Annotated in this window: 89 protein-coding genes and 2 pseudogenes; 45 read left to right on the plus strand and 46 right to left on the minus strand. The window is 61.4% G+C overall.

Features of this window, described 5'->3' with window-relative positions:
• The coding region (locus tag PMI31_RS31275) for a hypothetical protein (protein WP_043302284.1) at positions 1-190 on the plus strand (190 nt) is incomplete at its 5' end.
• Between the two features lie 53 nt (positions 191-243).
• Here the strand turns inward: PMI31_RS31275 and PMI31_RS08345 are convergent.
• The 5 genes from PMI31_RS08345 to PMI31_RS08365 form a co-directional block, all read right to left on the minus strand.
• Positions 244-1263, minus strand: coding sequence for a branched-chain amino acid aminotransferase (locus PMI31_RS08345; RefSeq protein WP_008017451.1), 1020 nt, complete (start codon positions 1261-1263; stop codon positions 244-246).
• A 214-nt stretch (positions 1264-1477) separates the two neighbouring features.
• Positions 1478-2860 carry a dihydrolipoyl dehydrogenase gene (gene lpdA, locus PMI31_RS08350; RefSeq protein WP_008017453.1) on the minus strand — a complete coding sequence of 461 codons (1383 nt, stop codon included), beginning with the start codon at positions 2858-2860 and terminating at the stop codon, positions 1478-1480.
• 3 nt (positions 2861-2863) lie between these two features.
• Positions 2864-4138 carry a dihydrolipoamide acetyltransferase family protein gene (locus PMI31_RS08355; protein WP_008017454.1) on the minus strand — a complete coding sequence of 425 codons (1275 nt, stop codon included), beginning with the start codon at positions 4136-4138 and terminating at the stop codon, positions 2864-2866.
• The gene (locus tag PMI31_RS08360; protein WP_008017455.1) at positions 4139-5197 is read right to left on the minus strand and encodes an alpha-ketoacid dehydrogenase subunit beta; all 1059 of its coding nucleotides are present in this window, start codon (positions 5195-5197) and stop codon (positions 4139-4141) included.
• A 1-nt stretch (position 5198) separates the two neighbouring features.
• Complete coding sequence (locus PMI31_RS08365; protein ID WP_008017456.1) at positions 5199-6434, minus strand: 3-methyl-2-oxobutanoate dehydrogenase (2-methylpropanoyl-transferring) subunit alpha; 1236 nt, start codon at positions 6432-6434, stop codon at positions 5199-5201.
• A 185-nt stretch (positions 6435-6619) separates the two neighbouring features.
• On the opposite strand from PMI31_RS08365, the gene bkdR reads away from it, so the two are divergent.
• Positions 6620-7108: a Bkd operon transcriptional regulator BkdR gene (gene bkdR / locus PMI31_RS08375; RefSeq protein ID WP_008017457.1), complete on the plus strand. Its 489-nt coding sequence runs from the start codon at positions 6620-6622 to the stop codon at positions 7106-7108.
• A gap of 132 nt (positions 7109-7240) precedes the next feature.
• On the opposite strand, the gene PMI31_RS08380 is transcribed toward bkdR, so the two are convergent.
• The gene (locus PMI31_RS08380) at positions 7241-8104 is read right to left on the minus strand and encodes an MBL fold metallo-hydrolase (RefSeq protein WP_008017458.1); all 864 of its coding nucleotides are present in this window, start codon (positions 8102-8104) and stop codon (positions 7241-7243) included.
• Positions 8105-8207: 103 nt separating this feature from the next.
• Between PMI31_RS08380 and PMI31_RS08385 the strand changes: the two genes are divergently transcribed.
• From PMI31_RS08385 to nahK, 6 genes are all read left to right on the plus strand, one after another.
• Positions 8208-8549 (plus strand): ArsR/SmtB family transcription factor, encoded by a 342-nt coding sequence (locus tag PMI31_RS08385; RefSeq protein ID WP_007976596.1) that lies wholly within the window; start codon positions 8208-8210, stop codon positions 8547-8549.
• 179 nt (positions 8550-8728) lie between these two features.
• A complete protein-coding gene (locus PMI31_RS08390; protein ID WP_008017459.1) occupies positions 8729-9973 on the plus strand; it encodes an NAD(P)/FAD-dependent oxidoreductase in 1245 nt (414 codons plus the stop codon).
• 9 nt (positions 9974-9982) lie between these two features.
• On the plus strand, positions 9983-10789 hold the full coding sequence (locus PMI31_RS08395) for a sulfite exporter TauE/SafE family protein (RefSeq protein ID WP_008017461.1): 807 nt from the start codon (positions 9983-9985) through the stop codon (positions 10787-10789).
• A 209-nt stretch (positions 10790-10998) separates the two neighbouring features.
• Positions 10999-12183: a porin gene (locus tag PMI31_RS08400; protein WP_008017462.1), complete on the plus strand. Its 1185-nt coding sequence runs from the start codon at positions 10999-11001 to the stop codon at positions 12181-12183.
• 154 nt (positions 12184-12337) lie between these two features.
• The gene (gene nosP / locus PMI31_RS08405; protein WP_008017463.1) at positions 12338-13495 is read left to right on the plus strand and encodes a nitric oxide-sensing protein NosP; all 1158 of its coding nucleotides are present in this window, start codon (positions 12338-12340) and stop codon (positions 13493-13495) included.
• Positions 13425-16058, plus strand: coding sequence for a hybrid sensor histidine kinase/response regulator NahK/ErcS' (nahK, locus tag PMI31_RS08410; RefSeq protein WP_081500297.1), 2634 nt, complete (start codon positions 13425-13427; stop codon positions 16056-16058). Before nosP ends, nahK begins: the two co-directional genes overlap by 71 nt.
• Positions 16059-16175: 117 nt before the next feature.
• Here the strand turns inward: nahK and PMI31_RS08415 are convergent, their stop codons facing one another.
• The 6 genes from PMI31_RS08415 to PMI31_RS08440 all read right to left on the minus strand — a co-directional run bounded on the left by PMI31_RS08415 (position 16176) and on the right by PMI31_RS08440 (position 21366).
• Positions 16176-16841 (minus strand): response regulator transcription factor, encoded by a 666-nt coding sequence (locus PMI31_RS08415; protein ID WP_008017467.1) that lies wholly within the window; start codon positions 16839-16841, stop codon positions 16176-16178.
• Positions 16842-16897: 56 nt separating this feature from the next.
• Positions 16898-17455, minus strand: coding sequence for a PQQ-dependent catabolism-associated CXXCW motif protein (locus PMI31_RS08420; RefSeq protein WP_008017468.1), 558 nt, complete (start codon positions 17453-17455; stop codon positions 16898-16900).
• Between the two features lie 222 nt (positions 17456-17677).
• Positions 17678-18469, minus strand: a complete 792-nt coding sequence (locus tag PMI31_RS08425) for an ABC transporter permease (RefSeq protein WP_008017469.1) — start codon at positions 18467-18469, stop codon at positions 17678-17680.
• The gene (locus PMI31_RS08430; protein ID WP_008017470.1) at positions 18466-19197 is read right to left on the minus strand and encodes an ABC transporter ATP-binding protein; all 732 of its coding nucleotides are present in this window, start codon (positions 19195-19197) and stop codon (positions 18466-18468) included. Before PMI31_RS08430 ends, PMI31_RS08425 begins: the two co-directional genes overlap by 4 nt.
• Positions 19194-20153, minus strand: a complete 960-nt coding sequence (locus PMI31_RS08435; protein WP_008017471.1) for a YVTN family beta-propeller repeat protein — start codon at positions 20151-20153, stop codon at positions 19194-19196. Before PMI31_RS08435 ends, PMI31_RS08430 begins: the two co-directional genes overlap by 4 nt.
• Positions 20154-20181: 28 nt before the next feature.
• Positions 20182-21366 carry an ABC transporter substrate-binding protein gene (locus tag PMI31_RS08440; protein WP_043302289.1) on the minus strand — a complete coding sequence of 395 codons (1185 nt, stop codon included), beginning with the start codon at positions 21364-21366 and terminating at the stop codon, positions 20182-20184.
• Between the two features lie 157 nt (positions 21367-21523).
• Between PMI31_RS08440 and PMI31_RS31055 the strand changes: the two genes are divergently transcribed.
• From PMI31_RS31055 to PMI31_RS08500, 15 genes and pseudogenes are all read left to right on the plus strand, one after another.
• Complete coding sequence (locus PMI31_RS31055) at positions 21524-21688, plus strand: hypothetical protein (protein WP_008017473.1); 165 nt, start codon at positions 21524-21526, stop codon at positions 21686-21688.
• A 56-nt stretch (positions 21689-21744) separates the two neighbouring features.
• Positions 21745-22206 (plus strand): cytochrome c-550 PedF, encoded by a 462-nt coding sequence (gene pedF / locus PMI31_RS08445; RefSeq protein WP_008017475.1) that lies wholly within the window; start codon positions 21745-21747, stop codon positions 22204-22206.
• Between the two features lie 3 nt (positions 22207-22209).
• The gene (locus tag PMI31_RS08450) at positions 22210-23085 is read left to right on the plus strand and encodes a substrate-binding periplasmic protein (protein WP_008017476.1); all 876 of its coding nucleotides are present in this window, start codon (positions 22210-22212) and stop codon (positions 23083-23085) included.
• Between the two features lie 9 nt (positions 23086-23094).
• A complete protein-coding gene (locus PMI31_RS08455; RefSeq protein WP_008017477.1) occupies positions 23095-23856 on the plus strand; it encodes a quinoprotein dehydrogenase-associated SoxYZ-like carrier in 762 nt (253 codons plus the stop codon).
• Between the two features lie 16 nt (positions 23857-23872).
• Positions 23873-24811, plus strand: coding sequence for a quinoprotein relay system zinc metallohydrolase 1 (locus PMI31_RS08460; RefSeq protein ID WP_008017479.1), 939 nt, complete (start codon positions 23873-23875; stop codon positions 24809-24811).
• A gap of 276 nt (positions 24812-25087) precedes the next feature.
• Complete coding sequence (locus PMI31_RS08465; RefSeq protein ID WP_008017481.1) at positions 25088-26863, plus strand: PQQ-dependent methanol/ethanol family dehydrogenase; 1776 nt, start codon at positions 25088-25090, stop codon at positions 26861-26863.
• A 249-nt stretch (positions 26864-27112) separates the two neighbouring features.
• A complete protein-coding gene (gene exaC, locus PMI31_RS08470) occupies positions 27113-28633 on the plus strand; it encodes an acetaldehyde dehydrogenase ExaC (RefSeq protein WP_008017482.1) in 1521 nt (506 codons plus the stop codon).
• Between the two features lie 15 nt (positions 28634-28648).
• A pseudogene (locus tag PMI31_RS31280) lies at positions 28649-28762 on the plus strand (outer membrane lipoprotein carrier protein LolA); the annotation flags it as partial.
• 134 nt (positions 28763-28896) lie between these two features.
• Positions 28897-28968: a pyrroloquinoline quinone precursor peptide PqqA gene (pqqA, locus tag PMI31_RS29840; RefSeq protein ID WP_003253598.1), complete on the plus strand. Its 72-nt coding sequence runs from the start codon at positions 28897-28899 to the stop codon at positions 28966-28968.
• A 55-nt stretch (positions 28969-29023) separates the two neighbouring features.
• Positions 29024-29938, plus strand: a complete 915-nt coding sequence (gene pqqB, locus PMI31_RS08475) for a pyrroloquinoline quinone biosynthesis protein PqqB (protein ID WP_008017483.1) — start codon at positions 29024-29026, stop codon at positions 29936-29938.
• A 123-nt stretch (positions 29939-30061) separates the two neighbouring features.
• Complete coding sequence (gene pqqC / locus PMI31_RS08480) at positions 30062-30814, plus strand: pyrroloquinoline-quinone synthase PqqC (protein WP_008017484.1); 753 nt, start codon at positions 30062-30064, stop codon at positions 30812-30814.
• The gene (gene pqqD, locus PMI31_RS08485; RefSeq protein WP_008017485.1) at positions 30811-31083 is read left to right on the plus strand and encodes a pyrroloquinoline quinone biosynthesis peptide chaperone PqqD; all 273 of its coding nucleotides are present in this window, start codon (positions 30811-30813) and stop codon (positions 31081-31083) included. Before pqqC ends, pqqD begins: the two co-directional genes overlap by 4 nt.
• Entirely contained in the window at positions 31061-32203 is a 1143-nt protein-coding gene (pqqE, locus tag PMI31_RS08490; RefSeq protein ID WP_008017486.1) for a pyrroloquinoline quinone biosynthesis protein PqqE, read from the plus strand. Before pqqD ends, pqqE begins: the two co-directional genes overlap by 23 nt.
• Positions 32204-32453: 250 nt before the next feature.
• A complete protein-coding gene (ercA, locus tag PMI31_RS08495; protein WP_008017487.1) occupies positions 32454-33617 on the plus strand; it encodes an alcohol dehydrogenase-like regulatory protein ErcA in 1164 nt (387 codons plus the stop codon).
• On the plus strand, positions 33601-35337 hold the full coding sequence (locus tag PMI31_RS08500; RefSeq protein ID WP_008017488.1) for a PAS domain-containing hybrid sensor histidine kinase/response regulator: 1737 nt from the start codon (positions 33601-33603) through the stop codon (positions 35335-35337). Before ercA ends, PMI31_RS08500 begins: the two co-directional genes overlap by 17 nt.
• Here the strand turns inward: PMI31_RS08500 and PMI31_RS08505 are convergent.
• From PMI31_RS08505 to copC, 3 genes are all read right to left on the minus strand, one after another.
• Positions 35313-36203 carry an aldose 1-epimerase gene (locus PMI31_RS08505; protein ID WP_043302295.1) on the minus strand — a complete coding sequence of 297 codons (891 nt, stop codon included), beginning with the start codon at positions 36201-36203 and terminating at the stop codon, positions 35313-35315. The two genes, PMI31_RS08500 and PMI31_RS08505, sit on opposite strands and share 25 nt — an antisense overlap.
• 190 nt (positions 36204-36393) lie before the next feature.
• Positions 36394-37251: a copper homeostasis membrane protein CopD gene (gene copD, locus PMI31_RS08510; RefSeq protein WP_008017491.1), complete on the minus strand. Its 858-nt coding sequence runs from the start codon at positions 37249-37251 to the stop codon at positions 36394-36396.
• Positions 37252-37254: 3 nt separating this feature from the next.
• The gene (copC, locus tag PMI31_RS08515; RefSeq protein WP_008017493.1) at positions 37255-37620 is read right to left on the minus strand and encodes a copper homeostasis periplasmic binding protein CopC; all 366 of its coding nucleotides are present in this window, start codon (positions 37618-37620) and stop codon (positions 37255-37257) included.
• Between the two features lie 135 nt (positions 37621-37755).
• On the opposite strand from copC, the gene PMI31_RS08520 reads away from it, so the two are divergent.
• On the plus strand, positions 37756-38376 hold the full coding sequence (locus PMI31_RS08520) for a TetR/AcrR family transcriptional regulator (protein ID WP_008017494.1): 621 nt from the start codon (positions 37756-37758) through the stop codon (positions 38374-38376).
• Between the two features lie 44 nt (positions 38377-38420).
• Here PMI31_RS08520 and PMI31_RS29845 read toward each other — a convergent pair whose 3' ends face one another.
• The 4 genes from PMI31_RS29845 to hydA form a co-directional block, all read right to left on the minus strand.
• Positions 38421-39497, minus strand: a complete 1077-nt coding sequence (locus PMI31_RS29845) for an RHS repeat-associated core domain-containing protein (protein ID WP_008017495.1) — start codon at positions 39495-39497, stop codon at positions 38421-38423.
• A 304-nt stretch (positions 39498-39801) separates the two neighbouring features.
• Positions 39802-41076 (minus strand): NAD-dependent dihydropyrimidine dehydrogenase subunit PreA, encoded by a 1275-nt coding sequence (gene preA, locus PMI31_RS08530; RefSeq protein ID WP_008017496.1) that lies wholly within the window; start codon positions 41074-41076, stop codon positions 39802-39804.
• Positions 41077-42444, minus strand: a complete 1368-nt coding sequence (locus tag PMI31_RS08535; protein WP_008017497.1) for an NAD(P)-dependent oxidoreductase — start codon at positions 42442-42444, stop codon at positions 41077-41079. It abuts the gene before it with no gap.
• Between the two features lie 155 nt (positions 42445-42599).
• Positions 42600-44039: a dihydropyrimidinase gene (hydA, locus tag PMI31_RS08540; RefSeq protein WP_008017498.1), complete on the minus strand. Its 1440-nt coding sequence runs from the start codon at positions 44037-44039 to the stop codon at positions 42600-42602.
• Positions 44040-44604: 565 nt separating this feature from the next.
• Between hydA and PMI31_RS08545 the strand changes: the two genes are divergently transcribed.
• The 4 genes and pseudogenes from PMI31_RS08545 to PMI31_RS08560 all read left to right on the plus strand — a co-directional run bounded on the left by PMI31_RS08545 (position 44605) and on the right by PMI31_RS08560 (position 49435).
• On the plus strand, positions 44605-46089 hold the full coding sequence (locus tag PMI31_RS08545) for an NCS1 family nucleobase:cation symporter-1 (protein WP_008017499.1): 1485 nt from the start codon (positions 44605-44607) through the stop codon (positions 46087-46089).
• A gap of 147 nt (positions 46090-46236) precedes the next feature.
• Positions 46237-47511 (plus strand): Zn-dependent hydrolase, encoded by a 1275-nt coding sequence (locus PMI31_RS08550; protein WP_008017500.1) that lies wholly within the window; start codon positions 46237-46239, stop codon positions 47509-47511.
• A 77-nt stretch (positions 47512-47588) separates the two neighbouring features.
• Positions 47589-47840, plus strand: a pseudogene (locus PMI31_RS08555) (RNA polymerase subunit sigma-24); the annotation flags it as partial.
• A 101-nt stretch (positions 47841-47941) separates the two neighbouring features.
• On the plus strand, positions 47942-49435 hold the full coding sequence (locus PMI31_RS08560; RefSeq protein WP_008017502.1) for a helix-turn-helix transcriptional regulator: 1494 nt from the start codon (positions 47942-47944) through the stop codon (positions 49433-49435).
• 488 nt (positions 49436-49923) lie between these two features.
• On the opposite strand, the gene PMI31_RS08565 is transcribed toward PMI31_RS08560, so the two are convergent.
• Positions 49924-50691, minus strand: coding sequence for an SDR family oxidoreductase (locus PMI31_RS08565; RefSeq protein ID WP_008017503.1), 768 nt, complete (start codon positions 50689-50691; stop codon positions 49924-49926).
• A gap of 125 nt (positions 50692-50816) precedes the next feature.
• Entirely contained in the window at positions 50817-51884 is a 1068-nt protein-coding gene (locus PMI31_RS08570; RefSeq protein ID WP_008017504.1) for a phosphotransferase family protein, read from the minus strand.
• Positions 51885-52073: 189 nt separating this feature from the next.
• Between PMI31_RS08570 and PMI31_RS08575 the strand changes: the two genes are divergently transcribed.
• Positions 52074-52469, plus strand: coding sequence for a DUF4280 domain-containing protein (locus tag PMI31_RS08575; protein ID WP_008017505.1), 396 nt, complete (start codon positions 52074-52076; stop codon positions 52467-52469).
• A 102-nt stretch (positions 52470-52571) separates the two neighbouring features.
• Here PMI31_RS08575 and PMI31_RS08580 read toward each other — a convergent pair whose 3' ends face one another.
• The 12 genes from PMI31_RS08580 to tssB all read right to left on the minus strand — a co-directional run bounded on the left by PMI31_RS08580 (position 52572) and on the right by tssB (position 64555).
• Entirely contained in the window at positions 52572-53114 is a 543-nt protein-coding gene (locus PMI31_RS08580; RefSeq protein ID WP_008017507.1) for a toxin-antitoxin system YwqK family antitoxin, read from the minus strand.
• 13 nt (positions 53115-53127) lie between these two features.
• Positions 53128-55137: a type VI secretion system Vgr family protein gene (gene tssI, locus PMI31_RS08585; RefSeq protein ID WP_008017509.1), complete on the minus strand. Its 2010-nt coding sequence runs from the start codon at positions 55135-55137 to the stop codon at positions 53128-53130.
• 44 nt (positions 55138-55181) lie between these two features.
• Positions 55182-55433 carry a DUF2283 domain-containing protein gene (locus PMI31_RS08590; protein WP_008017511.1) on the minus strand — a complete coding sequence of 84 codons (252 nt, stop codon included), beginning with the start codon at positions 55431-55433 and terminating at the stop codon, positions 55182-55184.
• A gap of 51 nt (positions 55434-55484) precedes the next feature.
• Positions 55485-55790 carry a DUF4258 domain-containing protein gene (locus tag PMI31_RS08595; RefSeq protein WP_008017513.1) on the minus strand — a complete coding sequence of 102 codons (306 nt, stop codon included), beginning with the start codon at positions 55788-55790 and terminating at the stop codon, positions 55485-55487.
• A 106-nt stretch (positions 55791-55896) separates the two neighbouring features.
• Positions 55897-56091 carry a hypothetical protein gene (locus PMI31_RS08600; protein WP_008017515.1) on the minus strand — a complete coding sequence of 65 codons (195 nt, stop codon included), beginning with the start codon at positions 56089-56091 and terminating at the stop codon, positions 55897-55899.
• A gap of 69 nt (positions 56092-56160) precedes the next feature.
• Complete coding sequence (tssH, locus tag PMI31_RS08605) at positions 56161-58704, minus strand: type VI secretion system ATPase TssH (protein ID WP_008017516.1); 2544 nt, start codon at positions 58702-58704, stop codon at positions 56161-56163.
• 2 nt (positions 58705-58706) lie between these two features.
• Positions 58707-59732, minus strand: coding sequence for a type VI secretion system baseplate subunit TssG (gene tssG, locus PMI31_RS08610; protein ID WP_008017517.1), 1026 nt, complete (start codon positions 59730-59732; stop codon positions 58707-58709).
• Positions 59696-61489 carry a type VI secretion system baseplate subunit TssF gene (gene tssF / locus PMI31_RS08615; RefSeq protein ID WP_008017518.1) on the minus strand — a complete coding sequence of 598 codons (1794 nt, stop codon included), beginning with the start codon at positions 61487-61489 and terminating at the stop codon, positions 59696-59698. Before tssF ends, tssG begins: the two co-directional genes overlap by 37 nt.
• Positions 61473-61913 (minus strand): type VI secretion system baseplate subunit TssE, encoded by a 441-nt coding sequence (tssE, locus tag PMI31_RS08620; RefSeq protein WP_008017520.1) that lies wholly within the window; start codon positions 61911-61913, stop codon positions 61473-61475. Before tssE ends, tssF begins: the two co-directional genes overlap by 17 nt.
• A gap of 15 nt (positions 61914-61928) precedes the next feature.
• Positions 61929-62426: an Hcp family type VI secretion system effector gene (locus tag PMI31_RS08625; protein WP_007906301.1), complete on the minus strand. Its 498-nt coding sequence runs from the start codon at positions 62424-62426 to the stop codon at positions 61929-61931.
• 76 nt (positions 62427-62502) lie between these two features.
• Complete coding sequence (gene tssC / locus PMI31_RS08630; RefSeq protein ID WP_008017523.1) at positions 62503-63984, minus strand: type VI secretion system contractile sheath large subunit; 1482 nt, start codon at positions 63982-63984, stop codon at positions 62503-62505.
• 28 nt (positions 63985-64012) lie between these two features.
• Positions 64013-64555, minus strand: coding sequence for a type VI secretion system contractile sheath small subunit (gene tssB / locus PMI31_RS08635; protein ID WP_008017525.1), 543 nt, complete (start codon positions 64553-64555; stop codon positions 64013-64015).
• A 227-nt stretch (positions 64556-64782) separates the two neighbouring features.
• Here tssB and PMI31_RS08640 point away from each other — a divergent pair, with 227 nt between their 5' ends.
• Genes PMI31_RS08640 through tssA form a run of 5 tightly spaced genes read left to right on the plus strand, consistent with a single transcriptional unit; the run spans position 64783 to position 72307 of the window.
• Positions 64783-65232 carry a hypothetical protein gene (locus PMI31_RS08640; RefSeq protein ID WP_008017526.1) on the plus strand — a complete coding sequence of 150 codons (450 nt, stop codon included), beginning with the start codon at positions 64783-64785 and terminating at the stop codon, positions 65230-65232.
• 54 nt (positions 65233-65286) lie between these two features.
• Positions 65287-66618, plus strand: coding sequence for a type VI secretion system baseplate subunit TssK (gene tssK / locus PMI31_RS08645; RefSeq protein WP_008017527.1), 1332 nt, complete (start codon positions 65287-65289; stop codon positions 66616-66618).
• A gap of 18 nt (positions 66619-66636) precedes the next feature.
• Positions 66637-67404: a DotU family type IV/VI secretion system protein gene (locus PMI31_RS08650; protein ID WP_008017528.1), complete on the plus strand. Its 768-nt coding sequence runs from the start codon at positions 66637-66639 to the stop codon at positions 67402-67404.
• On the plus strand, positions 67401-71222 hold the full coding sequence (locus PMI31_RS08655) for a type VI secretion system protein (protein ID WP_008017529.1): 3822 nt from the start codon (positions 67401-67403) through the stop codon (positions 71220-71222). Before PMI31_RS08650 ends, PMI31_RS08655 begins: the two co-directional genes overlap by 4 nt.
• Positions 71219-72307 carry a type VI secretion system protein TssA gene (gene tssA, locus PMI31_RS08660; protein ID WP_008017530.1) on the plus strand — a complete coding sequence of 363 codons (1089 nt, stop codon included), beginning with the start codon at positions 71219-71221 and terminating at the stop codon, positions 72305-72307. The genes PMI31_RS08655 and tssA overlap by 4 nt, the downstream gene beginning before the upstream one ends.
• On the opposite strand, the gene PMI31_RS08665 is transcribed toward tssA, so the two are convergent.
• From PMI31_RS08665 to PMI31_RS08675, 3 genes are all read right to left on the minus strand, one after another.
• Positions 72304-73275, minus strand: a complete 972-nt coding sequence (locus PMI31_RS08665; protein WP_008017531.1) for a 2-hydroxyacid dehydrogenase — start codon at positions 73273-73275, stop codon at positions 72304-72306. The two genes, tssA and PMI31_RS08665, sit on opposite strands and share 4 nt — an antisense overlap.
• Positions 73276-73472: 197 nt before the next feature.
• The gene (locus tag PMI31_RS08670) at positions 73473-74060 is read right to left on the minus strand and encodes a TetR/AcrR family transcriptional regulator (RefSeq protein ID WP_008017532.1); all 588 of its coding nucleotides are present in this window, start codon (positions 74058-74060) and stop codon (positions 73473-73475) included.
• Between the two features lie 29 nt (positions 74061-74089).
• Positions 74090-74473 (minus strand): tautomerase family protein, encoded by a 384-nt coding sequence (locus PMI31_RS08675; RefSeq protein ID WP_008017533.1) that lies wholly within the window; start codon positions 74471-74473, stop codon positions 74090-74092.
• 362 nt (positions 74474-74835) lie between these two features.
• On the opposite strand from PMI31_RS08675, the gene PMI31_RS08680 reads away from it, so the two are divergent.
• Entirely contained in the window at positions 74836-76116 is a 1281-nt protein-coding gene (locus PMI31_RS08680) for a serine/threonine transporter (RefSeq protein WP_008017534.1), read from the plus strand.
• Positions 76117-76435: 319 nt separating this feature from the next.
• The gene (locus PMI31_RS08685; RefSeq protein WP_008017536.1) at positions 76436-78088 is read left to right on the plus strand and encodes a SulP family inorganic anion transporter; all 1653 of its coding nucleotides are present in this window, start codon (positions 76436-76438) and stop codon (positions 78086-78088) included.
• Between the two features lie 181 nt (positions 78089-78269).
• Here the strand turns inward: PMI31_RS08685 and acnB are convergent, their stop codons facing one another.
• Complete coding sequence (gene acnB, locus PMI31_RS08690) at positions 78270-80870, minus strand: bifunctional aconitate hydratase 2/2-methylisocitrate dehydratase (RefSeq protein WP_043302292.1); 2601 nt, start codon at positions 80868-80870, stop codon at positions 78270-78272.
• Between the two features lie 456 nt (positions 80871-81326).
• Here acnB and PMI31_RS08695 point away from each other — a divergent pair, with 456 nt between their 5' ends.
• A complete protein-coding gene (locus PMI31_RS08695) occupies positions 81327-81797 on the plus strand; it encodes a DUF1289 domain-containing protein (RefSeq protein WP_008017538.1) in 471 nt (156 codons plus the stop codon).
• A gap of 100 nt (positions 81798-81897) precedes the next feature.
• On the opposite strand, the gene PMI31_RS08700 is transcribed toward PMI31_RS08695, so the two are convergent.
• Entirely contained in the window at positions 81898-82761 is an 864-nt protein-coding gene (locus PMI31_RS08700) for a universal stress protein (protein WP_008017539.1), read from the minus strand.
• Between the two features lie 162 nt (positions 82762-82923).
• Between PMI31_RS08700 and PMI31_RS08705 the strand changes: the two genes are divergently transcribed.
• Positions 82924-83532, plus strand: coding sequence for a tRNA-(ms[2]io[6]A)-hydroxylase (locus PMI31_RS08705; RefSeq protein WP_008017540.1), 609 nt, complete (start codon positions 82924-82926; stop codon positions 83530-83532).
• A 36-nt stretch (positions 83533-83568) separates the two neighbouring features.
• Here the strand turns inward: PMI31_RS08705 and PMI31_RS08710 are convergent, their stop codons facing one another.
• A complete protein-coding gene (locus PMI31_RS08710) occupies positions 83569-84057 on the minus strand; it encodes a GFA family protein (protein WP_008017541.1) in 489 nt (162 codons plus the stop codon).
• Positions 84058-84291: 234 nt separating this feature from the next.
• Here PMI31_RS08710 and PMI31_RS08715 point away from each other — a divergent pair, with 234 nt between their 5' ends.
• From PMI31_RS08715 to PMI31_RS08725, 3 genes are all read left to right on the plus strand, one after another.
• Positions 84292-85176, plus strand: a complete 885-nt coding sequence (locus PMI31_RS08715) for a LysR substrate-binding domain-containing protein (RefSeq protein WP_008017542.1) — start codon at positions 84292-84294, stop codon at positions 85174-85176.
• 100 nt (positions 85177-85276) lie between these two features.
• On the plus strand, positions 85277-86401 hold the full coding sequence (gene aguA, locus PMI31_RS08720; protein WP_008017543.1) for an agmatine deiminase: 1125 nt from the start codon (positions 85277-85279) through the stop codon (positions 86399-86401).
• Positions 86402-86403: 2 nt separating this feature from the next.
• A complete protein-coding gene (locus tag PMI31_RS08725) occupies positions 86404-87501 on the plus strand; it encodes an extracellular solute-binding protein (RefSeq protein ID WP_008017544.1) in 1098 nt (365 codons plus the stop codon).
• 139 nt (positions 87502-87640) lie between these two features.
• On the opposite strand, the gene PMI31_RS08730 is transcribed toward PMI31_RS08725, so the two are convergent.
• From PMI31_RS08730 to PMI31_RS08750, 5 genes are all read right to left on the minus strand, one after another.
• The gene (locus PMI31_RS08730; RefSeq protein WP_008017545.1) at positions 87641-88258 is read right to left on the minus strand and encodes a DNA-3-methyladenine glycosylase family protein; all 618 of its coding nucleotides are present in this window, start codon (positions 88256-88258) and stop codon (positions 87641-87643) included.
• Between the two features lie 4 nt (positions 88259-88262).
• The gene (locus PMI31_RS08735) at positions 88263-89075 is read right to left on the minus strand and encodes an isocitrate lyase/PEP mutase family protein (RefSeq protein ID WP_008017546.1); all 813 of its coding nucleotides are present in this window, start codon (positions 89073-89075) and stop codon (positions 88263-88265) included.
• A gap of 34 nt (positions 89076-89109) precedes the next feature.
• A complete protein-coding gene (locus tag PMI31_RS08740) occupies positions 89110-90192 on the minus strand; it encodes a bifunctional transcriptional activator/DNA repair enzyme AdaA (protein WP_043302293.1) in 1083 nt (360 codons plus the stop codon).
• A gap of 181 nt (positions 90193-90373) precedes the next feature.
• Positions 90374-90994 (minus strand): LysE family translocator, encoded by a 621-nt coding sequence (locus PMI31_RS08745; RefSeq protein ID WP_008017548.1) that lies wholly within the window; start codon positions 90992-90994, stop codon positions 90374-90376.
• A 91-nt stretch (positions 90995-91085) separates the two neighbouring features.
• Complete coding sequence (locus PMI31_RS08750) at positions 91086-91982, minus strand: DMT family transporter (RefSeq protein WP_008017549.1); 897 nt, start codon at positions 91980-91982, stop codon at positions 91086-91088.
• An 89-nt stretch (positions 91983-92071) separates the two neighbouring features.
• Between PMI31_RS08750 and PMI31_RS08755 the strand changes: the two genes are divergently transcribed.
• Together PMI31_RS08755 and PMI31_RS08760 are read left to right on the plus strand one after the other, a co-directional pair.
• Positions 92072-93403: an aminotransferase-like domain-containing protein gene (locus PMI31_RS08755; RefSeq protein WP_008017550.1), complete on the plus strand. Its 1332-nt coding sequence runs from the start codon at positions 92072-92074 to the stop codon at positions 93401-93403.
• 91 nt (positions 93404-93494) lie between these two features.
• A complete protein-coding gene (locus tag PMI31_RS08760; protein ID WP_008017551.1) occupies positions 93495-94082 on the plus strand; it encodes a LysE family translocator in 588 nt (195 codons plus the stop codon).
• A gap of 17 nt (positions 94083-94099) precedes the next feature.
• On the opposite strand, the gene PMI31_RS08765 is transcribed toward PMI31_RS08760, so the two are convergent.
• Together PMI31_RS08765 and PMI31_RS08770 are read right to left on the minus strand one after the other, a co-directional pair.
• Positions 94100-94933 (minus strand): AraC family transcriptional regulator, encoded by an 834-nt coding sequence (locus PMI31_RS08765; protein WP_008017553.1) that lies wholly within the window; start codon positions 94931-94933, stop codon positions 94100-94102.
• Positions 94934-94966: 33 nt separating this feature from the next.
• Positions 94967-95470, minus strand: a complete 504-nt coding sequence (locus tag PMI31_RS08770) for a VOC family protein (protein ID WP_008017554.1) — start codon at positions 95468-95470, stop codon at positions 94967-94969.
• 266 nt (positions 95471-95736) lie between these two features.
• Between PMI31_RS08770 and PMI31_RS08775 the strand changes: the two genes are divergently transcribed.
• Positions 95737-95985 carry a hypothetical protein gene (locus PMI31_RS08775; protein ID WP_008017555.1) on the plus strand — a complete coding sequence of 83 codons (249 nt, stop codon included), beginning with the start codon at positions 95737-95739 and terminating at the stop codon, positions 95983-95985.
• Positions 95985-96299: NnrS family protein (locus PMI31_RS08780; RefSeq protein ID WP_008017557.1), on the plus strand; the 315-nt coding region annotated here is incomplete at its 3' end. The genes PMI31_RS08775 and PMI31_RS08780, both read left to right, overlap by 1 nt.

Below are 96299 nucleotides of genomic sequence, written 5' to 3' on the forward strand. Positions count from 1 at the left end.
AGATCAAAAGCCAAAGCAAAAGCGAGGCGGCCTGACAGCCGACCTGACCACAACTGAACGCCGTTCCCCTGTAGGAGCGAGCTTGCTGGCGAAGGCGGCGTTGAGTTTTGAGCTGATCTTGAGGGCGCCTTCGCTGGCAAGCCAGCTCCTACACAGGATCGCGGCGTTAGTTATTGGATCGTGGCCATGAAAAAGCCCCCCATCGGTCACCCGATGGGGGGCTTTTGTGCGTCTGGCGTCAGGTCAAACCTTGACGATCCAGCCTGCTGGCGCTTCGATGTCGCCGGTTTGCACGCCGGTCAGCTCTTTGTAGAGCTTCTGGGTGATCGGGCCGACTTCGGTTTCGCTGTGGAACACATGCAGGTGATCGTTGTAGCTGATGCCACCGATCGGCGTGATCACTGCGGCGGTACCGCAAGCACCGGCTTCCTTGAAGTCCGCCAGCTTGTCGATGAACACGTCGCCTTCGATCACTTCCAGGCCCAGACGGGTCTTGGCCAGTTCGATCAGCGACAGGCGGGTGATGCCTGGCAGCACCGACGGCGAGTTCGGGGTCACGAACTTGTTGTCGTGGGTGATCCCGAAGAAGTTGGCCGAGCCGACTTCCTCGATCTTCTTGTGAGTCAGCGGGTCCAGGTAGATGGCGTCGGCAAAGTGCGCCTTCTTCGCCTGGGAGCCCGGCATCAGGCTGGCGGCGTAGTTGCCACCGACCTTGGCGGCACCGGTGCCTTGTGGCGCGGCGCGGTCGTAGCTGGAGATCAGGAAGTTGTGCGGGGTCAGGCCGCCCTTGAAGTAGGCGCCGACCGGGATCGCAAACACCGAGAAGATAAACTCCGGCGCGGTACGCACGCCGATGTTGTCACCCACGCCGATCACGAACGGACGCAGGTACAGCGCGCCGCCGGTGCCGTACGGCGGGATGAAACGCTCGTTGGCGCGAACCACTTCCTTGCACGCTTCGATGAACTGCTCGGTGGACACGTGCGGCATCAGCAGGCGGGTACAGCTGCGCTGCATGCGCGCGGCGTTCTGGTCCGGGCGGAACAGGTTGATCGAGCCGTCCTTGCAACGATAGGCCTTCAGGCCTTCGAAGCACTGCTGGCCATAGTGAAGGGCAGTGGAGCCTTCGCTGATGTGCAGCACGTTGTCTTCGGTCAGGGTGCCTTTGTCCCATTCGCCATTGCGAAAGTACGACAGATAGCGTTTGTCGGTCTTGATGTAGTCAAAACCCAGCTTGTCCCAGTTGATGCTTTCGTTACCCATGACACCCTCTATCACTTAACAACCGCCGAAACGGTTCAAGGCTTCTGACGTTTTTCCGGATGGGCACAACAATACTTCATTCCGGGCCCATTTCGCAGCCCGTATTGCATTCCTTGCAGAAGCTGGCTTGCCAGCGATCAATGCGATGCGGTGTGTCAGACAGACCGCCTTCGCCGGCAAGCCGGCTCCTACAGTTTTAGCGTGCGTTGTGATTTCAAAGGTGCAAGGCGTGGCCAAGGGCCCGCAACGCCGCTTCCTGCACCGCCTCACCCAGCGTCGGATGCGCATGGATGGTGCCGCCGATGTCTTCCAGCCGCGCGCCCATCTCCAGGCTTTGCGCAAACGCCGTGGACAACTCCGAGACGCCAACGCCCACCGCTTGCCAGCCGACAATCAGATGATTGTCGCGACGGGCGACCACGCGCACGAAGCCGCTTTTCGACTCCAGCGTCATGGCCCGGCCATTGGCGGCAAACGGAAAGTTCGACACGATGCAGTCCAGGCCCGCGGCCTTGGCGTCGTCCGGGGTCTTGCCGACCACCACCAGTTCCGGGTCGGTGAAGCACACGGCGGCGATGGCGGTCGGGTTGAACTCGCGGGATTTACCGCTGATCAGTTCGGCGACCATCTCGCCCTGGGCCATGGCCCGGTGCGCAAGCATCGGTTCGCCGCTCAGGTCGCCGATGGCATAGACGTTGCGCATGCTGGTCTGGCAGCGGTTGTCGATCTTGATCGACGAACCGTTCATGTCCAGGTTCAGCGCTTCGAGGTTCCAGCCCTGGGTGTTCGGCTTGCGACCGACGGCCACCAGCACCTGGTCGGTTTCCAGGTTCAGGGTTTCGCCGTTCGGGTCGAGCACTTGCAATGTATTTGCTTGAGAATCAAAGCCTTGCACGCTGTGTTTCAAGTAAAGCTTCACGCCGAGTTTTTTCAGTTCGTCGTGCACGGGCTGGGTCAGCTCGGCGTCGTAGGCCGGCAGGATGCGTTCCTGGGCTTCCACCACGCTGACGTCGGCGCCGAGCTTGCGATAGGCAATGCCCAGTTCAAGACCGATGTAACCGCCGCCGACCACAATCAAGCGCTTGGGCACGGAGGTCGGCGCCAGGGCTTCGGTGGACGAGATGATCGGCCCGCCAATCGGCAGCATCGGCAGGTTGACGCTCTGGGAGCCAGTGGCCAGCACCAGGTGTTCGCACTGGATACGCGTGTCGCCGACTTCCACGGTTTTGCCGTCGATGACCTTGGCCCAGCCTTGAATGACCTGGACCTTGTTCTTTTTCAGCAGCGCCGCGACGCCGGTGGTCAGGCGATCGACGATGCCGTCCTTCCATTCCACGCTCTTGCCGATGTCCAGGGTCGGCGCCGAGACGCTGATGCCCAGGGCCGAATGCTGGTTGTGGTGGCGGGTCTGGTGGAACTGCTCGGCGACGTGAATCAGTGCCTTGGACGGAATGCAGCCGATGTTCAGGCAGGTGCCGCCCAGGGATTGGCCTTCCACCAGAATGGTCGGGATACCCAGTTGGCCGGCACGGATCGCCGTCACATAGCCGCCGGGGCCGCCACCGATGATCAGCAGTGTGGTGTGCAAAGTCTGCATGAATTACTCCACAAACAAGGTAGCGGGTTGTTCGAGCAAGCCACGGATGGCCTGGATGAATAGCGCCGCGTCCATGCCGTCGACCACCCGGTGATCGAAGGAGCTGGAGAGGTTCATCATCTTGCGGATCACGATCTGGCCTTTGATTACCATTGGTCGTTCGACGATCTTGTTGACGCCGACAATCGCCACTTCCGGCAGGTTCAGCACCGGCGTGCTGACGATGCCGCCCAAGGCGCCGAGGCTGGTCAGGGTAATGGTCGAACCGGACAACTCGTCGCGGCTGGCCTTGCCGTTGCGTGCTGCGGTGGCCAGGCGGGCGATTTCCGCCGCGCTGTCCCACAGGCTGCGGGCTTCGGCGTGACGCACCACCGGCACCATCAGGCCGACGTCGCTCTGGGTCGCGACGCCGACGTGTACGGCGCCAAGGCGGGTGATGACCTGGGCTTCGTCGTCGTAGCGAGCGTTCATTTGCGGGAAGTCGCGCAGGGCGACGACCATGGCGCGGACCAGGAATGGCAGCAAGGTCAGTTTGCCGCGAGTCGCGCCATGTTTTTCGTTGAGGTGCGCGCGCAACTCTTCCACGGCGGTGACGTCGATTTCTTCGACGTAGCTGAAGTGGGCAGCGCGCTGGGTGGCGTCCTGCATGCGCTGGGCGATCTTGCGGCGCATGCCGATCACCGGGATCTGCTGTTCATCGGTGCGCTGGGCATAAGCGGCGGAGGCGGGTGCCGAAGCGTTCGACTGACCTTGGGCCAGATAGGCTTCGAGGTCGTCGTGCAGAATCCGACCGGCGGGGCCGCTGCCACGTACCAGGCGCAACTGGATGCCGAGATCCAGCGCATGCTTGCGCACGGCCGGCGAGGCCAGCGGACGTTCATCGGCTTCGCGAGCCACCATCGGGCCCTGGCATATGGCAGCTTTCGGCGCTGCGGCAGCGACCGGTTTGCTTTCCATCACGGCGTCGACTTTCGGTGCTGCGACCGGTGCTTCTTTCACAGGGGCCGGTTGCGCCGACTCCTTAACGTTGCCTGCGCCTTCGACTTCAATGCTGATCAGCACGCTGCCAACCGCCATGACTTCGCCCGGCTGGCCACCGAGGGCGATCACCTTGCCATGCACCGGCGACGGAATATCCACCATCGCTTTATCCGTCATGACATCGGCCAGCACCTGATCTTCGACGACCATGTCGCCAACCTTGACGTGCCACACCGACAATTCAACTTCTGCAATGCCTTCACCAATGTCCGGCATTTTAATAACGTGCGTGCCCATTCAGACCTCCATGACCCGTTTCAACGCCGCGCCCACACGGGACGGCCCTGGGAAATACGCCCACTCTTGCGCGTGCGGGTAGGGAGTGTCCCAACCGGTGACGCGTTCGATCGGCGCTTCCAGGTAGTGGAAGCAGTGCTCTTGCACCAGCGCTGTCAGCTCGGCGCCGAAGCCGCAAGTACGGGTGGCTTCGTGAACGATCACGCAACGTCCGGTTTTCTTCACCGACTTGGTGATGGTTTCCAGGTCCAGCGGCCACAGGCTGCGCAGGTCGATGACTTCGGCATCCACGCCGCTTTCTTCAGCGGCCACTTGCGACACATAGACGGTGGTGCCGTAGGTCAGAACGGTGACGTCCTTGCCCGGACGGGCGATGGCGGCAACGTCCAGCGGTACGGTGTAGTAGCCGTCCGGAACCTGTGCGGCGGGGTGTTTCGACCACGGGGTTACCGGGCGCTCGTGGTGGCCGTCGAAAGGACCGTTGTACAGGCGTTTCGGCTCGAGGAAGATCACCGGGTCATCGTTTTCGATGGAGGCGATCAGCAGGCCCTTGGCGTCGTAGGGGTTGGACGGCATGACGGTGCGCAGGCCGCACACCTGGGTGAAGAGTGCCTCGATGCTCTGGCTGTGGGTCTGGCCGCCGTAGATGCCGCCGCCGCAGGGCATGCGCAGGGTCATCGGCGCGGTGAACTCGCCGGCGGAGCGATAACGCAGGCGCGCGGCTTCGGAAATGATCTGGTCGTAGGCCGGGTAGACGTAGTCGGCGAACTGGATCTCCACCACCGGGCGCAGACCGTAGGCGCCCATGCCCACGGCAGTGCCGACGATACCGCTTTCAGAGATCGGCGCGTCGAACACCCGCGAGGTGCCGTACTTGGCCTGCAGGCCTTCGGTGCAGCGGAACACGCCACCGAAGTAACCCACGTCCTGGCCGAAGACCACGACGTTGTCGTCCCGTTCAAGCATCACATCCATGGCCGAGCGCAGGGCCTGGATCATGGTCATGGTGGTCGTGGTCATGGCGGTTTCCAGCTCGATTTGGTTGTTGTGATCGTTCATGTCAGATCCCCAACTCTTGACGCTGGCGCTTCAAGTGCTCCGGCATCTCTTTGTAAACGTCTTCGAACATGGTCGCGGCGCTCGGAATCTGGCCGCCGGCGAGGGTGCCGTACTGTTCGGCTTCTTTTTGCGCAGCGATCACTTCGGCTTCCAGTTCGGCGCTGACCGCGGCGTGTTCCTCTTCGGACCACTGGCCGATCTTGATCAGGTGCTGCTTGAGGCGCGCAATCGGATCACCCAGCGGGAAGTGGCTCCAGTCATCGGCGGGGCGGTATTTGGAAGGATCATCAGACGTCGAATGCGGGCCGGCGCGGTAGGTGACCCATTCGATCATGGTCGGGCCGAGACCGCGGCGCGCACGTTCGGCGGCCCAGGCAGAGGCGGCGTAGACCGCGACGAAGTCGTTGCCATCGACCCGCAGGGAGGCAATGCCGCAACCGACGCCACGCCCGGCGAAGGTGGTGGCTTCACCACCGGCAATCGCCTGGAACGTGGAAATCGCCCACTGGTTGTTGACCACGTTGAGGATCACCGGCGCGCGGTACACGTGGGCGAATGTCAGGGCAGTGTGGAAGTCCGATTCGGCGGTGGCGCCGTCGCCGATCCACGCCGAGGCGATTTTGGTGTCGCCCTTGATCGCCGAGGCCATGCCCCAGCCCACGCCCTGAATGAACTGGGTGGCGAGGTTGCCGGAAATGGTGAAGAAGCCGGCGTCCTTGACCGAGTACATGATCGGCAATTGCCGGCCCTTGAGCGGATCGCGCTCGTTGGACAGCAACTGGCAGATCAGGCCGACCAGCGGTACGTCGCGGGCCATCAGGATGCTTTGTTGGCGGTAGGTCGGGAAGCACATGTCGTCGATGTTCAAGGCCAGGGCCTGAGCGCTGCCGATGGCTTCTTCGCCAAGGCTCTGCATGTAGAACGACATTTTTTTCTGACGCTGGGCGACCACCATGCGGTTGTCGTAGATCCGCGTCTTGAGCATGGCGCGCATGCCCTTGCGCAGGATTTCCACCGGTACGTTTTCAGCCCAGGGGCCGTGGGCGTTGCCCTGGTCGTCGAGCACGCGGATCAGGCCTCGGGCCAGGTCAGCCGTGTCAGCCGGTTCAACGTCGATTTGGGGTTTGCGCACCGTACCGGCATCGGTCAGGTGCAGGTAGGAGAAGTCGGTTTTGCACCCTGGGCGGCCCGAGGGTTCGGGGACGTGCAGGCGCAGCGGTTCATACGCTTGGGTCATGGCTTCTACGCTCGATCTTGTGAATTTCTTGTAGTGAGCTGACAGATTTCATTCGGTAAATGAAATCTTGTCCTACAACAATCATAGGCCCGCCCAAGAAGAATATTTCTCTCTGTTTCGTTGCGTTAAAGACCATTTGCAGATAAAAAAACTGCATAAACATAAAAAGCAGGTGGTTTTGTCTCATGCGCAAACTGGACCGTACCGATATCGGCATTCTCAACAGCCTTCAGGAGAATGCACGCATCACCAACGCCGACCTCGCGCGCTCGGTGAATCTTTCCCCGACGCCCTGTTTCAACCGGGTCAAGGCCATGGAAGAACTGGGGGTGATTCGCGAGCAAGTGACGCTGCTGGATGCCGACCTGCTGGGGCTGCATGTGAACGTGTTCATTCACGTCAGCCTGGAGAAGCAGGTGGAGGAGGCGTTGCAGCATTTCGAGGAAGCGATTTCCGACCGCCCCGAGGTGATGGAGTGCTACTTGATGGCCGGCGACCCGGACTACCTGATCCGGGTACTGGTGCCGACCATTCAGTCGCTGGAGCGCTTCATGATGGACTTTCTGACCAAGGTGCCGGGGGTGGCGAACATCCGTTCGAGCTTTGCGCTCAAGCAGGTGCGCTACAAGACGGCGTTGCCATTGCCGGCAAACGGATTGATCCTCGGCAATTAGACACAAGCATCTTTATCGCCTGATACGCCGCCTTCGCTGGCAAGCCAGCTCCTACAGTGCGCAAACCTTGTGTAGGAGCTGGCTTGCCAGCGAAAGGCCGCAGGCCGCTTTCAGCATTTCAAGTTTGTGTGTTCAGAATTTGTTCAGAGGTATCTTCAGGTAAGTCACGCCATTGCCCTCGGCCGGTGGCAAATTCCCCGCCCGCACGTTCACCTGAATCGCCGGCAGCAACAGTGTCGGCATGCCCAGCCCTGCATCACGCCGTGTACGCATTTCCACGAATGCGGCTTCATCGATCCCGTCATGCACATGAATGTTGTTTTTGCGCTGCTCGCCCACAGTCGTCATGCATTGGGGGGAGCGGCCTACGGGCGGGTAGTCGTGGCAGACGAACAGCCGCACGCTGGCGGGGAAGGCCAGCAGTTTGTGGATCGAGGCGAACATCTGGTTGGCATTGCCGCCCGGGAAATCACAGCGGGCGGTGCCGACGTCCGGCATGAACATCGTGTCGCCCACCAGAATCACATCGCTGTCGATCAGGTAAGCCATGTCCGCCGGGGTATGGCCGGGCACGTGCAGGGCGGTCGCCTTGAGATTGCCGATCATGAACGATTCGTCGGGGGCGAACAGGTGATCGAACTGGGAGCCGTCGACGCGAAAGGAGGGCTCCAGATTGAACAGCGCCTTGAACACGTCCTGGACCTTGCTGATCGACTCGCCAATGGCGATCTTGCCGCCCAGTTCCCGCCGCAGATAAGGCGCGGCGGACAGGTGATCGGCATGGGCGTGGGTTTCCAGCAGCCATTGCACCTGCAGCTTGTGGGCACGGACGAAGGCGATGATTTTGTCAGCCTGGGTCGTCGCGGTGCGCCCGGCGGCACCGTCGTAATCGAGCACGGGGTCGACAATCGCACACTGCCCGCCATCGGCCTCGTAAACCACATAACTGTAGGTCGAGGAGGCGGGGTCGAGGAAAGCTTCAATCAGCGCGGGCATGGACACGGACCTGTGCAGGGGTAGAAAAACCAGTCATGGGTTGCAACACTTTACATAAAAACATAATGTTCGCAGCTTAAGTGACGTTGAAGGCATCCTGCAAATGCAATCCAGTCTGACCGAATGTGAAGTCGCTCAATTGCGCGCCTCTGCCTCCAAGGCGTGTGCGCTGCTCAAGGCCCTGGCCAATGAGGATCGCCTGTTGATCCTGTGCCAGCTGACCCAGGGCGAACGCAACGTTGGCGAGCTGGAGAAAATGACCGGCGTGCGCCAACCGACCCTGTCCCAGCAATTGGGGATCCTGCGCGATGAAGGACTGGTCGCGACCCGTCGTGAAGGCAAGTACATTTTTTACGGTCTCGCCAGTCACGAAGTGATCCAGGTGATGAAAACCCTCTCCGGGCTTTATTGCGGCGCGGTGCTTAAAAGCTGGGTTCAACCCTGATCTTGTTCAACACCCCGAACCTGTGGGAGCGGGCTTGCCCGCGATGGGGCCGGCACATCCGACATCAATGGCGACTGACCTGACGTCATCGCGGCGGTGCGGCGATCCGACAAGCCCGCTCCCACAGGGTTTGTGGTTTGATTCGTAACAATCCTTGCGTGCAGCAAAAGGAACAAACAATGAACGATCAACACTGGGGCCCATCCATCAGTGCAGATATCGTGGTCATCGGCGGCGGCACGGCGGGCATCGGCCTTGTCGCCAGCCTGCTCAAGCGTAGCCCGCATCTGAACGTCACCGTGATCGAACCCGACTCCCGGCACTTCTATCAACCGGCCTGGACGCTGGTCGGCGGTGGTGCCTACAACGTGGCAAGCACCGTGCGGCCGACTGCGTCGGTGATGCCGCGCGGGGCCAATTGGGTGCAGGCTGCCGTGACCGGCATCGATCCTGACAAGCGCCAACTCACCCTCAGTGACGCGCGCACGGTCAGCTATCACAACCTGGTCGTCTGCCCCGGCCTGCGCCTGGCCTGGGAAAAAATCGAAGGTTTGAAGGAAACCCTTGGTCAGCATGGCGTGACCTCGAATTACAGCTTTCAGCACACGACCTACACCTGGGATCAGGTGCAGAAATTGCGCGGCGGCAAGGTGTTGTTCACCCAGCCGGCCATGCCGATCAAATGTGCGGGAGCGCCACAAAAGGCGCTGTACCTGTCCTGCGATCACTGGAACAGGACCGGTGTGCTGAACAACATTGACGTCGAATTCAATCTTGCTGGCGCGGCGCTGTTTGGTGTGGCGACGTTTGTCCCGCCGCTGATGAAGTACATCGAGAAATACAAGGCCCGGTTGGCGTTCAACTCGAATCTGGTCAAGGTCGACGGCCCGGCGAAAACCGCGTGGTTCGATGTCAGGGATGCCAATGGCAATGTCACCCGTCAGGCAAAAACCTTTGACCTGCTGCATGTCGTACCGCCCCAGGTCTCCCCGGATTTCATCGCCCATAGCCCGCTGGCCGACAGCGCTGGCTGGTGCGAGGTCGATCCGCACAGCCTGCAGCATCCACGTTATCCCGACGTCTTCGCGCTGGGTGATATCTGCGGCACCACGAATGCAAAAACCGCTGCAGCAGTGCGCAAGCAGATCGTGGTGGTGGCCGAAAACCTGTTGGCCTTGCGCAAGCAACAAGCGCTGCCGCTGAAGTACGACGGCTATGGCTCCTGTCCGCTGACGGTGGAGAAGGGCAAGGTGATCCTTGCCGAGTTCGGTTACGCGGGCAAGTTGCTGCCGACCTTTCCCCTTGACCCGACGATACCGCGCCGCTCGGCGTGGTGGCTGAAGGCGACGCTGCTACCGTGGTTCTACTGGAACGGTATGCTCAAGGGCCGCGAGTGGCTGACGCGTGTGTCCAGGGTCGACTGAGAACTCCCTATGTTGCTGGCAAGTCTGTTTGGCGTAGTGATGGGGTTGGTGCTCGGCTTGACGGGCGCTGGCGGCGGTATCCTTGCGGTGCCGGCCTTGGTGTTGGGGCTGGGCTGGAGCATGACCCAGGCCGCTCCGGTGGCGTTGTTCGCGGTGGGCAGTGCGGCGGCGGTCGGCGCCATCGATGGGTTGCGCCACGGCCTGGTGCGTTATCGTGCGGCGTTGTTGATCGCGGCCCTGGGCGCGGTGTTTTCGCCGATGGGCATCTACTTCGCCCATCAGTTGCCGGAAAAAATCCTGATGATCCTGTTCAGCCTGTTGATGGTCATGGTGGCCTGGCGGATGTTGCGCCGTGAACGCAAGGATGACGGCCCGAGCGATCATGGGCACGCCAACTGGGGGCAGAAGAACTGCATGCTCGATCAACAGACCGGGCGCTTTTCCTGGACCGCCAAATGCACCGCGACCCTCGCCGCACTCGGTGCGGTGACGGGGGTGGTGTCGGGATTGCTGGGCGTCGGCGGCGGCTTTCTGATCGTCCCTGCGTTCAAGCAACTGACCGATGTGCAAATGCGCGGGATAGTCGCCACCTCGCTGATGGTGATCAGCCTGATTTCCGCCATCGGGGTGATTGGCGCGTTCCATGCCGGTGTGCGCATTGACGGCGTCGGTGCCACCTTCATCGGCGCCAGCATCGCCGGCATGATCGTTGGCCGCAAGCTGTGCGCCCGGGTTCCGGCGCGGGGGTTGCAGGTCGGGTTCGCCAGCATCTGCGTGGTGGTCGCCGTTTACATGCTGTTCAAAGCCAACGCCTGACCGGTACCGGTTCCTGCGGATGCCAGTCGGGTCCGCGGGCCTACACCCTAAGTGGCGAGCCTCGCCGACCAGCGGTCGTACGTCATAGTGGTCACGCACCGCCGTCCAGTCCAAAGCATCTGAAAACCACCCCCAAGGCAGCGTATGGCGCCGCCGGTCAGGTTTCGATAATCGCCTCCGACACTCAGTCCCCCGTTTCGGAGCGCGCCATGCACAACAATAAGAACTTCACGCATCGTTTTCTGCCAGCCTTCATCGCCTGCCTGTCCGCCCTTGGCCTGAGCCCGGTGGCCAAGGCGGAAATCATGCTGTACGACAAGGACCAGACCACGTTCTCCACCGACGGCTACATCAACGCCTTTTACGTGAACAGCGATGTCGACCGCGCCGGCGATCAGTTCGACCGTCGGCAGTCACGGGTGAAGATGGGCTTTTTGCCCAACTACCTGGGGTTCAACATGGGCAAGCAGGTAGACGATCTCAAGCTCGGTGCCCGCGCCTCGTTCTGGGTCACCATCAACGACAGTCAAACCAACGGCACCGACACGGCCATCGATGTGCGGCAGTTCTACGGCACCGTAGCCAACCCGGAATGGGGCGAGGTGCTGATCGGCAAAGACTTCGGGCTGTTCGCCCGTTCCAACATCCTGCTCGACGAAATGCTCGCCGGTTACGGTCAGGTCAGCGATACGCTGGGGCTGGTGGATGGCGGCGGCGTGTCGTTCGGCAACATAGGCACCGGTTACCCGTATCCGTTCCCGACCTCGCAGATCACCTATCGCACCCCGGTGATGGACGGTCTGCGTGTGGCGGTAGGCATCATGGACCCGGTAGACACCAACGACAGCAGCCCGACGGGCAAGGCCTATCAGGAAAACCCGCGTACCGAGAGCGAAATCACCTATCAATTCGACCTGGCCGGGGCAAAGATCTACAGCTGGGTCAACGGCAGCTACCAGACCTCGGACAACACTGACTCCACAGTCGAGACCGTCACCTCCAAGGGTGTCGGTTATGGTGTGCAGGCGAAGATGGGCGGTTTGTCCCTCACCGGGTCGGGTTTCCAGGCCAAGGGCATCAACCCTTTTTTCACCAATAATGCCGGCGAGCCGACCCTGCGCAACGTCGACAGCGACGGCTACCTGTTGCAGGGCTCTTATAAACTGGGCAAGAACCGCCTGGCCTTGTCTTACGGCAAGACCAATGACGATGGCAACGGCGTGGTCGGCAGCGGCGCGGACTATGAGACCCGCGGCATCGCGTTGTTCCATGACGTGAACGACAACCTCAAGCTGGTGGCCGAGTACAACCAGTTCGAAATCAACGGCCACGACACCAGCGACCAGAACGAAGACACCGACACCTTTGCAGTGGGTGCGGTGCTGACCTGGTAACCCCGGGAGGTGACCCTGGCCGTGCGCATCGCGGCGAGGGTCGCCGCCCGTCTCATCCCATCGAAGCGGCTACCCGCTACCCAAGTAGCATTCGTCGTACCTCGCAGACTTCGTACACTCGTACCTCATACACACGCACCTGCGGGAGGTAAGGATGCAGCAGAGCGAAGGCGTCGTCAGTGCAATGTCCCAGGCCACCGATGCCCGGCAGGTCGCGCAGGAACTGGCAGGACAGTTGTTGCATCCGCACCTGGGGTTCGTGCTGTTCTTCTGTTCCGCCGAGTACGACTTGCAGGCACTGGGCCAGGCCTTGCAGCAAAGCTTCGGCGGCATTCGCCTGGTGGGCTGCACCAGCGCCGGGGAAATCACTCCGCTGGGCTACGGGCGCAATTGCGTGACGGCGGTGGGCTTCGATCATCGGCACTTTTCCATCGCGATCGAGCTGATCGACGAGATGGAGCACTTCAGCCTGATCGACGCCCAGCAAATGGTCGAGCGCCTGGTCAGTGGCTGCCGCAGCAACACCCTGGCCCCGATCAAGGGCAACAGCTTTGCCCTGACCCTGCTCGATGGCCTGTCCAGCCGCGAAGAAATGGTCCTGGCGGCCTTGAGCGCGGCATTGGGTGACATTCCGCATTTCGGCGGCTCGGCCGGCGACGATAACTACCTGACCCATACCCATGTGTACTTCGATGGCGAGTTTCACAGCGGCGCGGCCGTGGTGGTGCTGGTCAATACCTGGCTGGATTTCGAAGTGTTCACTACCCACCACGTGTTGCCCCGTGCCGAGAAACTGGTGGTCACCGGGGCCGACAGCACCTTGCGCCGGGTCTTCGAACTCAATGCCGAGCCGGCCGCCGAGGAATACGCCCGGCACATCGGCGTGCCGGTGGCGCAGCTCGATCACCGGGTCTTCGCCGCGCACCCGTTGGCGGTGCGAATCAACCAGCAGTACTACGTGCGGGCCATCCAGCAGGTGCATCCGGACCTGAGCTTGAGTTTCTACTGCGCCGTGGAAAACGGCATCGTCCTCACCGCGATGACCCCGGGCCCGATGCTGCCGAATCTGCAGAGCCTGTTCGAAGGGTTGCAGGAGCGCCTGGGTGATTTGCTGCTGACCATCGGGTGCGACTGTTTCCTGCGGCGTCTGGAACTTGAAGACGACGGCAGCCTTGATCGGATCGGCACGTTTTTGCGTGAGCAACGGGTGATGGGTTTCAACACCTATGGAGAACAGTTCAATGGCATGCACATCAACCAGACCTTCACCGGCGTTGCCATTGCCCGTGGCCGTGCCCCAGGACCTCGCTGAGCTGCAGGCCGAAGTGGCCAGGCTGCTCCTGGAAAACCATAAACTGCAGCGCATCAACGGCGCGCTGATCGAACGGGTCGAGTCCGGGGTGACCCGCGGCAACGATCCGTACGCCGCATTCCAGCATTCGGTGGTGCTTGCCGAGCAAGTGCGCGAACGCACCGATGCCCTGAACCAGGCCATGGCGGAACTCAAGGCCGGTAATCATTTGCTCAGCGAAGCCCGCCTGCGCGCGGAAACGGCGCATCAACACCTGATCGATGCCATCGAAAGCATTTCCGACGCCTTCGTCCTGTTCGACGCCGAGCAGCGCATCGTGCTGTTCAACAGTCGCTTCAAGGCGTTCTGGAGCAACAGCCGGATGCGCATCAACGCCGGCATGCGCTTGGCCGAGGTCAAGCGGCTGATGATGAACAACGGCCTGTTCACCGAAGAACCACGCGGGCATGCCGACGAAAACCTGCTTTACCGCCTGCAGGACGGGCGCTGGCTGCAAGTCAGCGAGCGGCCGACCCAGGAGGGTGGGCGGGTGATTCTGTTCACCGACATTACCGACGTCAAACTCAGCGAAACCGTGCGCCGGGAGCAGGCGGTGGCGCAGAAGTCGCATCTGTTGCAACGGGCGGTCGACAACCTGTCCCAAGGGGTGGCAATGGTCAACGCCGAGGGCATTCTGGAACTGTGGAACCGGCGTTTCCTGGAGTTGAGCGGTCTGGCGCCGGTGGCGGCCCATCGCCCGTTTGCCGAAGTGATCGCCGACAGCGAGCTGAACCTGCTGACCCCGGCCAGTCGCGATGGCAACGGCCGACCGGTAAAGGAATGCGAGCAGCGCCTGTACGATGGCCGGGTTCTGGAAATTCGCACCCATCCGCTGCCCACCGGCGGTTTCGTCAACACCTTCACCGACATTACCGAACGCTACCAGCACGCCGAGGCGCTGAGCGAAAGCGAACACTGGATTCGCCTGATCACCGATCACGTGCCGGCATTGATTGCCTACCTCAATGCCGATCTGGTCTACGAGTTCACCAACAAGGTCTACGAAGAGTGGTACTGCTGGCCCCGAGGCGTGATGCTCGGCCAGAGTCTGCGCGAAGTGCACAGCGAACAGCATTACCAGCGGCTGGAGCCCTACGTGGCCAGGGCGCTGGCGGGGGAGAGCGTGACCTTCGAGTTCGCCGAAACCAACGTCAACGCCCAGGAGCGCTACATGCTGCGCTCCTATGTGCCCAACCGTCTGGCCAGTGGCGAGGTGGTGGGGATTTTCGTGCTGATCCGCGACATCACCGAACGCCGCCGCACCGCCGAGGCGCTGCATCAGGCCTATCAGAACCTTGAGCTGCGGGTGCGCGAGCGCACGGCGGAATTGACCACCCTCAACGATCAGTTGCTGCGTGAGATCGATGAACGTCGCCGGGTCGAGTCACGCTTGCGTGAGGCCAAGCAGGAAGCTGAGCAGGCCAACCTGTCGAAAACCAAGTTCCTCGCGGCCGTCAGCCACGACCTGCTGCAACCGTTGAATGCCGCGCGACTGTTTACCAGTGCCTTGCTGGAACGGCGCGAGCCGATGTCCAGCGAGATACTGGTGCGCAACGTGAGCAATTCCCTGGAAGACGTGGAAAACCTGCTGGGCACCCTGGTGGATATTTCCAAGCTCGATGCAGGGGTGATCAAGGCCGACATCGCACCGTTCGCCCTCAGCGAACTGCTGGACAACCTGGCCGCCGAATACACCCAGGTGGCGCGCAGTGAAGGCCTGCAACTGCACTTCATCAGTAGTTCGGCGCTGGTGCGCAGCGACATCCAGTTGCTGGCGCGCATACTGCGCAACCTGCTGAGCAATGCGATTCGCTATACCTGCAGTGGTCGCGTGGTGCTGGGTTGCAGACGGCATCACCAGTGCCTGACGATCGAAGTCTGGGACAGCGGCATGGGCATTGCCGAGCATCGCCTGGAGGAGATTTTCCAGGAGTTCAAGCGCGGTGATGTGCAACGACCCGACCAGGATCGCGGCCTGGGCCTGGGCCTGGCGATTGTCGAGAAAATTGCCGGTATCCTCGGGCATCGCATCCATGTGCGCTCGTGGCCGGGCCGGGGCTCGATGTTCTCGGTCGAAGTGCCGTTGAGCGCCACCGCGCCGAAACCGCCGCCGACATTGCCGATGAGCGAGCCGATGCTTGAACGCCTGCGTGGTGCACGGATCTGGGTGCTGGACAACGATGCGACCATCTGTGCCGGCATGCGCACCTTGCTGGAGGGATGGGGGTGTCGGGTGGTGACGGCGCTGTCGGAGGAGGACCTGGCGCGGCAAGTGGACAACTACCACGCCGAGGCCGACTTGCTGATCGCCGATTACCACCTGGACAACGACCGCAACGGAGTCGACGCCGTCGCCCGGATCAATGCCCGGCGCGCGTCACCGGTCCCGGCGATGATGATCACGGCCAACTACAGCAATGAACTCAAGCAGCAGATCCGCGAACTGGGCCACACCCTGATGCACAAGCCGGTGCGGCCGATGAAGCTGAAGACGGCGATGAGTCATTTGCTCGGCAGGCCTTGAGCGTTGAGGTACTTTTGAGGGCCCCTTCGCTGGCAAGCCAGCTCCTACAGAATCATCGCAATCCTGTAGGAGCTGGCTTGCCAGCGAAAGGGGCGACTCGGTCTCCCGGGTAAAACCTCAACGCCGCAGATAAGACCCGAAATCAATATCCCCGGCACTCAGGATCGCCTGTACCCGGTTGTGCACGTTGAGCTTGCGCAGGATCGCCGAGACGTGGGCCTTGACCGTGGTTTCGGCGATTTCCAGGGTGTAGGCGATCTGCTTGTTCGACTCGCCCTTGGTCATGCGCTCCAGTACCTGCAGTTGCTTGCGGGTCAGGGCCTGGAGCAGTTCGGGCGGGAAGCTCGGGGTGTCGTTCATCCGCCGCTGGGTGCTGCTTTTGGCGGTGCGGATGATGTCCGGGGGCAGGTAGACATTGCCATTGAGAATTTGCTGGATGGCATCGGTCATCTGTGCCCGTGGTGAAGACTTGGTGATAAAACCCACGGCACCATAGGTGATGGCTTGCAGCACGATCTGTTTGTCCTGCTCGGCGGAGACAATCACCACCGGAATGGTCGGCGCTTCGTTACGCAGGTTGATCAGTCCATTGAGCCCGTGCATGCCGGGCATGTTCAGGTCGAGCAGGATCAGGTCGAGGTCATCGTGTTCCTGGGTCAGCGCCAGGGCGCTGTCCAGGTCAGCGGTTTCCATCACTTCGCTGCCGGCAAAACCGTCGCTGATGACGTTGTGAATGGCTTCGCGAAACAGCGGGTGATCGTCGGCAATCAGAATTTTGTACATGGCCTTTCACCTCATTATTTTGATTATGGTGTGGCAACTACACGCACGCGTAAAGCTCAGGGAAAGGGTTCGGGGCTGGCTGGCGAAACCGGCAGGTTGGCCGCTTGCCAGGCGTCGAGGCCATCGCGATACCAATACAGGGTCTTATAGCCCATGGTGGCTGCGCGTTTGACCGCGTTCCAGCTCAACCAGCAGTCGGAGCGGCAATAGAAGACCAGCGGTTGCGTCGGGTCGCCGCCCGTCAGTGACTTCAGGTTGCGGGAAAAGTAATCCTGCCAGGCGGGCGTCAGGTCGCCGTCACCGGTATTGGCCAGCCAGTGGCTGCCGGGCAGGTTTTCATGGGGCTGGTCTTCGATGAATTGCCCTTGCAGCCACTGACGGCGGTAGACGTCGATCAGCACCGGGCGCGGGTTTTGGCTGAGCAGCGTTTGCAGGGCGCGGGTGTCGACGATGGTTGCACCTTGCAACTGCTCGGGCGTCGGGCTGCGGTACAGGCCAATGCGATAGCCGTCGGCAGAGAACAGCGCGGTATCGGCCTGCGCAGTACTCAGCAACAGGCTCAGCGACAGGGCGGCGAGAGCAGGGCGCAACAGGCGACGTCGGGCACGCGGCATGGGTTCGGTCCTTATGGTTATGGACCTATTACATGCCAGTCGGGGGACGTTGGGAATGCGACGATAGACAGGGAAACCAGTACTAAAGTAGTAATTTCCCTGTGATTGTGAAGAACCCCTGTAGGAGCCGGCTTGCCGGCGAAGGCTTTTGCATCAGCCGCCATCGAGGCTGAATGGAAGGGCCTCTTCGCCGGCAAGCCGGCTCCTACAGGGGGCGCGTTGTCAGTTGGATTTGCGCAAGGCCGCATGCTGTGGGTTGAAGGTCAGCACGGCGAACAACGCAAACAGCAGCGTCAGCCCCACGCACACCGCCAGCGCCAGCGGATTGAAGCGTTCATACAGGGCGAAGCGCACCAGCTCCACGGCGTGGGTGAACGGATTCACCGCGCACAACCAATAGAGCCACTCGCTGGCCTCGCGCATCTTCCACAGCGGATACAGCGCCGATGACAGGAAAAACAGCGGGAAGATCACGAAATTCATCACCCCGGCAAAATTCTCCAGCTGGCGGATCGCGTTCGACAGCAACAGGCCCAGTGCGCTGAGCATCAACGCCACCAGCAGCAGGGCCGGCAACGCCAGCAACAGACCCAAGGCGGGTGGCCGCACGCCGTAAATCCAGGCAATCGCCAGAAACGCATACACCTGCAACAGCGAAATCAGTGAGGTGGCCAGCAGCTTGCTGCACAGCACGAAGGTGCGCGGCAGGGGGCTGGTCAGCAGCACGCGCATGCTGCCCATCTCGCGGTCGTAGACCATCGACAGTGAACCCTGCATGCCGTTGAACAGCAGGATCATGCAGGCCAGCCCGGGAATGATGTAGACCTCATAGGGAATGTAGGTGTCGTAGGGCTCGATGATGGCGATCCCGAGCGCTGCGCGAAAACCGGCCGCGAATACCAGCAGCCACAGCAGTGGCCGCACCAGGGCGCTGAGAAACCGCGTGCGTTGCAGCACAAAGCGCAGCCATTCGCGTAGCACGATGCCGCTGAAGCATTGCCAGTAAGCTGTCATTGCATGGCTCCTGTGGTCGTCAGGCGGGTGAATGCCGAGCCGAGGTCACCGCCGTGTTCCAGGCTCAGGACAGCCGCCTGTCCGCTGGCCACCAGCCGGCCTTGATGGAGGATCAGCAAGTCGTCACTGGGCTGCACTTCGTCGAGCAGGTGAGTGGTCCAGAGCACGCTGATGCGCTCCTCGCGACACAGGCTGCGCAGGTGCTGATTGAGCGCCAGGCGACTCGCCGGGTCGAGGCCGACACTGGCTTCATCGAGCAGCAGCAGGCGCGGCTCATGCAGCAGGGCGCGGGCAATTTCTACCCGCCGACGATGGCCGCCGTTGAGTTCACGCACCCGCTCGCGGCGGCGCTCGGTCAGGGCCTGGCGGGCCAGTTCGGCGTCGACCCGAAGACCGCTCTGACGCCGAGACAGACCATGCAATGCCGCGTGATAACGCAGGTTCTGCTCGACGCTGAGGTCCAGGTCCAGCGTGCTTTGCTGGAACACCACGCCCAATTGCCGGAGTGCCGGGCGTGCCGCGCTGCGCAATGAACAGCCCCCGACGCGGATCTCGCCTTGCTGCAGATCATAGAGCCGGGTCAGCAGGGCAATCAGGGTCGACTTGCCCGCGCCGTTGGGGCCCAGCAGCGCGGCGAAACGCCCGGGTTGCAGGCTGAAACTCACCTTGCGCAGGGCCTCTCGGGAGCCGTAGGCGAAACTCAGGTCACTGACTTCAAGGGCGTTCATGGCGTCACCACCACGCCCCAGGGATAGCGCCCGACCTTCACCGACTTGCTGACCTTGAGGTTGTCGACATCGATCACTGAGACATCGCCGCTGACGCCGTTGGTGGCCAGCAATTGCTTCTGATCCGGGGTGAACGCCATCTGCCAGACCCGTCGACCCACCAGCAGGTAATCGACAATCTCGTAGGTTCTGGCGTCGACCACCGCGACGTGATTGGCCGGGCCAAGGGCGACGAAAGCGTATTTTCCATCGGCGCTGAGCTTGATGCCCACCGGTTGCACCTTGTCCGGGTGCACACCCTTGATCTGGAAGTTCAGGGTCTTGAGCACGGTGCGGCTGGCCACATCGAGAATGGTCACGGTGCCGCCGATTTCCGCCGAGGCCCAGAGCTTCGCGCCATCCGGGGAGAACTCGACGAAGCGCGGTCGCTGATCCACCAGGGTGCTGTCGGCCAGGGTCTGGGTGCTGGTGTCGATCCAGTGCAGCATGTTGGTGGTTTCGCTGGTATTGACCGCCCACTTGCCGTCAGGGCTGACCGCCATGCCTTCGGGTTCGACGCCGACGTTGATCTGGCCGAGGACCTTGGAGGTCTCGGTGTCGATCACCGTGACCAGTGCATCGTCTTCGTTGGAGACATACAACCAGCGATTGTTCGGGTGCAGGGCGAATTGTTCAGGGTCTTTGCCCGAGGGCAATTCCTTGATGATCTTGCGCGTGGCCACGTCCATCACCTGGACCCGGTCCGAGTCACTGGCGCAGATGTACAACAGCTTGTGGTCATGGGACAACAGCAGGCCGCGGGGGCGCTGGCCGACGGGCAGGGTGTCGGTGACTTGCAGGGTCTGCATGTCGATCAGGCTCAGGCTGTTGTCCTTTTCGTTGGAGACCCAGGCCGTGCTGGCGACGGCGTGGCCAGCGGCAAGCAGCAGGATGCATGAAAGCAGGGTGCGGCGCATGGCAGTGTCCTTGTTGTAGTTGTTGTGTTCAGGGAAAGCGGCAGCTGACCTCGGATTTGTCGTAACCCAGGCTGTCCATCTCGTTGAACGGGTGCAGAAAGCCGTCCTGGGGTGACGTGCTGACCAGCGCCCGGGGCTGGACGATGGGAATCGGCTGGCGCAACTGGCCGTTCCACGGCCGATAGCTGAGCTTGCGGCCCTTGAACCCGTCGAGCGGCAACTGGTCGCTGATTTCAAGCGTACGGATCGCCATCGGCTCGGCCTGGCGCAGTTTGCTCACGGCACTGGCGATACTGCGCACGGCCATCCATGCCGCAAAATCGCGGTCGTTCATCCAGCGTCCGGCCAGGGCTTCGAAGCGTTTTTGCAGCTGCGCGGCGCCGTAGGTCTCCACGGTCTTGTGCCAGCCCACCGGGGTCAGGCCCTGGGTGCCGGCGACCGGGCGCGGGTACCAGGTCTGGTAGGGCACGTATTCACCGAAGTCGCCGCGTTCATCGGCCACCAGTACCACGTCGTACTCGGCGGTCTGGGTGAACAGCGGCATATCCGCCTGGGCAGTGCGCCGCTGGTCGTTATCAAAGCTCCAGGGTTTTTCCGCCACCAGTTGCAGGCCGAAGCGCCTGGCGGCGCGGCGCAGGGCGGCGGCATAGGCTTGATCGTCCGCCGTCGGGCCGACTATCAGCAGCGCCCGCTGCCATTTGCGCAGCACCAGAAACTGTACCAGTGCGTCGGCGAGCATCGCCCGGCTCGGCAAGGTGTGCAGCACGTTCGGCAGGCAATCGGTGGTACGCAGGTTGTCGTCCGGGCTGCCGGCGTTGAGCAGCAGGCTGTCGGGCAGTGCGGCACTGAGCTGGCGCAGGCTGCCTGCAGGTGCGTTCACCACAAACAGGCGCAGGCCTTGCTCATGCTGCACCTTTGCCGCTTCGAGCAAGGCTTCGGGGCTGTCGACGCTGGCGCTGACCAGGCTGTAGCCATGATTGAGAAAACGCCCGGTGCTGTTGCTGTCGGTGATCGCCAGTTCGGCACCGCGCAGGCCGGCATCGGTGGGTTCGGGAATGACGTTCGACAGCAGCGGGCCAGGGTCGGGGCGATAGCCCAGGTAGCCGATGCGCACTTGCAAGGGTGCATCCGCGGCCTGGCTGTGGGTGGCCAGGCCGGCGGCGCAGGCAATCGCCAGCAGATAGATCAGGGCGTAAGGGGCAAGCTGGCGCATAAGGCTCTCCATGACCGGTAGCGCCAGCATAGGAAGCCTGGGGTGCAGTGGAAATATGCAGAAAGTACCGAAGGGCCAGTACCAAGGTAGTAGCCCGTCACATACGGCGCGGTTCTAGCATGGGTAACCACGGCCATTGATCTGGAGGGGATTGACCATGCGTATCGTCAAGGCACTGCTCCTGCCGTTTCTGCTGATCCTGACCCTGATCGGCGTCGACCGGCTCCACGGCCCGCGCCCGGAGTCCACCGATCGCCTTACGACCAAGGGAGTAGGTGGCGACCACCAAAGCAGCATGGGGCCTGTGCGCAGGGCTTTCTAAGATGACCGCCATAGCCTCTGACAAGAGGTTTTGCGTGCAATCCTGAGGGCAGAACAATGACAACAAAACGCAACGCCTTGCTCGTGACCGGGCTGCTGGCCGGTCTTATCAGCGCAGGCTCCGTGTGGGCCCACGGCAACGTGGTACCCCAGGCCGTGGAAACCAAGGGACTGACGCCAGTCAAGGACGCCGGTGTGCAACTCGATGCCGATGGCTGGGCTGCGGTAAACCCTTATCGCACCGCCCCGGAGCATGACAAGGCCGTGGAAATCGGCGCCTCGGCCTATACCCAGAACTGCGCGGCCTGTCATGGTCTGGAAGCCAAGTCCGGCGGTATCGCCCCCGACTTGCGCATGCTCGATGTCGGTGAGTCGGGCGATGAATGGTTCGCCGAACGGGTACGCCACGGCGCGGTGCGCGACGGTCGGGTGTACATGCCGAAGATGGCCGACTACCTGAGCCAGGAGGCTCTGTGGGCGGTGCGCACTTATCTGGACACTGTGCACGTCGAGGAGTGACCCATGCGCCTGCTCGCGGTGTTGCTCGGCGCTCTGTGGCTGTGTTGCCAGCCGGCGCAGGCGCAGGTTCGCAACTACGACGAAATGATCGCCGCCGGGGAGTTGAAGGTGGCGGTTTACAAGGACTTCGCCCCCTACAGTTTTGAAGACGCCGGTCAGCCCCGGGGCGTCGATGTGGAACTGGCCCAGGCGCTGGCCAAGGCATTGGGCGTGCGCCTGACGCTGATCTGGGCGCCCGCCGGGGAAAAACTCGACGACGACCTGCGCGATTACATCTGGCGTGCCAGCCCACTGCACAATCAGCAACTGGCCGACCTGATGATGCGGGTGCCTTACGACAAGGATTACGCACAGAAACGCAACGAGTTCGGCGAGATGGAAAACGGCCATGTGGTGATGTTCGGCCCGTATCAGAACGAGCAATGGCAAGTCGCCTACGACCGGCGCCGCCTGGACAAGGTCGCCAGCGTCGCGGTGTTCGAGCAGCACCCGATCGGCGTCGAGGTCGACAGCGTGCCGTCGTTCTACCTGACCTCGGTGTTCAACGGCATGCTCGCCGGCAAGACCCGTCACTATCCGGGCGTGCCCCAGGCGTTTGCCGCGATGAAGGCCGGCGAGATCGACGCGGTCATGGCGATGCGCGGCGAGATCGACTGGCAAGTGCATGAAGCCGCCGACCCGCAATGGGCCCTGGCAGAAAACGCCTACCCGAACATGGGCAAGCAGCTCTGGGAGATTGGCATGGCGGTTCACGAAAGCAACCGGCAATTGGCCTATGCCGTGGAGGAAGCGCTGGAAGGCTTGATCCGCGAAGGTTCGGTGAAAACCATCTATGGCCATTACGGCCTGCGCTACGACGTGCCCGAGATGTATCAATAGGAGCAGGTGATGATCTGGCAAAGGAGTTGTCTGTTGGTCTGCTGTTTGAGCCTGGTGGCCCATGCCGCCGCTGTCGACCCCGGCAAAGACCCGGTGCCGTCGGTGATGTGGGGCTTCTATCACAAGCAAATGCTCGGTGATGCGCCGTTCGTGTTCGACGAGCGGGTCAAGCTGCTGGCGCCGCCGTTCGCCGAAGATGCCCGACAGGTGCCGATTGAAATCGACGCTCGGGCATTCAAGGGCGAGGTGGTGAAAATCCTCGCGTGGGCGGAACTCAATCCCTTGCCGAAAATCGTCGATTTCGAACCGCTGACCGGTGTGTTGCCGTGGCTGTCGATCCGCATCCGTGTCGAACAGGCCACACCCTTGCGCGCGGCGGTGCTGACCCGTGACGGCGTGTGGCATGTCGGTTCGACCCTGATCGATGCGGCCGGTGGCGGCTGCACCGCGCCGAGCGTGGTGCGCACCCAGGCCGGTTGGGAAGAGCATATCGGCGAAGTGCTGGGCGGGCGGTATCCGCGCGAGGATTTCAGCCGCGTGCGCTTGCAGGTGGCGCATCCGATGGACAACGGCATGGTCAGTGGCATCCCGGAATTTTTCCTCAACCATGCCGAGCTGCGCGACCAGCACGATCAACTGCTGGCGCGTCTCGAACTGTTCCCCGCCGTCAGCGAAAACCCCAGCCTGGCCTTTGATATCGAAGGGGCAGGGCAGACGCGCCTGTTGCTGCGCGATAACAGCGGCAATCAATTCGATGCATCGATCCCCTGAATTCAAGGAGCCTGTCATGCGCTGGATGCTGCTGTTGTTCATCGGCCTGGGCCTGCCAGCCATGGCCGATCTCGACTATTCGCTCAAGCCCCGGCAGATCGCCGAAGACACCTGGTTGCTGGAAGGCAGCACCGATAATTTCGCCAAGGGCAATGGCGGCAACATCGTCAACACGGCGTTCATCGTTACCGAGCGCGGCGTGGTAGTGATCGATACCGGGCCGTCCAAACGGTATGGCGAGGCCATGCGCCGGGCCATTGCGGCGACCACCGACAAGCCGGTGATCCAGGTCCTGTTGACCCATCATCACCCCGACCATGTGCTGGGCAACCAGGCGTTTGCCGACGTGCCGATTGGCGCCTTGGCCGGCACTACCGCGCTCTTGCAAAAGCAGGGCGACGCCATGGCCGAGAACATGTATCGGCTGGTGGGCGACTGGATGCGTGGCACCGAAGTGGTGTTGCCGACGCAGACCCTCACACCCGGTGTGAAAAGTTTTGGGAATCACGATTTGCGCCTGCTGAGCCTGGGTGGGCATACGGGCGCGGATCTGGCTATTCTCGACCAGCGAACCGGTGTGCTGTTTGCCGGGGACCTGGTGTTTTATCAACGGGCGCTGACCACGCCCAACAGTCCGGGGCTGTCCGTGTGGCTGGCGGACATCGCGACCCTGCAAGGCTTGCCCTGGACGCTGGTCGTACCCGGCCATGGCCCGGTGGCAAGCGACCCACGACCCTTCGAGCAGATGCGCGATTACCTGACCTGGCTCGATCAGCTTTTGCGCGACGGCGCCGCCAATGGCAGCGACATGGCCGAGATGATCCGCGGCCCTATCCCCGAGCGTTTCGCCGGGATCAACCTGAGCCGCTACGAACTGATTCGCAGCGTCAGTCATTTGTACCCGCGTTACGAGCGCGAGCGGATGACGCGGGTGGATGCCGCCGCCGGCAAATGATGCTTCCCTGTAGGAGCGAGCTTGCTCGCGAAAAACCTGAGAGCGCTACGTTCATCCAGGCAGCTCGCGTCATCGTTAACGTCCATCGCGAGCAAGCTCGCTCCTACAGGGGGCGGTGTCGTTCATAAAATCGCGTGTCCATCTCACTCGACCCGCTACCAAGGAACTAGAAAACTCCACATTGCGGGCAATTGTTGCCAGGGCGGCGGCGCCCAAGAATCTGCACCAGACCGGGAAAATTTCCCGGGCATAACAAAAATTGCAGAGGAAGCCGTCATGACTCAACCCGCACGTCGCCAGCCCTTCGTCCTGAGCCTGCTGCTCAGTGCCATGCTGTTGTCCGGCCAGGCATTGGCCGGGGTTTCCGACCAGGACATTCTCCAGGACCCGAAGAATCCCGAGCAGGTCGTGACCAACGGCCTGGGTGTCCAGGGGCAGCGCTACAGCCCGCTGGACATTCTCAATGTCGACAACGTCAAGGAGCTGCGACCGGCCTGGGCGTTTTCCTTCGGTGGTGAAAAACAGCGTGGCCAGCAAGCGCAGCCGATGGTCAAGGACGGCGTGATGTACATGACCGGTTCCTACTCGCGGGTGTTCGCCGTGGATGCGCGCACCGGCAAGAAGCTCTGGCAATACGATGCGCGCCTGCCGGATGACATTCGTCCCTGCTGCGACGTGATCAACCGTGGCGTTGCGCTGTATGGCGACCTGGTGATTTTCGGCACCCTCGACGCCAAGCTCGTGGCACTGAACAAGGACACCGGCAAGGTGGTCTGGAGCAAGAAAGTCGCCGACCACAAGGAAGGCTACTCGATCAGTGCCGCGCCGTTGGTGATCAACGGCAAGCTGATTACCGGTGTGGCCGGAGGCGAGTTCGGCGTGGTGGGCAAGATCGAGGCCTACGACCCGAAAAACGGTGACCTGCTGTGGACCCGGCCGACGGTCGAAGGCCATATGGGCTACGTCTACAAGGACGGCAAAGCGGTGGAAAACGGCATCTCCGGTGGCGAAGCGGGCAAGACCTGGCCGGGCGATCTCTGGAAAACCGGCGGCGCGGCCCCTTGGCTTGGCGGCTATTACGACCCGGAAACCAACCTGCTGCTGTTCGGTACCGGCAACCCGGCGCCGTGGAACTCGCACCTGCGCCCTGGCGACAACCTCTACTCCTCATCGCGCCTGGCACTCAATCCAGACGACGGCACCATCAAGTGGCACTTCCAGAGCACGCCCCACGACGGTTGGGACTACGACGGCGTGAACGAACTGGTGTCGTTCAATTACAGCGAAGGCGGCAAAGAGATCAAGGCGGCGGCCACGGCCGACCGTAACGGTTTCTTCTACGTGCTGGATCGTACCAACGGCAAGTTCATCCGTGGCTTCCCATTCGTGGACAAGATCACCTGGGCCACCGGCCTGGATAAGACCGGCCGGCCGATCTACAACGAAGCCAGCCGTCCCGGTGCCCCGGGTTCCGAAGCCAAGGGCAGTTCGGTCTTCGTGGCGCCGGCGTTCCTCGGCGCGAAAAACTGGATGCCGATGGCTTACAACCAGGACACCGGGCTGTTCTACGTGCCGTCCAACGAATGGGGCATGGATATCTGGAACGAAGGCATCGCCTACAAGAAAGGCGCGGCGTTCCTCGGCGCCGGATTCACCATCAAGCCATTGAACGAAGACTACATCGGCGTGTTGCGGGCCATCGACCCGAAAACCGGCAAGGAAGTCTGGCGCCACAAGAACTACGCGCCGCTGTGGGGCGGGGTGCTGACCACCAAGGGCAACCTGGTGTTCACCGGTACGCCTGAAGGATTCCTGCAGGCGTTCAACGCCAAGACCGGTGAGAAGGTCTGGGAGTTCCAGACCGGTTCCGGTGTGCTCGGCTCGCCCGTGACCTGGGAAATGGACGGCGAACAGTATGTCTCGGTGCTCTCCGGCTGGGGCGGCGCCGTACCGTTGTGGGGTGGCGAAGTGGCCAAGCGGGTGAAGGACTTCAACCAGGGGGGCATGCTCTGGACCTTCAAGCTGCCCAAGGACCTCGTCGCCAAGCACTGATCCATCACAAACCTGTAGGAGCGAGCCTGCTCGCGATGGTCGTCAACGATAACGCTGGAAGCCTGACACCCCACTGCGTTCTCGGGTTCATCGCGAGCAAGCTCGCTCCTACAGGGACAGTGCAGAAACCTACGACCAAATAACGAGAGCCCCTCCTGCCAACGATGCATTCGTCTGGCACGCGGGGCTCTCTAGTATCGGCTCATCGCCTGTCAGTACGACAGGCTTCGACCCAGACAGAGGCCCATCATGATCTACGCACAACCCGGAACCCCAGGCGCCGTCATTACCTTCAAGCCGCGCTACGGCAACTTCATCGGTGGCGAGTTCGTTGCCCCGATCAATGGCGAGTACTTCACCAACACCTCGCCGGTCAACGGTGAGGTGATTGCCGAATTCCCGCGCTCCAGCGCCGCCGACATCGACAAGGCCCTCGACGCCGCCCATGCCGCCGCTGATGCCTGGGGCAAGACCTCGGCCCAGGATCGCTCCCTGGTGCTGCTGAAAATCGCCGATCGCATCGAGCAGAACCTTGAGGTCCTGGCCGTCACCGAAACCTGGGACAACGGCAAGGCCGTGCGCGAAACCCTCAACGCCGACGTGCCGCTGGCGGCCGACCACTTCCGTTACTTCGCTGGCTGCATCCGCGCCCAGGAAGGCGGCGCCGCCGAGATCAACGAGCTGACCACGGCCTATCACTTCCATGAGCCGCTGGGCGTGGTCGGGCAGATCATTCCGTGGAACTTCCCGCTGCTGATGGCCGCCTGGAAACTCGCCCCGGCCCTGGCTGCGGGCAACTGCATTGTGCTCAAGCCTGCCGAGCAGACGCCGCTGTCGATCATGGTCTTCGCCGAGCTGATCGCCGACCTGCTGCCGGCGGGCGTACTGAACATCGTCCAGGGCTTCGGTCGCGAAGCCGGCGAGGCCCTGGCCACCAGCAAGCGCATCGCCAAGATCGCCTTCACCGGTTCGACCCCGGTGGGCGCGCACATCATGCATTGCGCCGCCGAGAACATCATTCCCAGCACCGTCGAACTGGGCGGCAAGTCGCCGAACATCTTCTTCGAAGACATCATGAACGCCGAACCTGCGTTCATCGAAAAAGCCGCCGAAGGCCTGGTGCTGGCGTTCTTCAACCAGGGCGAAGTCTGCACCTGCCCGTCCCGGGCGCTGGTGCAGGAGTCGATCTACGAGCCGTTCATGGCCGAGGTGATGAAGAAGATCGTCAAGATCAAGCGCGGCAACCCGCTGGACACCGAGACCATGGTCGGCGCCCAGGCGTCCGAGCAGCAATACGACAAGATCCTCTCGTACCTGAGCATTGCCCAGGAGGAGGGCGCCGAACTGCTTACCGGCGGCGCGGCCGAACGCCTGGAGGGCGATCTGTCCAGCGGCTATTACATCCAGCCGACCCTGCTCAAGGGCCACAACAAGATGCGTGTGTTCCAGGAAGAAATCTTCGGCCCGGTGGTGGGTGTCACCACCTTCAAGGACGAAGCCGAAGCCCTGGCCATCGCCAACGACAGCGAGTTCGGCCTCGGCGCCGGCCTGTGGACCCGCGACATCAACCGCGCCTACCGCATGGGCCGGGCGATCAAGGCCGGGCGCGTGTGGACCAACTGCTACCACCTGTACCCGGCGCACGCGGCGTTTGGTGGCTACAAGAAGTCCGGCGTCGGTCGGGAAAACCACAAGATGATGCTCGACCACTATCAGCAGACCAAAAACCTACTGGTCAGCTACGACATCAATCCGCTGGGGTTCTTCTGATTTCGCACTGATGACATGCACCCTGTAGGAGCGAGCTTGCTCGCGATGGACGTCAACGATAACGCTGGAAGCCTGACACCCCACGGCGTTCTCGGGTTCTTCGCGAGCAAGCTCGCTCCTACAGTATTTGTGTGTGCATGACGATCGCGCACCCCCTACCAAATCACCCCCGAAGCTCCTTCGAAAGTAGCATTCGGGCACTCGGCGCCCCGTGCATTAATGGCATTACCGGAATCACCCGGGCACAAGAAGAGGAATGACCCATGTGGACTAAACCCGCGTTTACCGATCTGCGCATTGGCTTCGAAGTGACGATGTATTTCGCCAACCGTTGATTGATCACCCGGCCAGCCGCTGCGTTGGCCGGGCCTGCCTTTCGGAGCATCTGCCATGTACATCCGCGTTCTCGGTTCCGCAGCCGGCGGTGGCTTCCCGCAGTGGAACTGCAATTGCCGCCAGTGCGCCGGCGTGCGCAATGGCAGCCTCCAGGCCCAGCGCCGTACGCAGTCGTCGATTGCCCTGAGTGACGACGGTGTGGCGTGGGTGCTGTGCAACGCTTCACCGGACATTCGCGCGCAACTCGAGAGTTTTGCGCCCTTGCAACCGGCGCGGCGCCTGCGTGACAGCGCCATCGCCGGCATCGTGCTGCTGGACAGCCAGATCGACCATTGCACCGGTTTGCTCAGTCTGCGCGAAGGCTGTCCGCATGCGGTGTGGTGCACCGAGCGCGTGCATCAGGACCTGAGCAGTGGTTTCCCGTTGTTCGAGATGCTTGGGCATTGGAACGGCGGATTGCACTGGCAACCGGTCGGCCTCGAGCGCCAGCCGTTCAGCATCCCGGCCTGCGAGCATTTGCAATTTCGTGCGATTCCCCTGGTGAGCAACGCACCGCCGTATTCGCCCAATCGCGGTAACCCGCAGCCGGGCGACACCATTGGCCTGTTCATTGAAGACCTGCGCAACGGCGCCTCGTTGTTCTATGCACCGGGCCTTGGCCGAATCGACGATGAAGTGCTGGGCTGGATGCAGCGTGCCGATTGCCTGCTGTTGGACGGCACCCTGTGGCGCGACGATGAGATGCGTCTGTGCGAAGTCGGCCAGAGCCTGGGCAGCGAAATGGGGCACCTCGCACAAAGCGGCCCCGGCGGGATGCTCGAAGTGCTGGAGGGTTTCAACCGTCAGCGCAAGGTGCTGATCCACATCAACAACACCAATCCGATCCTTGATGAAAACTCGGCCGAGCGGGCTTTGCTGGAGCGGCGGGGGATCGAAGTGGCTTATGACGGCATGGATATTGTGCTGTAGCTGAGGGCCCCTTCGCGGGCAAGCCCGCTCCCACAGGGATCTGCGGTGTACACAAAACCTGTGGGAGCGGGCTTGCCCGCGAAGAGGCCGGATCAAACACCGAAGGTTCCCCGGAGACCCGCAATGACCGATACAGCAATGACCCCCACCGAATTCGAAACCGCCCTGCGCGCCAAAGGCGCCTACTACCATATCCATCACCCGTTCCATCAAGCCATGTACGCTGGGCGGGCCACTCGCGAACAAATCCAGGGCTGGGTCGCCAATCGCTTCTATTACCAGGTCAACATCCCCCTGAAAGACGCAGCGATTCTCGCCAACTGCCCGGACCGCGAAGTGCGCCGGGAGTGGCTGCAACGGATTCTCGACCACGACGGCGTCCCCGGCAGCGAGGGCGGTATCGAAGCCTGGCTGCGCCTGGGCGAAGCAGTGGGCCTGGATCGCGACCAGATCCTCTCTCAGGAACTGGTGCTGCCCGGGGTGCGTTTTGCAGTAGACGCCTACGTCAATTTCGCCCGTCGCGCCTGCTGGCAGGAAGCGGCCAGCAGTTCGTTGACTGAACTCTTTGCCCCGCAGATCCATCAATCGCGACTCGACGCCTGGCCCACCCATTACCCATGGATCGACGTCGCCGGTTACGACTATTTCCGCACGCGCCTGAGCCAGGCGCGGCGCGATGTCGAGCATGGCTTGCGCATCACCCTGGCGCACTACGTGACGGCCGAGGGGCAACGACGCATGCTGGACATTCTGCAATTCAAGCTCGACGTGCTGTGGAGCATGCTCGATGCCATGAGCATGGCCTACGAGCTTGCGCGCCCGCCGTATCACACGGTTACCGGCGACAACGTCTGGCACCGGGGGATCGCGCTGTGAGCCTGATCGATCGCCAACAGTCACCGGCCTTGCGTCGCGGTTTTCGTCTGCAATGGGAGCCCCGTCAGGCCTGCCATGTGCTGCTGTACCCCGAAGGCATGATCAAGCTCAACGCCAGTGCCGGACAGATTCTCGACCTGGTGGATGGCCAGCGCAGCGTGGCGGCGATCATTGATCGATTGAGCGAGAGTTTCCCCGGCGTACCGGGGATCGACGAGGACGTACTGGCGTTTCTGGAGGTGGCTCATGCGCAATTCTGGATCGAGTGAGACGCTGCCCGGACCGCCGTTGTGGCTGCTCGCCGAGTTGACCTACCGCTGTCCGTTGCAATGCCCGTATTGCTCCAATCCGTTGGACTTTGCCCGGCACGGCGAGGAACTGAGCACGCAAGAATGGATTCGCGTATTCCGCGAAGCGCGGGACATGGGCGCCGCGCAATTGGGCTTTTCCGGTGGCGAGCCGCTGGTACGTCAGGACCTCGCCGAGTTGATCAAGGCCGCGCGAGACATGGGCTACTACACCAATTTGATCACTTCGGGCATTGGCCTGACCGAGCAGAAGGTGCGCGACTTCAAGGTGGCCGGGCTGGACCATATCCAGATCAGTTTCCAGGCCGCCGACGAAGCGGTGAACAACATGCTGGCCGGCTCGCGCAAGGCCTTTGCCCAGAAACTCGCCATGGCCCGTGCGGTGAAAGCCCAAGGCTATCCGATGGTGCTGAACTTCGTCACCCATCGGCACAACATCGACCGGATCGCGCAGATCATCGAGCTGTGCCTGGAGCTGGAAGCGGACTTCGTCGAACTGGCCACATGCCAGTTCTATGGCTGGGCTGAACTCAACCGCGTCGGCTTGTTGCCCACCCGCGAGCAATTGCAGCATGCCGAGCGCATCACCAACCAGTACCGCGAACGCCTTGAAGCCCAGGGCCACCCGTGCAAGCTGATCTTCGTCACCCCCGACTACTACGAAGAGCGTCCCAAGACCTGCATGAACGGCTGGGCCAACCTGTTTCTCGACATCACCCCCGATGGCACGGCCTTGCCTTGCCACAGCGCCCGGCAATTGCCAGTAGCGTTTCCCAGCGTGCGCGAGCACAGCATCGAGCACATCTGGAACCACTCGTTCGGCTTCAACCGTTTTCGCGGCGATGACTGGATGAAGGAGCCGTGCCGCTCCTGTGACGAAAAGCACAAGGACCTGGGCGGTTGCCGCTGCCAGGCGTTCATGCTGACCGGTGACGCCACCAATGCCGACCCGGTGTGCAGCAAATCGCCGCACCATGGCGTCATTCTAAAAGCTCGGGAGGAGGCTGAGTTGCCGGGGCTGGGCATGGAACACCTGACGCTGCGCAACGAGAAGGCGTCGCGGCTGATCTATCGCGGGTAAGCCGAACAACACAAAACCCTGTGGGAGCGGCGGTGCGGCGATCCGACTTGCCCGCGATTAGGACGGCACATCCAACGTTGATGTCGACTGTCATGCAGCTATCGCGGGCAAGCCCGCTCCCACAGAAATCTGTGGTGAACACAGAATGTGAGTACACCCCAGGCAGTACTACACATTGGTCTGATTGCATTCACAGCTGGATGGTTTAGTGTGGCTTGTACCTTCCAAAACAATAAAAACAGGCTTTCCAATGAGCCAGAGTCTCAACCAGCTGCGTAAATTCGTTTCGCCTGAAATCATCTTCGGTGCCGGTAGCCGGCACAATGTCGGCAACTATGCCAAGACCTTTGGCGCGCGCAAGGTCCTGGTGGTCAGCGATCCCGGCGTGATTGCCGCCGGCTGGGTCGCCGATGTCGAAGCCAGCCTGCAGGCGCAGGGCATCGACTACTGCCTTTACAGCGATGTCTCGCCCAACCCGCGGGTCGAAGAGGTGATGCGCGGCGCCGAGCTGTACCGGGAAAACCACTGCGACGTGATCGTCGCCGTCGGTGGCGGCAGCCCGATGGACTGCGGCAAGGGCATCGGCATCGTCGTCGCCCATGGCCGCAGCATTCTCGAATTCGAGGGCGTGGACACCATCCGCGTGCCCAGCCCGCCGCTGATCCTGATTCCGACCACTGCCGGCACCTCGGCCGACGTCTCGCAGTTCGTGATCATTTCCAACCAGCAGGAACGCATGAAGTTCTCCATCGTCAGCAAGGCGGTGGTGCCGGACGTTTCGCTGATCGATCCGGAAACCACCCTGAGCATGGATCCGTTCCTGTCGGCCTGTACTGGCATCGACGCCTTGGTGCATGCCATCGAAGCGTTCGTGTCCACCGGTCACGGGCCGCTGACCGACCCTCACGCGTTGGAGGCGATGCGCCTGATCAATGGCAACCTGGTGCAAATGATCGCCAACCCGACCGACATCGCCCTGCGCGAGAAGATCATGCTCGGCAGCATGCAGGCCGGGCTGGCATTTTCCAACGCAATCCTCGGCGCCGTGCATGCCATGTCCCACAGCCTCGGTGGCTTTCTCGACCTGCCCCACGGCCTGTGCAACGCGGTGCTCGTCGAACACGTGGTGGCCTTCAATTACAACTCGGCACCGGAGCGCTTCAAGGTGATCGCCGAGACCTTCGGCATCGACTGCCGGGGCCTGAATCACCGGCAGATCTGCGGGCGTCTGGTCGAGCACCTGATCGCCCTCAAGCACGCCATCGGCTTTCACGAAACCCTCGGTTTGCATGGCGTCAGGACCTCGGACATTCCGTTCCTGTCGCAACATGCCATGGACGATCCGTGCATCCTGACCAACCCGCGCGAATCCAGCCAGCGTGATGTCGAGGTCGTCTATGGCGAAGCCCTCTGACGAGCAACAACGGGCCTTGGCCGGGCTGCTGGGGCTGGGCAGCCACTCGGCCCGCAAGAGTCATTACCCGGAACTGGCAGCGCGCCTGGATGATCTGGAAGCCGAGCGTAACCGCTACAAGTGGCTGTTCGAAAACGCGGTGCACGGGATCTTCCAGGCCAGCCTGCACGATGGCATGCGCGCCGCCAACCCGGCGCTGGCGCGCATGCTTGGCTACCAGGACCCGCAGGAGGTGCTGTTCTCCCTGACCGACCTGGCCAGCACCCTGTTTGTCGACGGCGCGCAGGAACTGGAAGACATCGGCGAGATCCTCAGGCACCAGCGCAGCCTGCACGGCTATGAAACCCGCTTGCGGCGCAAGGATGGCAGTCACCTCGATGTGTTGATGAACCTGCTGCTCAAGCCCGGTCAGGAAGGGCTGGTGGAGGGGTTCGTTTCCGATATCACCGAGCGTAAACAGGCCCAGCAACGCCTGCAGCAACTCAATGACGAACTGGAGCTGCGCGTCGTCGCGCGCACCAATGAACTGCTCGAAGCCAACCGTAACCTTCAGCAGCAGATCATCCAGCGTAAACAGATCGCCGAGGCCTTGCGCGACGCCCGAGATGCCGCCGAGGCCGCCAATCACAGCAAGGACAAGTACCTCGCCGCCGCCAGCCACGACCTGCTGCAACCGCTGAATGCCGCGCGGTTGCTGATTTCGACCTTGCGCGAACGCCAGTTGCCGGAAACCGAACAGGTGCTGGTGGAACGCACTCACCAGGCCCTGGAAGGGGCCGAAGACCTGCTGACGGATCTGCTCGACATTTCCCGGCTCGACCAGGCCGCGGTCAAGCCGGACATCGCGCCGTACCGCCTCGACGAACTGCTCGGGCCGCTGGTCTCGGAGTTTCAGTCCGTCGCGCAGGCGGCCGGCTTGAACCTGCGGGTGCGCATGGCCGATTACGCCATCAGCACCGACTTGCGCCTGATGACGCGGATCCTGCGCAATTTCCTCAGCAATGCCTGCCGCTACACCGATGAAGGCAGCATCCTGCTGGGGGCAAGGCGTCGAGGCGAGATGTTGCGCCTGGAGGTCTGGGACACCGGGCGTGGCATCGCCGCAGACCGGCTCGATTCGATCTTCCTCGAGTTCAACCAGCTGGATGTCGGCCGCGCCGCCGACCGCAAGGGCGTGGGCCTGGGGCTGGCGATTGTCGAGCGCATCGCCAAGATCCTTGGCTATAAAGTCGGCGTGTACTCGTTGCCGGGGCGTGGGTCGATGTTCAGCATCGAGGTGCCGATATCCCGCGAGGTGCCGTTACCCGTGAGCCAGGCGGTGCCACAACCGGGCACCGGCAACCCGCTACCGGGCCGCCGTCTGCTGGTGGTCGACAACGAAGTGAGCATTCTCGAAAGCATGAGCGCGTTGCTCGGACAGTGGGGCTGCGATGTTCTGACCGCCACCGATGAGGCGTCTGCGCTGGCGACGTTACGTGGGCAGGCGCCGGAGCTGATTCTCGCGGACTATCATCTCGATCACGGGGTGGTCGGCTGTGATGTGGTACGACATTTGCGCGAGCATTTCCACCAGAACATACCCGCGGTGATCATTACGGCCGACCGCACCGACCATTGTCGGCGCGCGTTACAGCGGCTCAACGCACCGTTGCTGAACAAGCCGGTGAAGCCCGGCAAGTTGCGAGCGGTATTGAGTCAACTGTTGGTGGCACCTGCCTGAAGCGGCCGATACTGCAGGGTGAAACCCAGCTCGGTGGACTGACCCTGTTCCAGTAAGCGCAACCCCGGCCGACCGGGCAGGTGGTGCGCGTTGACCGGGTGGCTCACCGGTTCGATGCAGAAAAAATCCAGTCCGACCGGGCAATAAAGCAGGTAGTAATCGCTACCGGTGGCCCGGCATTGCAGTTCATGGCCAAGGTCGGGCTGGCGGATCAGGCAATGGCCGTCCCACTCGCAGAAGCCGTTGTCCACCAGCGTTTCGGGCAATGCCTTGAGTGGCTGGAAATCCCACTCGAGTGGCAACTTGCTGAGTGCTGTCGGCAGTTTTGCCTCGTCGCACAACCACACGTGCCGGGCTGGTGCCTGTAGTCGGGTGTTAGCGGTGCGTGGCAGATATGGATGCAGTCCCAGTCCATGCCACGCAGGGCTTTCAGCCAGGTGCGTGACCTGCAGTTCGATGCTCAGCTTGCCCGCGCTCAAATGCAAACGTTGCCGGGCGCGATAGGCGAAAGGCGTTGCACTGTCGAGTTGCAGGATCACTTCATCTTCAGATTGGGCAACCACGTCCCACGGCTGCTGCCAGGCGCTGCCGTGAATCGGCAGGGGATCGGTGAGGCTGTTGGGCGTCAGTGCCAGCCAGCCGTCGGGGCAATCGAAACCTCCTTCGGCGATGCGGTTGGACCAGGGGATCAAGGGGAAACAGCCAAGTTTGCCGGGCAGGCCGGTGTTCAGGGCATGGGCGTCACTGTGGCGCAACAAGGGCTGTCCGGTGCTGCGGACTGTCCAGTTGACGATGCTGGCGCCGAATTCCGGGGCGAGGGTGAGGTGGGTGAGTTCGTCTTTGAGTTCGAGAAGCGTGGGCATTATGGTCATCACTAGTGGAAATCGATGGAGGGGCGTTTCATGCCTGCTGGGGTCAACTTTCAGATTTGGAATACCTTCCCTGTAGGAGCGAGCTCGCTCGCGATGGTCGTCAACGATAACGCTGGAATCCTGATGCCCCTCGGCGTTGCCGGATTCATCGCGAGCGAGCTCGCTCCTACAGGGGATGGGGCGGTCAGCTGGAAATCATCGGCGGCAGGGTGCCGAGCAATGAAACGGCCGCCACTGCGCCAAGCCCCAGCATCCACTCCAGCATCACGCTGGTGCGCAGTGTTTGCAGACGCGGCTCGCAATCATTGATCCGCAAACGATTGAACAACGCCAGGCCCAGCATCGAGGCCACCAGCAACGCCTTGATCAACAGGATCAAGGCGAACCCGCTGAACAGCGGTGTAGGCCAGAAAGCCCCGGTGAGCACCCGCACATTGATCAGCCCGGTGATCAGCAGCCCGGCGACCAACCCGTAGCCGACGCCGCTGAAGCGCTGCAACATCAAGCGGATCGAATGCCCCGCAGGCTGTCGCAGAATCATTACCAGCAACATCAAGCCGCCGAGCCAGGCACCTACGCACATCAAGTGAACGAGTTGATTGAGGATCAGCAATTGCCCGGCGGTGCCATCGAGCATGGCGCCGTGACCGACCGGGGCCAGCGTGGCCAGCAGCAGACCGCTGAGGATCAGACGCGGCGCAAGGCTGGCGCGTAGTGGTGTCAGCAACAACACCAGCAACGCCATATTGATCAGCAGATGCCAGCGCCAGACCTGGCCGAAAAAGGTATTGCCCAGCACCAGGTGCAGGGTCGGCGGGTCGAAGGCCGCGTCCCAGGCGCCGGCCATACTTGCGGTAACCAGCAGCAACCAGCAGACCCCGCTGCCCAGCGCCACTACGGCCAGCCAACGGGAGGTGCGTGCCAGCCGCTGGTCCAGCGCGGTTTCGCCATTCGCCAGCAACGGCCTGAACACCCAGGCCCCGAACAGCATCAACACCACGATGAAATGCAGGAAGCGGCACAGCACCAGCGCGCTCGCCATGAATTACTGGCCCACCTTGAAGGCGTAGGCACCTTCGCTTTTGTGAGTGTCGACCGACACGGCGTGCCATTCGACCTTGTAGGCTCCGGCGGTCAGCGGCGCGGCCGGGGTGACGATCAGGGTCTTCTTGTCGCTGCCTTCGGTGGTCAGCGCCTTGACCGCCACCGGTGCGCCATCCTTGGTCAGTGTGACTTTGGTGAAGCTGGCCTCGACACCCTCGGAGAACTCCAGACGCAATTCCGTTGGCGCGGTCACGGTGCTGTCGGCGGCTGGTGTCTGGCTTTTCAGGTGGGCATGGGCAAACACCGAAGAAGCGGCGAGCAGCGAGCCAAGCAGGGCAGCGGCGGTCAGGATTTTCTTGAGCAGCATCGTGAGTTCCTCAGGCAGTTTCCAGGTGCGCAGAGTTTAGCGTTACGACAGCGGCTGTACGAAGTTTCGTTTTCCCCTGTCGCCGCGGTCCAGAGCGGATGCTAGTCTTGCTCAACGTTGTTGTCGGGGACCCGCATGGGCAATCACAAGATCGAGATTCGTCGCAGTAACGTCGAAAAGATTCTGCTGGGGGCGGAAAAAGTCTTCGCTGAAAAGGGCTTCGGCAGCACCGCCATGGCCGACATCGCCGCCGAAGTGCAACTGCCGCGCTCCAACCTGCACTACTACTTCAGCACCAAGACCGAACTGTACAGCGCGGTGCTGTTCGATTTGCTGGAAGTCTGGAAGCAGGACGCCCTGTGCTTCGAGATGTTCGATGACCCGCGCGTGGTGCTCAGCAGTTACATCCGCGCCAAGATGAACCATTCCCGCAGCCGGCCTTATGGTTCGAAAGTCTGGGCCAACGAAATCATCCACGGCGCCCCGACCCTCGGCGCAGCGCTGGACGCGAGCCTGTACGACTGGGCCAAGATGAAGGAAGCGAAAATCCGCCAGTGGGTGGACGACAAACGCATTCTGCCGGTAGAGCCGTCGAGCCTGCTGTACATGATCTGGGCCTCGACCCAGCACTACGCCGACTTCGATCACCAGGTGAACATTCTCAACGATCATCAGCCGTTGTCGGACATGCAATTTGAGAAAGCGGTGCAGACGGTGACCAGTGTGATTTTGCGGGGGATTGGGTTGGAACCTTAGTCTTCGCAAGATCGCGGAAGCTATCCTCATATATGGGCGCTGAGTCAGCGCCTGATTTGTTGATTGGCTGTTGGTGCGTGGAATTCAGATACGCTGGTACGTTTGATTTGCAGCATTAGTTCAGACGCATTTTCATTGTGAAGTTTTTTGGTGATTTCGTTTTGGGCATTATTTTTACGTGCCATATGGGAACGCAAGGCTTTAATCTGATTGCGGGTGGCTACTATTCTAAAGTTGCCATTACGCGCTTTTGTTTCGTCAAACACTTTCCCGATGTACTCTAGGTTCCGATAGCCCGGTGTAAGCTTTGATGCATCCGGAATAAGTTTAGTAAGTAATTCGGTTGAAGGGAGTGGCCCATCAAAATTTACCAGTTGAGAAGTTGATGTTGATGTGCTGGGGGCTGAGCGTATTGCATTGCTGGCGGGCCTATCCAGCATTCCGTTCAGTATCGGGTTACGTGCTGAGCTAGACCGGTTGATACTGCTGGCTGTTCGATGAATGGTATGTAGAGGGTTTTTGACGATAACTGATGGTCGTTTAATTAAATTAAGCCCGACTGGCGTGGCGTCGATAAAACTCCAAGGTCGGAATAGTGCAATAAGAGAGTTTCCGGTTGGATCGTAAAAATTAATTGGATCTCCCCCGCAATAAGCATACGCATTGATTCCTCCATCATCAAAAGGGCTCAACTCATCCGGGGTCATGAATCGCATCAGCACAGGGTTGTAGAAACGATTACCCCGTCCAAGTGGATAGTTTCCCGTTATATCGTCTGGGCACTCACCGTTAAACCCCAGCAAACGACTTAAACCGCTTTCGGCAGGGTGATGGCCGTACGCGGTATAGGCAAATTGCTTCTGATTAACTCCTGAGACCGTTTGCAGCAGCGAATGCGCCCGGTCGGTTGCCAGCAGCGTGGTTTCGGTAACACCAGCTTCACTTTGCTTCTGCGCCAATGGCTGGCCTTGATGGCACAAGATTGTTCGTTGCGTCTGTTGATTCAGCTCGGTCGTCAAGCGGCCCTCTTGATAGAAGCGCTGCAGAAACCCCACGCCCGTGAGTCGATCCAGTGGGTCGTATTTATAGAGACGCAGAATTTTCAGTGATGAGAGCGACATGATGAGGTGCTCACTTAGGCATTGAATGTGTGTCAGCTTCGAAGATATTTCGAGTGGCGTCTACTAGCAGAACTGATAGGTGGATGTGATCAGAAATGGGGCGAATCAGTAGAATAACGGGTGCTGTGTGTGATTTTGCGGGGGATTGGGTTGGAGCCCTGAGGTTGGGTGGTGTGGCTGCTGGCCTCATCGCGGGCAAGCCCGCTCCCACAGTGATTCATGTCGTACGCAAATGTTGTGTACACCAGAGATACCTGTGGGAGCGGGCTTGCCCGCGATGGCGTCCGTTCAGACGCCGCTGAACTCAAGCTGTGACGTGATACGGATTCCTCGGATCATGATTCCAGTCCAGGAACGGCTTGCCAGTCTCCACCGGCACCATCTCGATGCAGTCCTGCACCGGGCAGGTGATCTGGCACAGATTGCAGCCCACGCACTCCTCATCGATCACTTGATACTTGTGAGTGCCATCCGACTGCTTGAGGCTGGCTACGGCCTGGTGAGAGGTGTCCTCACAGGCGATGTGGCAACGACCACAGCCAATGCACGCGTCCTGATCGATCTTCGCGATCACCTGGTAGTTGATGTCCAGGTACTTCCAGTCCGTGGTGTTGCCCACCGCGCGGCCGGAAAACTCCGAGATGCTGGTGTAGCCCTGACTGTCCATCCAGCGCGACAGGCCGTCCTTCATCTCCTCGACGATCCGGAAGCCGTGCAGCATGGCCGCCGTGCACACCTGCACCGAGCCGCTGCCCAGCGCGATGAATTCCGCCGCGTCGCGCCAGTTGCCGATGCCGCCGATGCCGCTGATGGGCAGGCCTTGGGTCTGCGGATCACGGGCGATTTCGGCGACCATGTTCAGGGCAATCGGCTTGACCGCCGAGCCACAGTAACCGCCGTGGGTACTTTGGCCACCGACCATGGGGTTGGCGACCATGCGTTCAAGGTTGACGCTGGTGATCGAGTTGATGGTGTTGATCAACGACACCGCATCGGCCCCGCCACGGTGGGCTGCGCGGGCGGCGACACGGATGTCGGTGATGTTCGGCGTGAGCTTGACGATCACCGGCAGCGAGCAATAGGTCTTGCACCAGCGGGTGACCTGTTCCACGTATTCCGGTACCTGGCCGACCGCTGCGCCCATGCCCCGTTCCGGCATGCCGTGGGGGCAACCGAAGTTCAGCTCGATGCCGTCGGCACCGGTGGCCTCCACCAGCGGCAGGATGTTTTTCCAGGATTCTTCGACGCAGGGCACCATCAAGGACACGATCAGCGCGCGGTCCGGCCAGTCCTTTTTGACCTGGGTGATTTCCCGCAGGTTGATCTCCAGTGAGCGGTCGGTGATCAGTTCGATGTTGTTAAAACCGAGCACCTCCCTGTTAGCCCCGAAGTGCGCCGAGTAGCGCGACGACACGTTGACCGCCGCCGGGTCTTCACCCAGGGTTTTCCAGACCACGCCGCCCCAGCCCGCCTCGAAGGCGCGGACCACGTTGTAGGCTTTGTCGGTGGGTGGCGCGGAGGCCAGCCAGAATGGATTGGGTGCTTTGATGCCGGCGAAGACTATCGATAGATCGGCCATTTACGCAGCCTCCACGTTGAGCATCAGTTGAGCGTTGATCGCCTCGGCGGCGCGTTTGCCGTGTTGCACCGCTTGCACGGTCAGGTCTTGATCGAGGCTGGTGCAGTCGCCGCCGGCATACACCCCGGGGATGCTGGTGCGCAGGTTTTCATCGACTTCGATGCGTTCGCCCTGGCGCTTGAGCTCGCGGGCCAGCGGATCGCTGAGAGCGCTGCCGTCGAAGGCCTGGCCGATAGCTTTGAAGATCGCGTCGGCGGCCAGTTCGAAGGTTTCACCGGTGGTTTGCAGGCGACCTTCGACGAGATGGGTGCGGGCGAAACGCATGCCGCGCACGCGGCCGTGGTCATCGAGCAGTACTTCTTCGGGTTGTGCCCAGGTCATCAGCCGCACCTGATTGGCCTTGGCAATGTCCTGTTCGTGATGGGTGGCGCCCATGTCTTCGGTACCGCGCCGGTACACCAGGTTCACGTCACGGGCGCCGAGGCGGGCCATTTGCACCGCCATGTCGATGGCGGTATTGCCGGCGCCGAGGACGATGCAATGGTCGGCCAGGGGTAGTTGGGTCAGGTCATCGGCCTGGCGCAGTTCGCGGATGTAGTCGGTGGCGGCGAGCAGGCCGGGCGCATCTTCGTGGGCCAGGCCCAATTGTTTGCTGGCGTTGAGACCGAGACCGAGGAACACCGCATCGAATTGTTGCTGCAGTTCGCTCAAGGTCAGGTTCTCCCCGAGCTTCTGCCCGTGGCGAATTTCGATCCCGCCGATTTCCAGCAGGAACTCAAGCTCCTGTTGCGCGTAGTCATCCACCAGTTTGTATTTGGCGATCCCGTACTCGTTGAGACCGCCAGCCTTTTCCCGCGCCTCGAAAATCACCACGTCGTGCCCGTGCATGGCACTGCGGTGGGCGCAAGACAAGCCGGCCGGACCGGCGCCCACCACGGCGATGCGTTTGCCGGTGGCGGCAGCACGCTGGAACGGGTGGGCGCTGAAGTGGGCGTTGTCCACGGCGTAGCGCTGCAACAGGCCGATCATGACCGGCGCACACTCGTGGGCGTTGTTGCGCACGCAGGCTTGCTGGCAAAGAATTTCCGTCGGGCACACCCGGGCGCAACTGCCGCCGAGGATGTTGGCCGAGAGGATCTTCTGCGCGGCGCCTTGCACATTGTCCTGCGCAATGTTGCGGATGAACGAGGGAATGTCGATTTCGCTCGGGCAGGCATTCACGCAGGGCGCGTCGTAGCAATACAGACAGCGCGAGGCCTCCAGGTGAGCCTGGCGCTCGTTGAGCGGCGGCGCCAGATCGGTGAAGTGGCTGGCGAGGGCGGCTGCACTCTCGTAGGGATGCGGAAGATGAGTCAGGGTCTTGATCACGGTTTTGGCCTCACGGTGAATTGAGGTGCTGCCTCTGATGGGCATTGTTTTTTCGGTGTCTGTGACGACGCCTTCGCTGGCAAGCCAGCTCCTACAAGGGGAATGCATTTCAAACTGTAGGAGCTGGCTTGCCAGCGATAGGCCGAAGGCCGCTCTCAGCGTTTCACGGCAGTCGGCTGATTCAACTCCGCCCGCTTGCTCAGCAAATCAAACACCGCCGGGTACGCCGGCCGTTCGATGTAGCGCCCGGCGCCACGCTCGGCCCGCAGGTCGCCGTCGGCCCAGACCACGCGGCCCTGGCTGATGGTGTGGCTGGGCACGCCGCGCACGGTCTTGCCTTCGAAGATGTTGAAGTCCACCTGCTGATGATGGGTCTTGGCGGAAATGGTCCGTGTGCCTTGCGGGTCCCACAGCACCAGGTCGGCATCGGCACCGACGCGGATCGCGCCTTTGCGTGGGTAGAGGTTGAAGATTTTGGCCGTGTTGGTGGACGTCAGCGCGACGAATTGCTGCATCGAGAAGCGTCCGGTGTTCACCCCTTCATCCCACAACACCGCCATGCGATCTTCGATGCCGGCGGTGCCGTTGGGGATCTTGCTGAAGTCGTCGCGGCCAGCGGCTTTTTGCTCGGCGCAGAAGCAGCAGTGGTCAGTGGCGGTGGTGTGCAGGTTGCCCGATTGCAGGCCATGCCAGAGCGCTTCCTGGTGGCCGCGAGGGCGGAACGGCGGGCTCATCACGTATCCGGCAGCGGTTTGCCAGTCGGGATCGCGGTAGACGCTGTCGTCCAGCAGCAGGTGCCCGGCCAGCACTTCGCCGTACACCGGCTGGCCCTTGCCCCGGGCGTAGGTGATTTCATCCAGGGCTTCCTTGGTCGAAACGTGAACCAGATACAGCGGCGTCCCCAGGGTTTCGGCGATGCGGATCGCCCGGCTCGCGGCCTCGCCTTCAACCTGTGACGGCCGCGACAATGGATGCGCTTCCGGCCCGGTGATGCCCTGGGCCATCAGTTTGCGTTGCAGGTGATACACCAGTTCACCGTTTTCCGCATGAACGGTCGGCACCGCGCCCAGTTCCAGACAGCGTTCGAAACTCGCCACCAGGGTGTCATCGGCGGCCATGATCGCGTTCTTGTAGGCCATGAAATGCTTGAAGCTGTTAACGCCGTGCTGGCTGACCAACTCGGCCATTTCCTCGCGGACCTGTTCGCTCCACCAGGTAATGGCGACGTGAAAGCCGTAGTCCGACGCCGACTTCTCGGCCCAGCCGCGCCACTGATGGAAGGCTTCGAGCAGGGATTGCTGCGGATTGGGAATCACGAAGTCGATGATCGAGGTGGTGCCGCCGGCCAGTCCCGCCGCCGTGCCACTGTAAAAGTCTTCGCTGGCCACGGTGCCCATGAAGGGCAGTTGCATGTGGGTGTGCGGGTCGATGCCGCCGGGCATCAGGTATTGACCGCTGCCGTCGAGCACTTCGGCCCCTGGAGGAACATCGAGGTTTTCGCCGATGGCCTTGATCACGCCGTCTGCGCAATACACATCGGCGCGATAACTTTCATCATGGGTAATAACGGTGGCGCCACGGATCAACAGAGACATTCCGAGTTCCTCGCAGGCAATGACCGGCTTATGCCGGTTCTAGATGTTTTATATATAAACAGCCTGTACAGATTGATTCCTGTCAGTGCTGACAGGATTAAACGCTAGCTGCAGTTTCCAGAATCGGCAAGAATATTTTTTATAAGCTTATTCAGTTATTAACTGATTGATTAATAAAGATTAAATACGGAAATCACCAAAATGGTGAGGCTGCTCACCATTTTGACGCACTTGACAGGTTCGAAATATGGTCAAGATTTCTCATGTGAAATCAGCCGTTTGTGGATGGTCTATGGTTGATGCGCGACTTTGAAAAAAAGATCAATGCACCAGATTGAGTCCTGACTGTTCGGACAACTTGGCTGGCATTCGGCCTGAGTGGCAAGGCATGCAACTGAGGACTGCACCGAGGATTGCCTCGTTGACCCAATAAAACTGATAAACATCAGTTGTTTACAAAGTGTTTATGGAACTGCCCGATGCGCAACCGGGGCACCCGGCACGTTTATTGATGCCGCCAACCTCCGATGAGCAAAAAAATAATTCAAAGAACAGTGGAGCGGCCATGCAACAGATCAGATCGCAAGTGACCGAGCGCGACGGCTTGTTCGAGCTGGAAGCCGGCAGCGATGTCCTCGACAGTCCCCGTTACAACCACGACATAGCACCGACCAGGGTGCGCGAACGGACCTGGAACAAATGGCACATCACCGCGTTATGGGTGGGCATGGCGATCTGCGTGCCGACCTACACCCTCGGCGGGGTGTTGACCGCGTACTTCGGCCTGACCGTCGGTGAAGCGCTGCTGGCGATTCTGTTCGCCAACATCATCGTGCTGATCCCCCTGACGCTTAACGCCTTTCCCGGCACCAAGTACGGCATTCCCTTTCCGGTGTTGCTGCGCTCGTCCTTCGGCGTGCTCGGCTCCAACATACCGTGCCTGATCCGCGCCCTGGTGGCGTGTGGCTGGTTCGGTATCCAGACCATGTTCGGCGGGCTGGCGATTCACCTGTTCCTCGGCTCGGTGTTCGAGGGCTGGAAGTCCCTCGGCGGTACTGGCGAGGTCATCGGCTTCATGGTGTTCTGGGCGCTGAACCTGTGGGTGGTGATTCGCGGCGCCGAGTCGATCAAATGGCTGGAAACCCTGTCGGCACCGCTGTTGGTGCTGGTGGGCGTAGGCCTTCTGGTCTGGGCCATGCCCAACGTGTCGATGACCGAATTGCTGGCGATTCCGGCCAAACGTCCCGAAGGCGCCGGGGTGGCCAGTTACTTCGCCGCCGGGCTGACGGCGATGGTCGGCTTCTGGGCCACGCTGTCGCTGAACATTCCGGACTTCAGTCGCTACGCAAAAAGCCAGAAGGATCAGATTGTCGGGCAGATCATAGGCCTGCCGCTGACCATGTTCCTGTTCGCCTCCCTGGGTGTGGTGATGACCGCCGCCTCGGTGAAACTGGTGGGCGTCACGGTGTCCGATCCGGTGACCCTGATCGGCCATATCCAGAGCCCGGTGTGGGTCGCGCTGGCGATGGCGCTGATCATCATCGCCACACTGTCGACCAATACCGCAGCGAATATCGTGTCGCCGACCAATGACTTCCAGAACATCGCGCCCAAGGTCATCAACCGCACCAACGCCGTGCTGCTTACCGGATTCGTCGGATTGGCGTTGATGGCCCATGAACTGCTGAAAAAGCTTGGCCTGATTGTCTCGGATCTCAGTCTGGAAACCGTCTATTCCAACTGGCTGCTCGGCTATTCGAGCCTGCTGGGGCCGATCGCCGGGATCATGGTGGTGGACTATTTCCTGATCAAGAAACAGCAACTGGACCTTGCCGGCCTGTACCGCGATGACGTGTATCCGGCGTGGAACTGGTGCGGCTTCATGGCCTTCGGCGTACCGGTGGTGTTGACGCTGCTGTCCCTGGGCAGCGATGCGTTCAGCTGGTTCTACAGCTATGGCTGGTTTACCGGCTCGGCCCTTGGGGGGCTGATTTATTACGGGTTGAGTGTGATGCGGCCGAGTCCGTCTGTCGCGAAATCTGCGGTGTGAGTGATGGCCTCTTCGCTGGCAAGCCAGCTCCTACAGAGTTCCCGGGTGCTTACAAAACCTGTAGGAGCTGGCTTGCCAGCGAAGACGACCTGAAAAACACCAGAGAAATACCTGAAAAACTCATAAGAACTGCCTGAGGAGATCATCATGAACGCTGCCGTCGACGTTCTGCAGTCCAGCCATCAGCACATCAACCGTGACCGCCTGTGGCAGTCGCTCATGGAACTGGCCAGGCTTGGCGCCACGGTCAAGGGGGGCGTGTGTCGCCTGGCCCTGACCGATCTCGATCGCCAGGCCCGGGACATCTTCGTCAAATGGTGTATCGATGCCGGCTGCACCGTCAGCGTCGACGCCGTCGGCAATATCTTCGCCCGTCGGCCCGGGCGTAATCCCGACTTGCCGCCGGTGATGACCGGCAGCCACATCGACACCCAGCCCACCGGCGGCAAGTTCGATGGCTGCTTTGGTGTATTGGCCGGCGTCGAAGTGCTGCGCACCCTCAATGACCTCAACATCGAAACCGACGCGCCACTGGAAGTGGTGGTCTGGACCAACGAAGAAGGTTCACGCTTCGCCCCGTGCATGATGGGCTCCGGCGTGTTCGCCGAAAAATTCACCCTCGAGGAAACCCTGGCCAAGGTCGATGCCGAAGGCATCACCGTGGGGCAAGCATTGAACGCCATCGGCTACGCTGGCCCGCGTCAGGTCAGTGGCCATGCGGTGGGCGCCTATTTCGAAGCCCACATCGAGCAAGGCCCGATCCTTGAAGACGAACACAAGACCATAGGCGTAGTCATGGGCGCCCTCGGGCAGAAATGGTTCGACCTGAAACTGCGCGGCGTCGAAGCCCACGCCGGCCCGACCCCGATGCACCTGCGCAAGGATGCCCTGGTCGGTGCCGCGGTGATTGTCGGTGCGGTCAACCGCGCTGCCCTCGGCCATCAACCCCACGCCTGCGGCACTGTCGGTTGCCTGCAAGCCTATCCCGGCTCGCGCAACGTCATCCCCGGCGAAGTACGCATGACTCTGGACTTCCGCCATCTGGAACCGGCACGCCTGGACTCGATGATCGCCGAAGTACGCGAAGTCATCGAAACCACCTGCGAAGAACACGGCCTGACGTTCGAACTGACTCCAACCGCCGACTTCCCGCCGCTGTACTTCGACAAGGGCTGCGTCGAAGCAGTACGCGGCGCCGCCCAAGGCCTGGGCCTTTCGCACATGGACATCGTCAGTGGCGCAGGGCACGACGCGATCTTCCTCGCCGAACTCGGCCCGGCCGGGATGATCTTCGTGCCGTGCGAAGGCGGCATCAGCCACAACGAAATCGAAAATGCCGCGCCGGATGACCTGGCGGCCGGGTGTGCGGTGCTGTTGCGGGCGATGCTGGCGGCTTCGGCGGCGGTGGCCAAGGGGGCGTGACGGTCTGAACCCTGTGACGTGCGCTGAATTGTTTGGCGCACGTCACAACGCGCAACCCTCAATCGTCATCCTGTTGAATCCTTGAAACCCTGTCGGGTATCGCACGCGTGCTGGATTTCATCGCTCAGTCGTTGCACACCTATTGGCAGTCGTGTGAATGGCTGCCCATTGAAATCAATGGTGCCCAAGGTGTCGTCATCAAGGCTGACGGCGTTATCACGGCGTCGATGACCTTTGGCTTCGATGAAGCGGGGCGGGTGTGCCGGATCTTCATCATGCGCAATCCGGACAAGTTGGCGGGGCTGGAGGCGGCGCTGAACGTACGCTAGTCAGACATCCCGAAAATGATGAAGATCCCACAGGTTCTTCGCACGATCAGACAGGTCTGCGGTCTTACTCTTCACAGGTTCCCCCTACTTGTGGAGTCGCCATGAGCCAGGACGTTTTGACCACGCAAACCAATCGCCGGCAGCTACAGCAGATCATCGCCGGTCTGTCCGACGGGGTGATACTGCTCGATCCCGACCAGAGCATTCTGTGGGCCAACGAGGCGGCGCTGGCGATGCACGGTATTGCGCAAGTCAGCGACCTGGGTGCCAACGCCAAGGCGTATGCCAAGCGCTTCGCCCTGCGCTATCGCAACAATCATGCAGTGCCAGTCGACAGCTACCCGATCAACCGGGTGGGGCGTGGCGAGACGTTCAGCGATGTGCTGGTGGAAGTGACGTCGGCGGTGGACGAAGCGCGTACCTGGGTACATCGCGTGTGCAGCCTGGTATTGGCCGACAGCCGTGGCGAGCCGGAATCGCTGGTGTTGATCATGGACGACGTCACCAACTGGGCCAGCGCCGAGCAGCGTTTGGAGAAAACCTTTGCCGCCAACCCGGCCCCCGCTGTGATCTGCCGTCTCAGCGACTTGCGCTATATCAAGGTCAACCCCGGGTTCCTCGAGATGACAGGCTATGCCAGGGATCAGGTGATTGGCAGCTCGACCTATGAGCTGGACGTATTGGACCAGGCCGAGAACAAGGAGCTGGCCAGGCAGCGCTTGCGCGAAGGCGCGACCATACCGCAGATGCAGGCCGAGTTGCGCTTGCCCGACGGTGGCAGCAAGCAAGTGATCGTGGCCGGCCAGCCACTGGAGCTCAACGACGAAGCCTGCGTGTTGTTTTCCTTCGTCGACATGGAGCCGCGACGCAAGGTCGAAGCTGCCCTGCGCCAGAGCGAAGAACGCTTCGCCAAGGCGTTTCGCCTTTCCCCGGTGCCGATCCTGGTCTGCGCTGCCCGCGATCAAGTGGTGCTGGATGTGAACGAAGCCTTCCTCGGTTCCCTCGGGTACTCCCGCGAAGAAGTCCTCGGCAAGAGCGTCGCGCAGATCGACTTCATCGACGACAAGGGAGCACGCATCCGGCTTTTCGCAGCATTGGATAAATCCCCAAGCCTGGACCGCATCGATCTACGCGTACGTCGAAAGGACGCCAGGCTGATCGATTGCGCGGTGTCGGCAGACACCGTGAACATTCAGGACAACCGGTGCTATCTGCTGGTGCTGATAGACATCACCGAGCGCAAGCGCACTGAGCTGGAGCTGGTGGCGGCCATCGAAGAGGTGATGAAGGATGCCTCGTGGTTCAGCCGCACGCTGATCGAAAAACTCGCCAACGTGAAGCGCGTCAACTCACCGAAATTGCCCGGCGTGTCCTGCACCGACCTGACCGCCCGTGAGCACGATGTGCTGAGCCTGATATGTGAAGGCCTGGCCGACAAGGAAATCGCTGCGCGCCTGAACCTGGCACCGAACACGGTGCGCAATAATGTGGCGGCGGTGTATTCGAAAATCGATGTGCATAGCCGCAGCGAGGCGATTGTCTGGGCGCGGGAGCGGGGGCTGTTCTCGAATGAGTGGCGGCCAAAGGGGCCGTGATAAGGCGCAGGGTGCAAATTGATGTGTCGACCCGGTGATGTAAGAACTGCCAGGTTTTACTGGCATCGGTCCCCGGCTGAACTACAAGTGATTCGCAGATATTTATTTTTGTGACAGGTGTGTGGATTTTCCGTGCCGGTTCTGTTGTCACAAAAATGTGTCGATCACTAATCGCGGGTCAACCGATGAAAATTCTTGGGAAACGCGTTATCTCACCGATGTCGCTGGCATTCTGCGTGGCGATTCTCGGCGGCTGTGCCAGTCCGCCACCCCCTCCAGCGGTCACTCCACCCCCTCCCGAACGCACCTGTCAGGCCATGGATAAAACCGATGTCCTGGGCGATGTTAAAGGCGAAGACGGGCAGGTGACTCGAATCACCACCACGACTCGCTGCGTCACGCAGTAATTTCGGTCAAGCGCGGATCCTCTGTGGGAGCGAGTAAGCTCCCACAAGGGGGGAATCTGCCTGACCGTGGTTAGCGCAGGATCAGGACAGGAACCCACCATCCACATTCAACGAAACCCCAGTGGTATAGCTGGAAGCATTGCTGGCGAGGTAAAGCACCGCCCCAGCCATCTCACTCGGATCCGCCACTCGTTTCAACGGGATCTGCTGCAACGCAGTGTTCAGGATGGCTTCGTTCTTCACCAGCGCCGAAGCAAATTTGGTGTCGGTCAAACCCGGCAACAGGGCGTTGCAACGAATCCCGAACTGCGCGCATTCCTTGGCGAAGACTTTGGTCATGTTGATCACCGCAGCCTTGGTCACGGAGTAGATGCCCTGGAACACGCCCGGCGAAACACCGTTGATCGACGCCACGTTGATGATGCTGCCGCCACCGTTTTCGCGCATCAGCTTGCCGGCTTCGACCGACATGAAGAAGTAGCCGCGGATGTTCACGTCGACGGTTTTCTGGAAGGCGCCGAGGTCGGTGTCCAGCACGTTGCAGAACTGCGGGTTGGTCGCGGCGTTGTTGACCAGGATGTCGAGGCGGCCGAACTGTTCCTTGATGCCGGCGAAAACCTGGCTGATCTGCTGCATTTCGCCGATGTGGCAGGCAATGGCGGTGGCCTTGCCGCCAGCGGCGATGATCGCATCGGCCACGTGTTGGCAACCTTCAAGCTTGCGGCTCGACACGATCACGTGGGCGCCTTGCTGGGCCAGCAGTTTGGCGATGGCTTCACCGATGCCACGGCTGGCACCGGAGACGAAAGCGATCTTGCCGTCGAGGTCGAACAACTGAGTCTTGGACATGGGTTTTCCTTGTTATTGAGTCGGTAGGGGGCACTGTGTCGGGTCAGTGAGCGCGCGTTATCGTTAGCGACCTTCGCGAGCAAGCTCGCTCCTACAGGGTTCTGTGTAATCGAGCAGAATCAGGTTCACAGATTGGATTTGTGGATGACCTGCAGGCTCATCTGCTCCAGCAGCTTGTTCATGTGAATGAACTGCGCGAAGCGTTTGTCCTGGGTCTGGCCATGGTAGAAGCGGTAGTAGATCTGCTGCACGATGCCGGCCAGGCGGAACAGGCCGTAGGTGTAGTAGAAGTCGAAATTGTCGATGCGGATGCCCGAACGTTCGGCGTAGTAATCGACGAACTCGCGGCGGGTCAACATGCCCGGCGCATGGCTCGGCTGGCGGCGCATCATCTGCACCGGCGCCGGATCATTGGCTTCGATCCAGTAGGCGAGGGTGTTGCCCAGGTCCATCAGCGGATCGCCGAGGGTGGTCAGTTCCCAATCGAGCACGCCGATGATCTGCATCGGGTTGGCCGGGTCGAGGATCACGTTGTCGAAGCGGTAGTCGTTGTGCACGATGCTGGAGGTCGGATGGTCCGCCGGCATCTTGTCGTTGAGCCAGGCCTTGACCACGTCCCATTGCGGTGCATCAGGGGTCAGGGCTTTTTCGTAGCGATCGCTCCAGCCTTTGATCTGCCGCGCCACATAACCCTCGGGTTTGCCCAGGTCGCCCAGGCCGTAGGCGTTGTAGTCGACGCGATGCAGTTCCACGAACTTGTCGATGAAGCTCTTGCACAGGGCTTCGGTTTTCGCCGAGTCCAGGCCCAGTTCCGGCGGCAGGTCCGAGCGCAGGATGATGCCGTTGACCCGTTCCATGACATAGAACTCGGCACCGATCACCGATTCGTCGGTGCAGTGCACATAGGCTTTGGGGCAGTACGGAAAACCGTCGCGCAGTTGATTGAGGATGCGGAATTCACGGCCCATGTCGTGAGCCGACTTGGCCTTGTGGCCGAAGGGTGGGCGACGCAGGACGAATTCCTGTTCGGGGTATTCCAGCAAGTAGGTGAGGTTTGAAGCACCGCCCGGAAACTGGCTGATCCGTGGCAAGCCGCTGAGTCCTGGAATATGGGCCTTGAGGTACGGATCGATCAGGCTGGCATCGAGCTCTTCGCCGGTGCGGATACGGGTGGACTGGTCGTTAAGCGCCATGCTTATCCCTTCTGCTTATTCTGGAGGCCTTGAACTATTGGCTAATCTAATGCTGAGACGTGAGTGCCACAAGCGTGGCACGGTCTTATAGGTTAGCGTGTTGCAGGATAATCAGCGTTCCTGATGTGCGAGAACACGCCCGGCGGACTATGGTTCAGGGGCATGGTGCTTCCAGGAAGGAGGTTTGAAATGGGTTGTCCGCAAGTCTGTGCCACCGCCACCCTGCAATGCAGCTTTGGCGCGGCGCCGGCCGTGCTCAACGTGCTGCCGGTCAATCGCACACTGACCGCTGGCCTGCCGGCGGCGAACATCATGGATCACATCCCGCTGGTCAACATCATGCCCTTTGGTGTGTGTACGAGCCTGGCCAACCCGACGGTTGCGGCCGCCACTGCGGCGGCGCTGGGTGTGCTGACACCGATGCCCTGCATCCCGGCGACCGCCACACCCTGGATACCGGGCGGGGCACCTACGGTGCTGCTGGGCAACTTGCCGGCGATTGACGCCAACAGCACGTTGATGTGCAACTGGGCCGGGGTGATCAAAATTGTCATGCCCGGGCAGATGCAGATGCTCATTCCCTGACTCCCACTGGGGTCCTTCTGTGAGTGCAGTATTTGTGAGCAACAGTGCTCACTGTGGGAGCGGGCTTGCCCGCGATGGGGGCATCTGAGTCAATACAAGGCTTCAGGCCTCGGCAGGATCACTCCAGCGCCTGAGCCACCAGCGTACCCTCGAGATCGGCTTGCCTTCGGCGTCCAGCGGTCGCCCATCGGCAGCGAAACCCTGTGCCGGTTCCAGTAACTGACCGTTGAGATACCGCGCCTCGACGGCGGTTTTTCCGTTGGGGTGAAACCGCTGATACCGCCCCTCACGCACGCCATCACGGTAAAACTGCGTTTCGGCCAGTTGCCCGTCTGGGAAGTAGTTGTTCGTTTCACCGTGGAGCAGGCCCTGGCGATAAGTCGCCTTGCGTTGCAACCCGCCCTCGGGCGTAAAGAAACTGGCCACACCGTGCAATTTGTCGCGCACATAAGGCAGTTGCGCCGAGACATTGCCATTGGGGTAGTACAGCAGGCTCGTGCCCTGTAGCTCGCCCTGGCTGTAGCTCAGGTTCGCCTGAGGTCGACCGGCGTCCTTGATGCGCAGCGGGCCTTCCAGTCGGCCTTCAAGCAAGCGCCCGTCGAGGTGGCTGTCGCCACGCTCCAGATCAAGTTTGCTTGATGTCATTGCGTAACCCTCCCTAGTTGACCTTCACCAGGCCGCCCTTGATGGTCAGCATGCCGCCGCCGTCGACGGTTTGCTCGGCGGCGGCCTTGTTCATCAGACTGATCCCTGCATCGTTGGTCAGCGTCGTGCCCGCCTTGTTTTCCAGCGAGGTGCCGGCCTGGTTGCTCAGGGAGGTGCCGGCTTTCTGGCTGATCGAGGTACCGGCCTCGGCGGCGAGGTCCGCGCCGCTCTTGATCGCAAAGCTGCCGCCGCTTTGCAGGGTCAGGGTGCCGGTCACCTTGATGGTCAGGTTGCCGTCCACGGTCAGGCTGTAGTTGCCGGTGACCGTGTGGTTGTAGTTGCCTCCAGTGCTGTGAGTCTGGTCGGCGCCGACTTTCACCGTGCGGCTGTCCTTCACGTCAAGGCTGTCGCTGCCGGTCTGGATGGTCACGCTGCGTTTGCCTTTCTCCAGGGTCACGGTCTCGTCGCCTTCCTTCACTGTGCGCGTGCGCGCGTTCTGCACCGTCAAGGTTTCGTCATGACCAACGGTGGCAGTGGTGTCGTTGAGCACGTTGATCTTGAGATCCTTCTGCGCCTGCAGGAACACCTCTTCGGCGTCCTTCTTGTCCTCAAAGCGCAACTCGTTGAAACCGCCGCCCCCTTTGGACGACTGGGTCTTGATCCCGGACTGGGTCTGATTGGCCGGCAGCGCATAGGGCAGGGCGTTGTCACCGTTGTAGACGCAACCGGTCACCAGTGGTCGATCGGGGTCGCCGTCGATAAAAGTCACGATCACTTCCTGGCCGATCCGCGGCACGAACTGCATGCCGAACCCTTTGCCGCTCCAGGGCAATACCACTCGCACCCAGCACGAACTCGCTTCGTCGTTCTTGCCGTCGCGGTCCCAGGGGAACTGCAATTTGATGCGGCCGTATTCGTCGGTCCAGATTTCTTCGCCCAACTTGCCGACCACAATTGCTGTTTGCGTGTGCATGCGCGGCTTGGGCGTGATTCGAGTCGGGCGGTAAGGCGTGGCTTTGGGGATCGCTTCGAAGCGGTTGCGGTAGTTATCGTGGCTGACTTCGTGAGTCACCGTCGTCACCACCCAATCGATATTCAGGGTTGTGTCATCGTGACCGGCCAGCGTGAACCAATGCCCCGGCACCAGCCAGCGGCAGTCGCTCTCACCGACAAAGCGTTTCTCCTGACTGCGCAATCCATCGATGCGCTGCTTGGTCAGCGCATCACCCCGCGCCTTGGCGTTGTAGCCGCCAGGATGCTCGTACATCGAGCGTGGCCCGGCGATTGCTTCGGCCTGGCTGTAGAGCGAAGTGGTCGGTGTGGTGAACTCGTAATCCGTCGCCTGATAGACGCCGGCTACGGCTTGCATGCACACCTGGCCGGAGCGAATGCCATGCAGTTCGCGCTCGCCCATTTGCTGGCCGAGATATTTTACGTTCGGCCCGTTCGGGATTATTGGGAAGGCATCGTTACTGTCCCCCAGTACCAGCGTGTGCTTGCCGTCTTCGTGGGTAAAAAACCAGAAAATCCCTTCCTCTTCCAACAGCCGTGAAACGAAGGCGAAATCGGTTTCGCCGTACTGCACGCAGTACTCGCGCGGGGTGTAGCTGCCGGTGAGTTTCAGCGTGAAATCGGTGAAGCCGTGGGCCTTGAAAATCGTGGTGACGATGTCTGAAGTGCTGAGGTTCTGAAACACGCGGTTATTGCTGGCCAGCGTAAGCCACCAGAGCCATGGCCTTAAAACAAGCTGATAGCGTTCGGCGGTCGCATCGGCGGGGAGTTGGCGGATTTCGGCGACCAATGCATCCATCGGACGGGTCAGGGCGTCGTTGTGCAGAGTCGTTGTGACATGGGTGGCGACGGCACTGGTCAGCGTAAGTGAAGCGCCGTCATTGAGGCCGTTGAGGGTTTGCGAGCCCAATGAATTGAGCGCTTCTTCGCCGGACAGCGACTCAGGGTAAAGCGCCGACAGCGAAGAAGCGGTGAGGGAAAGGGACGTGTTGCTGTCGGTGAACCTGGGCATCGCGAACCTTTAAATACTTATGGGGTAACAAAGTTATATGACATTTATTTAGACATCTTAGGGATTGGTTTCTGAGCGCTACCTTTTGTTTTTTGCATGGCTTTCGCTTGAAGTTCGCTCCAGTTCAGATTTTTCCATTGCGAAAAAAATATAACTTCTATTCCCACAACAATTCCATTTTTGTCGTAGTCAGCAAGAACTCCTTCATCGATAGGCAGGGTGTAGGCGATCTTTTCTTTAGAGAGCTTCATGTAGGCTGAGTTGGAGTCTGGGTTATTGGTAATTTGCGTTGTCATTATGCTTCCTCGTTGCTTTAGAAGTTTTAATCTGGCTGGGGTGTTTTAATGTTATGTCCACCAGACCGTTACTACATGTGTGCCAGCTGCGTCTGTAACGACGGAAACTGAAAATGTATTTAAAACCACCTGATAGTTAAAAAGAGGCATGTAGTAGATGTCGAATAATTGCTGGCCAAAATAGTTTAGTACAGGAATGGCTATGGTGCTTTGATACTGGTATGTGGCGTTGTAAAGTCTGGTGTTGTGTGCCTGTAAGACATAATTTCCTGCGCCTACGGTTGCCTCCACAAAAGACGTGGTTATGCTTCTCTCATACATGCGATCAATGGCGTGCTGTGAGTAGGTTAGTGGCATATCTCCTCCTGAGTTACAGTGTTTTCGTGAGGCTGTCGGATCAGGGACTGGACAATGTATTTTTATTCCAGCTCCCACTGAATAAAGTTCTTCGTCATCTGCGTCATTACAGTAAAAAAAGAAAAAAGGGGGCAGATTTATTTTCGCCTGCCTGGGTGATCCAGGCTTGTAGGTTGTTAAAGTCGGTTGTGAAGGCCGCTACAATGGCCCCCTGATTTTGCGGGGTTGAGTCGGCCCAGCGTTGCGGGTCAGTGCGGCTGCTATTGATCCGAGCCGCCAGTTGTGTGGTTGTAAATGCCATATAAACACTCCTTGTTTTCACTGCATTGGTTGGCATTGCCCTAAGGACGGGGCGGGCTGCATCCTGTATTCACTCCAGCACCCACTCCGCCAGTTTCCCAGTCACCTGGGTCATTAATACGTTCTCTACATCCCTTGCACCCGCCGCACTGCACTTGGCCAACACCGCCTGCACAATTCCGGCATCGAACTCAAACTGTTTACCGGTCGCAGCCTTGTACCGGCCACGCAGTTTCTCCAGCTTCGCCAACACAATCCCTTCCAGCGTCGCTTCATCCAGCGGCCGATACGCCACCACGGTCATCCGCGCCAGAAAGGCCGGGCGAAAGGCTTGCAGCAGCACCTTGTGCAAGGCCTCGTTAAAGGTATCGGTTCCAAGTTGTGCCACCGGTGTGTCGAGCAACAGTTCGGCACCCACGTTGCTGGTGGCGAGCATCACGGTGTTCTTGAAGTCCACCACCAATCCAGTGCCGTCTTCCATCACGCCTTTGTCGAACACGTTGTAGAAGGCTTCGAGCACATCCGGATGGGCCTTTTCGATTTCATCGAGCAACACCACCGAGTAGGGTTTACGCCGTACCGCTTCAGTCAGTACGCCGCCGCTGCCATAACCGACGTAACCGGGCGGGGCGCCTTTGAGTTGGCTGACGGTGTGGGCTTCCTGGTATTCCGAGAGGTTGATGCTGATCAGGTTGCGTTCGCCGCCGTAGAGCGCATCGGCCAAGGCGTAGGCGGTTTCGGTTTTACCCACGCCAGTAGGGCCGACCAGCAGGAACACGCCGACCGGTTTTTGCGGGTCGGTGAGGCCGGCGCGGTAAGCCTGCAGGCGCTGGGCGATGGTGCCCAGCGCGATGCTCTGGCCCATGACGCGCAACCCCATGCGTTGGCCGAGGGTGCGCACGGCGTGGGCTTCGTCGGCGAGCATTTTGCCGACCGGGATGCCGGTCCAGCCGGCGATGACGGCGGCGACGGTTTTTCCGTCGACCTGTTCCGGTACCAGCGGGTCGTCCTGGCGGATCGCGTCGAGCCCGGCCTCCAGTCGTACCAGTTCGGCGGCCAGATGATCGATGCGGCTGTCGATGGCTTCGTCCGGTTTGTCGCTGTCGGCGCGTTCGCTCAAGGTCAGCAATTCGCTGCGGGTTTCCAGCAGTTCGCGCACCGCAACCCGTTCTTCATTCCAGCGTACTTCCAGTTCGCGAATCGCTTGCACATTAGCCACGGATTCGGTTTCAAGCAGGGTGATGCGCTCGCGGTGATCGAGCCCGGTGGCCTGTTCGCGGCGCAGACGTTCGACTTCGTCGCTGAGGCTGTTCTGGCGGTGACGCAGGCTTTCCAGCGGTGGCGGCACGTCGTGCTGGCCGAGGGCGACCCGGGCACAGGCGGTGTCGAGCACGCTGATGGCTTTGTCTGGCAACTGGCGCCCGGAGATGTAGCGATGGGACAGTTTCACCGCCTCATGGATGGCCGCGTCGAGCACTTGCACGCCGTGGTGCTGTTCGAGTTTGGCGGCAACCCCGCGGAGCATTTCCACCGCAGTGGTTTCGTCCGGTTCCTCCACTTGTACCAGTTGAAAACGGCGGGCGAGGGCCGGGTCTTTCTCGAAGTATTTTTTGTATTCAAGCCACGTGGTGGCGGCCAGGGTACGCAACTCGCCACGGGCCAGGGCCGGCTTGAGCAGGTTGGCCGCATCGCTGCCGCCTTCCGCGCCACCGGCACCGATCAGGGTGTGGGCTTCGTCGATGAACAAGATGATTGGTTTTTCCGCGCTGCGTACGGCGTCGATCACTCCTTTGAGGCGTTGCTCGAACTCGCCCTTGACCCCGGCGCCAGCCTGCAACAAGCCGAGATCGAGCACACGCAAGCTGACGTCCTGCAAGGACGGCGGTACATCACCGGCAGCGATGCGCAGGGCCAGGCCTTCGACCACGGCGGTCTTGCCCACGCCCGGCGCGCCGACCAGGATCGGGTTGTTCTGCCGGCGGCGCAGCAGGATGTCGATGCATTGGCGAATCTCGCCGTCGCGGCCGACGATGGGGTCGATGCGCCCGGCGTGGGCGTCGGCTGTCAGGTCCTGGGTGAACTGGTCCAGCACCGAGTCCTGTTTCGGCGCCGGGTTGCCGGCAGTCACCGCACGTTTACCGCCGACGTGCTCGCGAGAATTTTCGGTCCATTCCAGCAGGTTGCTGCGCAAAGCCTCCCGGGGAATCTTCAACAGTGATGAAGCGCTGTTGAGCAACAGGCTGCGGCGCTCGTCGCGGTCAATCAAGGCAAGTAGCAGCAACCCTGAGCGAATGCTCTCCAGCCCCAGCACACTGGCCTGCACCACCGCATCTTCGAGCAACCCGGTGGTGTGCGACGACAATGCCGGGGTGCGCGTGCTGCCGGATTTGAAGAGCTCCAGCGCCTTGTTGATTTCCGCCGTCAAGGCGTCGCGCTCCAGGCCGAAGCGCGGCAGCAGATAGGCGAAGTCTCCGCCCTCGATGTCCAGCAACTCCAGCAGCAGGTGTTCGATTTCCACGTAGTGGTGGCCTCGCTGCAGACAGCGTTGCGCGGCCCGTTCCAGGGCGCGGCGGTTGTCTGGATTGAGGCGTCCGATCAGGCTGGCCAGTTCCATGTTCAGGTGATCTCCAGCTGACGAAGACGGGTTTCGATGCGTTGCACCGCCAGGCTGGTCTGGCGTTGCAAACCACCGTTCCAGCTGAGCAGTGCCGGTGCCTGGCGGCTGAGTCTGATTGGGCCGGCGCCGCGCACCAGCAACACCAGGGTGCAATCCAGGTCCGGGCCAAAATACAGTGCGCTGAGGCTGGCCAGTACCGGGTGAGATTCGCCATCGGGCAGGAACCGCGCCGCCTGGGCAGCGGTCAGCGGGCCAAGGGTCAGGCGGAAGCCGGCGTGTTCATCCCAGACCCGGGTGCCGGCCACTGCCGTGCGACCCAGTTGCAGATTGCGACCGCCGGGGATCATGCGGCTGCGACTGGCGGGCGGGATCTCGCGCCAGGCACCTTCATAGGCGCCCAGCTCAACCGGCAGTTCGAATTGCTCACGCACGATGGCTGCAAAACCGGCGAGGGAGCGGCGGCCATCGGCGAACAGCGCGCTGCACGCCAGCACGGCACAATCGGGTACGGCCTGACGCTCGCGCAAGGCTTTGGGCAGCAGGCCGGTCAATGCCCTGAGTTGCGCCTGAACTGCCGAGGCACCGGGGGCGGTGAACCCCAGGGCAATCCGGTGTTTGCGCATCACTTTGTACAGCAGGCTCAGCAACCGATGCTGAAACAGATCGAGAAATTCAGCGGGCGCGTAATCCTTGGCCCGCGCGCGTTGCTGCAACCATTCCTGATAGGCGTAGGGCAGCGGGCCGTCGGGACCGCCGAGGCCGAACACCGGGGTGCTGAGGACCGGTTGCTGGCCGGGTTGCTGGGTCAGGCTTTCGATTTCGCTGGCGGCAAACAGCGGCGTCAACGGGCCGCGCAAGCGCAGTGCTTCAGCTTGCGGGGCGGTGCCGCTGCCCAGTGATTCGGCTTGCGGATGTTCGCGCTCCAGCAGCAACAGTGCCTGCAACAGTTCGAACCCCTGGGGATCCCGGCGCAGTCGTTGGCTCAGGCTCAGAGGGAGAGTGGCATGCCGGCTTGGGGTTGCCATGTCTTCACCTCCCTGTCTGATTGAACCAGCACCGTGCGCACAAAACGGTTAGCGGTGGCATAGAGTGAAAAGAACTGCGCAAGCACTGCTGAAAACAACACCGCGCTGCTACCGACGAAATGCTGCGGGTCGAGTTGCAGGCGCACCTCCAGCCCATTACGCCAGCCACGCCAGGCGTCTTCGCCGACATGGGCGATGACGCGTTCACAACCGAGGCTGAGCAAGCCTTCGATTTGCCGCCAGGCGCTGGCCTCGTCACGCAGGTTGTGCAGCTGGAGAATTTCCTTGAGCGCGTCCAGCGCCTGTGGCCCTTCGACCAGCGACAAATGATTGAGGGTCAGTTGCGAGACCAGCCGCCAGCGCGACTCGCCGTCCAGTCGCGGCACACTTTGCGGGCTGGGCGGGTTGCGCAGGCGTGCCCAGGCCACGGGGCCAGGACGCTCAAAGCCTAACGGTGTGCCGGCTGGCAGGCTTTGCGCCAGGTGCCGATTGGTGCAGAGCAGTTCCGCGGTGAGGCTGTAGCCGACGGCCTCGGACAACGGGTCGAATCGAGTGTCCACCAGGCTCACCAGCAGGTCGGTGCCAAGGCGATTGGGGGTCATGCCGCTGACACGGCGGGCATGCCAGTAGCACTGTTTATCGGTGCCGCCATGTTGGCTGCCGTAGTAGGCCGGTACTCGCTGAACCCCACGACTGGAAGTGGCACGCATCGCCCGGATGCTATGGATCTCGACGCTGTTTTCCCGGTGGCTGTCGGCGACCAGGCGGTATTCACTGCGGGTGCCGTCCGGGCGCAGCGGCTCCGAGGTTCGAGGAAACAGATTGATCACCGGCGTGCAGCCCAGTGCAAGATCGCTGGCCTGAAGGTGCAGGCGGTTGGCAGGGGCGCGGTCGAAGACGATGTACAGGTACAGCGCCTGACTGTCGCTGGTGGCGCCTGCCAGGGGCAGGTCGAAGAAGTTGAATTTGTCCGCGAAGGCAAAGTACTCGGCGAGCAGACGCATGCCGGGGTGCACGCCGTCCTCGTCCGGCAGCAAACCTTCATCGCTGGCAAAACCGACGATTTGCGGCAGCCCGGCAAGGGCTTTCGGCACACTGCCGACGGGGCCGGCCAGAACCTTCACGGCATGGGCACCGAGCAGATCGTAGAGGCAGGCGTTGACCACCGGGGATGCACACAGGTGGACGCGCAACTGTTCGATGCCCAGCGTTGACCACTGGCTGTCGCCGAGGCAGTGCAAGCCCAGGCGCAACGCCGAACGCGCCTGGACAACGCCGGTCAGGGCCTGGGCTTCATCGCTGCCCAGCAGCAACGCTTCGGTGATTTCCACCGGCCACAGACGCACGGGTGCACTGGTGCGAAAGTGGATGCTTTCGCCTTTGCCGGTGGTGACGAACAGCGGCGTGTCGCGAGGCAATGGGTAGCCGCCGTCGAGATTGCCTTTGCCCGGGTCCGGCTGGAACTGCACGATGGCGCAGGACGGCAGAGGGCGCATCGCCAATGGATAGAGTTGTTCGAGCAGGGCATCGCTGAATTCGGCGTAATCGTCATCGAGCCGGCGTTGCAGGCGGGCCGCCAACAGTGCGAATCCTTCAAGCAGCCGTTCGACGTGGGGGTCGGGGCATTCGTCGGGGGACAACTCCAGCCGCCTGGCCACCTTGGGGTAGCGCTCGGCGAAAATGCCACCGGCATGGCGCAGCCAGGTCAGTTCCCGCTGGTAGTAATCGAGCAGTTGCGGATCAATCGAGTCGCTCATGACGCACCTCAAGGCCATCGCTGGCCTTCTCGATGACAAATGCCACGGGCCAATGCTGCTGGCCGCTGCGCAACTCGCCGAGCAGGCGGATGCTCAGTTGCTGCGGATGGTCGGGGACTGGATTGACCTGAACCTCGCCCAGTTTCAGGCGTGGTTCGAAATGGCTGATGGCCTCGCGCACTTCCCGCGTCAACTGCCGTCGGTCATCGCTACGCTGCTGTTGCAGGGCGGTCCAGTCAGCGAGGCCGTAGTCGAGAATGCTCGGTGGCGAGGTCAGGGCACGAGGGCCGCGTCGGGTGTTGAACAGGCGCAGCAATTCCGTGCGGACCGAGTCGAGCAGGTCCTGGAGGTCGAACACGTGCAGCGTGTCGACCTCGCTTGCGGCCAGTCGCTCGAACAGCGGCGGGAGGAGTGAGCCTGCCATGGCCGATGCGCCCGGTTACTTGACGAGCTTGTTGGCGGCCATGTCCCAGGTCGAGGCGGCCGTGCCTTCCTTGGTGCCGTCGTCTTTCTGCGCGGTCAGCTCCCATTTGATTTTGGTGAAGTTCAGCGACAGGGTTTCCACTGGCTTGCCACCCGTACCGCCGCTGACACTGACGTTGGACAGCACCACGTTGGTCAGGGTGTAGATGATGAACGGCATCAACTGACCGCTGCCTTCGGCGGCGTTGCGGCCGATGGTGATCTTGGCTTCCGGGATCGGTTTGCCGGCACAGCAGTATTCATTGAGGGAGGGTGTGGAACTGTCGACGAATTTGGTCAGCGTGAACTCGCCGATGTGCGGCTTGCCGGAGGTCCGTTCCGAGTTGCTGACGTCGTTGGTCACCTGCATGGCCACGTTGTGGCTGTAGGACATGACTTCGATCTTGTCCTTGTAGCCCTCGAGCAGACTGTCGCCTTTGATGTCGCCGCCGAGGTCGAGAATGATTGCATCCATCGCATGAAACTCCTGAAGGATATCGCGCTAGATAAAGGGGAACTCCCGCCGGGCTGGCCGACGGGAGCGGTGCGGGTCAGGCGGCGACCGGTGGCGGCAGGGTGGCCACCAGGCGGATCGAGGCGGTCAGCTCTTCAAGCTGGAAGTGTGGCCGCAGGAATACCGTGGCCTTGTAGGCGCCCGGTTTCCCCGCGACTTCCGTCACATCGACCCGGGCTTCACGCAACGGGTACTGCGCCTTGATCTCCTGCGGCGCGTTGTCGTTGATCAGCACGTAGTCGGCTATCCAGTTGTTGAGATAGGTCTGTACGTTGTCGCGGGTCATGAAACTGCCGACCTTGTCGCGCATGATCACCTTCAGGTAATGCGCGAAACGCGAGGCTGCGAGCACGTACGGCAACATCGCCGAGATCCGCGCATTGGCGTTGGCCTCATTGGTGTTGTAGAGCTTGGACTTGTTGGTGGTCTGGCCGCCGAAGAACACGGCCACGTCGCTGTTTTTCTTGTGGCACAGGGCGATGAACCCCAGGTCGTTGAGCTCTTTTTCCCGGCGATCGGTGATGGCCACTTCGGTCGGGCACTTGAGCGACAGGTCGCCGGAGGTGGTGCGGAAGGTATGGGCCGGCAAGCCTTCGACTGCGCCGCCGCCTTCAGCCCCGCGAATCGCCGCGCACCAGCCGTATTTGGCGAAGGCTTCGGTGATGCGCTGCGACAAGGCCCAGGCGGCGTTGCCCCACAGGTATTTGCCGTGGTCGCTGCCGTTGACGTCCTCGACGTAATTGATGCCTTCCACCGGCGAGGTGTCCGGGCCATAAGGCAAACGCAGCAGGAAATGCGGCAGCACCAGCGATACGTAGCGCGAGTCTTCGCTTTCGCGGAAGGCGCGCCACTTGATCAGTTCCTGGCTCTCGAACACTTTCGACAGGTCACGGGGCACGGCCAGTTCGGTGAAGCTGTTCATGTCGAACAACCGGGGGCTGGCGGCGGCAATGAACGGGGCGTGGGCGGCGGCGGCGACGTTCGACAGTTTTTCCAGCAGGCCGATGTCCTGCGGGTGCCGGCCAAAAGTGTAGTCGCCAACGAGCAGGCTGAACGGGTGGCCACCGAAGGTGCCGTACTCCTCTTCGTAGATCTTTTTGAACAGTGCGCTCTGGTCGAACTCGACGGCTTTTTCCAGATCGTTCTGCAGCTCTTTCTGGGTGACGTTGAGCAGGCGCAATTTCAACCGGGAACTGGTTTCGGTGTTTTGCACCAGCAGGTGCAGGCCGCGCCAGGAGGCTTCGATTTTCTGCAGCTCGGGGTGGTGCAATACCTCGTTGAGTTGCGCGCTGATCAACTGGTCGATCTGGCTGATGCGGTCGTTGATCATCGCCACGGTGTCCTTGTCGATGGCCATGCCTTCGTCGAGGACCTGGGTGGCGAACTCCGCGAGCATGTCGCGGGCATAGTCCTGCTGGCTATCGTCATGGGCCATGCGGCCTTCGGCGATGATGCGGTCAAGCAGGGACAGGCTTTGCGTGGTGCTTTCACTGGTGTTGGCGCTGGCTGAAGCGGGCATGGCGACATCTCCCTAAGTGAATGAGTGATCAGGCTTGCGGTTCGGCCGGTGCTTCGCTATCGCCTGCGGAGGCGGCGGTGTCCGGACGGGCAGACTTGATCTCTTGCAGGCCTTCGGTGTTGGCGATGACGTCGCGCAGCAGTTTGTCCAGGTCATCGTTACCGTCGAGTTTGGTCAGCAGGTCGCGCAGACGCTGACGGGCTTCGAACAGGCGCCGCAGCGGGGTCACCTGTTCGACGACCTTCACCGGGTCGAAGTCGTCGATGTGTTTGAAGTTGAGTTCGATGTTGAGCTTGCTGTCGTCGCCAGTGAGGGTATTGGTGACTTGCAAGGTGGCGCGGGGGGCAATGGAGGCGAGCACTTCGTTGAAGTTGTCGCGGTCGATCTCGGTGAAGCGTCGTTCATTGAGTTTGGGAAGGGGCTCGAGCGGCTTGCCGGAAAGGTCGGCCAGAATGCCGACGACCAGCGGCAATTCTTTTTTCTCGATGGCGTTGCCGATTTCGACGTCGTAGGTGATTTGCACCCGGGGTGGGCGGACCCTGTCGAGCTTGTGCTGAGTACTTTCGGCCATGTTGGCTGACTCCGATGCATGAGCGGGCGCAATGCATCGGGAGGCCCGCTCATCGCTTTCCCTTGCTGGACCGTAGGTTAGAAAGGGTGGCAGATGGACCTGTCGTTCCTTTGACAAACCTTCCACATTCGGCATGGGGGGCCGAACTATCCAAGACGCTAGAACAGGTCTATAAAAATGCAAGCGAAAAACAATTTTGGACCGATCCGAGAAAAGGACAATTCATTTTGATTGCACGTTCTTTTGCTTTCGCCCTGTTCCTGACCCTCGCCGGATGCTCGTTTTTCGGGCCTCGGGTGGACCTTGACAACCTGACCCTGGACGTCGCGCCGAAGGCAAACGACGACACTCCGATTGCCGTGGATTTCATCGCCGTCAATGATCCGGATCTGCTCAAGCAGTTGTCGGGCATCACGGCGCGGCAGTGGTTCGCCGAGCGCGATCAATACCAGCGCGACTACCGGCAACTGATGACGGTTTGGGGGCTGGAGCTGGTGCCCGGCCAGTTCATCGACAAACAACCCTTCCCGCTGGGGGGCAAGCGGGCAACTGGACTTTTGGTCTTCGCCAGCTATAACACTCCCGGAGCACACCGGTTACGGCTCGATGACCAGAGCGATGCCTGGCTCAAGTTCGACAGTCGCGAGATGACGCTGGTCAGCAATACTCCGCAGTGAACACATTGCCAGGCCGCTGGTTTGCGCGGCGACGTAGACGTCGAAGGGAGTCGTATGAGCCTGTTACCTGACGCGGTTTGCTGGCACGAGGGCATGCAATTGCTGCCCCAGCATTTTCAGTTGCAAGGGCTGCGAGCCGAGGCGTTGGTGGCGCATTTTGCCCAGGCCTGCAATCCCTGGTTCTGGGGCGTGAGCCGGGTCGAGTTCGACCCCGGTGCATTGAGTGCCGGGCTGGTGCGGTTGCTCGATCTGCAAGCGACGCTGCCGGACGGTTTGCCCATCAATCTGCAAGTGGGTGTCGGGCCGGCGCTGGAGCTCGATGTCAGCGAAGCGGTCAACGCTTCGGAAAACGCCACGGTCACGGTGTACCTGGCCGTCAGCCCGTTATGGCGTGCCGGGCAATTGCTGCCGCTCAAGGGCCGGTTGCAATCGGTGATCGGCGATGCGCTGCCGGATTTGACCAGCGGTGAGTACCCTGAGTCGATCACGGTGTGGCGTCCGAATCCGCGGTTGTGCACGCAATTGAACAAAGCCGATTCCATCTGTTTGCCATTGCTGAAAATCCGCAAGGAGGGCGGTGGTTTCCTTTCGCTGCCCTACACACCGCCCACGCCATGCCTGCTGCCCGAGTCGCTGCTGGGTCGCCGGGTGGCCGGGCTGTGTGCCAGGACGCGGGAGAAATGCATGTTCCTGGCTGGCCGTTTGCGTCAGGCGCAACAGGCCGGCAATCAAGACGATGCGCTGGAAATCCGTCGACAACTGACGGCGCTCTGGGCGCGCCTGCCGGAGGTCGAGGGTACGCTCAACAGCCGATTGGCCACCCCGCAGGCATTGCACGGTTTGTTGCTTGGGCTGGCCGGTGCCTGGTCTGCGCTGGACCCTTTGGCCGGGGTTCCACCGTTCGCCCCCCTGGATTTTCTCGAGCTGCAGCGCGGCTATGAACAAGTCCTGGACTGGCTCGAAAATACCCTCGAATTGATCCGCGCCGGCTATCGCAGCCTGCCGTTCGAACGCAGCGAACAGAGCTTCTCGATTCAACTGCCGGACGACCGGCCGAGCCAGCGCCTGGTCATCGGTTTGCGCATGCCCAACGGCAGCAGCGAACAGGCGGCCGGCGAATGGCTGAGCGGCGCGATCATCGCCTCGGCACCGCATGTGCCATTGCTCAGTCGCCAGCGCATGAGCGGTTTGCCCCATGAGGCGATGAGCCGAAACGAACAAGTGGCCTACAGCGTCGGCGACGACACGCGGTTGTTTGTGGTGACGGCCGAGGGTCAATGGTTCGACGGGCAATTGCCGTTGCTGATTGTCGCGCCGGCCGCCAAGCCGGCGAGCAGCCCATGGCAAGTGGTGTTGTTTGTGGCACAGGCCAGTGAAAGTGCCTGATCAGGGAAGGGGCGTCGTATGTTCGAGGGGCATGCCGGGGCGGGTACAAGGGGCTTGCGTGAAGCACCGTTGAGCAGCGCATTTCGCGAAGCCTGGTTGCAATGGTCCCGGGAATGGAATCAGTTGCCCGGGGACAGCGATGACGATGCGCTGGTGGAGGCGGTGGTCGACCTGTCGACGCAAATATCCCAGCGTCTGTGGCGCACGGCTTTCGCCCGGGTTGGCGAAGCGGCGACCGATCAGGTCAAGGCACTGGTCTATGCCTTTGTCGCCTTGATCGATGAAACGCTGGTGTTCACGCCGTGGCCGGGCCAGACCGCCTGGCAAGAAAAACCGCTGGAGTCGCGGATGTACGCCAGCCGTCAGGCCGGTGAAAAACTGCCGGCGGCGATCAAGACGTTGCTGGACGAGCAGATTCCCGCCACCCGCGACCTGGCCAATGTCTATTTGCAATGCCTGGTGTTGGGGTTTGAAGGACGGCTGCGCGGCGAACAGAGCCAGGCCCAGCATGAAAAATTGCGCCTGGCGCTGTTCACGTTTGCCTGGCAGCACGACGCGGAATATGCCGATGTCAGCACCCGGCTCGAGCAGCCTTCGGCGGTGCCCGCGGTGCAGTTGCCGGTGCGGCAGACGTTGCCCGATGGCTTGCGCCTTGGCTTGGTCATTCTCGCCATGGTCATGATTCTGACCGGGTTGGGGCAGTTCTTCTGGCGTGACATTCGCCAGGAACTCGACCCGGTGTTGCAGAGCACCGACCCGGTAGCCACCTCGGAGCAAGACGCATGAGCACGCTGGGGATCGTGGGGCTGGTCTTCGTGGTGTTGGTGGTGCTGGCGGTCATCGCGGTGGCGGTATGGTGGTTGCGCACCCAGAGCGGGGCGGCGATCCGCAGTTTTTATAACGCGGTGCGCCATATGGAACAGGAGCAGGGCGCTCAGGACCGTTACCAGATTCCATGGCTGCTGATGCTCGGCGATGAAACCCAGGGCACCCAGTTGTGCAGCCAGTGGCGCTTGCAACCGACGGATAAACCGGCCTGGTTCGGGCGCTGGTGGTCGGACCCCGAAGGCGCGGTGCTGGTGGTGCCACAGGCGCTGTTTTTGCCCGATGAAGGCATGAGTCTTCAGCGCGGCGGCTGGTGGCGCCTGTTGGGGTTGATCCTGCGCCTGCGCAGCAAACGGCCACTGGACGGGGTGATCTGGACCGTGCCGGTCAGCCGCCTGGGCAATGTCGAGCAGGCCGCGAACCTGGGTCTGGCGGCGCGTCGGCGCTTCATCGATCTGTTGCAGCGGTTTGGCCTGAGCCTGCCGGTGTATGTGGTGATTACCGGCATGGAAGAACTGCCGGGTTTTCAGGAGCTGATCTCGGCGCTCCCTGTCGAAGCTCGCGAACGCACTTTGGGCTGGTCTTCACCCTTTGGTCCCGAGGCAGTCTGGCAGGCGCAATGGAGTGATCAGGCGCTGGACCAGGTGAATCAGGCCCTGTCGGAGTCGATCATTGAAATCGGCGCGTTGTCCGGCCATCTCAAGGGCGAACTGTTTGGGTTGCCGGAACAATTCGAAGCCTTGAGGCGCCACCTGCAAACCGTGCTCGAACCGGTATTCCAAGGCAATGCCCAAGGCGAGGCGCCACGTTTTCGCGGGGTGTACCTGACCGCCAACCAGCCTTCGCAAGAGGCTGCCGACGGATTCTCAGCCCATGACAACGGGTTGCAGCAGAGTGCTTTTGCCCGGCAATTGTGGCAGCGCCGGGTGGTTGCCGAACGCGGTCTGGCTCAGGTGGTCCCACGTTTGCTGCGCCTGCGTCAGCGTTGGCAGCGACTGACCGGCGCGGTGGCCCTGGTGGTCGGCGTGGTGTGGGCTGCAAGCATGCTCTGGGTCTGGCAGGACTCGGTCAAGGATGCCCATGAGCTGTCGCGTCTGCTACAAGGCGCACAGAAGAATTACGTTGCAGTCACCGATGAGTCCCATCGGCTGGAGTCGACCCGACGCAACGTCCAGGGGTTCTGGCGGGTCCTGGAAAAGGCTCCGCGCTGGAGCTTCACCTCGGTGGTGTTTCCCACCTCCTGGTTCTCGTCGCTGGACAGGCAACTGGAGGATCAACTGCGCCTGACTGCCCAGAGCCATATGCTGGAACCGCTGCATGACTTGCTGAAGGCCGAACTGGTGCAACTCAAGGCCATTCGCAACACCGAGCGACGTGGCAACGTCGAAAGCGAAGACCCGGCCCAATGGCAAAATTACGTCAAGGCCAAGGACCTGGTGGAGCGCGCAGTACGTCTTGAACAACAGAATCAATGGTTCAATCAAGCGCTGAACAACCCCAAGGCGCCGCTCGAAGATCTGGCGTTGCTGAGCAACAACTCGCTGTCCCTGAACCTCAATGCCGGGACATTGCACCGTGCCGGTTTTTACAACCGGGTGTTGCTCGATGCCAATAGCGGTGACTTGAAGCCCCTGGACCTGGCCATGGAACGTGCGGTCATCGAGGAGAACTTTTCTGGCCTCATGGAACGTTGGCTTGACCAGTACTTTCTGGCCGACAACTTCGTCCGTCAGGCCGGTTATCTCAAGCTGCACCTTGAACGGCTGGAGGCCGGCAGCGGTAATTCCCTGGCGGAACTCGAAGACTTGCGCGCACTGATCGACGACCTGCAAGCGCTGATAGGCCTGACCAATTCGGCCTGGAGTCGCGGCAAGGGCCAGGACCTGGTGCCGGGTTATCGCGAGATGATGGACAAGGTGCGCCAGAGCAGCCTGCTCGGCCCGCAGGTCGAGCAACAGCTGGATCAGCAAGCGTCCAGGTTGCAGCAAAGCTTTCGTGATCAGTGGATCGCCCAAGCGGGGGCGCGGGGCAATTTGCTGGTTCAGCAGGGCAGCGGGCAACTGAGCCTGCAAGTGCACGTCAACCAGTTGAACAACGCGGTAGCGGCCCTGTTCAAACGGGATTTCGTGGCCATCGCCTTGCGCGCGGATCAGGCCGCCGCTGCCGTTCAGGGGCAGGACGTCGACGGCGATGATCTCGGTACGGCGCTGAATTATTTTGCCAGCTACAAGAGTTATGCCGCCGAAGAACTGCCGCGCATTCCACCGGCGTATCGCGATGCGGTGCTTCAGGCGGCAGAGGGGGCGGCGGCCAAGGCCATGTGGTTGAGTCTCAAGGATCAGAATGACCAACCCCGTGGCGATGATGTATTCAACGTGCTGGCGCCACAGGCCGTGGCCTTGCAAAAAGCCTTCGCCGAGGTCCATCGCAACGATCTGGCCATGCGAGTGCAAAACGCGTTGAATCGCCGCGCCATGGCCCAGGTGGTCAGCGGTCTGGAGGAGATTACCGCGCAGCCGTTGTTCAGCGGGCGCAGTGAGATCAACCAGTGGGACGGCTCGAAAAACCTTGGCCTGCAACTGTTTGGCGCCCTTGATGTGCAGGATTTGAAGCTGAGCCTCAAGCAGCAATTCAACACCATGCTTGGCATCACCGAACGGCGCACCTCGGCGCTGGATTGGTTGAAGACTCAGCAACAGAATCTCTCGGCGCTGGATTACGAGCGCGTCATGCAATTCAGCGCGCTCAACGATGAGCTGCTCAAGTACAAGGATCAGAACCCCGCCAGTTCTCCGGCCCAGATCGAGCAGTTGGTGAGCCGCGATTTCATTGAAATGGACGCCACGTCCTGCGGCCAGATTCTGCAGACAGCCAGCTTGTCCGGTGGGCGCGGAACCTTGGCCCTGCGGGCCCTGGATCTGCAACAGAGCGCGATGCAACGCTGTCAGTTCTTGCAGCAGCAACAAGCAGCGGCAGCCTGGAACGACCTGGCCAGCTACTTCAATCAATACCTGGCCGAGCGCTTCCCGTTCGCCAACGGCGTGCAGGCCACCGACGCCGACCCGGCCCGGGTTCAGCACTTCCTCGATCTGATCGACAAACGACTGCCCGTGGCGCAGGCCGGGTTGCAACTGAGCCAGACGCCGGAGCGTCTGGCTGCCGAGGATTTCCTCAACCGCTTGAAGCTGGCCAGCACGTGGCTGGGTCCGCTGTTCGTGCGGGACAAGAGCGGCATCCTCGGCGTTGAAATGGATGTGCGCTGGCGCACCGATCGCAATGAGGAGCGTGGCGCCGATCAAGTGATTGCCTGGGGTTTGAATGCCGGTAATCAGCAAATCAATTACCCCGGCGAGCCACAGCCGAACCTGCGCTGGATGGTCGGCCAACCAGTCCGGTTGACCTTGCGCTGGGCCAGGAACGGCTCGCAACGTCCGGCCAATGATCCGTTGCAGCCCAACCTGATGGTGCGTGATTTCGAAGCCGGTTGGGAGTACGGCGGCCCGTGGTCGTTGCTGCGCCTGATCCGTTCGCACCAGTCGGTGCAGCGCCAGCCGAACATGGATTTCACCGATTTTCCGCTGACATTGCGTTTGCCGGTGACTGCACAGACCAGCACGGCCGGGCAGACACAAATGTTTATGCGCCTGTCGTTAATGAGCCAGGGCTCGAAATTGCCGCTGTCCATTCCACCGCTGCCCACCCGGGCCCCGCGTTCACCGTTCATGCAAACCAGGGCGACTGCGTCTGCGACGGTCATGACTGAGGAGGAGGGCTTGTGAACCTGACTTCACCACCGTTGCCGGAGCTGATTGCCCGACTGCTCGAACCCATCAGCGAACAGGCACCCTGCGGCGAGGACTTGCGTTACGAGCGTGAGTTCGACCAGGCCCGTGAACTGCGCCGGGAGGACGACACCAGCCTGCCAACGGGGGTCTGGCAGTCTTCGATCAAGCGGGCGCAATGGCCCGAGCTGGAGAAGCTGACCACCACGTTGCTGCTTGAGCGCAGCAAGGATTTGATGGTGTGCGCCTGGCTCGGCGAGGCCTGGTTGCATCGGGACGGCCTGGAGGGCTTGCCGGGCAGCCTCGCACTGGTCGCGGGCCTATGCGAGCGCTACCCCGAGCAGCTTCATCCCCGGGCCGAAGACGGTGACCAGTCATGGCGGGTCATACCCCTGGAATGGCTGGTGCGGCGCTACAGCGAAGTGTTGCTGACGCGGGTGCCGTTGCTCGATCCGCGTCACGGTGAGTTCGAAGGATACTGCCTGGACGCCTGGCGGCGATTGCAGCTGCAACAGGTACTGGTCAATGACAGCAAGGCGGCAAAAACAGCGGCGGAAACAGCACGGGGCGAACAGCAAAAACTGACCGAGCTGATCCGGTCCACACCTTTGTCCCACTGGCTACGCCGCCAGGACAATCTGCTGGCGAGTTTGCAACATCTGCAACGGCTGCAAGCCTGGAGCGATGCTTACCTCGGCGCCCAGGCACCGGGCTTCAGGGGCTTGCAGGATGTGATCGAAGCGTTATTGACACTGGTCCAGGAGTTCATCGCCATGCAGCCAGGATCATTGACCGCGGTGCCGGTCGAGCCGCCATCCCTGGCGGCGTCAGAATCGGCCGGGCCGGCGTCGGTGCCATCCACACCGCAGGTGTTTCGCGAGCCGGTGAGTCGCGACGAGGCCTATCGGCAATTACTGTTGATTGCTGAGTACCTGACACGCACCGAACCCCACAGCCCCGTCCCATATTTGATTCGCAGGGGGGTGGAGTGGGGCAACAAACCGCTGAGTGAACTGTTGGGTGAGCTGATCTCGGCCGATGCCGAATCCCGTCGTCTCTGGACGCTGTTGGGCGTCCTTTAATCGGTGACCAAGTACGGCGTGATCGGTGCGGGCAAGGCAATCGGCGTGTACACCGGTTGGCCGGAGAAAAACGCCACGAGGTTCTTGCCCACCATTTCGACGGTGCCCTGGGTGGCTTCCGGGGACAGACCGGCGACATGGGGTGTGAGGATCACGTTACTCAGGGTCTTGAGCACATTCGGCACCTTCGGTTCGGCATCGAACACATCCAGCGCGGCGCCAGCGATCCGACGTTGCTCCAGGGCGGTGATCAGGTCGGCGGTGACAATCACGCTGGCCCGGGCAATGTTGACGATAAACCCCTGGGGGCCCAACGCGTCGAGTACCTGGCGATTGACCAGGTGCTTGGTGCCCAGGCCGCCGGGCGTGGCGACGATCAGGAAGTCCGAGGCGCGCGCCAGTTCGGTCGGGGTCGAGCAGAACGTGTAGGGCACATCGCTGCGATGCTGGCGGTTGTGGTAGCAAATGCTCATGTCGAATCCGGCGCCGGCACGTTTGGCGATGGCCATGCCGACCGCGCCGAGACCAAGGATGCCCAGGCGTTTGCCGGCGAGGGAAGGGCGCATGATCTTCGGCCACTCGCCGCGCCGTACGGCGGCATCACAGCGCGGCACGTCGCGTACCAGCGACAGCAGCAGCGCCATGGCATGGTCGGCGACGGACGAGGCGTTCACCCCGGCGCCATTGGTGACGGTGATGCCCCGGTCGGCGGCGGCCTGCAAGTCGACGTGTTCATAGCCGGCACCGATCACGCAGATGATCTTGAGGTTGGGCAGCGCGGCGATTTCATCGGCATACAGCCCCAATGGGCCACGGGTGAGGACGGCGTCGATCTGCCCGGCGTGCCGGGCGATGGCTTCGGCGCGCTCGGCGGGCGTCGGGGCCAGAATCAGGTGGAAGCCCTGGTGTTCCAGGATGGGCAGGTAATCATTGATGGTTTCAACCAGTACCAGAACGGTTACAGGCATGCTTGGCTCCCTGTGGGCATCGAAAAATCGGCTCGAACTTCGCTTGAGATTGCTGATTTAAGGATAGCTTGGCAACCACCAGTGATCGCAGCCCGCGACAGGACCTGCGCAACGGCGGGCGGCGCGACAGGGTGGTCGCCGCGCTCAGTGTGGGGGCTGGCGAAGCCTGCGATTTTTTGGCGTGGATCGAGGTCGCTTTACCTGGACGGCGCGAGGGCGGCCCGGGCCGCCTCGAGAATTTCATCCGACAGCGGGTCGCCGCGGGTGGCCCGGGACAGCATCAGTGCGCCGAACATCAGCGAGTACTGCACCAGCGCCTGCTGCCGTTTGCCGGCTTCGTCCTCTGTATCCAGTAGCGAGCCGAGCGAGTCGAGCAGGTTGTTCAGGCCCTGCAAATAGGTTTGACGCAAACCGCTCTCGGCGGCCTCGTGGCACATGTCCCCGGCAAAGGCCACCACCGGGCAGCTGTCGCCTGGATTGTCCCGGCTTTCATTGGACAGGTAGGGTTCGATCACGGCGCGACGGGCAGCGTCCTTGTCGTCATGCTCGGCCACCCGCGCTTGCCAGCGTTGCGCGGCTTGCTCGAAAGCCCGGCCACTGGCCTCTTGTGCCAGGGCTTCCCTGGATTCGAAGTGCCCGTAGAAGCCGCCGTGGGTCAGGCCCGCGGCGGCCATCACATCGACAACACTGATCCCGTGCAAACCGCGTTCGCGAAACAGCCGTGTGGCGGCATCGACGATGATTTCGCGGTTGAGGTCGGCTTGTTTGCGGGAAACTCGGGGCATGGGTCACTCTCGAATCTACAGGTTGAACGTCAGAGGGCGTATTGGGCAATCCCGTTGCCGAACGACCAGTTCTCTTTTTTCACTTCCACCAGATTGATGAATACATCCTCCAGGCGCACGGCCAGCTCTGCATGAAGGCTTTCGGCGATGGTTTTGTAGAGGTTTTTTTTCTGCTCCAGGGTTCGCCCTTCGTTGAGGGTGATCTGGATGACGACCAGGTTATCGGTGCGGTTGATGCCCAGATACTCGGGATCAAAGATGAAATGCTGTTCGTCGTGTTCGGCCAGGATCTGGAAGTTGTCGTGCTCCGGTACGCCAATGGTCTGGCGCATGGCGGCATAGATCAGTTGCCCGATGCGTTTGGCGTGGGTGGGGTCCTGGTGTTTTTTGATGTCGACGCGAACCAGTGGCATGGGAAGACTCCAGGTGGGCTTCAGGTCAGTTAAAAATACATGACGCTGAACCTTTATCAAGTGCGGATTGCGCTTTGGCGATCAAGTGCCAGTGCCGGAATCACCGCATTCCCTTGTAGGAGCCGGCTTGCCGGCGAAGGCGGTCTTGAGCCATGCGCCGATCTTTCAGGCGCCTTCGCTGGCAAGCCAGCTCCTACACGGGATTTTTCGTCAACCTGGTACCACCGTTCCTCACCTAAGTCTTTGCTTCTGCTCACTAATCCTCCAGAATCGCGCCCCTGTTTCGGCCGGGCGCTGCCTGTCGGGTATTCCGACGCGTCCTGGCCGGGTGGCAAGTGACCGGAATGTGGAGATCCCACCGGATGAATGATCAGGCCAATAGCGTTAACGAACGCTATGTAGAAGCGACACCCGCGACGCTTTCGAGCTGGAATCGGCAAGACACCACCTGGATGCTGGGCCTGTTTGGCACGGCGATTGGTGCGGGAACCCTGTTTTTACCGATCAACGCAGGCCTGGGCGGATTCTGGCCGCTGCTGATCCTGGCGTTGCTGGCGTTCCCGATGACCTTCTACGCACACCGCGGGCTGACCCGTTTCGTGCTGTCCGGGCGCGAAGGCGCCGACATCACCGAGGTGGTGGAGGAGCATTTCGGCATCAAGGCCGGCGCGCTGATCACCTTGCTGTACTTCTTCGCCATTTTCCCGATCCTGCTGATCTACAGCGTGGCCCTGACCAACACCGTGGGCAGTTTCCTCGAGCATCAACTGCACATCATGCCGCCACCGCGCGCCGTGCTGTCGCTGGTGCTGATCCTCGGCCTGCTGGCGGTGGTGCGTTGTGGTGAGCAACTGATCGTCAAGGCCATGAGCCTGATGGTCTACCCGTTCATCGTCGCCTTGCTGTTTCTGGCGGTGTACCTGATTCCCCACTGGAACGGCGGCATCCTGGCCACCGCCAGCGATATGCCGGCGCCTTCGGCGTTGCTGCACACCTTGTGGCTGGCGATTCCGGTGATGGTGTTCTCGTTCAACCACTCGCCGATCATTTCGGCGTTCGCCGTGGACCAGAAGCGTCGCTACGGGGAGCACGCCGAGGAGCGCAGCTCGCAGATCCTGTCCCGCGCCCATCTGCTGATGGTGGTGATGGTGCTGTTCTTCGTCTTCAGCTGTGTACTAACCCTGTCGCCTGCACAACTGGCTGAAGCCAAGGCGCAGAACCTGTCGATCCTGTCGTACCTGGCCAACCACTTCAGCAATCCGACCATCGCCTTTGCGGCGCCGTTGATTGCCTTCGTGGCCATTTCCAAGTCGTTCCTGGGGCACTACATCGGCGCCAGCGAAGGCCTCAAGGGCCTGATCGTCAAGAGCGGCAAGCGTCCATCAGCCAAGTCTCTGGACCGCATGACCGCTGCGTTCATGCTGGTGGTGTGCTGGATCGTCGCTACGTTGAACCCGAGCATTCTCGGGATGATCGAAACCCTGGGTGGTCCGGTGATTGCGGCGATCCTGTTCCTGATGCCGATGTACGCCATCCGCAAGGTGCCGGCGATGGCACGTTATCGCGGTCAGGCGTCCAATGTCTTCGTGACGGCGGTGGGCCTGGTGGCGATTTCGGCGTTGGTGTATTCGCTGAGTGCGTGATTGCTGTTTGATTGGGTGAGTGAATGACGGCTGATCCGGGTTTCGGGTTGGCCGTTTTTTTTGGTGATATCGGGGGGGATTCAGTTTCACACGGTCATCTGTAGGAGCGAGCCTGCTCGCGATGGACGTCAACGATGACGCGGGGTGTCTGGGTGCTCGTGTTGCCCTGACATTTTTCGCGAGCAGGCGGACTGGCATTCACTAATGATGTCGACTGCCACGACCCCATCGTCACAGGCGGCGATTTTTTGCTTTTGAGCTACAGTGGCGGCTGTGCGTATCACTCGCGCAACGGGTTTTTTCGACTGGAGACACTGGATTGTCGAGCGCCTTACCGCCCAACCCCGTTGAATCGCCCAATCGCTGGCAGGATCTGCTGGCAGGTTTGTCGATTGCCGGCCTGCTGCTGCCCGAGGCGGTTGCTTATTCAAGCATCGCCGCACTGGCGCCCCAGGCCGGGGTGATCGCCTTGTTTGCCGGGTTGCTGTGTTATGGCCTGTTCGGTACCAGCCGCTTCGCCATTGTTTCGGCCACCTCATCTTCCGCCGCCGTGCTGGCCGCTGCGACCGCCACCCTGGCCAATGGTGACCCGCAACTGCGCTCGACCCTGGCTTTCGGCCTGGTGTTGGTGACCGGGGCGTTTTTCTTGCTGGCCGGGCTGTTCAAGCTCGGCAGCGTGACGTCGTTCATTGCCAAACCGGTGCTGCGCGGTTTTGCCTTTGGCCTGGCGCTGACGATCATTCTCAAGCAGGTCGCCAGCGTGGTCGGTGTGCATTTGACCAATGCCAACCTGGTGCGCTTTCTGCCGCAATTGCTGGAACAACTGCCGCACTGGAACTGGGCGGCGGCTGGCGTCGGCGCCGTGGCATTGGCCTTGTTAGGGTTGTTCGCACGGTTTCGACGCCTGCCAGGTGGTTTGTTGGTGGTGGTCATTGGCATTGCGGCGGGGCAATGGCTAGACCTGCCGGCTTATGGCGTGAAGCTGATCGGCGTGATCGACCTGAGCCTGGAGGTGCCGAAGTTGCCGGTACTGCCGTTTACCGACTGGCTGCGTCTGGGTGAATTGGCGTTCGCCATGGTGATGATTCTGTATGCGGAGTCTTATGGCTCGATCAGTTCTTTTGCTCTAAAACATCGCGATCGCGTCACCTCGAACCGCGACCTGCTGGCGCTGGGGGCTTGCAACCTGTTGTCCGGACTGTTCCACGGCATGCCGGCTGGCGCGGGGTATTCGGCCACGTCGGCCAATGAGGCGGCAGGTGCCACTTCGCGCCTGGCCGGTATCGTGGCAGCGCTGGTGGTGCTGATCATTGTCCTGACAGTGCTGCCCTACATTGCCCTGACCCCGGAGCCGATCCTCGCGGCCATCGTCATCCATGCCTTGGGGCGCGGCTTGAGCCTGCAGCCGCTGGGACGGTATTTCATCTGGCGCCGTGACCGATTGCTGGTGATCTGCGCCGTGGGTGCGGTGCTGGTGCTGGGGGTGCTGGACGGCTTGCTGGTGGCCGTGGCGATCAGCGTGTTGCTGATGCTCAAGCAGATGTCGGCAGCGGATATTCAGATTCTGGGGCGCATCGATGGCGGTCACGACTTTGTCGACCTGCAACGCCACCCAACGGCGCAAACCGTGCCAGGCGTGTTGATTGTCCGCCCGGGTGAGGCGTTGTTCTTTGCCAACGTCGAGCGGATTCTTGGTGGCGCCTTGCGTCTGGTCCGGCACTCACAGGAGCCCGTTCATTCAGTGATTCTCAGTCTTGAGGAATCTCCCGACCTGGATGGCACCAGCATCGAGGCGTTGCAGGCGTTTTTCGTGCGGGTGCATCAGGAAGGCAAGCGCCTGACTCTGGCTCGTCTAAAGGACAGTGCGCAAGCGGCGCTGGCGGCGTTGCCGGAGGTGGAGGCCAACGCTGTGGTGCTGAGCGGGTTGAGCGTGGATGGTGCGGTGCAGCAGGCCCTCAAGCTCAACAAATGACTGTGCTGAATGTGCTGGCCTCATCGCGGGCAAGCCCGCTCCCACAGTGATTTATGTCGTTCACAAAACCTGTGGGAGCGGGCTTGCCCGCGATGAGGTCGGAACACCCAGTGATTTTTAACCTGCATAAAAAAACGCCGCACATCTCACGATGGGCGGCGTTTTTCATTGCGTTGCAACGTTAGGCTTGAACGACCGGAATGTTGGCGTTCGCAGCAGCTTCACGGAACTCGGCGATCTGGTCGAAGGACAGGTAGCGGTAGACATCGGCCGCCATGCTGTCGATCTTGCCAGCGTATTCCATGTACTCCTCGACGGTCGGCAGGCGACCCAGGATGGAGGCCACGGACGCCAGCTCGGCCGAAGCCAGGTAGACGTTCGCGCCGTCACCCAGACGGTTCGGGAAGTTACGGGTCGACGTCGACACCACGGTGGAGTTGGCTTCTACACGTGCCTGGTTACCCATGCACAGCGAGCAGCCTGGCATTTCCATGCGAGCGCCGGCCTTGCCGTAGATGCCGTAGTAACCTTCTTCGGTCAGCTGGTGAGCGTCCATCTTGGTCGGCGGCGACAGCCACAGACGGGTTGGCAGCTGACCCTTGACCTGTTCCAGCAACTTGCCGGCGGCGCGGAAGTGACCGATGTTGGTCATGCACGAACCGATGAACACTTCGTCGATCTTCTCGCCAGCAACGCTGGAGAGCAGGCGAGCGTCGTCCGGGTCGTTCGGCGCGCAGAGCACAGGCTCCTTGACGTCGGCCAGGTCGATCTCGATGACTTCGGCGTATTCGGCGTCCTTGTCAGCTTCCAGCAGCTCTGGGTTGGCCAGCCAGGCTTCCATTGCTTGAGCGCGACGTTCCAGGGTACGAGCATCGCCGTAGCCTTCGCCGATCATCCAGCGCAGCAGGGTGATGTTCGATTGCAGGTACTCGGCGATCGACTCTTTGGACAGCTTGATGGTGCAACCGGCAGCCGAACGTTCGGCCGAGGCGTCGGACAGTTCGAACGCTTGCTCGACGGTCAGTTTTTCCAGACCTTCGATCTCCAGGATGCGACCGGAGAAGGCGTTTTTCTTGCCTTTCTTCTCTACGGTCAACAGGCCTTTCTGGATCGCGTAGTAAGGAATGGCGTGAACCAGGTCACGCAGGGTGACGCCTGGCTGCAGTTCGCCTTTGAAGCGAACCAGGATCGACTCAGGCATGTCCAGCGGCATGACGCCGGTGGCTGCGGCGAACGCGACCAGGCCGGAACCGGCCGGGAACGAAATGCCGATCGGGAAACGGGTGTGGGAGTCACCACCGGTACCGACGGTGTCCGGCAGCAGCATGCGGTTCAGCCACGAGTGGATGATGCCGTCGCCCGGACGCAGGGAAACGCCGCCGCGGGTCATGATGAAGTCAGGCAGGGTGTGGTGGGTGGTCACGTCGATCGGCTTTGGATAAGCCGCGGTGTGGCAGAAGGACTGCATCACCAGGTCGGTCGAGAAGCCCAGGCACGCCAGGTCTTTCAGTTCGTCACGGGTCATTGGACCGGTGGTGTCCTGGGAACCTACGGTGGTCATCTTCGGTTCGCAGTAGGTGCCCGGACGGATGCCGGTCACGCCGCAAGCCTTGCCGACCATTTTCTGCGCCAGGGTGAAACCCTTGGTGCTTTCAGCCGGTGCTTCAGGCTTCTTGAACAGGGTCGAAGGTGGCAGGCCCAGTTCGGCACGAGCCTTCTCGGTCAGGCCACGGCCGATGATCAGCGGGATACGGCCGCCAGCGCGCACTTCGTCGAGCAGGACCGGGGTCTTCATTTCGAAGGTGGTCAGGACTTCGTCGGTGCCGTGCTTGCAGACTTTGCCAGCATGCGGGTACAGGTCGATCACGTCGCCCATGTGCATGTTGGATACGTCGAATTCGATTGGCAGTGCGCCGGCATCTTCCATGGTGTTGTAGAAGATCGGAGCGATCTTGCTGCCGAAGCAGAAACCGCCGGCACGCTTGTTCGGCACGTAAGGAACGTCGTCACCGAAGAACCACAGTACCGAGTTGGTGGCCGATTTACGCGAAGAACCGGTACCGACCACGTCGCCGACGTAGGCGATCGGGAAGCCGGCGTTGCGCATTTCTTCGATCTGCTTCATCGGACCGGTGACGCCTTGCTCGTCCGGCACGATGCCGTCGCGAGCCATTTTCAGCATGGCCAGGGCGTGCAGCGGGATGTCTGGACGGGACCAGGCATCTGGAGCAGGGGACAGGTCGTCGGTGTTGGTTTCGCCGGTGACCTTGAACACGCGCAGGCTGATCTTGTCGGCCAGGGTCGGGCGCTTCACGAACCACTCGCCGTCAGCCCAGGATTGCAGCACGCCTTTGGCGTGAACGTTACCCTTCTTGGCTTTTTCAGCGACGTCGTGGAAGGCATCGAACATCAGCAGGGTGTGCTTGAGTTCTTCGGCAGCTACTGGTGCCAGTTCGGCGTCGTCCAGCAGGTTTACCAGAGTCACGATGTTGTAGCCGCCCTGCATGGTGCCGAGCAGTTCAACAGCGCGCTTCTTGTCGATCAGGGGGGATTTGGCTTCGCCTTTGGCGATGGCGGACAGGAAGCCGGCCTTGACATAGGCCGCTTCGTCCACACCTGGCGGAACGCGATTGGTGATCAGGTCAACGAGGAATGCTTCTTCGCCAGCCGGGGGATTTTTCAGCAGCTCGACCAGGCCTGCAGTTTGTTCGGCGTTTAGCGGCTGGGGAACGATACCCAGTGCTGCGCGCTCTTCGATATGTTTGCGGTAGGCTTCAAGCACAGTTATTACCCTCATCAGTGGTCCCAAATGGGTGTCCGGGACGCTCATCCCGAAATTGCCGTACTCATGCGCTGCATGGCGTTGTGAGCCACTTAGCCAGAATTACCGACAATTCCTTACAGAAGCTGCTTTCAAAGTTTTACGCCTGCAGAACGGGAGCTGATGAGGGTTGGCGTTGGGCTTTTCCCCGCTGGAAAAACCCCTCGCCAACACCGCTCTGAAGGAACGACTGTGCTCGTGACGCTTTGAAAACAGCTTCTAACGGACATTGGCGCCTAAAAAGGCAGGCTGATTCTACGGCAAAAAAAAATTAAAGGTAAGTCAGGTTTTATTGGACTTTGGTGGAGGCGGCCACCAACCCTCATTCACCCAAGGCCCTGAGCTTTGAGGGGTGATCAATGGCGGACAAAGGGCTAACATGACCGCCTGTCCTGCTTTTTCGCGTTTTGCCTATCTATGCCCAATCAGACCATCAAGACACCCTGCGTCGGCCTCTGCTCCACTGTTTACGGTGACCTGGTGTGCCGTGGCTGCAAGCGTTTCCACCACGAAGTGATCCACTGGAACGGTTACAACGAGGAAGAAAAGCGCGCGGTATGGCTGCGTCTTGAGCAGTTGCTGTCGCAGGTGATGGCCGCCAAGGTGGAAATTTTCGACCCGGCACTGCTGAGAATGCAGCTGGAGCAGCGCCAGATCCGTTTCGTGCCCCATCAGTCGGAATACTGCTGGGCCTACCAGCTGATCGCGCGGGGCGCACGGGTGATCAACAACCTGGAAGCCTACGGGATGGTGTTGCTGCCAGAGTTTCGCGACTGGAACCTGCCGGAATTGCGCGATGCCATTGATCGGGAATTTTTCCTGCTCTCCGAGGCCCATTACCAGCGCTACATTGCGCCGGGGTTCCTGAAGGACGCCTTCGGCGCCTAATCGTTAAAAGCTTCGCTGGCAAGCCAGCTCCTACAGGTTCTGCATCCACCTTGCAGGAGCTGGCTTGCCAGCGAAGGCGATTTCACAGGCACCAAAAATCTCAATGCTTGCCGGCAATCTCCTCCAGATGATCCTCGATCTCCTGCGGCTTGAGCACCAGCACATCGCTCTCGACCGCATCCAGCACCACTTCCGCCGTATTGCCGATCAAGGTCCCGGACAAACCGCTGCGGGCCACGGTGCCGATCACCGTCACCGCCGCCTGCAGCTTGTGCACCATGAACGGAATCAGCACATCCGCCGGGCCTTCCTCGATGTGCAGGTGTTCATCGTCGATGTCGAACTCAGCCTGGAACGACCTGCATTGCTCGCGGTAGCGCGCCTGGATGGTTTCACTGAGCTGAAACGTCGGGTCGGCCGATGACAGCATCGGCGACGGGTGGGCACTGATCACGTGAAGGTGGGCCTTGGCCAGGGTCGCGATGTCATAGCCATGATCAATGATGGTGTCGTGCAGGTGGCGGTGTTCGGCGTCGGTGTTGCCGACGTCGACAGCCGCCAGGATCACTTTGTCTTTCCATGAACCTGCGGTTTTCACCAGCAGTACCGGGGAAGGGCATTGGCGCAGCAATTTCCAGTCCTCGGGTGTCAGCAGGGCCTTTTTCAGTGCGCTGTCGGGAAAGTGCTGCTTGACCACCAGTCCGCAGCCTTCGGCTTGCTGCACATCGATGATGGTTTGATGCAGGCTCTGATTCCAGGCCTGTTCAGTGGTGATGTTGTAACCGTCCTCCAGTAAAGCGGCCTTGAGCACCCCCAACATGCCATTGTGATCATGCTTGGGGTCGCACACCAGCAGATGCAGATGCGCCTGGGTCACGCCTGCAATCAATTTGGCCCGTTTGAGCGCCAGGCTTTCGGAGTGTTCGGGGTCGATGACCACCAGAATGCTGCGTACGGCTTGCATGATCGGGATCTCCTGAAAATGAAAAAGCACGGCGTTGCACAACTATAGTTGCTGTCTGCGATTCGGGGACTTGATGCATATCAACGGTTGGCGACTGGTGGTCTGCGGGCAGGCCGGTATAATCGGCGCCCTTCGTTTTGAACCTATTTTTCCGTGAGCCCCATGATCCTTCCCGAAATTCACGAGTTCCTTGGCTGCCGCACCCCCGACGGCTGGGTTCAAGCCGCGCTGGCCGATCAGGAAACCCTCTTGATCGACCACAAGAACTGCGAATTCAAGGCCGCCAGCACCGCGTTGAGCCTGATCGCCAAGTATCACTCCCATGTCGACCTGATCAACATGATGTCGCGCCTGGCCCGGGAAGAGCTGGTGCACCACGAACAGGTCATGCGCCTGATGAAACGCCGCAAGATCGCGCTGCGCCAGCTGTCCGCCGGGCGCTATGCGTCGGGGCTGCGCAAGGTGGTACGCAGTCACGAGCCAGTGAAACTGGTGGACACATTGGTGGTGGGGGCATTCATCGAGGCCCGCAGTTGCGAGCGTTTCGAAGCGCTGGTGCCGCATCTGGACGAAGAACTGGGCAAGTTCTATTTCGGTCTGCTCAAGAGCGAGGCCCGGCACTTCCAAGGTTACCTGAAACTGGCCTACCAGTACGGGGACGCCAAGGACATCGCCCAGGTGATCGACAAGGTTCGTGCCGCCGAGCAGGAACTGATCGAGTCCCCGGATGTGGAATTCCGCTTCCATAGCGGCGTACCGGCCGCGGCGTGAGCTTCGAATAGCGCTCAAGACAGTGTCGCGCAGAACCTAGCGCCTCAAACCCAGGCGTTCATGCCATTGCGCAATGGACTCTTCGGGGTACAGATCGAACTGTTGATCCCCGGGCCGCGCCTGAACCTCCACCCACAGCGCTTTTGAGCCGAGCATCAGGTGCGTGTGCTCCGGCGGCACCGGCAGTGGCGTGTCGATGGCTGAGGCGAAGGGGTGAATCAACTCAGGCCATTCGGGACTGAACAGCCATAAACCCGAGCCGCACACCGAGCAGAAATGCCGCTCGGCGGTGCTGCTGTGGGCGCGTTTGTCGCCTTGTTCCTTGAGCCGCGCGTGGTAAATCGCGATGTGCTTGCGCCCGCGAACCTTGAGGCTGGCGGCATCGCCGCCGAGGTTGATCGCATAGCCGCCACCGCCCTGGGTCTTGCGGCAGATCGAGCAGTAGCAACGCTGGTAAGGGTAGGGGTGGGCGCTGGTCAAGCTGAACGACACCGCGCCGCAATGGCAGGATCCTTCGAGGTGCATGGTGGTCTCCGGTGGCTGAAGTGATACAGATCAGCCTAGAAGATAGGGATCAGCAGTGCCGGCGCCATCGCTGGCAAGCCAGCTCCCACAAGGATTGCAAGCGAACAGAAAACCTGTGCCCGGCACATAACCTGTGGGAGCTGGCTTGCCAGCGATGAACGATAACGCGGTGCCACTGGACGCACGCTAATGGCCCGGTCAGCATGGGCGCCTCGAAACCGGGATCTGAAACCCATGCGACGATTACCTTCCCTGGCAGCCCTCAGAACCTTCGAATGCGCCGCCCGTCACGCCCATTTCGGTCGGGCGGCGGCCGAGTTGTGCGTGACCGACAGCGCGGTCAGCCATCAGATTCGCCAACTCGAAGAGCAACTCGGTGTGTCGCTGTTCGTGCGTGAAGGCCGGCAGATTCGCCCGACCCTGGCCGCCGGGCGCCTGATGCAAAGCCTGCAACAGGCTTTCGAACTGATTGGCGATGCCTGCGATGAACTGCGCGATCCTTCCTCCCTGGCGGTATTACGCCTGGCGGTCACCGCCGAGCTGGCGCAAAAGTGGCTGATGAGCCGCCTAACGGATTTCTACGCACGCTATCCACACATCACCCTGCATCTGTACGAACAACCGATCGACGCCACGGCGCCCGGGGAAGACATCGACCTGGCGATCACCTACGGCACCGGCCCGGTGGACAGCACCGCGTATTTCGTCAGGCCGCTGCCGGCGTTGCAGTTCTTCCCGGTGTGCAGCCCCGGCCTGTTCAACCAGGGCACCCTGAAAACCCCGAAGGACCTGGCCCGCCATTGCCTGCTGCACGACGACCAGGACGGCAAGACCTGGACCGCGTGGCTCACCAGCCATGCCGGCGACCAGCGCCCGGACCGCCAGTTGTATTTCGCCCATGCCGGGCTGGCGCTCGAAGCCGCCGCTCAAGGGCAGGGCGTGGCCATGGGCGACAACCTGACGGCTCAGGAAGATTTGCTCAGCGGTCGGCTGGTCCGGCCGTTTACGTCGAGCATGACCGCCCTGGGCCAATACGCACTGGTGTGCGAGCGGGTGCGGCTGGAGCGTCCGGCGGTGGCGCAGATGCTGGAATGGTTCAACGATCAGTTGCTCGATTGATGAGTTGAATTCAAGTATTCCGAAATAATCATCGTTGGCGGGCCAGTCGCCAACGCCCTTAGCCTGTGGTCATTCCAATCCCTGCTGAAGAGGTTTGACCATGGCACGTTTGCTTGACACCACTCCCAAACAGGACGGTTTCCGTCTGCCCGGTGAATTCGAAGCCAAGTCCGGTTGCTGGCTCGGCTGGCCGGAGCGCACCGACGTCTGGCGCAATGGTGCCAAGCCGGCGCAGAAAGTCTGGGTGCAGATCGTCACCGCCATTTCCATGAGCGAACCGGTCACCGTGTGCGCCTCGGCGGCACAGTTCGCCACCGCGCGCCGCCAGTTGCCGCCGCAGGTGCGTGTGGTGGAAATGACCTGCAATGACACTTGGTTCCGCGACAGCGGCCCGTGCTTTGTGGTCAATGATCAGAGCGGCGAAGTGCGCGGCGTTGACTTCGAATTCAACGCCTACGGAGGGCTCGACGGCGGCCTGTACTACCCGTGGGACAAGGACGACCAGATCGCCAGCAAAATTCTCGAAATCGAACGCTTCGACCGCTATCGCGCGCCGCTGATTGCCGAACTGGGTGGCATCCAGAGCGACGGCCAGGGCAGCATCCTGACCACCGAACAATGCCTGCTCAACCGCAACCGCAATCAGCATCTGGGCAAGGACGAAGTCACCCGTCGCCTGACCGATTACCTCGGCGCCGAGCAGGTCATCTGGCTGCCGCGGGGCTGCAAGTTCGACGAAACCGATGGCCATGTCGACGACCTCGCGTGCTTCGTGCGCCCTGGTGAAGTGGTATTGCAATGGACCGACAACCGCGATGACCCGCAGTGGGAAATCTATCAGGAGGCCTACGACATCCTGCGCAGCACCCGCGACAGTCGTGGCCGCGAGTTGATCGTGCACAAGCTGCCGCAGCCGGATGTGCTGGAGTGGACAGCCGAAGAAGCCGAAGGGCTGGACCGGCAGGACAGCACTCACACCCGCCAGGCCGGGACGAAAATCTGCGCGTCGTACATCAACTACTACGCCGGCAACCGCTCCATCGTGGTGCCGCTGTTTGGTGATCGCAACGACAAAGTGGCGCTGGCGACCCTGGCCGAACTGTTCCCGCAACACAGCATCGTCGGTATTGAAAACTCCCGGGAAATCCTCCTCGGTGGCGGCAACGTCGCGTGCATCACCATGCCGCAGTACGCCGCCACGACCTCAAGCAAAAAGGGAGCGTGATCGTGGGCCTGCACAAACTGACTCAAGCAATACTGCTGGTGCTTGCCCCCCTGTGTGTGCAGGCCGCCGAAACCGCCACACCGGTGGTCAACCTGTACATTTGGGGCGAGTACCTGGCCCCGGACACCCTGAAGAACTTCGAGGAAAAAACCGGCATTCATGTGGTGGCCGACCACTTCGATTCCCTGGAAACCGTCGAGACCAAGTTGCTGACCGGCCGCAGTGGCTACGACCTGGTGCTGACGGCGGGGCAGCATCTGTCCCGGGCCATCGAGAGTGGCGCGGTGCAGACGGTCGACAAGCAGCAACTGCCGCATTTCGCCGGCGTCGGCGAAGAGTTCCGCCAGCACATGGCAGTGTTCGATCCGGGCAACCGCTATGCCGGGATCTACGCCTGGGGCACCACGGGCGTGGGGTATCAGGAAGAGGCCGTGAAACAACGCCTGCCCGGCGCGCCGACAGACAGTTGGGCGATGCTGTTCGATCCGGCGGTGGTCGCGAAATTCGCCGATTGCGGGGTCAGCCTGCTCAACGATCCCAACGAAGTGTTTGCGGCGGTCATGAAATACATGGGGCTGGACATCAACCGCCAGAACCTCGACGACCTGAAACTGGCCGAGCAGCAACTGGCGAAGATTCGGCCGTACATTCGTTACTTCGACAACGACCTGAACATCAGCGACCTGGCCAACGGCAACACCTGCGTGGCGATGTCGTGGAACGGTAACGTGGGCATCGCAGCGGGCCAGGCTGAGGCAGCGGGTAAACCGTACTCGCTGACGTACCGCATTCCGAAGGAGGGCACGTTGATCTGGTTCGATGCCATGGTCATTCCCAAGGATGCGCCGCATCCAAAGGCCGGTCTTGCACTGATGGACTACCTGATGACCCCGCAAGTGATCGCGCCGATCACCGACACCATCCACTACGCCAATGCGATCACGGCAGCGGACGGCTTGATCGACCCGGCGATCCGCAATGACCCGGGGACGTATCCGCCGGCGGCGGTCAGGGCTTCGCTGTACAGCAAGAATGACAATGGCAAGGCGTTCAACCGGGCGCTGATTCGGGCGTTCAGTCGGTTGAAGTCGGGGTTGTGATCTGTTTCGGGTGATGTATTGACTGGGCTGACGCCTTCGCTGGCAAGCCAGCTCCTACGGGTTTAGCGGTATACATATATTTTGTGTACGACTCGGACACTGTAGGAGCTGGCTTGCCAGCGAAGAACGATAACGCGGTCTACCGCCCAGGCACCCGCCACAAATACCAGGAGGCCACCGTCCGGAACGGGCTCCACCCCATCCCGATCTCGATCATTTGCCGCCGCGTCGGCTGCACCTCCAACCCCTTGAGTCGCTTGTAGCCCTCACGTACGCCAAAGTCATCCGCCGGCAGGATATCCGGCCGATCCAGGCTGTAGATCAGCAACATCTCCACGGTCCAGCGGCCCACGCCGCGCAACGTGATCAGGCGTTCGATCAGCGCTTCATCATCCATGGCCAGCGCCGTGACGTAATCCGGCACCACGCCGTCCAGCGCCGCCTGGGCGATGCCCTGAATGGTCGCGATCTTGCTCGCGGAAAACCCGCAACTGCGCAATCTGTCGAAATCTGTCGCGACGATCTGTTCAGGCCTGGGAAACGAGCCCGAACCGAACAGCGCCAGCAGCCGGCCGACAATCGCATCGCCGGCCTTGGCATGCAGTTGCTGATAGGCAATCGCCCGCACCAGCGACTCATACGGATCACGCGCCGCATGCGGCTGGTGCAGGCACGGGCCGATGGTGTCGATATGGCGGCGCCAATCGTCATCGATGGCGGCCAGGAACTCACTGGCCGCCCGATAGCCGTCGGACATGGGTTCAGGCTTTCCCGGACGGTTTCAACAGGGCGTTCACTTCGCCATAGGTGAGGGCCTTCAGGTCATGGGTATCGAGCTTGCCGGATTGCAGAAAGCTTTTGGCGATGCCGGCCATGGCACCGTAGAGGAATTCGGCGATGCCTGAACCTGCGGACAGGCGGCGCACGCCCAGTGCCTCGAGCACTTCGGGTGACGGCAGGCCCGGGAAGCCAAGCACATTCAATGGCAGCGAGGTGCCATGGCACAGCGCCTTGATCTCGTACTCGGCGGTAACGCCCGCGGCAAACAGGCCATTGGCACCGGCCGCCTGATACAGCGCGGCGCGCTTGAGAGTTTCGGCGACGCGATCCTCGGCAGGCACCAGGCCGCGCAAGTAGACATCGGTGCGCGCATTGATGAACAGGTTCACCTGGCGGCGATCGGCAACCTGGCGCGCGGTTTCTATCTTGCGTGCCAGCAACTCCGGAGGCGAGGAGCCGTCCTCGATATTGATCCCGACCGCGCCAGCGGCGATCACGGCGTCAACTACGTCTGCCACCCGTTCCAGGTCATCGGAGTAACCGGCTTCGATGTCCACGGTCAGCGGCACCGAAATGACCCGGGCAATTGACTCGACGGTCGAGACCAGGCGTTCAAGGGGCAGGGTGTTGCCGTCCGGGTAGCCATGCACCCAGGCCACCGCCGCGCTGCTGGTGGCCACGGCCTTGTTGCCCAGTTGCTCCACCAGCCGCGCCCCGGCGGCATCGGCGACGTTGGTGAGGATCAGCAAGCCATCGTGATGCAGTTGGTGCAGATGATTGTCGAGCCTGTCCATCGAGTTTCCTTCCTAATGAAAAATCTGTGGGGGATCAGAACGCCAATGGCTCCGTGAGCTGCACCTTTGCGTTTTCCAGCCTGAGCAGAAACGCCTTGCGCGGCTGGCCTCCAGCGTAGCCGGTCAGCGAGCCGTCGGCACCGATCACGCGGTGGCACGGCACGACAATCGATAGGCGGTTATGCCCATTGGCCAGGCCCACCGCCCGGCTGGCACCGGGTTTGCCCAGAGTCGCCGCGATGGCGCCGTAGGTGGTGGTTTGGCCGTAAGGGATCTTTGCCAGTTCCGCCCAGACCCGGCGAGAGAACTCGCTGCCGGGCATGTGCAGGGCAACGCTGAACTCAGTGAGCGTGCCGGCGAAATACGCGGACAACTGCGCTTCGATCTGTTGCAAATGCAGGTTGTGTCCCGGTGCCACGGCATAACCGAAACGGTTTTGCAGCACTTCGACCGAAGGGGTCAGCGATGGCTGATCGAGAAACTCCAGCAGCACCAGCCCACGCCGTTCGGCCATGGCGATCATCGGCCCCAGCGGCGTGGTCAGGCGCGTGAACAGCAGCGGCTCGCTGTTGGCCGCGCGGCCCGGGGTGATGTGAAACGACTTCTGAAAGGCATCGCGAAATCCGCTCAGGGACTCGTAGCCGGAATCGAATGCGACGTCGTCGATGGAGCCGCCCTGTTTAATTCCGTCCAACGCCAAACCCAGGCGCCGGGCGCGCAGCCACGCATGGAAGGTCATGCCGAAATGCTGCTTGAACCAGCGACGCAGTTTCAATGGTTCGATGCCTTCGGCCAGTAGCCGGGTGTCGGTCCAGCGCTGCTCCGGGGCGGCATCTACCGACTTGAACAGCTTCTGTACCCAGTCCGGCGCACTGGCGGCGCTGTCCAGCGGTTTGCAGCGCAGGCAGGCGCGGTAGCCCGCTGCCAGGCATTGTTCGGTGTTGGCAAAGAACTCGACGTTCGCAGGCTTCGGGCTGCGGGCGGTGCAACCGGGGCGGCAGAAGATTCGGGTGGTCTTGACCGCCGTGAAAAACACCCCCTCGTAGGACGTGTCTCGCTCGAGCATGGCGCGAACCATCTCGGCACGGGGCGGCAGCAGCGTTTTTTGTAGGTTCATGGGCGCAGCATAGATCGCCTCATGGGTGGCCTCCACCGGAAAATCGACAGCGAATTTCGCACTGGAAAGCCCTGGACCTGTAGGAGCAAGCTTGCTCGCGAAGGCGGCGTGTCAGGCGCCTCAATATCGGATGACACAACGTTTTCGCGAGCAGGCTCGCTCCCACATTAAAACGAGCCTTTCAGGCTCGACGCGCCATCAGCAGCACCGAAGCCGCCGCCGACAGCAACCCGGCGCAGCAGCGGTTGAATATCCGCTTGCCCGACGGCCTGGCGAACCAGCGGCGCATGTGCAGGCCCATGTAGGCATAGGCGCCGATGGCGATCCATTCCAGCACCAGAAACAGCGCGCCCAGCACCACGAACTGCGGCGCAATGGCGTGGGTCGAGTCGACGAATTGCGGCAGGAATGCGGTGAAAATCAGGATGGCCTTGGGGTTGCCGGCCGCGACCAGGAATTCCTGGCGGGCCAGCGCCAGCGTGCCCACGGGGGCGGTGGTGAGCACGTTTTCGACGCCTGGATCGGCGCGCCACAGCTGCCAGGCGAGGTAGAACAGGTACGCCGCGCCGAGGATCTTGATGGCGTAGAACAGCAGCTCGGAGGTTTGCAGCACCACCGCCAGCCCCGCCGAGGCGAGGGCAATCATCCCGGCAAACGCCAGCAACCGGCCGATGCCGGCCACACACGCGGTGCGGTAGCCATAGCGGGTCGAATTGCTGACCGACAGCAGGTTGTTGGGGCCGGGTGCCATGTTGAGGGCGAAGCAGGCCGGCAGAAACAGGGTGAGGGTGGCGAGGTCCATGGTGGGCTCCTGAAGCAAGAGCGCTATTTTTATCACAGCAACGCGGTGGCCAGACCCATACAGTGACGGGCGTAAACCACCGTACAAGGGGCTATCTGGCGAATTTTTTCGCCCCGGCGACGCAGAGGATCACGGCGACAGTGACACCCAGCATGCCGAGGCTGACCTGTTCATGCAGTAGAGTGGCGGCCAGGGTCAGGCCGAAAAACGGCTGCAGCAGCTGCAATTGCCCAACGGCGGCGATGCCCCCTTGGGCCAGGCCGCGATACCAGAACACGAAACCGATCAGCATGCTGAACAGCGAGACGTAAGCCAGGCTGAACCAGGCCGGCGTGCTGATGTCGGTGAGCGAGACCGGCATGCGCATCCAGCTGAACAGCGCCACGACCGGTAGCGACAGTACCAGCGCCCAGGAAATCACCTGCCAGCCACCGAGCGTGCGCGACAGCTTCGCGCCTTCTGCATAACCCAGGCCGCAGGCGAGGATGGCCAGCAGCATCAGGATGTCGCCTTGCGGGGAGGCGGTCAGCCCTTGGGACAGGGCAAACCCGACCACCAGCAGGCTGCCCAGCACCGAGAAAATCCAGAACGCCGCCCGTGGTCGTTCGCCGCCGCGCAGAACGCCAAACACCGCCGTCGCCAGGGGCAACAGGCCGACGAAGACAATGGAGTGTGCGGACGTCACGTATTGCAGTGCCAGCGCCGTCAGCAGAGGGAACCCGATGACCACACCCAGGGCGACGATCATCAGCGGTATCAGTTGATCGCGCGCCGGACGTTTTTCCTTGAATAACCACAGCAGGCACAGCGCCAGGAGCGCAGCGATGGTCGCGCGGGCGACCGTGAGGAACACCGGGTCAAACTCCAGCACCGCCACCCGTGTCGCCGGCAGCGAACCGCTGAAGATCACCACGCCGATCAGGCCATTGATCCAGCCGCTGGTGCTGTTTTCCAGCGTCCGGTGTTGCAGGTTCGAGGTCCGTTCCATTTGGCTCACGCTCATTGTCTGATTGCACGAAACTCATCGTATGAGCGAATATCGATACAATCAAAAAATTGTCATGGATACATCGCGACATGCCTCGATCGCGCTACAAAACCCTGGTGGATGCCTTTGCCGCCGACATCCGTTGCGGGCGTTTGCCGCCCGGCACGCGCCTGCCGACTCACCGGCAACTGGCCACTGAGCACGGCCTGGCACTGGTCACCGCCAGCCGGGTGTATGCCGAGCTGGAGGGCATGGGCCTGGTCAGTGGCGAAACCGGACGCGGAACCTTTGTCAGGGAGACTTCGCTGCCACCGGGCCAGGGCATCTCGCAGCATGTGGTGGCAGCGGGGATGATCGACCTGAACTTCAACTACCCGTCATTGCCCGGTCAGGCCGACCTGCTGCGCAATGCCTTGCGTCAGCTGGCGTTGTCCGGTGACCTGGAATCCCTCCTGCGCTATCAGCCCCACGCGGGGCGCCTGCATGAGCGGGCCTCGGTCGCGCGCCATCTGGTCGAACGCGGGCTGAACGTGCCGGCCGAGCAGGTGTTGATCGTCAGCGGCGCCCAGCATGGCCTGACGGTGGCGATGATGACGCTGCTCAAGCCTGGCGATGTGATCGCCGCTGATGCGTTGACCTATCCCGGTTTCAAGACGCTGGCCGAAACACTGCATCTGGAAGTCTTGCCCATTCCAGTCACGGATACCGGGCCTGATCTGCCCGCCCTGGAAAAACTCTGCCGCATCCGATCGGTACGGGCCCTGTACTCGATGCCGACCTTGCACAACCCGCTGGGCTGGGTGATGGACGCCGATCAGCGCGAGCGACTGGTGGCAATAGCGCGCCAGCACGACCTGACGATCATCGAGGACGCCGCCTACGCGTTCCTGGCCGAAAACGTACCGCCGCCACTGGCCGAGCTGGCGCCTGAGAGAACGGTGTACGTGTCCGGTCTGTCGAAGAATGTCGCCACCGGGCTGCGGGTTGGTTTCATGGCCGCACCCGTGCAATGGGTCGCCGCCTTCGAGCGCACCATCATGGCGACCACCTGGAACACCCCCGGCGTGATGACCGCCATCGCCACGGCCTGGCTCGACGACGGCACCGTCAGCCAGCTGGAAGCGCAGAAACGGGCCGACGCCCAAGCCAGGCAGGCCCTGGCCCGGGAGGTGCTGGCGGGGCTCGGGACCATCAGTCACCCGAATTCCTACTTCATCTGGCTGCCGTTGGCCGAAGACGCCCGGGCCGACCAGGTCGCCATGGCGCTGATGCGCGAGCAGGTGTCGGTGTCGCCAGCCGAGCCCTTTGCGATTTCGGCCCATGTACCGCACGCGATACGCCTGGCGTTGGGCTCGGTGGACATGGGCTCCCTGCGCATTGCCCTGAACAAAGTGAAAAGCGTCGTTGGTTATTACTCGTAGCGAGGTGCGGCAGGGCAGTTTTCTTCAATACGCGAGCCGGTCGGCGCTTTACCTTGAGCACCTTGTTCAATTCAACGGAAGAAGGTGTGCAATGAGTCTGATGATGTCCATGGCGGCGTTTGCGCTGGTCGCGTCCATCACCCCGGGGCCGGTCAACATTGTGGCGTTGAGTTCCGGCGCGCGGTTTGGCTTGCGGGCCAGCCAGCGTCATGTGGCCGGGGCCACGTTGGGGTTTGTCTTGCTGTTGGTGCTGATGGGGTTGGGCCTGCATGAGTTGTTGCAACAGTGGCCCGCGCTGACGCAGGTGGTGCAATGGGCGGGCGTAGCCTTTCTGTTGTACATGGCCTTCAAGCTGGCGGCCGACAATGGACAGGTGCAAGCCAGTGAATCGGCACAGGCCCCGTCGATGCTGTATGGCGCCATCATGCAATGGCTCAACCCCAAGGCCTGGTTGGCCTGCGTGGCTGGGATGGGCGCGTTTGTCGCCGATGGCGAGGCGCGGCTGGTTTGGCAATTCGCCGCGATTTATCTGGTGATCTGCTATCTGTCGGTGGGTTGCTGGGCTTATGCCGGGACGTTTCTGAGCGGTTTTTTGCACAACCCGGCCGGCATGCGCCTGTTCAATCGCGCCATGGCATTGCTGCTGGTGGTGAGCGCGGTGTATCTGCTGCTGCCGTAACGGCAGTCACTGGATATTCAACCCCGATACTGCCCCGGCGTTGCCGCCAAATGCTGTTTGAATGCCCGTTGAAAATGTGCCTGATCGGCGAACCCCGCTTCCAGCGCCACATCTGCAATCAGCTTGCCGCTGCGTAATTGATCCTGGGCGAACTGGATGCGCCGGTTCACCAGAAACGCGTGGGGCGTCATGCCGTAATGCTGTTTGAAGGCGCGGATCAGGTAGGACGGTGACAGTTGCGCCGCCTCGCAAATATCTTCGAGCTTGAGGGTTTGCGTACAGTGATCGCGGATGTAATCGGCGGCACGCTCCAGCTTGAAATTGGGTTCGCGCAGCGGCGGGTCGACCGGGTTCAATCGCTGCTGTACATCAGTGAAAAACTCCACCGCCACGCTGTGTTTGCGCAGCACATCCTGTTGCGGGTCGACCAGCACGTCATACAAGCCCGCAAGGCCGGCAAACAGGTTGGCGTCCCGCGTATGGGTCAGCGAAAAGCGGCGAAACGCCGTGTCATCGCTGAACCCCAGCTGGTGCTGCAGATCGGTCAGCCACGGCGTATCGACGTACAGCATCAGGTACGACCAGGGTTGGTCTTCGATCGGGTTGCAGGCGTGGACGTCGCCGGGGTTCATCAGTACGACCGTGCCGGCGCTGACCTCGAATGCGCACTGCTCATGGATATAGGTGCTGCGCCCGGCGGTGATCGCCCCGATGGAAAAGTGCTCGTGGGCATGCCGGGTGTAGCAGACTTCGCGCCCGTCGGCGATGGAGCGGGCTTCGATGAAGGGCAGGGCATCATCGCGCCAGAAGCGCGGGGCCTTGTCGGCGTTTTTGGCAACGGCGTGCTTCATGCTCACTCCTCGGCAGGTCAGTGCCCGAGTGTATTAGCTCTCGCCGTCAAAGGCTCGTTGCAGTTCGGCGATATCGAGTTTTTTCATCTGCATCATCGCTTGCATGGCCCGTTGGGATTTTTTCGTGTCCGGGTCTTTGATCATGTCCATCATGGCGACGGGGACGATCTGCCACGACAGCCCGAACTTGTCCCGGAGCCAACCGCATTGCTGGGCCTCGGGCGCGCCGCCGGCCGACAGGTTGCCCCAGTAATGGTCGACTTCTTCCTGGGTCAGGCAATTGACCTGAAATGAAACCGCCTCACTGAACTTGAACAACGGCCCGCCGTTGAGGCCAGTGAAGCTCTGCCCGTCGAGCTCGAAGCTGACGGTCATGACCGAACCTTCGGGCCGGCCGTGGAATTCGAAACCGGCGTGGCCGTAATGGGTGATGGCCGTGATTTTCGAATGATCGAAGATCGAGCAATAGAATTTAGCCGCCTCTTCGGCCTGATTGTCGAACCACAGGCAGGGTGTGAGTTTTTGTACGCGTTGCATGGTGCCAACTCCTCTGCGGATTGCGCATGTTCCGGACTTTCAGAGTAGTCAGCCTCTGGTCGTCTGGCCGTACCGTAGATCGAGAAAATTGCCACGTGGTTGTGATGCTATAGTCGAAATGACGTCGATATGAGTCATATAGACTATTTGCGTGGTGGGTCTTTATGACTCATGTGCGCACAAGTGCCTGGATTTAAAGGGGTAAAAAGCTGGCACGGGACTTGATCAGGTAAACGTACAACTGAAAGCCTTCAGGAGTACGCGAAATGTTCAACTTCTTCAGCAACCCTCAGAACGTCCTTGAATTGTCGAGTCGTGTGCTCGGGGCTGGCCTGGCGATGCTGCTGGCCGGCATCTACGGTGCCTATCTTTACGACGGCCACCTGTCGATCGTCGTGCTGGTGACCCTGCACGCCATGACCATTGTCGGCCCGACCCTGTTGAAAATCGGCTACGTCATGCGCCTGCTTTCCCAGTATCGGCTGAGCCGAGGCCTGGTCCGGGTGGTGGCTTGATGCGCCGGCTTGCCGTTGCACCGGTCTTCAGTCTGGGCTTCCGGCCGTTCTTTCTCGCCGGTGCCGGTTTCGCCGCCATCGCCGTGGCTATCTGGGCCTTGTGGCTGTACGGGCGATTGCCCGGTGCGCAACCGGTGGGCGGCATGCTCGCCTGGCATCGGCATGAAATGCCCTTCGGATTTGCCTCGGCCATCATTGCCGGGTTCCTCCTGACTGCGGTGCCCAACTGGACCGGCCGGCCGGGGCTCAAGGGCTGGCCGCTGATCGGCCTGGTGCAGGTGTGGCTGCTGGCGCGGCTGGCGTGGCTCCTGCCG

The organism is Pseudomonas sp. GM55, from assembly GCF_000282395.1.
GTDB classification, from domain to species: domain Bacteria; phylum Pseudomonadota; class Gammaproteobacteria; order Pseudomonadales; family Pseudomonadaceae; genus Aquipseudomonas; species Aquipseudomonas fluorescens_CC.

Bases quoted from the DNA above. Each gene is read 5' to 3' on its own strand.
- PMI31_RS08390 (WP_008017459.1), top strand. From the start codon at position 8,729: ATGAACGATCAACACTGGGGCCCATCCATCAGTGCAGATATCGTGGTC.
- tssB (WP_008017525.1), bottom strand. From the start codon at position 64,555: ATGGCCGAAAGTACTCAGCACAAGCTCGACAGGGTCCGCCCACCCCGG.
- PMI31_RS08465 (WP_008017481.1), top strand. From the start codon at position 25,088: ATGACTCAACCCGCACGTCGCCAGCCCTTCGTCCTGAGCCTGCTGCTC.
- nosP (WP_008017463.1), top strand. From the start codon at position 12,338: ATGCAGCAGAGCGAAGGCGTCGTCAGTGCAATGTCCCAGGCCACCGAT.
- PMI31_RS08415 (WP_008017467.1), bottom strand. From the start codon at position 16,841: ATGTACAAAATTCTGATTGCCGACGATCACCCGCTGTTTCGCGAAGCC.
- tssH (WP_008017516.1), bottom strand. From the start codon at position 58,704: ATGGAACTGGCCAGCCTGATCGGACGCCTCAATCCAGACAACCGCCGC.
- PMI31_RS08755 (WP_008017550.1), top strand. From the start codon at position 92,072: ATGCCTCGATCGCGCTACAAAACCCTGGTGGATGCCTTTGCCGCCGAC.
- PMI31_RS08400 (WP_008017462.1), top strand. From the start codon at position 10,999: ATGCACAACAATAAGAACTTCACGCATCGTTTTCTGCCAGCCTTCATC.
- PMI31_RS08385 (WP_007976596.1), top strand. From the start codon at position 8,208: ATGCAATCCAGTCTGACCGAATGTGAAGTCGCTCAATTGCGCGCCTCT.
- tssI (WP_008017509.1), bottom strand. From the start codon at position 55,137: ATGCCCAGGTTCACCGACAGCAACACGTCCCTTTCCCTCACCGCTTCT.
- PMI31_RS08680 (WP_008017534.1), top strand. From the start codon at position 74,836: ATGAATGATCAGGCCAATAGCGTTAACGAACGCTATGTAGAAGCGACA.
- PMI31_RS08365 (WP_008017456.1), bottom strand. From the start codon at position 6,434: ATGACCCAAGCGTATGAACCGCTGCGCCTGCACGTCCCCGAACCCTCG.
- PMI31_RS08520 (WP_008017494.1), top strand. From the start codon at position 37,756: ATGGGCAATCACAAGATCGAGATTCGTCGCAGTAACGTCGAAAAGATT.
- PMI31_RS08625 (WP_007906301.1), bottom strand. From the start codon at position 62,426: ATGGATGCAATCATTCTCGACCTCGGCGGCGACATCAAAGGCGACAGT.
- PMI31_RS08740 (WP_043302293.1), bottom strand. From the start codon at position 90,192: ATGAACCTACAAAAAACGCTGCTGCCGCCCCGTGCCGAGATGGTTCGC.
- exaC (WP_008017482.1), top strand. From the start codon at position 27,113: ATGATCTACGCACAACCCGGAACCCCAGGCGCCGTCATTACCTTCAAG.
- PMI31_RS08545 (WP_008017499.1), top strand. From the start codon at position 44,605: ATGCAACAGATCAGATCGCAAGTGACCGAGCGCGACGGCTTGTTCGAG.
- PMI31_RS08775 (WP_008017555.1), top strand. From the start codon at position 95,737: ATGTTCAACTTCTTCAGCAACCCTCAGAACGTCCTTGAATTGTCGAGT.
- PMI31_RS08440 (WP_043302289.1), bottom strand. From the start codon at position 21,366: ATGCGCCAGCTTGCCCCTTACGCCCTGATCTATCTGCTGGCGATTGCC.
- PMI31_RS08595 (WP_008017513.1), bottom strand. From the start codon at position 55,790: ATGCCACTAACCTACTCACAGCACGCCATTGATCGCATGTATGAGAGA.
- PMI31_RS08575 (WP_008017505.1), top strand. From the start codon at position 52,074: ATGGGTTGTCCGCAAGTCTGTGCCACCGCCACCCTGCAATGCAGCTTT.
- PMI31_RS08360 (WP_008017455.1), bottom strand. From the start codon at position 5,197: ATGAACGATCACAACAACCAAATCGAGCTGGAAACCGCCATGACCACG.
- PMI31_RS29845 (WP_008017495.1), bottom strand. From the start codon at position 39,497: ATGTCGCTCTCATCACTGAAAATTCTGCGTCTCTATAAATACGACCCA.
- PMI31_RS08550 (WP_008017500.1), top strand. From the start codon at position 46,237: ATGAACGCTGCCGTCGACGTTCTGCAGTCCAGCCATCAGCACATCAAC.
- tssF (WP_008017518.1), bottom strand. From the start codon at position 61,489: ATGAGCGACTCGATTGATCCGCAACTGCTCGATTACTACCAGCGGGAA.
- PMI31_RS08715 (WP_008017542.1), top strand. From the start codon at position 84,292: ATGCGACGATTACCTTCCCTGGCAGCCCTCAGAACCTTCGAATGCGCC.
- PMI31_RS08760 (WP_008017551.1), top strand. From the start codon at position 93,495: ATGAGTCTGATGATGTCCATGGCGGCGTTTGCGCTGGTCGCGTCCATC.
- PMI31_RS08655 (WP_008017529.1), top strand. From the start codon at position 67,401: ATGAGCACGCTGGGGATCGTGGGGCTGGTCTTCGTGGTGTTGGTGGTG.
- ercA (WP_008017487.1), top strand. From the start codon at position 32,454: ATGAGCCAGAGTCTCAACCAGCTGCGTAAATTCGTTTCGCCTGAAATC.
- PMI31_RS08765 (WP_008017553.1), bottom strand. From the start codon at position 94,933: ATGAAGCACGCCGTTGCCAAAAACGCCGACAAGGCCCCGCGCTTCTGG.
- PMI31_RS08380 (WP_008017458.1), bottom strand. From the start codon at position 8,104: ATGCCCGCGCTGATTGAAGCTTTCCTCGACCCCGCCTCCTCGACCTAC.
- PMI31_RS08670 (WP_008017532.1), bottom strand. From the start codon at position 74,060: ATGCCCCGAGTTTCCCGCAAACAAGCCGACCTCAACCGCGAAATCATC.
- PMI31_RS08460 (WP_008017479.1), top strand. From the start codon at position 23,873: ATGCGCTGGATGCTGCTGTTGTTCATCGGCCTGGGCCTGCCAGCCATG.
- tssC (WP_008017523.1), bottom strand. From the start codon at position 63,984: ATGCCCGCTTCAGCCAGCGCCAACACCAGTGAAAGCACCACGCAAAGC.
- PMI31_RS31055 (WP_008017473.1), top strand. From the start codon at position 21,524: ATGCGTATCGTCAAGGCACTGCTCCTGCCGTTTCTGCTGATCCTGACC.
- aguA (WP_008017543.1), top strand. From the start codon at position 85,277: ATGGCACGTTTGCTTGACACCACTCCCAAACAGGACGGTTTCCGTCTG.
- tssG (WP_008017517.1), bottom strand. From the start codon at position 59,732: ATGGCAACCCCAAGCCGGCATGCCACTCTCCCTCTGAGCCTGAGCCAA.
- PMI31_RS08560 (WP_008017502.1), top strand. From the start codon at position 47,942: ATGAGCCAGGACGTTTTGACCACGCAAACCAATCGCCGGCAGCTACAG.
- lpdA (WP_008017453.1), bottom strand. From the start codon at position 2,860: ATGCAGACTTTGCACACCACACTGCTGATCATCGGTGGCGGCCCCGGC.
- PMI31_RS08675 (WP_008017533.1), bottom strand. From the start codon at position 74,473: ATGCCACTGGTTCGCGTCGACATCAAAAAACACCAGGACCCCACCCAC.
- PMI31_RS08395 (WP_008017461.1), top strand. From the start codon at position 9,983: ATGTTGCTGGCAAGTCTGTTTGGCGTAGTGATGGGGTTGGTGCTCGGC.
- PMI31_RS08420 (WP_008017468.1), bottom strand. From the start codon at position 17,455: ATGCCGCGTGCCCGACGTCGCCTGTTGCGCCCTGCTCTCGCCGCCCTG.
- PMI31_RS08565 (WP_008017503.1), bottom strand. From the start codon at position 50,691: ATGTCCAAGACTCAGTTGTTCGACCTCGACGGCAAGATCGCTTTCGTC.
- PMI31_RS08500 (WP_008017488.1), top strand. From the start codon at position 33,601: ATGGCGAAGCCCTCTGACGAGCAACAACGGGCCTTGGCCGGGCTGCTG.
- PMI31_RS08580 (WP_008017507.1), bottom strand. From the start codon at position 53,114: ATGACATCAAGCAAACTTGATCTGGAGCGTGGCGACAGCCACCTCGAC.
- PMI31_RS08700 (WP_008017539.1), bottom strand. From the start codon at position 82,761: ATGCAAGCCGTACGCAGCATTCTGGTGGTCATCGACCCCGAACACTCC.
- copD (WP_008017491.1), bottom strand. From the start codon at position 37,251: ATGGCGAGCGCGCTGGTGCTGTGCCGCTTCCTGCATTTCATCGTGGTG.
- PMI31_RS08770 (WP_008017554.1), bottom strand. From the start codon at position 95,470: ATGCAACGCGTACAAAAACTCACACCCTGCCTGTGGTTCGACAATCAG.
- PMI31_RS08570 (WP_008017504.1), bottom strand. From the start codon at position 51,884: ATGGCGCTTAACGACCAGTCCACCCGTATCCGCACCGGCGAAGAGCTC.
- tssK (WP_008017527.1), top strand. From the start codon at position 65,287: ATGAGCCTGTTACCTGACGCGGTTTGCTGGCACGAGGGCATGCAATTG.
- PMI31_RS08695 (WP_008017538.1), top strand. From the start codon at position 81,327: ATGCCCAATCAGACCATCAAGACACCCTGCGTCGGCCTCTGCTCCACT.
- PMI31_RS08425 (WP_008017469.1), bottom strand. From the start codon at position 18,469: ATGACAGCTTACTGGCAATGCTTCAGCGGCATCGTGCTACGCGAATGG.
- PMI31_RS08590 (WP_008017511.1), bottom strand. From the start codon at position 55,433: ATGACAACGCAAATTACCAATAACCCAGACTCCAACTCAGCCTACATG.
- pedF (WP_008017475.1), top strand. From the start codon at position 21,745: ATGACAACAAAACGCAACGCCTTGCTCGTGACCGGGCTGCTGGCCGGT.
- PMI31_RS08435 (WP_008017471.1), bottom strand. From the start codon at position 20,153: ATGCGCCGCACCCTGCTTTCATGCATCCTGCTGCTTGCCGCTGGCCAC.
- PMI31_RS08665 (WP_008017531.1), bottom strand. From the start codon at position 73,275: ATGCCTGTAACCGTTCTGGTACTGGTTGAAACCATCAATGATTACCTG.
- PMI31_RS08600 (WP_008017515.1), bottom strand. From the start codon at position 56,091: ATGGCATTTACAACCACACAACTGGCGGCTCGGATCAATAGCAGCCGC.
- PMI31_RS08345 (WP_008017451.1), bottom strand. From the start codon at position 1,263: ATGGGTAACGAAAGCATCAACTGGGACAAGCTGGGTTTTGACTACATC.
- tssE (WP_008017520.1), bottom strand. From the start codon at position 61,913: ATGGCAGGCTCACTCCTCCCGCCGCTGTTCGAGCGACTGGCCGCAAGC.
- copC (WP_008017493.1), bottom strand. From the start codon at position 37,620: ATGCTGCTCAAGAAAATCCTGACCGCCGCTGCCCTGCTTGGCTCGCTG.
- PMI31_RS08750 (WP_008017549.1), bottom strand. From the start codon at position 91,982: ATGGAACGGACCTCGAACCTGCAACACCGGACGCTGGAAAACAGCACC.
- pqqE (WP_008017486.1), top strand. From the start codon at position 31,061: ATGCGCAATTCTGGATCGAGTGAGACGCTGCCCGGACCGCCGTTGTGG.
- PMI31_RS08430 (WP_008017470.1), bottom strand. From the start codon at position 19,197: ATGAACGCCCTTGAAGTCAGTGACCTGAGTTTCGCCTACGGCTCCCGA.
- PMI31_RS08355 (WP_008017454.1), bottom strand. From the start codon at position 4,138: ATGGGCACGCACGTTATTAAAATGCCGGACATTGGTGAAGGCATTGCA.
- PMI31_RS08450 (WP_008017476.1), top strand. From the start codon at position 22,210: ATGCGCCTGCTCGCGGTGTTGCTCGGCGCTCTGTGGCTGTGTTGCCAG.
- PMI31_RS08455 (WP_008017477.1), top strand. From the start codon at position 23,095: ATGATCTGGCAAAGGAGTTGTCTGTTGGTCTGCTGTTTGAGCCTGGTG.
- pqqB (WP_008017483.1), top strand. From the start codon at position 29,024: ATGTACATCCGCGTTCTCGGTTCCGCAGCCGGCGGTGGCTTCCCGCAG.
- bkdR (WP_008017457.1), top strand. From the start codon at position 6,620: ATGCGCAAACTGGACCGTACCGATATCGGCATTCTCAACAGCCTTCAG.
- PMI31_RS08735 (WP_008017546.1), bottom strand. From the start codon at position 89,075: ATGGACAGGCTCGACAATCATCTGCACCAACTGCATCACGATGGCTTG.
- PMI31_RS08710 (WP_008017541.1), bottom strand. From the start codon at position 84,057: ATGCACCTCGAAGGATCCTGCCATTGCGGCGCGGTGTCGTTCAGCTTG.
- hydA (WP_008017498.1), bottom strand. From the start codon at position 44,039: ATGTCTCTGTTGATCCGTGGCGCCACCGTTATTACCCATGATGAAAGT.
- PMI31_RS08745 (WP_008017548.1), bottom strand. From the start codon at position 90,994: ATGGACCTCGCCACCCTCACCCTGTTTCTGCCGGCCTGCTTCGCCCTC.
- preA (WP_008017496.1), bottom strand. From the start codon at position 41,076: ATGGCCGATCTATCGATAGTCTTCGCCGGCATCAAAGCACCCAATCCA.
- PMI31_RS08650 (WP_008017528.1), top strand. From the start codon at position 66,637: ATGTTCGAGGGGCATGCCGGGGCGGGTACAAGGGGCTTGCGTGAAGCA.
- PMI31_RS08730 (WP_008017545.1), bottom strand. From the start codon at position 88,258: ATGTCCGACGGCTATCGGGCGGCCAGTGAGTTCCTGGCCGCCATCGAT.
- pqqC (WP_008017484.1), top strand. From the start codon at position 30,062: ATGACCGATACAGCAATGACCCCCACCGAATTCGAAACCGCCCTGCGC.
- nahK (WP_081500297.1), top strand. From the start codon at position 13,425: ATGGCATGCACATCAACCAGACCTTCACCGGCGTTGCCATTGCCCGTG.
- PMI31_RS08705 (WP_008017540.1), top strand. From the start codon at position 82,924: ATGATCCTTCCCGAAATTCACGAGTTCCTTGGCTGCCGCACCCCCGAC.